A 113,227-nucleotide genomic window follows, 5' to 3' on the forward strand; every position below is an offset into this window, starting at 1 on the left:
CAAAATTTCGCAGACTGTGAAACCTCTGATATATATTAAATTGGAATAAGATGTATCTCATGGGTGTTTGTCATTGAAGACGAACGGTTTACACTACGAAAAAAAGTGATGCTTTTCGGGGGTATAATGAAACTGAAGTTTCTGGGTCGTCAGGTGCTGATGGGTGCTATGGCCGTTGCGCTGGTTGCTGGCGCAAGCGTACAGGCGTTCGCTGCTGAGAATTTATTAAACCAGGTGAAAGAACGCGGCACGCTGCGCGTTGGCCTGGAAGGCACTTATCCTCCGTTCAGTTTCCAGGGCGATGACGGTAAGTTGACCGGCTTTGAAGTGGAGTTTGCCAATGAGCTGGCAGAACACCTGGGCGTTAAGGCTGACCTCAAACCGACCAAGTGGGATGGGATGCTGGCGTCGCTCGATTCAAAACGTATCGACGTGGTGATTAACCAGGTAACTATTTCTCCTGAGCGTCAGAAGAAATATGACTTCTCCACCCCGTACACCATCTCCGGCATTCAGGCGCTGGTGAAAAAGGGCAGTGAAGACACCATCAAAACCGCGGCTGACCTGAAAGGTAAAAAAGTCGGCGTGGGTCTCGGGACCAACTACGAAGAGTGGCTGCGTAAGAACGTCCAGGGCGTCGATATTCGTACTTACGATGATGACCCGACAAAATACCAGGACCTGCGCGTAGGCCGTATCAACGCGATTCTGGTTGACCGTCTGGCGGCGCTGGATCTGGTGAAGAAAACCAACAATACGCTGGCCGTTGCGGGCGACGCGTTCTCCCGTCAGGAATCTGGCGTTGCGCTGCGTAAAGGCAACGAAGACCTGCTGAAAGCGATTGATGGTGCCATCTATGCCATGCATAAAGACGGTAGCCTGAAAGCACTGTCTGAAAAATGGTTCGGGGCAGACGTGACAGAATAATCGTCATGCTTTAAAAAAGGCGCTGATAGAGCGCCTTTTTTTATTTAAGGCGCATAATAAAAACAAGACTAAGGAGATGCTATGTCACTGCAAAATTTAACCCGTTTCCCACGCCTGGAATTTATTGGCGCGCCGACGCCGCTGGAATATCTGCCGCGTTTTTCTGATTACATCGGGCGCGATATTTTTATCAAACGCGATGACGTCACCCCGATGGCGATGGGTGGGAACAAGCTGCGTAAGCTGGAATTCCTTGCCGCCGATGCGCTGCGCGAAGGCGCTGACACGCTGGTAACTGCCGGGGCGATTCAGTCTAACCATGTGCGCCAGACGGCGGCGGTGGCGGCGAAGCTCGGCCTGCACTGCGTCGCGCTGCTGGAAAACCCAATGGGCACGACGGCGGAAAACTACCTCAGCAACGGCAACCGCCTGCTGCTGGATCTGTTCAACACGCAGGTTGAAATGTGCGACGCGCTGACTGACCCGAATGCGCAGCTCGCCGAGCTTGCCACGCGCCTTGAAGCGCAGGGTTTTCGTCCGTATGTGATCCCGGTAGGCGGTTCCAACGCGCTGGGTGCGCTGGGCTATGTTGAAAGTGCGCTGGAGATTGCCCAGCAGTGCGAAGGGGCGGTCTCTATTTCATCCGTGGTGGTGGCCTCCGGCAGCGCGGGGACGCACGCGGGTCTGGCGGTAGGGCTGGAACAGGTGATGCCAGAAGCCGAGCTGATTGGCGTGACGGTCTCGCGCAAAGTGGCGGATCAACTGCCGAAAGTGGTGACGCTACAGCAAGAAATTGCCCGCAACCTCGAACTGACGGCCAAAGCCAATATTACGCTGTGGGATGACTATTTCGCGCCAGCCTACGGCATTCCTAACGACGACGGTATGGAAGCGGTGAAGCTGCTGGCACGCCTTGAAGGCATTCTGCTCGACCCGGTTTATACCGGCAAAGCGATGGCCGGGCTGATTGACGGCATTAATCAGAAGCGCTTTAAAGACGAAGGGCCGATTCTGTTTATCCATACCGGCGGTGCGCCTGCGCTCTTTGCCTATCATCCTCACATTTAAATAGAACGCGCTCATGCAAGAAAGTATTCAACTGGTTATCGACTCCGCGCCGTATCTGCTCAAAGGCGCGGTCTTCACGCTACAGCTTAGTATTGGCGGGATGTTCTTCGGCCTGATTCTGGGCTTTATTCTCGCGCTGATGCGCCTTTCGCCCATCGGCCCCATCCGCTGGCTGGCGCGCTGCTATATCTCGATTTTTCGCGGTACGCCGCTGATTGCGCAGCTGTTTATGATTTACTACGGTTTGCCGCAGTTTGGCATTGAATTGGATCCTATTCCCTCAGCGATGATTGGCCTGTCGCTTAACACGGCGGCCTATGCAGCAGAAACGCTGCGCGCGGCGATTTCGTCGATTGATAAGGGACAATGGGAAGCGGCGGCAAGTATTGGGATGACGCCATGGCAAACCATGCGTCGTGCGATTCTGCCGCAGGCTGCGCGCGTGGCGCTGCCGCCGCTGTCGAACAGCTTTATCAGTCTGGTGAAGGATACCTCTCTGGCGGCCACCATTCAGGTGCCGGAGCTGTTCCGCCAGGCGCAGCTGATTACCTCGCGTACCCTGGAAGTGTTCACCATGTATCTGGCCGCATCGCTGATTTACTGGGTGATGGCGACGGTGCTGTCGGCGCTGCAAAACTATTTTGAAAACCAGCTTAACCGCCAGGAGCGAGATCCAAAATGAGCGCAATTGAAGTCAAAAACCTGGTGAAGAAATTTCACGGCCAGACGGTGCTGTACGGGATCGATCTCGAAGTGAAAGAGGGTGAAGTGGTGGCGATTATCGGGCCGAGCGGCTCGGGAAAAACCACGCTGCTGCGCAGTATTAATCTACTGGAGGTGCCGGAAAGCGGGACGATCCGAGTCGGTGACATGACCATTGATACCGCGCGTCCGCTTAGCCAGCAGAAAGGGCTGATTCGCCGCCTTCGCCAGCACGTGGGTTTCGTTTTCCAGAACTTCAATTTATTCCCGCATCGAACGGTGCTGGAGAACATCATTGAAGGGCCGGTGATTGTGAAGGGCGAAGCCAAAGTGGAAGCCATTGCCAGAGCGCGCGAGCTGCTTAGCAAAGTGGGCCTGTCTGGCAAAGAAGAGAGCTACCCGCGTCGTCTCTCCGGCGGGCAGCAGCAGCGCGTTGCCATCGCTCGGGCGCTAGCGATGCGGCCTGACGTCATTCTGTTTGACGAGCCAACCTCCGCGTTAGACCCTGAACTGGTAGGTGAGGTGCTGAATACCATCCGTGCGCTGGCTGAAGAGAAGCGCACCATGGTTATCGTCACCCACGAAATGAGCTTTGCCCGCGATGTGGCTGACCGCGCCATCTTTATGGATCAGGGCCGCGTGGTCGAGCAGGGCGAAGCGAAAGCCCTGTTTGCCAACCCGCAGCAGGCGCGTACCCGGCAGTTCCTGGAAAAATTCCTCATGCAGTAACGTTAACCGCACGTGTTCATCGATAACATGAGCACGTGTGGAATGACTTATTTTTCATCGCAAATGATGAACGCGAACGATTAGCGCCGTTTTAATGAAAAATTTTACTTAAGTGTGCTTAATCAATAGGTAGATTTTATGTCGCCTGTTAAACGTGAAAATAGCCTGGCAGCAGTCATTCTGCGTCATCCGTTGCAGAAATAGGGCAAATCAGGATTATTTTGCCGAAGCGTGATATTTTATACATATAAATAAGATTTATGTGTTAGGTTTCTGTATTCATAAATATGATTATTGATCAGGGGATTTCTCGTAGTCATGGGAGACGATGATTTTTTCAGCTGGCGGCGGGAAATGCTGCAACTTTTCCAGGCAGCCTCGGCAAGCGACCAGATATATGCGCTTTTACAGCAGCAAACCGAATATCTGGAATATGATTTCTTCGCCTTGTGCGTTCGCCATCCGGTACCTTTTACCCGGCCCAGAATATCGGTGTTCACCACCTATCCCGATGCCTGGATGTCGCATTATAAGTCGGCAAACTATATGGCTATCGATCCGGTACTGAAGCCGGATAACTTCTCACTGGGACATCTGCGCTGGAATGACGAGCTGTTCAGCGATGCTCAGGAATTGTGGAACGCTGCGCGTCATCACGGCCTGCAAACCGGTGCAACACAATGTCTGATGCTACCAAACCATGCTCATGGCTTCCTGTCGGTATCACGTAAGCGCGTGGCGCGTCATCCTCATGATGAAGATGAAATAGCGCTACGATTGCAAATATTGCTGGAAATGAGCCTGCTGGCATTATTACGCGTCGAAGACGAAATGGTGATGCCGCGGGAAATGAAATTCAGTAAACGGGAATTAGAAATTCTGAAATGGACGGCAGAAGGAAAAACGTCGGCGGAGATTTCGATTATTCTGGCTATTTCCGAGAATACGGTGAACTTCCATCAGAAGAACATGCAGAAAAAATTTAATGCGCCTAATAAAACGCAAATTGCCTGCTATGCGGCGGCGATTGGATTGATCTGACTCGTTCTTGCGTTCTGCGTGCCAGACGGCAAACCGGCTGTAAGCAGCGATGCTCCAGCCGGTTTAAGATTACTGGCGGTAAGCTTGTTTAATTTGCTTAACGGTGCTGGAAAATACGGCAGCCTGAGCTTCATCTTCTAACTGCGCAATTTGCTTTTCCATTTTAATAATCACACGTCCCGCGTCCGCTTGACCCATCGCTTGCAGCATCAGCGTCAGCATTGCCTTCAGGCAGGACAGCTCCTGGGCCAGATTTTGATTATTTTCTGCAGTGGAAAAATCAGGTGTGCTCATTTATTGCCTCGTACAATTTCTGCGCATTATGCGCGATCCGGATTATGAAAGCGGCGCAGTATACCACAAGCGGAGAGAAAAAAAGGAGTGCCTGTTTTTTGTGCGCTGCTCAGAGCTGATATTAATTATTATTTAAAGTTTTGAAGACAGTCAGTTAGCGACGAATTGTTTAAATATGGTTCCTTCGACGTTAATTGTTGTTACATATTATAGGGGCTAATTATCAAATATACGACAAAGCGCCTGTTTACTCCGTTTATTGCTGACGACATACTGATTTTGACGCAGGGCATCCTATTGTTTTTTAGGTCTTTCCAGCACCTGTACACGAATATTTCCAAAAACGAGATCGAAATCCATGCTCTGGCATTTTTAGACTTTCACAGTTGATATAAAACCCGGTAGTATGGGCAAATTAAGATGTAGTAGCGTTATCCCTATCCTGGAGATTATTCCTTTGATCAACGTCCTTCTTGTTGATGACCACGAACTGGTGCGCGCAGGGATACGACGCATTCTCGAAGATATAAAAGGCATTAGAGTGACCGGCGAAGCCAACTGTGGGGAAGATGCGGTGAAGTGGTGCCGTGCCAACCCGGTAGACGTTGTGCTGATGGATATGAATATGCCGGGCATCGGTGGCCTGGAAGCCACGCGTAAGATTGCGCGTTCCGCCGTCGACACCAAAGTCATCATGTTAACCGTACACACGGAAAACCCACTACCGGCAAAAGTCATGCAGGCGGGAGCCGCTGGCTATCTGAGTAAAGGTGCTGCGCCGCAGGAAGTGGTCAACGCCATTCGTTCCGTGTTCTCTGGGCAGCGTTATATTGCTTCGGATATCGCCCAGCAGATGGCGCTGAGTCAGATTGAACCTGAAAAGACCGAATCGCCTTTCGCCAGTTTGTCTGAACGTGAATTGCAGATTATGCTGATGATCACTAAAGGCCAGAAGGTGAATGAGATTTCAGAACAGTTGAGTCTGAGTCCTAAAACGGTCAACAGCTATCGCTATCGTATGTTTAGCAAATTGAACATACACGGCGACGTTGAGCTGACGCACCTGGCAATTCGCCATGGCCTTTGCAATGCGGAGTCGTTAGCAAGTCAGTGAGTGATGTTTTTGATTCAAAAGCCTTTCTGAAAACTGTAACCAGCCAGCCCGGCGTTTATCGTATGTATGATGCCGGCGGCACGGTTATTTACGTTGGCAAAGCCAAAGACCTCAAAAAACGCCTTTCCAGCTATTTTCGTGCCCAGGTGGCCTCCCGTAAAACGGAAGCGCTGGTGGCACAGATTGCCCAGATTGATGTCACCGTTACCCATACCGAAACGGAAGCGCTGCTGCTTGAGCATAACTATATCAAGCTTTACCAGCCTCGCTATAACGTCCTGCTACGTGACGATAAGTCATATCCTTTTATTTTTCTGAGCGGAGACGCTCATCCGCGTCTGGCAACGCATCGCGGCGCAAAACACGCGAAAGGGGAGTATTTCGGACCTTTCCCGAACGGCTACGCAGTACGAGAAACGCTGGCGCTATTGCAAAAGATTTTCCCCATCCGCCAGTGCGAAAACAGCGTTTACCGCAACCGCTCACGTCCGTGCTTGCAGTACCAGATTGGTCGCTGCCTGGGGCCGTGCGTGAAGGGGCTGGTGAGCGAGGAAGAGTACGCGCAGCAGGTTGACTACGTGCGCCTGTTCCTCGCCGGGAAGGACGACCAGGTGCTGACGCAGCTGATTGCGCGCATGGAGAAAGCGAGCCAGGTGTTGGCGTTTGAAGAGGCCGCGCGCATTCGCGATCAGATTCAGGCCGTTCGTCGAGTGACGGAAAAACAGTTTGTCTCCAACAACGGTGATGATCTTGATGTGATTGGCGTCGCGTTTGAAGCGGGCATGGCCTGCGTCCACGTGTTGTTTATCCGCCAGGGCAAGGTGTTGGGGAGTCGCAGCTACTTCCCGAAAGTGCCAAACGATACTGAACTGGGCGAAGTGGTGGAAACCTTTGTTGGTCAGTTCTATTTCCAGGGCAGCCAGATGCGTACGCTGCCGGGCGAGATCCTGCTCGACTTCACGCTCAAAGATAAAACCCTGTTGGCTGATTCGTTATCGGAGCTGGCAGGCCGTCGGATTCAGGTGCAAACCAAACCGCGCGGCGATCGCGCTCGCTATCTGAAGCTGGCGCGAACCAACGCGGTGACGGCGCTGTCGACTAAACTTTCTCAGCAGTCTACCGTTCATCAACGTTTGCAGGCGCTCTCCGCCGAGCTTAAGCTGCCGGCCATCAAACGTATGGAATGTTTTGACATCAGCCACACCATGGGGGAACAAACCGTTGCCTCGTGCGTGGTGTTTGATGCCAACGGCCCGCTGCGTGCGGAGTATCGTCGCTATAATATCACCGGGATCACCCCGGGCGATGACTATGCGGCGATGAACCAGGTACTGCGCCGTCGCTATGGTAAAGCGATTGATGACAGCAAAATTCCTGACGTGATTTTGATAGACGGTGGGAAAGGGCAGCTAGGGCAGGCGAAAGCGGTATTTGCTGAGCTTAACGTGCCGTGGGATAAAAACCATCCGCTGCTGTTAGGCGTGGCAAAGGGTAGCGACCGTAAGGCCGGTCTTGAAACGCTGTTTTTTGAGCCGGAAGGTGAGGGCTTCAGCCTGCCGCCGGATTCACCGGCGCTGCACGTCATTCAGCATATTCGCGACGAATCACACGATCATGCAATTTCCGGGCACCGCAAGAAACGCGCTAAGGTTAAAAGCACCAGTTCGCTGGAGACTATCGAAGGCGTGGGGCCAAAACGCCGTCAGATGCTGCTCAAGTACATGGGTGGCCTACAAGGTTTGCAGCAGGCAAGCATTGAAGATATTGCAAAAGTGCCGGGAATCTCGGTCGGGCTCGCAGAAAAGATCTTCTACTCGTTGAAACATTAGGGGCTCTGTAGCAACATAGGGCTAATATTTACTGACAACAGATAGTTACCTCGCCATGCAATATAATATTCCTACATTGCTTACGTTGTTCCGCGTCATCCTGATTCCGTTTTTCGTGCTGGCGTTCTACCTTCCGTTCGTCTGGGCGCCGTTTGTTTGTGCGCTGATCTTCTTCATTGCAGCGGTAACCGACTGGTTTGATGGCTATCTTGCGCGTCGCTGGAACCAAAGTACCCGTTTCGGCGCCTTCCTCGATCCGGTTGCGGATAAAGTGATGGTGGCGATTGCGATGGTGCTGGTGGCCGAACACTACCACACCTGGTGGGTGACCTTGCCGGCTGCGACCATGATTGCGCGCGAGATTATTATCTCTGCGCTGCGCGAGTGGATGGCCGAACTCGGTAAGCGCAGCAGCGTGGCCGTCTCCTGGATCGGTAAAGTAAAAACAACGGCGCAGATGGCTGCGCTGGTTTGGATGCTGTGGCGTCCAAATATCTGGGTTGAGTGGGCGGGTATCGCGTTATTCATGGTCGCAGCGGTGCTGACGCTGTGGTCAATGCTGCAATATTTGAACGCTGCACGCGGTGATTTGCTTCAAGAGTGATCGTTTCGGCGTAATTTTCAGCAAACGGCACAAAGTTGCGAAAAATACCGTTGACTCACCGCGTCAGATAAGTAGAATGCAACGCATCGAACGGCAGCACTGATTGCCAGACGATAGCAAAATCAAGTGGTTAGCAAATCAACTTGATAATGCGGGAATAGCTCAGTTGGTAGAGCACGACCTTGCCAAGGTCGGGGTCGCGAGTTCGAGTCTCGTTTCCCGCTCCAAATTAAAAGCATCGGCAATTGCGGGTGTTTAAGATTTAAAGGCGCGTTAGCAAAGCGGTTATGTAGCGGATTGCAAATCCGTCTAGTCCGGTTCGACTCCGGAACGCGCCTCCACTTTTTTCCCTGGCCGGATGGTGGAATCGGTAGACACAAGGGATTTAAAATCCCTCGGCGTTCGCGCTGTGTGGGTTCAAGTCCCACTCCGGCTACCATGGGAAACAAAAGAATAATCAAAGCAATAAGCAGTGTCGTGAAACCACCGAAAGGTGGTTTTTTTGTGCCTGCAATTCACGCCCTGTTCATATCTTGTGCTCACGAAGTGTAATGAGTTGCAATCTCCAGCTTGTCAATGCCGAATCGAACGTATCGCCTTTAGCATAGAGAACCTGACCGCTTTGTCCGTTTTCCGGTGGTGGCGCAGATTTAGCGGTCGCTCCGTCCGCTGGGTGTATTTTTTGCTGATAACATGGCTGGTTGAAGCCAGTAAACTCCGCCACACCTGTCTTCTTGTTTGAAATAATTCTTATCACTAACGGTATGCCATCTGCTGAGCAATGTCATTAAGAGCGGGTTGGGGATAATAAAAGGGCCAGCCCGCTGCAGGCCCTGGCACACTAAGGATGACTGATAAAGCGAGACAGTCGCTGGCGAAGCAGGCGGTTTTCCTGACGCAACTGCGCATTCTCTTCCAGCAACGTTAACGCAACGGCAATTCCCGGCCAGTCAAGTTCCAGCTCCTGACGCAGGCGCACCGCGCGACGCATTACGGTCAGCGCATGGTCGTCAAACGTCTCGTTTTCATGAGGCTCAATCACCCCTAAGCCGACAATCTCATGGAGCTCCTCTTCTGATACACCGGTGTACAGACAAAATTCGGTAATGGTAAAGTTGACGGTGACGTTAGCCATTATGCTTTCCCCCACTCTTTGCGCGGATCAAAGAACTTTTGTGCATCCGCAAGCTGTTGCCACAGGGCGGCGCTGGTATCGTCAGGTTTTGGCGGCATGACTATTTTGATCACCGCATACAAATCGCCGGTATGTTTTTTACTTACCAGACCCTTGCCCTTAATGCGTAGTCGCTGCCCGGCCTGGCTTCCCGCCGGAATGGTCAGCAGGATGCTCTCTTTTAGCGTCGGAACGGTAACTTTCGCGCCCAACGCGGCTTCCCATGGAGCCAGGGGAACAACCACTTCCAGATCCTGATTAACTATATCGAACAGCGGATGCGGCGCAATATGGATAACCAGCCACAAGTCACCGTTTGGCCCACCGTTTTCGCCGGGGGTACCCTGGCCTTTCAGACGGATACGCTGGCCGTTACCGACACCAGCCGGAATTTTCACATTTAGCGTTTTGGGAATTTCACGTTCAACCATGCCAAATGCATTGTAGACCGGCAGGTTGTAACTGATAGTGCGGCTATGCTCAGTAAGCGTTTCTTCGAGGAATACGGCAACTTCAATTTCGATGTCGTGCCCGCGGCTGGCAGGACGCTGGCGCGCATGCTGACCAAAAATGGAGGAGAAGATATCGTCGAAATCTTCGGAACTGTAGCTTTGATTCTCTCCTTGCTGGAATTGACTGCTGAACTGTGGATCGTTACGGTGCTGCCACAGCTGGTCGTACTCGGCGCGTCGCTGCTCATCACTCAGTACTTCCCAGGCTTCAGCAACCTCTTTAAATCGGGCCTCCGCGTCAGTCTCTTTACTGACATCAGGATGGTATTTACGGGCGAGTCGACGATAGGCGGTCTTGATTGTCTTGAGATCGTCTGTCGGTTTCACGCCCATAATGGCGTAATAATCCTTTAATTCCATAGCGTTCTCTCGTGTAAATCAACACTTGCAGAAGGTGAACCGTGACAACAGGTATCACCGCTTAGTTTAGGGTAATCCTGATAACAACGAATGCCAACCTGGAAGGCGGGATATTGCTATAAACGATGTGGTTGTGCGCCACCAGCAGCGCTTTTGACGTTAGGTTGCGTCCAGGATGGTAAACCTGAGCGGACTGACAACGGGGACAATGAACGTTTACGCTGGCGGGTTCGAATTGCGTTCCAGGCATTGATTTTCATATTAAAATCGCACGGGTAAAATCATAAAGCTGCGTTATGCTTATCAGGATTTTCCCAGCGGGATGCTCCCGTGGACTGATATCGTTCAGGAATAAATAATGGACTCTACACACATTGGTTTTCCAGCCGAAACGGTTCTGGTATTTGTTGCGTTATCCGTAGGGGCCATCGCCATCGATCTGTTTATGCATCGCCATGACAAACCGATATCGCTGAAAAGCGCGGCGCTTTGGTCCGTTTTCTGGGTCATTGTGGCCATGGTCTTCGCCAGTTTCTTATATGTTCACCACGGAGCCGAAGTCGCGAGCCTGTTTATCACCGGGTACGCGCTTGAAAAGGTACTTTCGGTTGATAACCTGTTTGTCATGATGGCTATCTTCTCCTGGTTTGCGATTCCAGACCGTTTCCGACACCGTGTGCTCTACTGGGGGATTATTGGAGCGATTGTATTTCGCGGCATTTTTGTCGCTATTGGTACCGGCTTGCTTAGCCTCGGACCGTACGTCGAAGTGGTGTTTGCGCTGATCGTGGCGTGGACGGCGGTGATGATGCTCAAAAGCAAAGATGAGAGCGATGAAATTCAGGACTACTCACAGCATCTGGCCTACCGCCTCGTAAAACGGTTCTTTCCTATCTGGCCGAAACTGAAAGGGCACGCTTTCCTGCTGAATCAGCAAGAAGTTGATGAGGAACTGGCTAAGCCGGAAAACCGTGATGTGGCGATTGGACGCGGGGCAAAAGCCGCGCGTTATGCCACGCCGTTACTGCTGTGCGTTGCGGTCGTTGAGTTGTCTGATGTGATGTTCGCCTTTGACTCTGTGCCTGCGATCATCGCCGTGAGCCGCGAGCCTCTGATTGTCTATAGCGCAATGATGTTCGCCATCCTCGGCCTACGTACCCTTTACTTTGTTCTCGAGGCGCTGAAGCAGTATCTGGTGCATCTGGAGAAGGCAATCATTCTGCTGCTGTTCTTTATTGCGGTTAAGCTTGGGCTAAACGCCACTGACCATATCTGGCACCACGGTTACAGCCTGAGTGCGACGACCAGTCTTTATGTGGTACTGAGCGTGCTGGCGTTGGGTATCCTTGCCAGCGTGCTGTTCCCGGAAAAATCGGGCGAAGACCAAAAGAACGGATAAATTACGCCCCGGTGATTCCACCGGGGATGAATCAGGTTAACTCTTTCATAAACTCGCTGCGAAACCGCGCAATTGGGTTTTTCTTACGCGACCAGCTTGATTGGAAATGCTGCCAGTGAGCGTCACTGGCCGTAGCCAACAGTTCATAGTCCCCACGCGTATCGCCCCATGCGCGGATATGATACTGATTGAGCGGGCCATAAACCGCTTCAAGGCGGTTAATCTTATGAATACACCGGCAGTTATGACCAACGATCCGCCCCGTCAGGACGCCGTCTTTGCTTTCGAGCTCTGTACCAATCAGCTTAATCCCCAACCTGTCGGCAAAAGGTCGCAGGACAATCATCGGCGAAGCGGAGCATAGCGTCACTTCGGCACCGGTTGAGATCTCGGCGGCAACCGCCAGAAGCCCTGCCGGACGCATCAGCTTTTTCCACGATTTCAGACAGTAGGCTTCTGCTTTTTCCTGAACCCATTTTTCATCACGGCCAGCAAGGAAGGTGGTGATTAACACTTCCTTGAGCTCGTCGCGGGTGAGGCGGCGGCGGAAGCACTGCAATGTGGGGATCACGAGGCGCAGCATCTTGCGGGCAAACTGACGACGGCCGAAAGCAAATTTTAAAAAAGGAATAAAGCTATCGTGCCGGGTCAGCGTTCCGTCAAAGTCAAAAACGGACAGGATCTGCTTATCGGCCTCGGTTATCGTCATCATTTTTCACGCCATTATTTGTAAAAACAGAATATTAGAACATTTGGTTGTGGATGCAAAATGCATCTGGATTCATGCCTTCGTGTACTTTCTATTAGCGTAGAACAAGAAAAGCTCCGGAATCAACGAAGATACACGTGAATGCTGTAACGGGAAGACAACGGATGAGGCTGAATGCTCTTATGGCCATTGCTCCATCAAATATCCCGCCTTGCACCATCAGCTAACACAACCCGCCCATTTTGCTACAAAAATGCACAAAGCGTGACTATTGCATTATTTATGTACTTTATTGTTAAGGAGATGTGATCCCCGCTGTAATTTCACCGCAGCGAGGCAGAGGCCTTATCCACGCACTCTATACTCAAAATTGTCAAAATCGGGGCATGGCTGCGTAAAGTTGGCAGCCATTTTGCTTAATGATTTGGCCTGAAAAGCGTAAGGAAACCTCGCCGTTATCAGCAGGATATTGTCAGGATGTCGTTTGTCCGGCGCGTGCGCCGGTGGCTCGGCTTCACACCGTTATGCATAAACCTCTTTTGCTAAGGTAGATAATAATGTCGCTGAAATTAATAAGAAGTCCGCTTTCTATTGTGTTGGCAGGGTGTCTGGTGACGGCGTTTTCCGCCCAGGCCGATATCGTTATCGGTGTTGCGGGACCTTTTACAGGCCCTAACGCCACCTATGGCGATCAATACTGGCATGGTGCCACCCAGGCAGCAGCAGATATCAACGCTGCCGGTGGGATAAACGGCGAGAAAATTAAGCTGGTGCAGGGCGATGATGCCTGTGAACCTAAACAGGCCGTATCGGTTGCAAACCGCCTGGTCGATCAGGACAAAGTACAGGCCGTGGTTGGCCATTTCTGCTCTTCTTCCACTATGCCTGCATCAGAGGTCTATAACGACGCTGGCGTGCTGGCTATTACCCCGGGCTCTACCAACCCGCTTATCACTGAACGTGGAATGAACGACATGTTCCGCATGTGCGGCCGTGATGACCAGCAGGGTGGCGTCGCCAGCGATTTCATTATTGATAAGCTGAAGGCTAAGCGCGTGGTGATCATCCACGATAAAGACACCTACGGTCAGGGCCTGGCCGATGCTACCCGCGCGGCGCTCGCGAAGCGTGGCGTGAAGGATGTGATGTACGAAGGTCTGTCGCGTGGGGAAAAAGACTTTAACGCCCTCGTGACCAAGATTGGCGCACAGAAACCGGACGTGGTGTTCTTCGGTGGCTGTCACCCGGAAGCAGGACCGCTGGTACGTCAGATGCGTGAGCAAGGCGTGCAGGCGAAATTCTTCTCCGGCGACTGCATCGTCAACGAAGAAATGGTTACCGCCGCGGGTGGACCACAGTATACCAAGGGCATCTACATGACCTTCGGTAAAGACCCTCGCTTGATCCCGGACGGCAAAGCGGTTATCGAGAAATTCCGTGCCAACAAATTTGAGCCGGAAGGCTACACCCTCTACTCCTACGCCTCTATTCAGGCCATTGCGGCTGCGTTCAAAGCGACCGGCGGTGCCGATTCTGCGAAAGCCAGCGCCTGGTTGAAAGCAAACCCGGTTGAAACGGTGATGGGCAAAAAAGCCTGGGACAGCAAAGGTGACCTGAAAGTCTCGGATTACGTGGTCTACCAATGGGATGACCAGGGCAAGTACAAGGAAGTCGAATAACGAGACGGAATCACGCTCAGCGCCGGGATACTCCCATCCCGGCGCTCAATAATAGATGGCACAACATGAGTGAGCGATGATGGAGACATTCTTCCTGCAACAGTTAGTCAATGGATTGACGCTAGGTTCCGTCTACGGATTGATAGCCATTGGTTACACCATGGTTTACGGCATTATCGGCATGATCAACTTCGCACACGGCGAAGTGTATATGATATCGGCCTATCTCTGCGCCATCGGTCTGGCGCTGCTCTCCTTTTTTGGTCTGCACTCTTTTCCACTGCTGATCCTTGGCACGCTGGTGTTTACCATCGTGGTAACGGGGGTTTATGGCTGGACGATTGAACGCATCGCCTACAAGCCGCTGCGCAACTCGACGCGCCTGGCGCCGCTGATTTCAGCCATCGGGATGTCGCTCATCCTGCAAAACTACGCGCAAATCAGCCAGGGGCCACGTCAACAGGGCGTACCGACGATGCTCGATGGCGTGCTGCGTCTGCATATCGGCGAAGGTTTTGTACAGATAACCTATACCAAAATCTTCATTCTGCTGGCCTCGTTTGCGGGCATGCTGCTGCTGACCTGGATAATCGGTCATACCCGCCTTGGGCGTATGTGCCGTGCGGTACAACAGGACCGCAAAATGGCCTCGATTCTGGGGATTAACACCGACCGGATCATCTCGCTGGTGTTCGTTATCGGCGCGGCAATGGCGGGGCTGGCCGGGGTGCTTATCACCATGAACTACGGCACCTTTGATTTCTATGCTGGGTTTATTATCGGCATTAAGGCCTTTACCGCCGCGGTGCTGGGCGGCATTGGTTCGCTGCCGGGGGCGATGCTCGGCGGGCTGCTGCTTGGCGTGGCTGAAGCGCAGTTCTCGGGGCTGGTGAACACCGACTATAAGGACGTCTTCTCCTTTGGTCTGCTGGTGGTCATTCTGATTTTCCGTCCGCAGGGGCTGCTTGGCCGCCCGATTGTCGCCAAAGTGTAGGAGCCGAACATGACGCATTCAACGGCCGTACACGACGGTTTTTCTCTTAAGCGCTGCGTGCTGGATATGATTTTCGCAGGCCTGGTGGCGCTGATTATCTTTGGCCCCATCGTGGGCGTGGTGCTGGACGGTTACAGCTTCAACTTTAACGGCCAGCGGCTGGTGTGGATTGTCGCAGCGGTGATGATCGGGCGCTTTGCCTTAAGCGCGCTGTCGATGACCGCGTTTGGCAGGCGCTTTAGCGCCCGCTTTGAAGGTGATAGCTCCGGGGTATACGTGCGCTCGCCGGACTATAAAAGCAGCCTGCGCTGGGTTATCCCGCTGATACTGGCGCTGGCGGTTTGCTTCCCGTTCGTGGCGACAAAATATGTGCTGACGGTGGCTATTCTCGGGCTTATCTACGTGCTGCTCGGTCTGGGGCTGAATATCGTCGTCGGGCTAGCGGGGCTGCTGGATCTGGGCTACGTCGCCTTCTACGCCATTGGTGCCTACGGGCTGGCGCTGGGGTATCAGTATCTGGGACTCGGGTTCTGGTCGATGCTGCCTATTGCGGCGCTAATGGCCGCCGCCGCAGGCGCGCTGCTTGGCTTCCCGGTGCTGCGAATGCACGGTGACTATCTGGCAATCGTGACGCTAGGCTTTGGGGAAATTATCCGTCTGGTGCTGAATAACTGGCTGAGCTTTACCGGCGGCCCGAACGGCGTATCGGCACCGCCGCCAACGTTCTTCGGCCTGGAGTTTGGCCGTCGGGCTAAAGAGGGCGGGGTACCGTTCCACGAGTTTTTCCATCTCACCTATAATCCTAACCTCAAGTTTATCTTTATCTATGCGGTGCTGGTTCTGGTCGTGTTGCTGGTGCTGTACATCAAACATCGCCTGACGCGAATGCCGATTGGCCGCGCGTGGGAAGCGCTGCGTGAAGATGAAATTGCCTGCCGTTCAATGGGGCTTAACCATGTGCTGGTGAAGCTGTCGGCGTTTACGCTTGGCGCGTCCACGGCGGGTATCGCCGGGGTGTTCTTCGCGACCTATCAGGGATTCGTCAATCCGACCTCGTTCACTTTCTTTGAGTCAGCGTTAATTCTTGCCATCGTCGTACTGGGCGGTATGGGCTCGACCATCGGCGTGGTGCTGGCGGCATTTGTGTTAACCGTCACCCCGGAGCTGCTGCGCAGCTTTGCTGAATATCGCGTGCTGCTGTTTGGCGTATTGATGGTGGTGATGATGATCTGGCGGCCGCGTGGCCTGATTCGCATTAACCGCAGCGGTTTTGCCGTACGTAAAGGAGTCGCGCCATGAGCCAGGACGTGATTCTGAGCGTCGAGCACTTAATGATGCATTTTGGCGGTATCAAGGCGCTGAACGACGTCAACCTTGAGGTTAAACGCGGGTCAATCACCGCGCTGATAGGCCCGAACGGCGCGGGGAAAACCACGGTGTTTAACTGCCTGACCGGCTTTTATAAAGCCTCCGGCGGCAACATTCTGTTCAACACCCGCAATAAAACCACCAACGTGATTCAGATCCTCGGGCAGAAGTTCCAGCCTGGCGACTGGATTAATCCGGCGCAGTTCGGCCAGCGGCTGTTCTACAAAATGTTTGGCGGCACTCATCTGGTGAACCGGGCGGGGCTGGCGCGAACGTTTCAGAACATCCGCTTGTTCCGCGAAATGTCGGTGATTGAAAACCTGTTGGTGGCGCAGCATATGCAGGTCAACCGTAACCTGATTGCCGGGGTGCTCAACACGCCTGCCTATCGGCGAGCTGAAAGCGATGCGCTGGATCGCGCCTTCTACTGGCTGGAGGTGGTGGATCTGGTGGACTGCGCCAACCGTCTGGCGGGCGAAATGTCTTACGGCCAACAGCGTCGCCTCGAAATCGCCCGCGCCATGTGTACCGGGCCAGAGATGATTTGCCTCGATGAACCGGCGGCGGGTTTGAATCCGGTTGAAACCCGGGCGCTTAGCAAGATTATCCGCTTCCTGCGCGAACACCACGCGATAACGGTGCTGCTGATTGAACACGATATGGGGATGGTGATGGAAATATCGGACAACATTATCGTACTCGACCACGGCGACGTGATTGCGCAGGGAAGGGCTGAGCAAATTCAGAACGATGAAAAGGTCATTGCGGCGTATCTGGGCACCAGCGAAGACGAGGTGAACCTATGAGCGAGGCGATGCTGGAGTTTCGTGAGGTTGACGTGTTTTATGGCGTGATTCAGGCGCTAAAACAGGTCTCTTTACAGGTCAATAAAGGCGAAACCGTCTCGCTGATTGGCGCCAACGGGGCGGGGAAATCCACCCTGTTGATGTCGATTTTTGGCCAGCCACGCATTCGCGGCGGGCAAATTCTCTTCTGCGGGGACGATATCAGCCATAAATCGACCCATTACGTCGCCTCGGGGGGCATTGCGCAGGCGCCGGAGGGGAGACGTATTTTCCCCGATATGACCGTCGAAGAGAACCTGCTGATGGGCACCATCCCGGTGGGAACACAGTATGCGACGGAAGACCTGCAAACCATGTTCGATCTCTTTCCGCGTTTAAAAGAGCGGCGCAAGCAGCGGGCAATGACCATGTCCGGCGGTGAGCAGCAGATGCTGGCGATTGCCCGCGCGCTGATGAGCCGCCCGAAGCTGCTACTGCTGGACGAACCGAGTCTTGGGCTCGCGCCGATTGTGGTTAAGCAAATCTTTCAGACGCTGCGCGAGCTGGCGCGCAATGGTATGACGATTTTTCTCGTGGAGCAGAACGCCCACCATGCGCTGAAGCTTTCAGACCGCGGGTACGTAATGGTCAACGGCCAGATTCGCCTGACCGGCAGCGGTGAAGAGCTGCTCGGTAATCAGGAGGTACGCAAAGCGTATCTGGGCGGGGCGTAGCGTGCTGGCGGCGGCGTAATGTCGCCGGGGAAAGGGCAATGACGCTGGAGTTCAACGCCAAACTCCTGCATCATTGCGCCTCAAATGATATGCCTCATCAACAACGATAGAGAAAGAGTATGAAAACGGGACCGTTAACCGAAAGCGAACTGGAATGGCTGGACGAGACAATTGCAAAGTATGCTACCGATGCGTCAATTATTGATGTGTCTGAACTGGACGGCATGCTGACGGCGATTTTGTCGTCTCCACTGGAGATTGAACCCGCCGAGTGGATGTTCGCCGTATGGGGTGGGGCCGACCACGTGCCGCACTGGGCAACCGACCGCGAACGTGACCGTTTCGTTAACCTGACGCTGCAGCATATGAGCGACATCGCTGACCGCCTCAATGACTACCCGGATCAGTTTGAACCGCTGTTTGGTACCCGTGAAGAAGAGGGCCAGGAGCTGACCATCGTTGAAGAGTGGTGTTACGGCTACCTGCGCGGCGTGGCGCTGACCGATTGGTCCGGCCTGCCGGAAGCACAGCAGGCGGCGTTTGACGCGATTGCCCTGCACGGTGACGAAGAGAAAACGACGGCGCTGGGTGCCTTCACCGCCGAACAGTATCTCGACAGCATCGACCGCATCAGCCCGGCAGCGCTGGCGCTGTTCGACTACTGGATGGACAACCCAAAAGAAGCGCCGGTTAAACAGCCGATTAAAAATGAGCAGAAAGTGGGACGTAACGACCCATGCCCTTGCGGCAGCGGTAAGAAATATAAGCAGTGTTGCTTAGCGAAATAATGCGGTAGCCCGGACGAGGCGTTTACGCCGACTCCGGGAAATCTCCCGGCATCGCGAAGCTCTGCCGGGCTACGAAGTTCTTAGCCTACTGACGGTAACAGCCCCGTCGCAATCCCCGCCTGAATCAAAATCACCGCAATCCCGCAAGCAAAGACCAGCCACAGCACCGGCTTGCCGCCCGCAACACGGTATCCCCCTTCCGGGTGATGCTTACGGCTTTGCATCGTTAGCAGTGACGGAATGATCAATGCCAGCACCGCCAGCGCTACGCCCGCATAGCCGAGCGCCATCACGAACCCGCGTGGGTAAAACAGTGCGAAGGCCAGCGGTGGCAGGAAGGTGATAGCCCCGGTTTGCAGTCGTCCGCGCACGCTGTTTTTGCGCTGGAACAGGTCGGCCAGGTAATCAAACAGCCCTAAGGCGACGCCGAGGAACGAAGTTGCCAGCGCCAGATCGGCGAACAGATGCACCGCGAGTTCAACGTGCGGTGAGGCCACCACTTCACGAATGGCCAGCAGCAGACCGTTCAGGCCGGTGTGTTGCTCCATCAGTGCGCTAAACACCGGTGAGTCAATGCTGCCGAGCGTGGCAAGCTGCCAGAACAGATAGGCAACCAGCGGGATGGCGCTGCCGATAACAAAAACGCCGCGCAGTTTACGAATATCGCCGTTCATGTAGCTGACAATACTCGGCACGCTGCCGTGAAAACCGAAAGAGGTGAAAATCACCGGGATGGCGGAGAGGGCCAGACCTTGTTCCAGCGGTAGCGTTAGCAGATTGATTTTATGAATGTGCGGCAGCAGCAATATCAGCATGATGACCAAAAAGATAATTTTGGCGCTGAACAGGAAGCGGTTAAACAGATCGACCAGCGAAGTGCCGATACAAATCACCAGACCGCCGACGGCGGTAAACAGCAGAACGCCGAGCGATGGCGGCATATCCATACTGAACCACTGACTCAGGCTGGAGGCCAGCAGTTCGCCCGCGCCGCTGATGTAGGCTGCGGTCAGCGCATACATCAGGAACATCATGCTAAAACCGGTCGCCCATTGGCCGTAGCGGCCGAGATAGCGTAATGCCAGCGTTCCGAGGCCCGTGTCGGCAGGGACGTGCTGGTAGACTTCCAGCAGCAGCAGGGCGGTATAGCACATCAGCGCCCATAGACCAGCCAGCAGCAGCACGGTAACGCCAAAACCGACGCCTGCGGATGCCAGTGGCATCGCCAACATTCCTGCGCCGATCGTGGTGCCGGCTACGATTAAAATACTCCCCAGGGTACGGTTTTTCACGCTTTCCTCTACTTCAGAACAGATTAACGACTAAAGATGCCGCGCAGAGTATGTGAAACCTGTCGTTTCGTCAAATCTGAATTACAGTGGGTGTATGAAATTGTTTACGGTTTGCTTCGGCGTGGGAAAAGCTGCGCTAGCGCAAAACATGCAAAGTAAATGCAGTTTATGGTGGCGTTTTTACGGGAGGAATAATGGAATCCATTCACGGTCATGAAGTTCTGAATATGATGATTGATTCAGATGAGCAGTACAGTATTGAAAGTCTGGAAGCGGCAATTCATGCCCGCTTTGGCGAGCAGGCGCGTTTTCATACCTGTTCAGCAGAAAATATGAGTGCTGCCGAGCTGGTCGCGTTTCTGCATAAGAAAGGAAAGTTTATTCCGCGGGAATCGGGATTTACGACGGTGGAAAGTAAAATTTGCCGCCATTAATCGGCAGCGGCGTGTAATACGCCGCTGCACGAGAGTTAATTTTGCGTATCGAGCGTGGCCAGCTCTTTATCAATAAAGTACAGGCCTTCACCGCTTTTACCCGCCAGCGTCAGCTTATCGATAACGGATTTAAACAGTTTCTCTTCTTCGTGCTGTTCTGCCACATACCACTGCAGGAAATTAAAGGTCGGATAGTCCTGATTGGTCATCGCCGCATGCGCCAGTTCATTGATTTGAGCGGTGATCAGCTGTTCGTGCTCGTAGGTGACGCGGAACAGTTCGTCCAGCGAGGCGTACTCGGCAAACGGTGACTGAATGCTATTAATGCGTGGCAGGCTACCGGTGTCGGTCAGGTAGTCAAACAGGCGTTGCATGTGAGTCATCTCTTCCTGCGCGTGGCGGCGTAAAAAGGCAGCAGCGCCTTCAAAGCTATTGAAGCTACACCAGGCACTCATCTGCTGATACAACAGAGAAGAATAGAGTTCGAGATTCATCTGTTCATTTAATTTCTCGATCATTGCCGCTTTAAGCATGTTTTCGCTCCAGGAATAATACGTTACGAGTTAATTACAGCGGCACTATAAATTGTTATTAATTTATTTGCAAAAGGTAAATATAAAAACATTTATATAATAATGCGAATGGGAATAAAACGCATTGGCATAAATATAACGATTAAATTATTGGTAATAATAACGCCGGGATAAACCGGCGTGGAATTAATAATAAGCGGCTGACGTTGGTACGTTGGCAATGCCGCGGCACTGGTATTGCAAGGTAACATGCTCATTCAGGCACAGTGAGCCGCTGGTGGTAGTGCAGGTGGTGATGGGCTGGCCGTAGGAAAACGCGGTGGCATATCCTATTTGCTGGCAGGCTTTATTGGCTTCAGATTGAGCCAGATAGCTATCGGTTTTGGCATTCTGCAAAATGGCCTGCCCGTAGGTCAGGCGCACGATGCCGCTGTTGGCATCCACTTCGCTTACGCTCGCCGCACGGGGCACGGTACAAGCCGTCAGGGCCAGGAGGGAGGGAATAAGAATGAGGCTTTTCATTAATTCGCTCTGCGCAATCAGTCGTGACCTCATTGTAACCATCGCCGCTGCAAGCAATCCTTTGAATAGTCGCTATAACCTGGGGTTAATCCTTCTGTGACTCATAAATTTCCTGAAACTGCAGGTGTAGCGCGCAAAAATGTTTCACCAGCGTCGGGTCAAAGTGGGTTCCGGCGCTGTTAACGATAATTTCAGAGGCGCTTTCATGGGAAAAGCTCGGTTTATAAACGCGCTTTTGCCGCAGCGCATCGTAGACATCTGCCAGTGCCAGGATACGCGCCTCCAGCGGAATCTCTTCGCCGGCGAGACCTTCCGGATACCCGGAGCCGTCCCATTTTTCATGATGGTAGTGAATCAAATTTTCGGCCACTGAACCGAGAACCAGTCCCTGGACAATTCGCCATCCCTTAGTGGTATGTTTTTGAATCTGTTTAAATTCCTCGTCGGTGAGTTTGCCCTTTTTACGCAGGATATGCTCAGGTACCGCAATTTTTCCGATGTTGTGCAGGGAGGCAAACGTCTCAATGTCACGAATTTGCTTCGGCGGCAGTTTGAGCGCGTCTGCAAGCAAGCGGCAGTAGGCGGCCACGCGACGAATATGACAGCCGGTTTCATCATCGTGAACGTGATTTATCTTCTCCATTGCTTCAACAATGCTGCGGTTAATGGCCCGGTTCTTATTCATATGGCGCCACATCATCAGCATCAGGCTGAGAATAAAGAACAAAAGGGCCAGAAGCCCGGCGCTGATAATTTGCAGCGCGTTTTTGCTTAAGGAGGTGGGTTGCACTACGCTCGCTGGCGGTACCTGCTGATAACGATAGCTGGAGATAAGATGCACCTGTGATATCAGGGCGTACAGCGGATGGGCAATGTTCATCCAGGTGCCAATCTGATAGTTTGAGTGGGTCATCCCGGCAACTTTTAACGCCCCACGGAATAGATCGCTTCCGCGTAGCGCCTGTTCCATTGAACTCAAATCCCCAAGAATGTAATCAATATGATTGCTGTCGATGGTATCGAGCAGTTCATCAATTGATGCACGGGCAATAAGCGTAACGTCGTTACCAAAGCGCTGACGCAGATAGTCGGCGGCAAACGAGCCGCGAATGACGCCGACCCGCTGATGGCGAACCTGCTCTTCGTCGAGAATAAAGGGCGCGGTGGCTTTGTTGTAATAGGCGTTATACCAGTTGACCAGCGGGCCAACCTGACCCTCCATTTGCGTACCATTGCTCACGTCAAAAATCTCGGCCAGGCGGATTGGCCAATCTTCATTTTTCATTCTTATCATGTAGTTATCAACGAACTGCACGTCGACGTTAATATTCAACAAATCGCGAAGATCGTTGACCAGACTGATAGCACTGCCATGATAGCCCTGGTCGTCACGCCAGATAATGGGCGCGAAGTTTTCATTCTTTGGCAACCAAAGGGTGAGCCGGTTTTTCTCCATCCAGATGCGCTCGTCAGGCGTTATCGTCAAACGTTGACGAAAATACTCAAGACGACTTTGTTCCTCTAGCGCCCGGAGTTTTCCGTTCTGCTGCCATTCGTTAATCAGTTGATTGATATTGCTACGAAGCGAAATCAGCTCCGGGCTGATCCCGAAGGAGGCCGTGATACGCAATGAGTCAAACGGTCGTGAAATCGTGTAGTAGTACTGTGGTCCACCAATTTCACGATTTTCATTAATATAGAAATCTGCGCCGCCGCTGCGCAGAATTTGCAGCGCTTCTCTGCTGCTGTCGACTTCGATAACCTGCTGGAACCTTAACGTAGGATACGCCTGCTTCACCAACCGCTGAGTCGGGTCGTTTCGCCGGAAAATGACCCGCGTATTATTGATATCACTGATGGATTTAGCCTGGCGAGTAATGCTGGCGGTAACGATGGGATTCTCAAGCAGCCGGGATGATAAAATGGTGTTCTTGAGGTGTTCTCGCGTTTGCAGCACGCTGGCGTAGAGCCCGTAGTCATGATGGGTGAAGCGCTGCTCAAAGGTGGTGCCGTCGATGGGGCGTAGCGTCAGGTTGTAGCCGTAACGCGCGTTAATCGCGTGCAGCAATTCGGGATAGAAACCCTGGAATTGACCGTGATTGTCGCGCCAGAACTCAAAGCTATCCGCATTGAGAATCCATACAGGGATAGGCGCCGCCGCTCGAATTTTTTGCGGTGGCACGGCATGAGCGCGGGGCGCCCAAAGTAGCATAAGGGTCAGTAGAACAAGGAGACCCAGCGCGTGTCGAAATCCTCGGCGGTCCTGTGTCACAAGTCAGTTCCTTTGCAGTGACTATTTCATCCATTGAAACGCTGACAAACAGCAGGGGCTTTCTGCCCATTTACCCAGTCTAGTCGACCATTCACCCAGGTGATAGTAAATAATTAATGGTTTATGTAAGGTTTTATCTACAGGTCAAAGGCAAAAATGTGACCCCATTGGTAAAAATTAAAACTACTTTTCATAAAATTTGAAAGTATGTTTGACTGGTAGTAAGGTGAGAATACTAATCGAACGACTGCGGATAACCCCGCTTAGCTTTCAGGAGAGGAAAGAATGAAAATTGCACTGATGATGGAAAATAGCCAGGCCAGCAAAAACGCGACTATTCATCATGAGTTAAAAGCCGTTGCCGATGAAAAAGGCTTCCCGGTCTATAACGTGGGTATGAGCGATGAAAACGATCATCACCTGACCTACATCCATCTGGGCATCATGGCCAGCATCCTGCTGAACTCCAAAGCGGTCGATTTCGTCGTGACCGGTTGCGGTACCGGCCAGGGCGCGATGATGTCTCTGAACATTCACCCAGGCGTTGTGTGCGGTTACTGCCTGGATCCAGCAGACGCCTTCCTGTTTGCTCAGATCAACAACGGTAACGCACTGTCTCTGGCCTTTGCAAAAGGCTATGGCTGGGGCGCAGAGCTGAACGTTCGCTACATGTTTGAAAAAGCGTTCACCGGTCGTAACGGCGAAGGCTATCCGCCAGAGCGTAAAGAGCCGCAGGTTCGCAACGCCGGTATTCTGAACCAGGTGAAAGCGGCCGTGGTGAAAGAAAACTATCTGGATACCCTGCGCGCTATCGACCCAGCGCTGGTGAAAACCGCCGTTTCCGGTCAGCGTTTCCAGGAATGTTTCTTCGAAAACTGCCAGAACAAAGAGATCGAAGCTTTTGTTCGTGAGGTTCTGGCGTAAGCCTGACGCTCAACGGATAAATAAAAACCCACGCTCAGGCGTGGGTTTTTTGTTGGTACGGTCAACGGCTCACCGTACCTTGCAACCAGACCCATCCCGGATGGGTTACTGTTTCACTTTCTTCGACACCGAACTGCCCGCATCCCGCGTTAAGTGCAGCGTATCAATCATCCCCACCAGACAAATCAGCGCGATAAAGATGAACGCCAAACGGAAGCTAATGCCTGGAACATCGCCGAGGCTCAGTATAGCGCTGACTTTCTCACCCAAACGAATACCGATAGCGCCAAGCGTTATGCCAAGGCCGATAGCCAGCTGGCTGGCGGTACTGAATAACGTGTTGGCGTAACTCATCTGGGCGGACGGTACGTCGGCAAAAGCCAGCGTACTGACCCCGGTGAACTGAATGGAGCGGAACACGCCGCCAAGGTAGAGCACCAGCATTATCACCCATACCGGCGTGTGCGGCGTTAAGAAGGCGCAGGCAACAAGCGCAATGACGTTTAACGCGCCGTTGAGCAGCAGCAGGCGGCGGAATCCCAGCTTGCGGATGAGCGGCGTCGTAGCCGGTTTAATCGTCAGGTTACCCACGAATACCGCCAGCACCAGCAGGCCGGAATGGAACGGATCCATACCGAAGCCCACCTGAAACAGCAGCGGCAGCAGGAACGGCACGGCGCTGATGGAGGCGCGGAATAGCGATCCACCGTACATCGTGACTTTAAACGTTGGGACCTGTAGGGCGTCCATACGAATCATTGGCCATTGACTGTTGCGGAAGTGGCGCAGTGCGTAATAGAAGGTGACGCCGCCGAGCACCAGCAGGCCGACGATTAACCCACCTTGTAATTTTTCAGCCCCCAGTAGTTCCATGGCATAGACCAGGCTCACCATCGAGACCGAGGTCGCCACAAATCCCGGCAGATCAAAGGGTCTCCGCTCATCGTCACGGATATTAGGGATTATCTTCAGTGCCAGAAGAATGGCGATGATGCCAAGTGGAACGTTAATAAAGAAAATCCAGCGCCAGTCTGCGACTTTGGTGATGAACCCACCAAGCGGTGGCCCAATAATGGGGGCAATCAGCGCGGGCCAGGTGAGCGTGGCGATGGCGGTAATCAATAGGTGCTTGGGCGTGGTACGCAGCACGGCGAGTCGCCCGACCGGTACCATCAGCGCGCCGCCGACGCCTTGCAAAATACGCATAGCCACAAAGCTGTGCGCGCTGGTGGCTAGCCCGCAGAAAACGGAGGAGACGGTGAAGATAGCCAGCGCAAGACTGAAGATAGTTCTGGCGCCGAAGCGATCCGCAATCCAACCGCTGGCGGGGATGAGTACGGCGAGGGTGATCAGATAGGCGCTGATGCCGATGTTCAGGTCGACGGCTTCAACGCCAAATGTTTTCGCCATATCAGGAAGGGCGGTGGCAATCACCGTACCATCCAGGAACTCCATAAAGAATGCACCGGCCACAAGCAGCGCAGCAGGGGATACCCCGCGGCTCGCCTGGGCCTGGAGAGGCTCACTCATGGTTGTTTTACCCTATCAAAATAATTTTTAAAATTTATAGCTTTTGTAGTTTTGGTAAGTGGTCGATTTCTATAACAAAATTTTTATAAATTTAACGCAATCGATAAAACTAGTGTGATTTTTGTCGCAAAACGGTTGATTTTTGTGACGGTGGTCATATTATGTGCGTAAAGACAATAACACCTGCATAACAAAACCGGAGCATCAACATGAAACAGCGCATGCGTAAAATCCTCAAAAGCATGTTTGAGAACTACTGCAAAACTTTCAAAGACGTACCGCCAGGCGCTATGTTCTGATAAAAAAAACCTGCCACGGCAGGTTTTTTTATCTTCTGCGAAAGTAGGTTACTATTACGCTCCGCAAAATAGGAGCAAAAAATGTCTCAGAACCTGACCCCGAACGATGAACTGGTTTCCGATGTGGTAGCCTGCCAGCTCGTTATCAAACAGATCCTCGACGTCATCGACGTTATCGCCCCGGTTGAAGTCCGTGAAAAAATGGCGAGCCAACTGAAATCCATCGATTTTACCGCCCACCCAGCAGGGGCTGACCCGGTGACGCTGCGAGCGATACAGAAAGCGATTGCACTGATTGAGCTGAAGTTTGCGCCACAGGATGCAACGCACTAATACGCGGTGAGGTTTCGGGCAAACGGCCCGGAATACCAATAAAAGAAGGGCGGAGACGCCGCCCTTCTGAAATCAATTAATGTTGCTGCTGAGTCACGATATTCAGCAGATGCTGGTCGGTTTGTTGAATGCAAAGACCGGCTTTTCGTGCGCTGCGAACTTCATCCAGAATCGTCTTCAGCAAGATACCATCCTGTTCCTGCTCTTCTTCCAAAGCGTTCAGGAACGTCAGGGTGTTATCGTCATGAAGCACTTTAGCTTGTTCAGTTAATTCTGACAGCGTTGAAGCACGTTGGTCATGGCCTTCGATTGTTTTCAGGAAAAGATCTTCGAGGGTCGCGCATTTATCTTCGTTGGTTTCAAAAGCTTTAACCACCGGATAAGCGCCAGACTTCTTCATATAGTCGAACACGCGCATCATCTGCGTTACGCTGGACTGAGCCCGTGAACGTAGAAACGTCGCGGTCCCATTCAGCCTATGTTCTGAGCACCACTCGCTCAAACGCAAATAATGATTAGATGCAGAAAACTCAAGATTCATCTGTGCATTAAGCTTTTGAACCATTCCTGGAACTGCCATACAAATATCCTTATTGCTGGTAGGAACGATACGCGTTAAATCGCATAGTTCGTAATAGCCGCTAACCATGCGCTATTTCCGCGTTAGAGTGTGACTACATATTACCTGTAGTCCTTGCGTCTGACTTTGGGATATTAAATCCCTTCGTCAAAAAAATAATACGCTGAGTGTAGATATAAGAAAAGTCTCATGGGTTGCTTTTTACGTTTCGTTACAACCTATATTAAAATTAACGCCATTGGCAGAGATATATTTTCTTAATGCGATGATTAACAGTGAATATAACGCGTTTGTATAATTTCCGTAAGGCTTTGTTAACATGAGGTTTGCTAGGGCTCGATGGGCATTTAAAGTGTGATCGCGATCTTGTTTTTCAATGAATATTAAAGTTAAAGCGAAATTAATACGTATTATTTACGATGAATGGCATTTTACGAATAATGTTTATCAGACAAAGCATGTATTTTTAAGTGGCTGTCTTGAATATCAAAACAAGGTTAAATTTGTTTTAGATCATTTTTGCTATTAGACAGCCGGTAGATGCTGTTTGCCGTAATTAAGGGTACGCAAGTTCTTCCCGTTTTGCCGCCTCAGGGAAGATGCGTTGATTAAAATGACAGGAGTTAAAATGAAACAGGTTGCTGTACTGCTGGCCCCAGGTTTTGAAGAAGGGGAAGCGATTGTCACGATTGATATCCTACGTCGTCTGCACATTGGCGTTGAACTGGTGTCCTGCGCTGAGTCCCGAGCGGTTGTCAGCTATCACGATATTCCGATGGTTGCCGATGCGACGCTGGCAGAACGCCTTGATACGCTGTACGACGCGGTTGTCCTGCCAGGCGGCCCTCAGGGGAGCGTGAATCTGGCGGCGAATGCCGATGTTGTTAAATTCGTCGCGGCCCACGATGCGGCAGGTAAGTTTATCTGCCCAATCTGCTCTGCGGCGGCACGTGTATTAGCAGGTAATGACTTGCTGAAAGGGCGCCGTTACGTTTGCTCCGGGGATTTATGGCAGGATGTGAAAAACGGTGAATATGTTGATGCACCGGTTGTCGAAGATGGCAATCTGATTAGCGGCAAAGGCTTTGGTCATGTCTTTGATTTCGCCTTCACCGTTGCCGCTCGCCTGCTGGGTGATGAAGCGCCGGTTCGCGACCATGCCGATCACATCTATTACCGCTGGTAATTGTTAACAAATTCCGGTTAAAGGGATTTTCCCACTCGTTATATAGATAAATCTGCTATCCCTTAGCGTGAATTGTCCGACAATTCACGCTTTCTATATGTACTTAATTGCTGAATATATGCATCACCCTACTGTAATTCTGCGGTGTGATGCCGCTCTCTTCTGGAAAACGCATTCCGGGCTATTAATGTTTCAACAACGTTAACGCTGTTAATAATACGGCTAATACTTTGTTTTATGTCTAATTTAAATCACCTATTTGATTTTTCCCTACATAAAAGAACATTAAGGCTGGAGTTAACCATGCACAAATTTACCAAAGCGCTGGCGGCCATTGGTCTGGCAGCGGTTATGTCACAATCAGCTATGGCTGAAAATCTCAAGCTCGGTTTTTTAGTGAAACAACCCGAGGAACCCTGGTTCCAGACGGAATGGAAATTTGCCGATAAAGCCGGTAAAGACCTCGGCTTTGACGTGATTAAAATTGCCGTGCCGGACGGGGAGAAAACGCTGAATGCGATTGATAGCCTGGCGGCTAGCGGCGCAAAAGGCTTTGTTATCTGCACCCCAGACCCGAAATTAGGGCCAGCCATTGTGGCTAAAGCGCGCGGCTATGACATGAAAGTGATCACCGTCGACGATCAGTTCGTCAACGCCAAAGGTAAACCGATGGAAGATGTACCGTTGGTTATGATGGCGGCGAGCGAAATTGGCGCGCGTCAGGGCCAGGAACTCTACAAAGAAATGCAAAAGCGCGGTTGGGATGTGAAAACGACCGGCGTGATGGCCATCACCGCGAACGAACTGGATACGGCGCGCCGTCGTACGACCGGTTCAATGGACGCGTTGAAAGCGGCGGGCTTCCCGGAAAAACAAATCTATCAGGTACCTACCAAATCTAACGATATCCCGGGTGCATTCGATGCCGGTAACTCCCTGCTGGTACAGCATCCGGAAGTGAAACAGTGGCTGATTATCGGCATGAACGACAACACCGTACTGGGCGGCGTGCGTGCGACGGAAGGCCAGGGCTTTAAAGCGGCCAACGTCATTGGTATCGGCATTAACGGCGTTGATGCGGTCAATGAGCTTTCTAAAGCCCAGGCTACCGGCTTCTTCGGCTCATTACTGCCAAGCCCGGATATTCACGGCTATAAAACCAGTGAACTGCTCTACAACTGGGTACAGAAAGGCGCTGAGCCACCGAAATTTACTGCGGTGACTGACGTGGTGCTGATTACCCGCGATAACTTCAAAGAAGAGCTGGCGAAAAAAGGCCTCTGAGTCCTGATAGTTCTCCCTTCGCGACAGCGGAGGGAGACGGGTCGTGTCATTGTGGAGGTTGCGATGCAACAATCTACCCCTTATCTCTCTTTCCGCGGTATTAGCAAAACCTTCCCCGGCGTAAAAGCGCTGTCCGATATTAGCTTCGATTGCTATAGCGGACAGGTGCATGCGCTGATGGGGGAGAACGGCGCGGGTAAATCCACGCTGCTGAAAATTCTCAGCGGCAATTATGCGCCAACCTCTGGGTCATTGGTGCTGCGGGGAGAAGAGATTTCTTTTGCCGATACCACTGCGGCGTTGAACGCAGGTATCGCAATTATTTACCAGGAACTGCATCTCGTCCCGGAAATGACCGTGGCGGAAAATATTTATCTAGGGCAGTTACCGAGCCGCGGCGGCTTCGTTAACCGCTCGTTGCTGAACTATGAAGCCCGGCTGCAGCTGGAGCATCTGGGTCTGGATATCGACCCCGATACGCCGCTGAAGTATCTCTCCATCGGCCAGTGGCAGATGGTGGAAATTGCCAAGGCTCTGGCGCGTAACGCCAAGGTTATCGCCTTTGACGAACCGACCAGCTCGCTATCCGCGCGCGAAATCGACAATCTGTTCAGGGTCATCCGCGAACTGCGCAAAGAAGGCAGGGTGATCATTTATGTTTCACACCGCATGGAGGAGATTTTTGCCCTCAGCGATGCGATTACCGTGTTCAAAGACGGTCGTTATGTCTGCACATTTGACGATATCAAAGCGGTCAGCCATGACCGCCTGGTACAGGCAATGGTCGGGCGTGAAATCGGTGATATCTACGGCTGGCAGTCACGCGAGTATGGCGATGAGCGTTTGCGCCTTGACCAGGTGAAAGCGCCGGGCGTTCGCACGCCAATCTCGCTTGCTGTGCGCAGCGGCGAAATCGTCGGGTTGTTTGGCTTAGTCGGGGCGGGACGAAGTGAACTGATGAAAGGGATCTTCGGTGGCACCAGGCTCAGCGGCGGGCAGATATTTATCGACGGCCAGCCGGTGACTATCGATAAGCCAGCGCAGGCCATTCGTGCCGGGATGATGCTTTGCCCGGAAGACCGCAAAGCCGAGGGGATTATTCCGGTCCATTCGGTGCGCGACAATATCAACATTAGCGCCCGGCGTAAGCATATCCACGCTGGCTGTCTTATCAACAATGCGTGGGAGTCAACCAACGCTGAACATCATATTAAATCTCTGAATATCAAAACGCCGGGGGCGCAGCAGCTGATTATGAACCTCTCCGGGGGTAATCAGCAGAAAGCAATTCTTGGGCGTTGGCTCTCTGAGGAGATGAAGGTCATCCTGCTGGATGAACCGACGCGCGGGATTGACGTTGGGGCCAAACATGAAATCTATAACGTGATTTACGCGCTAGCGGCCTCGGGCGTAGCGGTGCTTTTTGCCTCCAGCGACCTGCCGGAAGTATTGGGCGTTGCTGACCGCATCCTGGTGATGCGGGAAGGGGAGATTTCCGGTGAGCTGCTGCACGACAGCGCCAATGAACAACAGGCGTTAAGCCTGGCTATGCCTAAAGTCAGTCAGGCTGTGGCCTGAGGAAGGAGGTTACGATGTCATCTGTTACTACACCAGGCGCACGCCGCACGTCGCTGAGTTTTGGCCGTATCTGGGATCAGTACGGCATGCTGGTGGTCTTTGCCGTGCTGTTTATTTGCTGCGCCATTTTTGTGCCAAATTTTGCCTCATTCATCAATATGAAGGGGTTAGGGTTGGCGATTTCTATGTCGGGAATGGTGGCCTGCGGAATGCTCTTCTGCCTCGCTTCCGGCGACTTTGACCTGTCGGTAGCGTCGGTGATTGCCTGCGCGGGGGTCACCACGGCGGTGGTGATTAACCTCACTGAGAGCCTATGGATTGGCGTATTTGCCGGTCTGCTGCTCGGGGCGTTAAGCGGGTTGGTCAACGGTTTTGTTATTGCGAAACTGAAAATCAACGCCTTGATTACCACGCTTGCGACGATGCAGATTGTGCGAGGCCTCGCCTACATTATCTCAGATGGCAAGGCGGTGGGTATTGAAGACGAGCGCTTCTTTACCCTCGGCTATGCCAACTGGCTAGGGCTGCCGGCACCAATCTGGCTGACCGTTGGGTGCCTGATTATTTTCGGTTTACTGCTGAATAAAACCACCTTCGGGCGCAATACCCTGGCGATTGGCGGTAATGAAGAAGCGGCGCGTCTGGCGGGGGTTCCCGTGGTGCGTACCAAGATAATCATTTTTGTCCTATCCGGGCTGGTGTCCGCGGCGGCGGGTATTATTCTGGCCTCGCGTATGACCAGCGGCCAGCCGATGACTTCCATTGGTTATGAGCTGATCGTTATCTCGGCGTGCGTGCTGGGCGGCGTGTCGCTGAAGGGCGGGATCGGCAAGATCTCTTATGTGGTGGCCGGGATCCTGATTCTGGGAACGGTAGAAAACGCTATGAACCTGCTGAATATTTCCCCGTTCTCTCAGTATGTCGTGCGTGGCCTGATCTTACTGGCGGCGGTGATTTTTGACCGCTACAAACAGAAGGCGAAGCGTACAGTCTGATTGTGTGATATTGGTCCCGGCGTCGCTGCGCTCGGCCGGGCTACAAAAAATAGCTATCCGTAACCCGGCCGAGCGCAGCGACGCCGGGTTTCATCATTTGTTACAGTGTCACCAACAGCACATCAACGCCGCTATTCCCGGCAATCGCTTTGGCCGAGCAGGTGGCGCGTGAGAAGAAGCTTTGGTTATGGTTACCACAGATAACCAGGTCAACCTGGTGATTCTGGCAGAATGCTTTGACGTGATCGCACAGCTCACCCGAGGCAATATGGCTTTTCCAGATAGGGTAGTGGGTAGAGTCAGAAAGGCTTTGCAGAAATTGATGCGTTTCTTCCTGCATCAATTCACGCAGATTTTCCAGCATTGGTGCAGCCAGCTGGTTGTACATCTCCGGGTCAGTTGACAGCGTTATCAAACTAATACGGGCACCGGCAGGCTCGGCGATTTCCACTGCTTTCCTTAGCAGCTCATGACTCTCTGGGGTAGGCGCAACGGCCACCAAAAGATGTGAGTAAGACATCAGACCTCCTTGCTTGAATGACACGCACTCGATCCTTCATCTCTTACTCTTTTTACCGCCTCGCTGCAAGCATTGGGGGGAGTATCGCTGTCTATAACTTAACCTAATACATTAGCAAGGTTTATGCGAATGACGGTATTAAAGGTGCGTAAATTGCATAAGCCGCACTGAATATATGATGTAACCAGTAAGGCGGATAAACATTTAATTTTTGCTGAAATATTGTTAATAAAAAGTAAATAACATGCAAATTAATTTGTGGCAAATGATTATATGTTTCAATTTGTTGAATTTAAAATGAATTTTATTTATTAGATGAAAGCATGATCTGTGATAATTTTTTCGCATCTGGCTCGCGTAAAGTCCCTCGTCCTGAATCTTTGTTAAATACTTTCGGTGAATGAATATCCGTTAGGCTGGAATAAAATAGCGATTTTTTTGCTTAAATAATACTCAAAATACAATTGAGACTGATGGATTGAGGGGCGAAATTTGATTTGATTTTGTGACGGAGATCACATAAATTTCAAATTAACAGCGAAGTAACATTGTATGTGTCACATCTGGCGAGTAAAGTTGCGTCGAATTAGGAAAAATCTTAGTAAATTGTAAGAAATGTTTAGGTTAGTCGGGCGAGAGGTCAACGCGCCGACCGACAACCCTGCAGAAAGATTCACCTAATCGGCTATGCATTTCGACCGATTTTTTTTATCGGGCCTTGCCCGACGACATCACGGGGTATGCGGTTTGACCGCATAAAGTACTAATTGGTTATTCGGGATGGGGAAAATGCATACATCCGAGTTGCTAAAGCACATTTATGACATCAATTTGTCTTACTTGCTTCTTGCACAGCGTTTGATTGGTCAGGATAAGGCTTCAGCTATGTTTCGTCTCGGCATCAACGAGGCCATGGCTAAAGTTCTTGGTGAACTGACTCTTCCGCAGATGGTGAAAATTGCGGAGACCAACCAGTTAGTTTGCCAGTTCCGTTTTGATGATGCTCAAAGCATCACCCGTCTTACGCAAGAGTCACGAGTTGACGACTTACAGCAGATTCATACCGGTATTCTGCTCTCCACCAGACTGCTGAATGAAGCCAGCCAATCAGGCGAACCTGCACGTAAGAAAAGGGCCTGAAAATGAGCGAAAAAAGCATTGTTCAGGAAGCCCGCGATATTCAGCTTGCTATGGAGTTGATAACGCTGGGCGCGCGTTTGCAGATGCTGGAAAGTGAAACCCAGCTCAGCCGTGGTCGTCTGATTAAGCTGTACAAAGAACTGCGCGGCAGCCCGCCTCCAAAAGGAATGCTGCCGTTTTCCACGGACTGGTTTATGACATGGGAACAGAATATTCACTCTTCCATGTTCTGTAATGCCTGGCAGTTTTTACTCAAAAGCGGACAGTGCTCTGGCGTGGACGCCGTGATTAAAGCCTACCGCTTGTACCTCGAACAATGTCCACAGCAGGATAACGGGCCGCTTCTGGCGCTGACTCGCGCATGGACGTTAGTCCGCTTTGTGGAAAGCGGAATGCTTGAACTCTCCAGCTGCCATTCCTGCGGCGGCAATTTCATTACTCATGCGCACCAGCCAGCGGGCAGCTTTGTTTGCAGCCTTTGCCAGCCACCATCTCGCGCAGTAAAAAGACGTAAACTTTCCGACAATCTTGCCGATAGTAATCCACAACTGCTGGATGAACAGATAGAGCAAGCTGTTTAACCCACACGGTGTGGATAAAACACTCCAGCAGCGGTCTTGATGATCGCTGCTTTTTTTTACCCGTCGGTTAGTGACTTTGCTCATCTGTCTCCACTCATGGTCAACGGTGGAAGGATGATAACGTGCTTATCTTAATAGGTTACCTGGTTGTTTTGGGGACAGTTTTCGGCGGCTATATGATGACCGGCGGACACCTTGGGGCACTGTATCAACCGGCCGAGCTGATTATCATCGGCGGGGCGGGTGTCGGGGCTTTTATCGTCGGGAACAACGGCAAGGCTATCAAGGGCACGCTTAAGGCGCTGCCGCTGCTGTTTCGTCGCTCGAAATACACAAAAACGATGTACATGGACCTGCTGGCACTGCTTTATCGTCTGATGGCGAAGTCGCGCCAGCAGGGGATGTTTTCGCTCGAACGCGATATTGAAAACCCCAAAGAGAGCGAAATTTTTGCCAGCTATCCGCGCATTCTTGCCGATAAAGTGATGCTGGAATTTATCGTCGACTATCTGCGTCTGATTATCAGCGGCAACATGAACACCTTCGAAATTGAAGCGCTGATGGACGAAGAAATTGAAACCCATGAAAGCGAATGTGAAGTTCCGGCGAACAGCCTGGCGCTGGTCGGCGACTCACTGCCGGCTTTCGGTATCGTTGCGGCGGTAATGGGGGTTGTTCACGCGCTGGGTTCAGCTGACAGACCCGCAGCAGAGCTTGGGGCGCTGATTGCCCACGCGATGGTGGGAACATTCCTTGGCATCTTACTGGCCTACGGATTTGTCTCTCCGTTAGCCAGCGTACTGCGCCAGAAAAGCGCAGAAACGACTAAAATGATGCAGTGCGTCAAAATTACGCTGCTGTCGAACCTCAATGGCTATGCACCGCCGATTGCCGTCGAGTTTGGCCGTAAAACCCTTTACACCAGCGAACGTCCTTCGTTCGTCGAGCTGGAAGAACATGTGCGTGCGGTGCGTAACCCGGCTGGCCAGCAGCAGACCACAACCGAGGACGCATGAAAAACCAATCGCATCCTATTGTCGTCGTAAAGCGGCGTAAACATAAATCGCACGGTAGCGCCCACGGCTCGTGGAAAATTGCCTATGCGGATTTCATGACCGCCATGATGGCCTTCTTTCTGGTGATGTGGCTTATCTCCATCTCAAGCCCGAAAGAGCTTATCCAGATCGCGGAGTATTTCCGTACCCCGTTGGCGACGGCTATCAGCGGTGGCCCTCGGATGGCGAACAGCGATAGCCCGATCCCCGGCGGCGGTGATGATGTCACCCAGCAGCAGGGGGAAGTGCAGAAACAGCCGAATATTGACGACCTGAAAAAACGGATGGAGACCAACCGTCTCAAACGGATTCGCGGTGAGCTGGATCAGCTGATTGAAGCTGACCCTAAACTGCGCGCGCTGCGCCCGCATCTGAAGATTGACCTGGTTCAGGAGGGGCTGCGTATTCAGATTATCGACAGCCAGAACCGACCAATGTTTAAAACAGGCAGCGCCGAAGTGGAACCGTATATGCGCGATATTTTGCGCGCGATAGCCCCGGTACTGAATGAAATACCGAACAAAGTCAGCCTGTCTGGGCACACGGATGATTACCCCTACGCTTCTGGTGAACGAGGGTACAGCAACTGGGAACTGTCGGCCGACCGCGCCAACGCCTCGCGCCGCGAGCTGGTCGCTGGCGGGCTGGATGATGGCAAAGTTTTGCGCGTTATCGGGATGTCTAACTCGATGCGCTTATCAGAGCACGGTGGCAACGATGCGATTAACCGTCGTATCAGCCTGCTGGTGCTGAATAACCAGGCTGAGCAGGCCATTCTCCATGAGAATGCCGAGAGCCAGAATGAACCTTTAAGCGTAATCCAGTCGCCGAATACCTCTTCAGCAGCGGCAGGGACTACGCCGCCACAACCCGACTCGAGGTGATAGCGTGAGCATGGATATCAGCGATTTTTATCAGACATTTTTTGATGAGGCCGATGAACTTCTGGCCGATATGGAACAGCATCTGCTGAACCTGGTAGTGGACGACCCTGATGCTGAACAGCTGAATGCTATTTTCCGCGCTGCGCACTCGATTAAAGGCGGCGCGGGAACCTTTGGCTTCACCGTGTTGCAGGAAACCACGCACCTGATGGAAAACTTGCTGGACGAGGCTCGTCGCGGGGAAATGCAGCTCAGCACCGATATTATCAACCTGTTTTTGGAAACCAAAGATATTATGCAGGAACAGCTCGACGCCTATAAAAGCTCCACCGAACCGGACGCTGCCAGCTTCGAATATATCTGCAATGCGCTGCGCCAATTGGCGCTGGAAGCGAAAGGTGAAAGTGTCCCTCCCGTGGCGGGTGGTGCGCGCTTAAGCGTGGTAGACAACGCAACGCAGCAGGCGGAGGTATCAGCTAACGCGGATGCATCGGCTGTTGCCGGGAAAAAACAGATTACGCTCTCACGCCTGAAGGCGGGCGAGCCGGATATGCTGGAAGAAGAGCTGAACAACCTGGCGACGTTAAGCCAGGTCAGCAAAACGGCCGATAGTTTAACCGCCGTGATAGAGGGCGGCGTGGACGAAGATGATATCGTCGCCGTGCTGTGCTTTGTCATCGAAGCCGATCAGATTGACTTTACTACCGCGCCTGCGGCCGAGGAGAAAGCGCAAGCCGAACCTGACGTAATGGAAGAAGTGGTCGCTGAACCGGTTGCCGCCGCAGTCGCAACGGCGGCTGCACCAAGCCCGGCTGCACCGCGCGCAGAACGCGAAAAACCAGCCGCCCGTAGCAGCGAATCGACCAGCATTCGCGTCGCGGTAGAAAAAGTTGACCAGTTGATTAACCTGGTTGGTGAACTGGTTATCACCCAATCCATGCTGGCGCAGCGCTCAAACGCGCTTGATCCGGTATCGCACGGCGATCTGATTACCAGCATGGGGCAGTTGCAGCGCAACGCGCGTGACCTCCAGGAATCGGTGATGTCGATTCGTATGATGCCGATGGAGTATGTCTTTAGCCGCTTCCCACGCCTGGTTCGCGACCTGGCGGGCAAGCTTGGCAAACAGGTTGAACTGACGCTGATGGGCAGCTCAACCGAACTCGATAAAAGCCTGATTGAACGCATTATCGACCCGTTAACGCACCTGGTGCGTAACAGTCTCGACCACGGGATTGAACTGCCGGAAACGCGTCTCGCCGCCGGGAAATCGGCCGTGGGCAACCTGATTCTGTCCGCAGAACACCAGGGCGGTAACATCTGTATCGAAGTTACCGACGACGGCGCGGGGCTGAATCGCGAGCGTATTCTGGCGAAGGCGATGTCGCAGGGCATGGCGGTAAATGAAAGCATGACCGATGAAGAGGTCGGGATGCTGATTTTTGCGCCGGGCTTCTCGACGGCAGAGCAGGTGACTGACGTCTCCGGGCGCGGCGTGGGAATGGACGTGGTGAAACGTAACATCCAGGAGATGGGCGGCCACGTTGAGATCCAGTCGAAGCAAGGTTCCGGTACCACCATCCGCATCTTGCTGCCGCTGACGCTGGCGATACTGGATGGTATGTCGGTCAAAGTCAGCGAAGAGGTCTTTATCCTACCGCTTAACGCGGTGATGGAGTCGCTGCAGCCGCGCGAAGAAGATCTGCATCCGCTGGCGGGCGGCGAGCGCGTGCTGGAAGTCCGCGGTGAATATCTGCCGCTGGTGGAACTGTGGAAAGCGTTTGAGGTTCAAGGGGCGAAAACCGAAGCGACGCAGGGCATTGTGGTTATCCTGCAAAGCGCGGGGCGTCGCTATGCGCTGCTGGTGGATCAACTGATTGGTCAGCATCAGGTGGTGGTGAAAAACCTTGAAAGCAACTATCGCAAAGTGCCGGGTATTTCCGCGGCCACCATTCTTGGCGACGGCAGCGTCGCGCTGATTGTCGATGTCTCTGCCTTGCAGGGGCTCAACCGTGAAAAACGTCTGGCGAGCACCGCCGCCTGATACGCAGAAATAAGGGAACAACATGACCGGTATGACGAATGTAACAAAGCTGGCGGGTGAACCGACTGGGCAAGAATTCCTGGTATTTACGCTGGGCAATGAAGAGTACGGCATCGATATTCTGAAGGTGCAGGAGATTCGTGGCTACGATCAGGTGACGCGCATTGCGAACACCCCGGCCTTTATTAAAGGCGTGACCAATCTACGTGGCGTGATTGTGCCGATTGTTGACCTACGCGTGAAGTTCAGCCAGGAAGACGTCGAGTACAATGACAATACGGTGGTTATCGTGCTGAATCTCGGTCAACGTGTTGTGGGTATCGTTGTGGACGGCGTGTCCGATGTTCTTTCTCTGGCCGCCGAGCAGATTCGCCCGGCGCCGGAGTTTGCCGTAACGCTTTCTACCGAATATCTGACCGGGCTTGGCGCATTGGGCGACCGTATGCTGATTCTGGTGAATATTGAGAAGCTGCTCAATAGCGAAGAGATGGCATTGCTGGATAGCGCGGCAAGCCACGCTGCATAATGGGCACAGGGTTCATCGTCATAAAACGATGAACCCTGTTTTTCCGCTGAAGTTGAATATTTAAAATTTGTGATTTTAATACCTACCTGGTTCTCAATTCCTGATAACACCCACTTTATTTTATTTATGATTTATGCACCTCGATAAAATATAAATATTCTCAAAGTGAATAATTCAATCAAATCAATAGAATTAATATATCAATAATTTCAATTTTTGCGATTGGGGTATATCGCAAATTCATTGGGTGTAAATGAAATCAACCTGAGTTGACGATAGATTAGCGCGCTATGAAAAAATAATGTTAATGTAATTAATGATATTGGTAGTCGGTGTTGTTTTTTAATGTACTGTAATTATTAATAAATGGTTTATCATTTATAATTAGCAATACTTATATCTATATTTGAATTGGCTTATTCATAAATTGAATTCTAAATTCATCAAACTGTAAAAATATAATCATTATGTGATTGCTGGAAAGGAAATAATTCTTAGTGATCATTGTCTTATTTTTTATTGTTCCGCGTAGTAAATAGAATCTTTCTGCAATTAATATTTCCCTCGTGGAGAGAACGCTTTCTTTCCCACTTATAAATTTAACGTTATCAAAAAACATAATCTTAAATATTGATTAAGGGATTTCTATGCGCGTAAAAACAGTAATGATTAAACCCTCTATTATCGCTCTGGCCATTACCGCAGCGGTAGGCGCTCCGGCATATGCGCTGGCTGCCAGCGGCGACTTCGCCTCGCCAGCCTATACGGCGACACAAACTAAAGGTGAGATGGTTTATCAGGGCGATGACACGGCAATTTCTATTATGGGTTCCATTCGCCTGTATGCCAAAGACGACTCCGCGCATAGCGTAGAACATAATATCCAGAACAACGATTCACGTCTGGGCGTCGCGCTGCGTCAGAAAATTAATGATAAAGGCTATTATGCCGCCGGTTATTATGAAACTGGTATGCACGGTCTGGATTCCGCGACTGACGATCAGGGTAACGATGTTTATACCCGCCAGGCCTATGCCGGTTTAGGAAACGATGAATACGGTGTTATTACCTTCGGTAAACAATACGCGCCAACCGACTGGGGTTTGGGTATTGATACGACTTACGCTTATGGCGGTAAGGCAAAACATGACACTGCCGGGATGTCGACCGATATTGTTAACTCGGCAGCGATTTACTATTACAACACCAAAGCATTTACCGTTGGCGTGATGGGCCAGGGAAATGATGATGTGGATAGCATTGGATTTGGCAGCGGTTACGGCGATGGCCCGGATATGCATGATGCCTATCATGATGGTTCTGCTACCGTACATGGCGGCGGTGCGCTGGCGGCGCAATATCGCTTTGATAACGGCTTCTCTATTTCTGGTGCGGCGGCATATAACAACTATACGGTGAATCAGGGAACGGAAACGATCAACGAAGATTACGGTACGACAGGCGGCACCGTACCGGTTACCTATGTTACCGGCCCATCCTATGACGGTAATACTTACTCCATGGGGATGAACGCCAAATACACCGCGAACTTCGACGGTTTCACCTGGTATAACGCCGCGCAGGCTACCTATTACATCAACAAAGTTGATGATGTTAATGCGGCAAGAAGCGGTACGAGCAATGCCACCGATGACCAGGAAACGATTCTCGGTCTGGAATATGCGTCCCAGTTTAAAATTACGCCGGAGTGGAGCGTATACGCTAACTTTGACTGGACCGAAGGCGGTGACGCGATGGACGGCCAGCACTTCCAGTCCACGACGTTAGGTACCGATTACTGGTTAGGCAAAAATGCCGTCACTTATATTGAATACGGCTATGAGAAAGCCAGCGGCAATACGGATGACAGCTATAACGTTTCCGATCACCTTGCTGCGGTCGGTATGCGTATCTTTATCTAAACCCTGTTTTATCCCGTCTCTGGCCAGTGAGGCGGGCTTTTTCATTGCGCTTGAGTATTTGCTTTTGGGTCGTCGGGGGAAGGGGAGTCAACTTCAGGGCGGCTGTGATAGGTTTTTGTTGGATTTAGCCAGACCCTGGGGTCTGGCTTTTGTTTGAGTGCATTTCCCGGCCAAGCGAAGCGCCGCCGGGAACGGCTCAAATATTACATATTCTGCTGCACAACCTCAGGCTCAACTTCTTCGAGCTGACCTTCGTTCTGCGACAGCATTGCCGTCGCCACGCCGTTACCCAGCACGTTAATCGCCGAACGACCCATATCAAGGAAGTGGTCGATACCCATCAGCAGCAGGATACCCGCCACCGGAATATTAAAGCTCGGGATGGTGGCTGCCAGCACGACCAACGCGGAGCGCGGTACCCCGGCGATGCCTTTGGAAGCCAGCATCAGCGTCAGCATCAGCACGGCAATCTCAGAGAAGCTCAGGTGGATGTTGTACGCCTGGGCGATAAACATCGAAGCAAATGAGCAGTACACCATCGACCCGACCAGGTTAAATGAATAACCAATCGGCAGTACGAACGACACGATATTGCGCGAGCAGCCGAACTTGGTCAGCTGTTCCAGCGTTTTCGGGTAGGCCGCTTCAGAGCTGCTGGTAGTAAACGCCACCAGTACCGGGTCTTTCAGCATGCCGAGCAGACGGAAAACGTCTTTCTTAAGCACCATGTAGCCCAGCGCAACCAGCACGCAGCAGGTCAACAGAATAGCCACATAGTAACCGCCGATGAACGAGGCGTAGTTCAGCAGGATCCCCAAACCTTCCGTCGCAATCACCGAAGAGATAGCGGCGAAAATAGCCAGCGGCGCAACGTACATCACGTATCCGGTGACCTTCAGCATGATATGGGAAACCACGTCCAGCGCGGCAACCAACGGGGCGTTGAACTTCTGTCCCAGCGACGCGCCGCCAATACCGAAGAACATCGAGAACACCACAATCTGCAGGATTTCGTTATCCGCCATCGCACCAACGATACTGGTTGGGATTGTGTGGGAAAGGAAACCTTTCAGGCTCATACCGCTGACGGCGAGGCCGGTATCAACGGTGTCTTTGGGAATGGCCAGATTCAGACCGCTGCCAGGGTGCTGCAGCGTCACAATAAACAGGCCCACCAGAATAGACAGCACCGAAGAGCTGATAAACCAGACCATCGCTTTACCACCGACGCGACCGATCGTTGAGGTCTCGCCGAGCTTCATGATCCCAACCGTCAGGGTACTGAAGACTAACGGTGCGATGACCATTTTGATTAAGCGTAAGAAGATATCGGTAAGCAGCGTGATGTTACTGGACCAGACTTGAATGGTGGTTGCGGATGCGTAGGAATGGATCATTGCGCCAGTCAGAATGCCTGCCAGCATGAAAATCACGATAAAAACCGTGAGTTTATTTGCGTTTGCCACGAAAAAATACCCCGTCAGATTACAAAAGTGTCGTGCGATGAAAAATGCTTTTTTAGTTATGTAATGTCATTAATCATTCACCACATAAATTGTATGAAAGTGAGGTGATTTACAACTTTTTTTTATGATTTATAAAAAACGTTGTTATTCAGTGACTCGCGTCAGCACCGCATCAACCCTCAGATTTTTACTCGCCCGGCACTTAAGTTTCTTTTTGGGATGCCGATAACAGCCGTAACAAGTCATAGAGAAGGTGCTGTATGTTAAACCGTATCCGCGTTGTCACGCTGCTGATGTTGGTGCTGGTCGTCTTCGCACTTTTGCAGCTGGTCTCCGGGGGCTTTTTGTTCTCCTCGTTGCACCAGAACCAACAAAGCTTTGCATTATCTAATACGCTTCGAACCCAACAGGCAGAGCTCACGAAGTCGTGGGATCTGTTATTGCAAACCCGTATCAACCTGAGCCGTTCTTCGGCCAGGATGATGATGGATACCGCCAATCAGCAGAGCAGCGCAAAAACCGAACTGCTGAAAAATGCGCGTACCACCCTTGAGCAGGCGGCAGGTCATTTCGCGCGTTTCAGCGAAACGCCCGCGCTTCCCGCGATGAGTGATACCAGCCAGCAGGTCACGAAAACCTACCAGAACTACTATGCTGCCTTACAGGAGCTGGTGGGGTTCCTGGAAAACGGCAATATGGATGCCTACTTCGCTCAGCCAACGCAGGGAATGCAAAACGCGCTGGGTGACGCGATGACTCAGTATGCGACCCAAAGCGAAGGCCTCTATCAGCACGCATTTACCACCAGTAGCCGCGATTACCAGATTGCCCGCTGGCAACTGCTGGTACTGGCGGTGGTGCTGGTTATCGTGATGGTGGGCGCGTGGTTTGGTATTCGCGCCATTCTGCTTAAACCGCTGGCATCGGTCATGGGCCATATCCGCCATATTGCGGCGGGCGATCTGACCCAAAGTCTGACGCTGCGCGGACGCAACGAAATCACCGAACTGGCGGGAACCGTCAGTCATATGCAAGCCTCACTTATCGATACCGTAACGCATGTGCGGGAAGGTGCCGAGGCGATTTATCACGGCACCAGTGAAATTGCCGCCGGGAACAACGACCTGTCGGCGCGAACCGAGCAGCAGTCTGCTTCCCTCGAAGAGACGGCTGCCAGCATGGAACAGCTGACGGCGACCGTGAAGCAGAACGCCGAAAACGCCCGTCAGGCCTCGCATCTGGCGCAAAGCGCTTCTGAGACCGCCCAGCGCGGCGGCAACGTGGTCAACGGCGTGGTGAACACCATGCACGAAATTGCCGCCAGTTCGCAGAAAATTTCCGATATTACCGGCGTTATCGACGGTATTGCCTTCCAGACCAATATTCTGGCGCTGAATGCCGCCGTCGAAGCGGCGCGCGCGGGTGAGCAGGGCCGCGGCTTTGCCGTCGTCGCCGGTGAAGTGCGTAATCTGGCAAGCCGCAGCGCGCAGGCGGCAAAAGAGATCAAAGCCTTAATTGAAGATTCTGTCTCCAGGGTCGATACCGGTTCTGTGCTGGTAGAAAGCGCAGGCGAGACCATGACCGATATTGTGAATGCCGTCACCCGCGTGACCGACATTATGGGCGAAATCGCCTCTGCTTCAGATGAACAGAGTCGCGGTATCGACCAGGTGGCGATAGCCGTCGCAGAAATGGACAGCGTCACCCAACAAAACGCCGCGCTGGTGGAAGAGTCGGCAACCGCCGCCGCCGCGCTGGAAGATCAGGCCGAACGTCTGAATCAAGCCGTTGCGACTTTCCGTCTTAACGTAGCGTCCGCACAGCATGCAACAAAAGCGGATCAGGCACCGACAGTGGCAAAACGCCTCGCGTCGAGTCCCGAACGCGGTACCGATACTAACGGGAAACATTTTAATTTTATCTGCGGTCTTTGCCGCCTTTAGGAGTGTGGTGATGCTTTATCGTATTCGAATCTCTACCACGTTGTTTCTGATTTTGATTCTCTGCGGCATTTTGCAGATTGGCAGTAACGGACTCTCTTTCTGGGCTTTTCGCGATGGGCAGCAAAACATTAATCAGATAGACCAGAGCAGCCAGCAGTTGAATACCCTAACGGAATCGCGCGCTGCGATGCTGCAGGCCAGCACGATGCTGAACAAAGCCGGCACGCTGACGGCGCTGAGCTATCCGCCGGATGAAGTGCGCGGCATCGTTGATGACGTGAAACAGAATCTGTCGCAGGCCGATGCGCTATTCCAGGGCTTTATGGCGCTGCCGCTGATGAGCGAGCACGATAAAGAACTCCAGGCTCAGACGGCGACAACCTTCACCGCCTGGCATGAAATGTTAGCGCACCAGACGGCGTGGCTTGAGAACAACCAGCTGTCTGAGTTTGTTGCGGCACCGGTGCAGAAATCGCAGGACCAGTTTGATAACGACTACGAAAGCTGGCGCAAAAATATCGAGACCTACGTGGCTTCCGCTGAACGCGAAAGCCAAAGCGATTATCAGCGTTCGACCATTACCTTTATTGGCATGGTGATTATCTCTGTGCTCATCACCGTTGGTGCGCTGTGGTGGGTGCGCCATATGGTGGTCAAGCCAATGGATATCATCAGCAGCCATTTTGACAATATTGCCCACGGCAACCTGGCGCGTCCGATTGCCGTCTACGGTAAGAATGAAATCAGCGCCATCTTTGCCGGTCTGAAAACCATGCAACAATCGCTGCGTGACACCGTCGGCCAGGTGCGCGAAGGCAGCTATGCGATGCATACCGGCATTTCGGAAATTGCCGCTGGGAATAACGATCTCTCCTCACGCACCGAACAGCAGGCGGCATCGCTGGCGGAGACTGCCGCCAGTATGGAGCAGTTGACGGCAACGGTGAGCCAAAACGCCGATAACGCCCGCAAGGCTTCAAATCTGGCTCACGGTGCGGCGGATACGGCGAAGCGCGGCGGTGAGCAAGCCTCCCATGTGGCTCGGACAATGCAGAACATCGCCACCAGTTCGCGCAAGATTAGCGACATTATCAGCGTGATTGACGGTATTGCCTTCCAGACCAACATTCTGGCGCTGAACGCGGCGGTGGAAGCCGCGCGTGCCGGTGAACAAGGGCGTGGGTTCGCCGTTGTGGCCGGTGAAGTGCGCAACCTGGCAAGCCGTAGCGCACAGGCAGCAAAAGAGATCAAAGGGCTAATTGAAGAGTCGGTTGCCCGCGTGCAGGAAGGTTCCGCACTGGTGGAAACCTCCGCGAATACCATGACCGAGATTGTGCAGTCCGTCACCCGCGTAAACGACATCATGGGTGAAATCGCCTCCGCTTCTGACGAGCAGCGTCGCGGAATTGAACAGGTGGCGCAGGCGGTAACGCAGATGGACCAGGTCACCCAGCAGAACGCCTCGCTGGTGGAAGAGGGCGCGGCGGCCACGCAGCAGTTGGCCGATCAGGCCGATCGCCTGACCAACGTCGTATCGGTATTTTCGCTGGAAGAAATCAAAGCAGCGGCGCCGCGCGAAAGCGTAGAGCTGGCTGCGGTACCCGCAGTTTCGTGAATGATGTGATGTAAGAAGGCGCTATGACTGTATCTCTGCCAAATGGGCAATCGCAACTACTGAGCCAACTGACACAGCGCCTGACGCTCACCGACGGACAATTCCGTCGGATCTGTCAACTGATCTACCAGCGCGCTGGGATCGTGCTGGCCGATCATAAGCGTGACATGGTTTATAACCGCCTGGTGCGGCGTCTACGCACGCTGAACCTTGACGACTTTGGTCACTATCTCAGCCTGCTGGAGGCCAACGGCGACAGCCCCGAGTGGCAGGCATTTATTAACTCGCTCACCACGAACCTGACGGCATTTTTCCGTGAGGCGCACCATTTTCCGACGCTTGCCGAGCATGCGGCGCGTCGGCAGGGGGAGTATCGGGTGTGGAGCGCAGCGGCATCGACGGGCGAGGAACCTTACTCCATCGCCATCACCCTTGCCGATACGCTCGGAACCGCGCCGGGCCGCTGGAAGGTGTTTGCCAGCGATATCGACACCGAAGTGCTGGAGAAAGCGCAGAGCGGTATTTACCGCATGGACGAGCTGAAAACGCTCTCCCAGCAGCAGCTGCAGCGCTATTTCATGCGCGGAACCGGGCCACATTCTGGCCTGGTACGTGTGCGTTCTGAGCTGGCGAACTACGTGGACTTTTCCACGCTGAATTTGCTGAATGCTCACTACAACATACCCGGGCCGTTTGATGCGATCTTCTGTCGCAACGTGATGATCTATTTCGATAAGACCACGCAGCAGGAGATCCTTAAACGCTTTGTCCCGCTGCTGAAACCGGACGGGCTGCTGTTTGCCGGACATTCGGAAAACTTTAGCCATCTTGCCCGTGAGTTCAGCCTGCGTGGACAAACGGTCTATGCGTTAAGTAAGGGAAGAACATGAAAAAAATAAGGGTCCTCTCCGTCGATGATTCCGCGCTGATGCGGCAAATCATGACGGAAATTATCAACGAGCATGACGACATGGAGATGGTCGCCACCGCGCCCGACCCGCTGGTGGCTCGTGACCTGATAAAAAAATTTAATCCTGATGTATTAACGCTGGACGTGGAAATGCCGCGCATGGATGGCCTCGATTTCCTCGAAAAACTGATGCGTCTGCGCCCGATGCCGGTGGTGATGGTGTCTTCGCTGACCGGGAAAGGTTCGGAAGTCACGCTACGCGCGCTGGAGCTGGGGGCGGTGGATTTTGTCACCAAGCCGCAGCTTGGTATTCGCGAAGGAATGCTGGCTTACAGCGAAACCATTGCCGAGAAGGTGCGTGCCGCTTCGCGAGCACGTATTAGCGCCCATAAGCCGCTGCCAGCCCCGGTGACGCTTAAAGCCGGTCCGCTGCTGAGCTCTGAAAAATTGATTGCCATTGGTGCCTCTACGGGGGGTACCGAGGCGATTCGTCATGTGCTGCAGCCGCTGCCGCTTTCAAGCCCCGCGTTGCTGATAACCCAGCACATGCCGCCGGGCTTTACCCGCTCGTTCGCCGAGCGTTTGAACAAGCTGTGCCAGATAACGGTAAAAGAAGCCGAGGACGGCGAGCGCGTCCTGCCGGGCCATGCCTACATTGCGCCGGGCGATAAACATATGGAGCTCGCGCGTAGCGGGGCCAACTATCAAATCAAAATTCACGACGGGCCGCCGGTTAATCGCCATCGCCCGTCGGTTGATGTGCTGTTTCATTCGGTTGCGAAGCACGCGGGGCGTAACGCCGTGGGGGTCATCCTCACCGGCATGGGCAACGACGGTGCGGCCGGGATGCATGCCATGTTTCAGGCGGGTGCCTGGACCATTGCGCAGAATGAAGCCAGTTGTGTGGTGTTCGGCATGCCGCGTGAGGCCATCAATACCGGTGGCGTCAGCGAAGTGGTCGATCTTAGCCAGGTAAGCCAGCAGATGCTGGCAAAAATCAGTGCCGGACAGGCAATACGTATTTGATCAGGAGAATTATTTTATGGCGGATAAAGAGCTTAAGTTTTTGGTTGTGGATGACTTTTCCACCATGCGTCGCATCGTACGCAACCTGTTAAAAGAGCTGGGATTTAACAACGTTGAAGAAGCGGAAGACGGCGTGGATGCGCTGAATAAGCTGCAGGCGGGCGGGTTTGGCTTCGTGATTTCTGACTGGAACATGCCGAACATGGATGGCCTCGAGCTGCTGAAAACCATTCGTGCCGATGGCGCAATGGCGGCCATGCCGGTGTTGATGGTAACGGCTGAAGCGAAAAAAGAGAACATCATTGCTGCCGCACAGGCAGGGGCCAGTGGCTATGTGGTGAAACCGTTTACCGCCGCGACGCTGGAAGAGAAGCTGAACAAAATCTTCGAGAAACTGGGCATGTAAGGTGACGAACATGATGCAATCTTCCATCAAGCCCGGCGATGAACACTCTGCCGCGGATATTATCAGCCGTATTGGCAATCTGACCCGTATGCTGCGCGACAGTTTGCGCGAGTTGGGTCTGGACCAGGCGATTGCGGAAGCGGCAGAGGCGATTCCCGATGCCCGCGATCGTCTCGATTACGTGGTACAGATGACCGCTCAGGCGGCTGAACGCGCGCTTAACAGCGTTGAGGCATCGCAGCCGCATCAGGATGAAATGGAGAAGGGCGCAAAAGCATTGACCAAGCGTTGGGATGAATGGTTTGAAAACCCGATTGAGCTTGCCGATGCTCGCGAACTGGTGACCGATACGCGCAAATACCTTGGCGATGTGCCGGGTCATACCAGCTTTACCAACGCGCAGCTGCTCGACATCATGATGGCGCAGGATTTCCAGGATCTGACGGGTCAGGTTATCAAGCGCATGATGGATGTGATTCAGGAGATCGAACGTCAGCTGCTGATGGTTCTGCTGGAGAACATCCCGGAACAGGGCGCACGCCAGAAGCGTGAAAACGACAGCCTCCTTAACGGACCACAGGTCGACACCTCCAAAGCCGGCGTAGTTGCCAGCCAGGATCAGGTAGACGACCTGCTGGACAGCCTCGGCTTCTAAGCCACTGTAGCCCGGCTGAGCGAATGCGACGCCGGGAAATCCCGCTTCACCCCTATCTGCATTTCCCGAAAATGAAACCAGCGTCACGCTGGCTTACGCCTGAGTGCCACTCCGATATATAGACTTGTCATAATTATTACGCTTAAATAGTTATCAATGAGACCTGCAACAATATTTATTTTTTAATCCTTGCTATTAGTTAAGGTCGGAATGTTATTGCCCAAATAAAATCGGGAGTGCTCATGCGGATATTACGGGATAGTGATTTTTTTCACTCGGATCAACATGCGTTTTGCCTTTTTACGATGAATAATCAGCTAATGGAAGGTGTGCATGGGCATGAATTTGATGAGCTGGTTATTGTTCGTGATGGCAGCGGGTTTCATATTGTTAATGATATTGTCCACTTTATTTGTAAGGGTGATTTCTTTATCGTTACAAAAAATGATACGCACAGCTACGTTTCCACTAATCATCTCTCGGTGATTAATATATTAATCCGCAGAAATCATAACTTTCATTTTTTACAGCATATCGACACTCTGCTGCAATGCGTGAAAACGCAGCTGCAGTCACGCAACGACCGCACCCTGACCTCGAGGGCGCTGGCCAACATCGAGGCCTGGAGCGACCAGATTGTTTCTCGTAACGAGAACGACTACGACGCGCTCTATTTTTCGCAGTGTGAAGCGGCATTCCTCAACGTTGTCAACACGCTTTGTCAGTGCGGACGCCAGACGGAGGTGCTTAACGCGGAAGAGAGAGGACAGGCGAGTCTTATCAGGACGCTAAAATCTAACAGCCTTCGGCAGCTCGACTGGGGGGCACTTAGCGATGAAAGCGGCGTCGCGCGACGCACGATGTTTCGCTTTATTAAACGCATTACCGGCTATACCCCGGTAAGATTCCAGATGCTGTTTCGGGTTCTTAAAGCTCAGGAGCTGTTACGGACTACTGATAAAACGGTGAGCGAAATAGCCGCCCGCTGCGGTTTTATGAATGGAATCAGATTAACCGAATCATACCGACGATATTTTAATTATTCTCCGACTCATGAACGGGAACTACATTCTCGCGTGTTAACGCGGATCTGATTTTCGGCTAATAACGACAATAAAACGACTGCAATTTTATCTCAACAATCGTCGTGAGAGGGGATTCTGCACGCTTCTCCTTTCGCGCTCAGCATTAAGGGATTCGTCATGGCAAAAAATAAAACGCCCGGCCCCTGGTATATTGGGGTGGTGTCAGGAATGGCATCGTATATAGACTCGGCGGCCATTGTTTCTAATGGTACCGCGTTGGTTATTTATCAAAAAACCATTGGCATTACTGCGCTGGAAATTGGCATTTTATCCGGCTTATTAACCCTCTGTATTGCCGCCGGAGCGTTCTGCGGTGGCCGTCTTGGCGACCGTATCGGGCGGCGTAATGTCTTTATTATCACAATGGCGATGATCGTTCTCGGTACGCTGGCGTTAGCCTTTGGACTGAGCTTCCATTTCTTGCTGCTTGGCACCCTGCTGGTGGGGTTGGCGACGGGAGCCGATTTACCGGTTTCGCTGGCGACGATATCGGAAGCCGCCTCTGACGACAATCGCGGCAAGATTATCGGCCTGTCGAATCTGCTCTGGCTGGTGGGTATCGGCGCGACGATGGGGATCTCGGCGGTGGTGGGGGACTGGGGGCAGATTGGCGCGCAAATCATGTATATGCACGTCGGTCTGGTGGCAGCGGTATTGCTGATTCTGCGCTGGTCAATTCCCGAATCGCCGCTGTGGCTTGCCGCACGTGATGAACAGCGGCGGGGCGTGGCGACCGTTCGCGCCCAGAAAAGCGGCTGGCGCGACCTGCTTGATGCTAAATATCTGTGGCCGTTTCTCTCGCTGTGCGTCTTTTACACCTTCACCAATCTGGCGGCTAACACCGGCGGGCAGTTTGGCACCTTTGTTGCCGTCAACGTTGTCGGTATTTCGGTCAGTACAAACTCGCTGTGGGGGCTGCTTATCCTGCCCGTGAGCGTGGCATCGGGTCTGCTGTTTATGCGCATTGTGGATACTGATAAACGCATTCCCTTTTTCATCTTCGGCGCGGTGATGATGTCCGGAGGTTACTTCGTGCCTGTACTGCTTAATTTTTCTCCTCTCTCCTGGTTCTGCTGCTTGCTGTTTACCAATATCGGCACCGGCTTTGCCTTTGAAGGGATTATGAAAGTGTGGGCTCAGGAGTCGTTCCCGACCATGCTGCGCGCCACCGCCCAAGGGGTGATTGTTGGCGTGGCGCGTTTGACCTGTGGCCTGCTGGCCTTCGTGACGCCGGTGCTGCTGAGCGCCGGACCGATAGTTCTCTATTGCCTGCTAACGGCAGTTGTCGTGGCCGGAATGATCATCGGCTGGCTCTGCTTTCACGGCAGGCAGCGCAATGAATTCAATGCAGAAACGGAAATGGTCGCCACGCCCGGGAGCGACGTTTCTTCACGCGACACTATGCAGGTAAAAGCCTGAAAAATTAAGTCATTGAGGAAATCACTATGTTGGCCGTAGAAAAAGTAACGCTCAATTATGAAACCACGCTGGCGGGTTGCGAAACGCTCCCGGTGTTCGGCTGGACTATCAGTAGCGCTCTGCGCAATGTTGTTCAGCGCAGCTGGCGGTTGCAGCTGGCAACGTCGATGCAGTTTGATGAACTGCTGTATGACAGCGGCGACATTCATGACGACCGCTCTAATAACATCATCCTGCCGGATATCGAATGCGCCCCTTCAACCCGCTACTACGTGCGGGTGAAGATTACCGATAATCACGGACAGGCAAGCGACTGGAGCCCAGAAGCTTCATTTATCTCCGGGCTGTCTGCCGCAGCGTGGCAGGGCGATTTTATCTCCGCGGAAACGCCGCAGGAGAAGGACGTCTCAAAAGGGACGCTGCTGCGCCATGATTTTAGTTTGCCGCAGGCCAACGACATTGTCTGTGCGGTGGTTCATGCCAGCGCGCTGGGGCTGTATCAATTGTGGATCAACGGTGAAAAGGTGGGGGGCGATGAGCTCGCGCCGGGCTGGACCAGCTATCACCATCATCTTCTGTACCAGACCTGGGACGTCACTGAGCGTCTGCGCCGTGGGGACAATACCATTGGTGCGATGGTGGGTGCCGGTTGGTATAAAGGCGATATGAGCTTTAACCGCTACCGTAATTACTACGGCGAGCAGACCGGTTTTATTTGTCACCTTGTGGTGACGCTGCGTGACGGGAACCAGCAGGTGATCGCCAGCGGCGCTGACTGGCAGGCAAGCGACTCGGCGATTCTGTTCTCCGAAATTTACGACGGCGAAATCTACGATGCGCGCCGCGAACAACGCGGTTGGTGTGAACCTGGCTTTGATGCTCGGGGCTGGCGCGCGGTGAGCGTACTTGCCGCGGACCGTGCGGTGCTGCAGCCCCAGACCGCTTGCCCGGTAAGGGAAATAGAGCGGCTCGCGCCGTGGTCACTCTTCACTACGCCGAAGGGGGAAACGGTGCTTGATTTTGGCCAGAACCTCAGCGGTTGGGTCGAATTTAAGGTGCGAGGGGCCGAGGGCGATAACGTATCGCTACGCCATTTTGAGGTATTGGACGCGGAGGGGAACGTCTATCTGGCGAACCTGAGAACGGCAAAACAGCGGATTGACTATACCCTGCGCGGAGGGGAAGAGGAGCGATATCATCCGCACTTTACCTTTCAGGGCTTCCGTTATGTGATGATTGAACGCTGGCCGGGAACGCCGAAACTTGATGATTTTGTGGCGGTGGTTCTGCATTCAGCGATGGCCCCAACCGGCTCCATTGAAACCTCAAATGCAGAGCTTAATCAGCTGCATCACAATATTCTCTGGGGGCTGAAGGGAAACTTTGTCGATATTCCAACGGATTGCCCGCAGCGTGACGAACGCCTTGGCTGGACGGGGGATGCGCAGATTTTCTGTCGTACCGCCAGCTATCTGATGCAGACGGATACCTTCTTTGCTAAGTGGTTGGCGGATCTTGCGCATGATCAGACGGCTGAAGGCGGGGTACCGCACGTGATCCCCGATATCCTGACCGGTAAATGCGATAACGACCGCTTCCTGTCACATGGTCGCACCCATTCGTCCGCTGCGTGGGCCGATGCGGCGGTGATTAATCCGTGGACGCTATATCTAATGTATGGCGATACCCAAACGCTGGCACGCCAGTACGGCAGCATGAAGGCGTGGGTCGAGTTTATGCGGGCGAACGCGGTCGACAATATGTGGTCGTGGAAGCTGCAGTTTGGCGACTGGGTGGCGCTGGATGCCCGCGAAGGCAGCTATTTTGGCGCGACGCCGAACGAACTGACCTGCATGGCCTACTACGCGCTGTCAACGCAGCTGTTGGCAAAGTCGGCGAAAGTGCTCGGTCACGTGGAGGACGCGGAACGCTACGAGGAACTGCATGCGTCGATTGTTGACAGCTTCCACCGCGAGTTCTTTACCCCGAACGGCAGGCTAGCGGCGAGAACGCAAACCGCGCACATTCTGGCGCTCTACTTCCAACTGGTCCCGGAGGCCTACCGTGAACGCACGGTGCAAACCCTGCTGACGCTGTTGGAAGAGCAGGATGGTCACCTGGTGACCGGGTTCGTCGGCACGCCATACTTCTGCCATGCGCTCAGTGAGAACGGTCAGGCCGACGCCGCGTGGAAACTGCTGATGAAAGACGATTTCCCGTCCTGGCTGTATCAGGTGAAAGCCGGGGCGACCACCATCTGGGAGCATTGGGACGGCGTGAAGCCGGACGGTACCATGTGGAGCCCGGACATGAACTCGTTTAACCACTATGCCTATGGTGCCATCGGCGAATGGCTGTACCGGGCGGCGGCGGGAATCAATACACAAGAAGATGCTCCGGGCTTTAAACGCTCGGTGCTGTACCCGATTCCGGGCGGTAATCTGGCCTGGCTGAAAGCGCGCTATGCCTCGGTATATGGCGATATCAGCGTGCACTGGACGCAGGAAGGGGCGCAGGAAAGTCAGACGATAACCCTCGAGGTTGAGATCCCTGCGAATACCCGCTCGACGCTGGTGCTGGACAGGGCGCATACGCTGCTGGAGGCGGACGGTCTCGACTTTACGCCGGTGGCCGAAGGGTATCGCGCTGAGGTTGGTTCAGGGCGTTATCGGGTTGTGTTCTTGCGCTAATCATGCAGGCCGGATAAGGCGTTGATGCCGTTATCCGGCCTAATTTGTGCAGATTGCCGTATGGCGCCGCGCTCATCCGGCCTACAAAATCCATAAACGCCCGAATTCCTCTACTTTCATTCCGTTATTCCCCGTATTGGCAAACTCGCGCATCGAGATAATACTCGCGACCGTAATTGTGAGAGTGCAGCCGTGGCAGAAGAAAGCGACGACGACAAAACAGAAGACCCCACACCCCAACGACTTGAAAAAGCGCGTGAAGAGGGGCAAATCCCGCGTTCCCGCGAGCTGACATCCGTGCTGATGCTGCTGGTGGGCGTTTGTGTGCTCTGGTTGGGCGGGGAGTCCCTTGCGCGTCGGCTGGCGAACCTGCTTTCCGGCGGGCTGCGTTTTGATCACAGTATCGTGAACGATCCTAATCTGATCCTCGGGCAGATAATCATGCTGCTCAAAGAGGCCATGCTGGCGCTGCTGCCGCTGATTGTCGGCGTGGTGACGGTGGCGTTGGTGGCCCCGATGATGCTCGGTGGCCTGGTGTTCAGTACTAAATCCCTCGCGCTCAAGCTCGACAAACTTAACCCGCTGCCGGGCATTAAACGCATGTTTTCCGCACAAACGGCGGCGGAGCTGACAAAAGCCATTATGAAAGCGGTGCTGATGGGCACCGTTGCGGGCTTCTTTATGTGGCTGCACTGGCCGCAGATGATGCGTCTGGTGAGTGAGTCACCGCTGTCTGCCATGGGCAACGCGCTGAATATGGTTGGCCTTTGCGCGCTGCTAGTCGCGCTTGGCATCATCCCAATGGTCGGTTTCGACGTCTTCTGGCAGATCCACAGCCACCTGAAAAAGTTGCGCATGTCACGTCAGGATATTCGTGACGAATTCAAACAGAGCGAAGGTGACCCGCACGTGAAAGGGCGTATTCGCCAGATGCAGCGTGCCGCAGCGCGTCGCCGCATGATGGCGGATGTCCCAAAAGCAGATGTTATCGTCAATAACCCGACCCACTATTCTGTGGCGTTACAGTACGACGAAAACAAAATGAGTGCGCCGAAAGTGGTTGCCAAAGGCGCGGGGCTGGTGGCGCTGCGCATTCGTGAAATTGGGGAAGAGAACCGCATTCCGATGCTGGAAGCCCCGCCGCTGGCACGTGCGCTGTATCGTCATGCGGATATCGGTCAGCAGATCCCCGGCCAGCTTTATGCGGCGGTGGCGGAAGTGCTGGCCTGGGTCTGGCAGCTTAAACGCTGGCGGCTCGCGGGCGGTCAGCCGCCGAAAAAACCGGATAACTTACCGGTGCCAGAGGCACTGGATTTTTTGAACGAGAAGGACTCTGATGGCTAATCTTGTCGCAATGCTGCGTCTTCCCAGCAACCTGAAATCCACCCAGTGGCAGGTGCTCGCCGGGCCGGTGCTGATTTTGCTCATCCTGTCGATGATGGTGCTGCCGCTGCCGGCCTTCGTCCTCGACCTGCTGTTTACCTTTAACATTGCGCTGTCGATTATGGTGCTGCTGGTGGCGATGTTCACCCAGCGCACCCTGGAGTTTGCTGCGTTCCCGACCATTCTGCTGTTTACCACCTTGCTGCGCCTGGCGCTGAACGTGGCCTCGACTCGTATCATTCTGATGGAAGGGCATACCGGCGCGGCGGCGGCGGGGAAGGTGGTTGAAGCCTTCGGCCACTTCCTGGTCGGCGGTAACTTCGCCATCGGTATCGTGGTGTTTATCATCCTCGTTATCATCAACTTTATGGTTATCACCAAGGGTGCCGGGCGTATCGCGGAAGTTGGCGCGCGCTTCGTGCTGGACGGGATGCCGGGTAAACAGATGGCTATCGATGCCGACTTGAACGCCGGGATCATCGGGGAAGATGAAGCGAAGAAACGACGTTCTGAAGTCACTCAGGAAGCGGACTTCTACGGTTCGATGGACGGTGCGAGTAAGTTCGTTCGCGGTGATGCCATCGCCGGTATTCTGATCATGGTCATCAACGTCATCGGTGGCCTGCTGGTTGGCGTATTGCAGCACGGGCTGGATCTCGGTAAAGCGGCGGAATCGTATACGCTGCTGACCATTGGTGACGGTCTGGTTGCACAGATCCCCGCGCTGGTTATCTCCACCGCGGCGGGTGTTATCGTGACGCGCGTGAGTACCGAGCAGGACGTGGGCGAGCAGATGGTTGGCCAGCTGTTCAGCAACCCGCGCGTCATGCTGTTGAGCGCCGGGGTACTGGGTCTGTTGGGCCTGGTTCCGGGCATGCCGAACCTGGTGTTCTTGCTGTTCACCGCCGCGCTGTTAGGTCTGGCCTGGTGGATCCGCGGTCGTGAAATGAAAGCGCCGGAACCGCAGCAACAAGCTAAACCTCAGGAAGCGAGTACTCAGGCGGTAGAAGCGACCTGGGGCGATGTACAGCTTGAAGATACCCTCGGTATGGAGGTGGGCTATCGCTTGATTCCGATGGTAGATTTCCAGCAGGACGGTGAGCTGCTGGGGCGTATCCGCAGTATTCGTAAGAAATTCGCCCAGGAGATGGGCTTTTTACCGCCGGTGGTGCATATCCGCGACAACATGGATCTGGCTCCCGCGCGTTACCGCATTTTGCTTAAAGGGGTAGAAATTGGCAGCGGCGAAGCCTATCCGGGACGCTGGTTGGCAATTAACCCCGGCACCGCAGCCGGGACGCTACCGGGTGAAGTCACCACCGACCCCGCCTTCGGACTGGCCGCTATCTGGATTGAAAGCGCGCTGAAAGAGCAGGCGCAAATCCAGGGCTTCACGGTGGTAGAAGCCAGTACCGTGGTGGCTACCCATCTTAACCATTTAATTAGCCAGCACTCTTCAGAACTGTTCGGTCGCCAGGAAGCGCAACAGCTGCTGGATCGCGTGTCGCAGGATATGCCTAAGCTGACGGAAGACCTGGTGCCGGGCGTCGTGACGCTGACCACGCTGCATAAGGTGCTGCAAAATCTGCTTGATGAGAAGGTACCGATTCGCGATATGCGCACCATTCTGGAAACGCTGGCGGAGCATGCGCCGATTCAGACCGATCCGGGCGAGTTAACGTCGGTGGTGCGCGTGGCGCTGGGCCGGGCGATTACCCAACGCTGGTTCCCGGGGAACGACGAAGTGCAGGTAATAGGTCTGGATACGCCGCTGGAGCGTCTGTTGCTGCAGGCGCTGCAGGGCGGTGGTGGTCTGGAGCCGGGTCTGGCGGACCGTCTGCTGGCGCAAACCCAGGAGGCGCTGTCGCGTCAGGAGATGCTCGGTGCGCCGCCGGTGCTGCTGGTGAACCATGCGCTGCGTCCACTGCTGTCACGATTCCTGCGTCGTAGCCTGCCGCAGCTGGTGGTGCTGTCAAATATGGAGCTTTCCGACAACCGTAATATCCGCATGACGGCAACCATTGGAGGTAAGTAATGCGCAGATTACTGCTATTACTTTGCTTGCCGCTGATGGCGCAGGCGGCGGGTGAGGGAGCCTGGCAGGCGAGCCGTATGGGCATTACGCTTAACCATCGCGGCGTTGCTGCCTCGTCAGCCCCCTTGATCTCGTCGCAGCCTGTTCAGGGGGCAACAACGTTGGTGGCCTGGCGCTATGAGCTTAATGGCCCAACGCCTGCGGGATTGCGCACCCGGCTTTGTTCGCTAACCCGCTGCACTGAACTTGATGCCCAGAGCGGTACTACCATGGCATTCAGCCAGGTATCCGCGGCGGAACCGTTTCGCTTCATCTGGGAAGTTCCCGGTGGAGGGCGGTTAATTCCAGCTTTGAAGGTTCAAAGCATACAAATTATCGTCAACTACCGCTAACTGCCGCACATTTCACCAATCGCCACCGCAATCCGGTGGCGATGTCGCATTTCTGGTCCTTCCTTTTGATCGTAAAGAAACGTTGTTTTATAAATCAGTGACGCATATGCCACGACTCTTTGCATTTTTGCCAATCCCACGCCTGTGCTGGCAGAAATAGGAAGGTATCCCTTTACGCATACTTTTACTGTAGCCGTGTCAGTACTCCTTTGGTGAAGCTCTAGCGCGCCGAAGGAGTTCCAATAATAAAAGGCACAGGATTGACGGCAATGAATAGAACGCGAAAAATAGGACTGGTGAATTACTTCGCCTACGGTTCGGGCGATTTTCTCGGTGCAGGTACCACTGCGCTGACCGCCGCATGGCTCCTCTACTTCTACACCACCTTCTGTGGGTTATCTCCCATTGAAGCCACCTTTATTTTTGCTACCGCCAGGGTTCTGGATGCAGTGGTCAGCCCGCTAATGGGCTTCTTAACCGATAACTTTGGTTCGACCTGGTTCGGTAAACGCTTTGGTCGCCGTAAGTTCTTTATTCTGCTCGGCATTCCTTGCGTGTTCAGCTACTCCTTTATGTGGATAGGGGAGATGAGCTTCTGGTACTACCTGGTGACCTATCTCATCTTTGATGTGGTCTACACCATGATTCTGGTGCCGTATGAAACGCTGGTGCCGGAAATGACCGACGATTTCAAACAGAAGACCAAATTCTCCGGCGCGCGTATCGGTATGGCACAGATGTCAGCGATTCTGGCCTCCTTCCTGCCGGGCATCCTGCTGACTCACTTTGGTAAGGACAACGCGATTTCCTTCTTCTACGCAAGCCTGGTGTTCTCCGTGCTGTGCGCGCTGATGCTGACCTTCGTCTGGTTCTTTACCTGGGAACGCCCGCGTGAAGAGTGGACCGCGGCGGCGCTGCAGGCTGAAGCTGAGAAAAAGCACTTGACCTTCGGGCAGAGCATGAGCCGTCTGTTCATCGAACTCTCCTCGACGCTGCGCATTAAGATTTTCCGCCAGCATCTGGGTATGTATCTTGGCGGCTATATCGCTCAGGACGTGTTTAACGCCGTCTTTACCTACTACGTGGTGTTTGTGCTGATGCAGGAAGCTTCAGTGGCCTCTAACCTGCTGGGCACCATGGCTATCTTCCAGTTCATCGCGGTTATTGCCATGATCCCGCTGTGCATTCGCTTTGGACCGGCGCCGTCTTACCGCATGGTGGTGGTTCTGTTTGGCCTGGGTTCCTTCTCTTACGCTGCGCTTTACTATGCCGGACTGAGCGATATCTATTCGCTGCTGCTGCTGATTTCCGCCATTGCGGGTCTGGGCCGTGGTGGCATCAACTACGTGCCGTGGAACACCTACACCTATATTGCCGATGTGGATGAAGTGGTCACCGGCCAGCGCCGTGAAGGTATCTTCGCGGGCATCATGACCCTCACGCGCAAGGCTTCTCAGGCGGGTGCGGTGATGCTGGTGGGGATCATCATGCAGCTTTCTGGCTTTGTTTCTGGGCAGAAAACACAGCCTGCTGAGGTGAGCCATACCATTCTGATGATCCTCAGCATGGGTACCATCATCGTGCTGACGCTGGGCTTCCTGGTTTCTCTGCGCTTTAAACTGAATCTGACCACTCACGGCGTGCTGCGCGAAGAAACGGCAAAAATGCGTGAAGCAGGCCATGTAGTACCAGAGAGCGTCGCGCCGCAGGCTCGTGCCACCGTAGAGATGCTGGCCGGTATGCCGTATGAGTGCCTGTGGGGCAACAACAATATTGGTTATCTGAATCGCAATAAACCTGCTGCACCTTCACTGAAGCAGGCGGCAACATTGAATTCGACTTACAACAGAGGTTAGAAATATGAAAGTTTGGCCCGTCAAACATAGCCCATTATTACGTCAACCGGAGCGTTTTATCTCCCGGGAAGAGCTGAAAGCCTTGATTCAGACGGTGACGAACAATCTGGTGAATATCAAGGATGAGACAGGTCAATTTCTGCTGCGCCTGGACGATGGTCGCGTCATCGATACCAAAGGCTGGGCAGGCTGGGAATGGACGCACGGAGTGGGGCTGTATGGCATCTATCAGTACTATCAGCAGACCGGCGATGTCGCCATGCGCGACATCATCGATAGCTGGTTTGCCGACCGCTTTGCCGAAGGCGCGACCACTAAAAACGTCAACACCATGGCGCCGTTCCTGACGCTCGCCTATCGCTATGAAGAAACGCGTAATCCGGCGTATCTGCCATGGCTGGAAACCTGGGCTGAGTGGGCAATGAACGAGATGCCGCGCACCGATCACGGCGGCATGCAGCATATTACGCTCGCGGAAGAAAACCATCAGCAGATGTGGGATGACACCCTGATGATGACCGTTCTGCCGCTGGCAAAAATTGGCAAGCTGCTGAATCGTCCGGACTACGTTGAAGAAGCGGTATATCAGTTCCTGCTGCACGTGCAGAACCTGATGGATAGAGAAACCGGGCTGTGGTTCCACGGCTGGAACTACGAAGGGAACCATAACTTTGCCAACGCCCGCTGGGCGCGCGGTAATAGCTGGCTGACCATCGTGATTCCAGACTTCCTTGAGCTGGTGGATCTGCCGGAGAACAACGCGGTGCGTCGTTATCTGGTGCAGGTGCTGAATGCGCAGATTGCCGCGCTGACGAAATGTCAGGACGACAGCGGCCTGTGGCATACGCTGCTGGATGACCCGAATTCTTACCTGGAAGCCTCGGCGACCGCCGGTTTTGCCTACGGTATTTTGAAAGCGGTACGTAAACGCTATGTTGGTCAGGAATATGCCGTCGTCGCGGAGAAAGCCATTAAGGGCATCGTGAAGCACGTTTCGCCGGAAGGGGAACTACTGCAAACGTCCTTCGGCACCGGGATGGGCTCAAACCTCGATTTCTATCGTGAAATCCCGTTGACCTCTATGCCGTACGGCCAGGCAATGGCGATTTTGTGCTTGACGGAATATCTGCGTAAGTTCTTCTAACCTTTAGCGCTTTGAAAACCCGGCTATGCAGATGGCCGGGTTTTTTATTGCCCTTTCAATCAAACAAAGTTGTTATTTTTTACTTTTGGTTATAAAAAAATTTTAACCAGATCCCATTCCTTGCGTATGGCTAATAGCCGTAATGACATTGGTGATATAGCTCACATTTCATCATTCATCATAAGAATATAAAAACAGTGTTTCAAAATTATAAAACACGAGGTTTATTTTTATGGCAAGAAATGCGGCTTCAGCCCCCCACGGGCTGCAGGGAAGACCTGTCAATCTGCGCCATCAACTGGCATACGGAGGCGGAAACCTCCTGGGGAGCGGCGCGCTGGCGATCAGCGGCGCGTGGCTTCTGTACTTCTATACCACATTTTGTGGTCTGACGCTGATTGAGGCAGCGTTCATTTTCTCCGTAGCCAGCGTCATTGACGCCATCAGTAACCCGCTGATGGGGTATCTCACCGATAATTTTGGTAAAACCGCGCTGGGCAAACGCTTTGGCCGCCGCCGTTTCTTCCTGCTTATCGGCATCCCATTAATGATGTTCTACCCGCTGCTATGGGTGGAAGGGCTGAGCTTCTGGTACTACCTCGCCACCTACGTGATGTTTGAGATTATCTACACCTCGGTGATGGTGCCATACGAAACGCTGGCCACCGAAATGACCGATGATTTCGCCCTGCGATCGAAGCTGACCGGCTATAAAGCCATTTTCGGCAAGCTGGCCAACTTCCTCGCCGCATTTATTCCAGGGCAGTTTATCCTCATCTACGGTAAAGACTCCGCTACGCCGTTCTTCCTGACCGGCCTGACCTACGGCGCAATCCTCATCGCGGCGGTAGCCTGCCTGTGGTACAACAGCTGGGAGCGTCCGCGTGAAGAAGAACCGGAAGCTCAGGTCAAATCGACCCTGCTGCATACGCTTGTGTCGCTGGCGAAAGACATGCGCTCTACCTTCTACCTGCGCGTGTTCCGTAAGCACCTCGGCATGTATCTGTGCGGTTTTGGCGCCGAGTGGCTGTTCGCGTCTATCTTTACCTACTTTGTTATTTTCGTACTGCAGCACGACCCGGCGATGGTGGCAGGGCTGAACAGCCTGAACTCTATCCTGCAGCTGATCTCCACCGCACTGTTTATCGGCCTGTGCGTGAAAAAAGGCTTCAGCAAGCCGTATATTATTGCGCTCTGCATCGTGATTTTCGCCGTCTTCCTCTATACCTCACTGTGGTTCTTCCATCTGCCGGTGCATCTGGCGACCATTCTGATGTTTGGGATAACGATTCTTTTCGGTCTGGGTACCGGCGGCGTGTACTACATTCCGTGGACGGTTTACACCTTCCTGGCCGACGTGGATGAAGTTTATACCGGCCGTCGCCGCGAGGGGATTTACGCCGGGGCGATGACTTTCTCCGGCAAGATTCTGCGCTCGATTATTGTGTTTGTAATGGGGGCTATTCTGAGCTACTACGGCTTCCAGTCGAAAGCACACGTCCAGCCCGAAAGCGCGGTGAACGCGATTGCGGTGGTATTCTGTGGCGGCGTGGCGCTGCTGGCGCTGATGGCGATAGTCTTCAGTAAACAGATGAAGCTGGACCGCGAAACTCACAAAGTGGTGCTTCAGGAAGTCGCGCGTATTAAGGCGGGCGGCAGACTGGAAGATATCACGCCGGAAGTGCGCGCGGTGATAGAAGACCTGGTCGGCCATCGCTATGAAGAGTGTTGGGGTAACAGCCCGCTGTTCAAAAACGATGAATCACCGGTTGTCGTCGAAGCAGTATCCGCCGGGCGCTAATTCATGCACCCGACGTTCACGTCAACTTATCCCTGGGACGGCGGCAGCGGTGGGCCGTCCTGAGGGACAAATAAATGGTCGAGGATTTGGCGCATAACCGGAGCCGCGACCACACCATCACTTCCCCCGTTTTCCAGCACCAGCGCAACGGCCACCTTCGGATTTTTATACGGCGCAAAGGCGGTATAGAAGATATGGTCGCGCAGGCGCGTTGGGATCATCTTCGCGTTATAGGTCTGGTTCTCTTTCAAACTGAACACCTGTGAAGTCCCGCTTTTTGCGGCAATACCGTAAGGCGCAGTATGGAAGAACTTGTAGCCGGTACCGTTTGGCGCGTTGGCCATGCCGAACATCGCCTGACGTACCAGATTCCAGTACGGCGAGGCGGCGCTGGCAATCTGCGGTTCATTGGCTGGCTGCTGATACGGAATAATCGTCTTGCCGGACTCTTCATCTTTCAGCAAGTGCGGCGGGATCACGCGGCCATTGTTGAGCAGGGCTACCATTGCTTTCACCATCTGAATCGGGGTGGCAATCCAGTAGCCCTGACCGATGCCGACAGAAATCGTGTCGCCCTGGTACCAGGCTTTCTTATGCACTTTCTCTTTCCAGCTGCGGCTCGGCAGTAGGCCGGTGTACTCTTCATCCAGATCGATCCCGGTCGGCTTGCCGTAGCCAAACTGGCTGAGCATATTATGGATGCGGTCAATCCCCATCATGTATGCCACCTGATAGAAGAAGGTGTCGGCGGACTCTTCAATCGCTTTGGTGACGTCCAGCATGCCGTGGCCGGATTTTTTCCAGTCGCGGTAGTGGCGCTGAGTACCGGGCAGCGTCCAGGTTGGCGCGCCGAAGAAGCTGGTTTGCGGGGTGATCACGCCGTCGAGCAGCGCCGACATCGCCATATACGGCTTCACCGTCGAAGCCGGCGGGTAGAGGCCTTGGGTGACGCGGTTAATCAGCGGCAGGTCTTTGTCCTGTAGCAGCGAGTTGTAATCTTTGTAGCTTATGCCTTTCACAAACGGGTTTGGGTCATAGCTGGGATTGGAGACCATCGCCAGCACTGAGCCATCGTGCGGGTCTTCGACCAGCACCGCTGCGCGTTGGCCGACCAGCAGGCTTTCGATGTACTCCTGCAGGTGTAGGTCCAGCGTCAGGTGGATATCTTTACCGGCGACCGGCGGCACGTCCTTCAACAGACGAACGATGCGTCCATGGTTATCGACTTCCACTTCCTGGTAGCCGGTTTTGCCGTGCAGCTCGTTTTCGTAGTAACGCTCGATACCCTGCTTGCCGATGTTATGGTCAGCAGCATAGTTTTCCGCAATGCCTTCTTTATCCAGCGTTTTGAGATCGGTATCGTTGATTTTCGACACATAGCCCAGCACGTGCGCCAGTTCAGCGCCGTACGGGTACTGGCGGTCTTCATAACTGTCTATCGTCACGCCGCTGAAGCGAAACTGGTTAACGGAAAAACGGGCAATTTCAACGTCGGAGAGGGCGTTTTTTAAGACCACCGGGCGATAGCGGCTGCTGGATTTGAGCGCTTTATGGAACTGGTCAATGTCGTCAGGGGTCAGGTCAACGATGGGTGACAGTTCACGCAGCAGCGCGTCCATATCGTCGATTTTGTAGGGGGTGACGGAGATATCGTACCAGGTGACGTTCTTTACCAGCGGAATACCGTTGCGGTCGTAGATAATGCCGCGCGTCGGCGCAACCGGCAGCATCTTGATGTCGTTAGCATCGGAACGCGTGGTGTAGTAGCTATGTTCTTCAACCTGCAGATGGTAGAGATTGAAAATCAGTATGCCAAAGCAGACGACCACCAGGCCAAAGGCCACGAGCGCGCGGCGCAGGAAGAGCTTTCGCTCCGCTTCATAGTCTCTAAAAGTCATTACGGTACCCAGTGTTTAAGCCGCCTAATGATACGGAGCGGTCACCGTCATGACAGATAAAAAATGTACCATCCCTCTGGAAAAATGTGTCAATCCTTGTGATTTGTAACAAATTGCAGTGGGCGTAGGCCGGATAAGGCGTTTACGCCGCCATCCGGCAAGGTGCACTGGCCGCCTGATGACGCTTCGCTTATCAGGCCTACACGGGGTGCATTCGGGAGAATAAAAAAAGCCCGCGACATGCGCGGGCTTTTTTATATCACTCGAAGTAATTACATACGTTCGACGGTTTCGATACCCAGGGTATCCAGACCCAGCTTCAGGGTTTTCGCCGTCAGCAGCGCCAGCTTGAGGCGACTGTTACGTACGCTTTCATTCTCGGCGGAGAGGATAGGGCAATGCTCGTAGAAGCCAGAGAACAGGCCCGCAAGATCGTACAGGTAGGCACACATCACGTGTGGCGTACCGTCGCGAGCGACGACGTTCAGCGTCTCTTCGAACTGCAGCAGACGAGCGGCCAGCTGCGCTTCACGGTCTTCGGTGATGGTCACTTCGGCGTTGATAATAGCGCTTTCTTCCAGCTCCGCTTTACGGAACACAGACAGTACGCGGGTATAGGCATACTGCATATACGGCGCGGTGTTGCCTTCGAAGGCCAGCATGTTGTCCCAGTCGAACACGTAGTCGGTGGTGCGGTTTTTGGAGAGATCCGCATATTTTACCGCGCCGATACCGACGACGTTGGCCAGTTTTTCCAGCTCGTCTGCTGGCATTTCCGGGTTCTTCTCTGCGACCAGGCGGCGTGCGCGCTCCAGCGCTTCGTCCAGCAGATCCGCCAGCTTCACGGTACCGCCAGCACGGGTTTTGAACGGCTTGCCGTCTTTGCCCAGCATCATACCGAACATGTGGTGCTCCAGCGGCACGGAATCTGGCACGTAACCGGCTTTACGCACGATGGTCCACGCCTGCATCAGGTGCTGGTGCTGGCGGGAGTCGATGTAGTACAGCACGCGGTCGGCATGCAGGGTTTCGTAACGATATTTCGCACAGGCGATATCGGTGGTGGTGTACAGGTAGCCGCCATCCTTTTTCTGGATGATGACGCCCATAGGCTCACCTTCTTTGTTCTTGAACTCATCCAGGAACACCACGGTTGCGCCTTCGCTCTCAACCGCCAGACCTTTAGCTTTCAGGTCCGCTACGATACCCGGTAGCATTGGGTTGTAGAGGCTTTCACCCATCACGTCATCACGGGTCAGGGTGACGTTCAGGCGATCGTAGGTCAGCTGGTTCTGGGTCATGGTGATGTCGACCAGCTGGCGCCACATTTTACGGAAGTATTCGTCACCGCCTTGCAGCTTCACGACGTAGCTACGCGCGCGCTCGGCGAAGGCTTCGTCTTCGTCGTAGTGTTTTTTCGCTTCGCGGTAGAAACCTTCGAGGTCGGCCAGCGCCATTTCACCCGCGTTTTCCTGCTGCTGCTTTTCCAGATACGCAATCAGCATACCGAACTGGGTGCCCCAGTCGCCAACGTGGTTAGCGCGGATAACTTTATGGCCCATCAGCTCCAGCGTACGAACGGCAGCATCGCCAATGATGGTGGAACGCAGGTGGCCGACGTGCATCTCTTTTGCCACGTTTGGCGCGGAGTAGTCCACGACGATAGTCTGCTTTTCTGGCTGCGCGATGCCCAGACGGTCGCTTTTCAGCGCCTGGCTAACGTGCTCTGCCAGGAAGGTTGGGTCGAGGAAGATGTTGATAAAGCCTGGCCCGGCGATCTCGACTTTATTAGCAATGCCGTTCAGATCGAGATGAGACAGTACCTGCTCTGCCAGTTGTCGCGGTGCCATGCCCAGTTTTTTGGCCACTGCCATCATGCCGTTTGCCTGATAGTCGCCGAACTGTACTTTTGCTGACTGACGAACCTGTGGTTCGCAATCGGCAGGCGCGCCTGCCGCAATCATGGCCTGACTGACTTTTTCTGAGAGAAGAGCCTGAATATTCACCGGAATACCTTACGTTTTAGACGCTGCAACCTGCACGGTTCAGCGCCAGGTGTGGATAAATTAAGGCGGGAGTATACTGCATTTGCCTGATGCCGTCAGCACTGGGCCATCCTCTCGTGCCTTGAAAAAACGTTGCCTGAGCAGGGATTAATCGCTCATGCGCCTGAACGGTTGGTTCAGAGAGAACAACAGGGTAGATTAGCCTTTTCATGTAATAAGAGTAGGGCTGAAATGGCAAACTGGCAGACTATCGCGGAACTGCAGGATATTTCTGCAGATCTCCCACGTTTTACTGACGCACTGGCGGCGCTTTCCCACCGGCTAGGGCTGGATATCACGCCGCTTAATGCCGATCATATTTCGCTGCGCTGCCATCAAAACGCCACCGCCGAACGCTGGCGCCGCGGGTTTGAGCAGTGTGGCACGCTGCTGTCGGAAAATATCATCAACGGCCGACCTATTTGCCTGTTCAAACTTGAGGAGCCGGTATGCGTGGCCCACTGGCAGTTTACGGTGATTGAGCTGCCGTGGCCGGGCGAAAAGCGCTACCCGCACGAAGGCTGGGAACATATTGAAATCGTTCTGCCGGGCGAACCGGAAGGGCTAAACGCGCGCGCGCTGGCGCTGCTCTCCGATGATGGGCTGAGCCAGCCGGGCATTTCGGTGAAAACCAGTTCACCAAAAGGCGAACGCGAACGTCTACCGAACCCGACGATGGCCGTTACCGACGGGAAGGTCACGATAAAATTTCATCCATGGACGATTGAAGAAATTGTTGCCAGTGAGCAGCCAATGTAACAATGTGAACTAACGCCGGGTCTGCAGATGGGAACGGTGGCATGATCTTTCGCTGAATCAAACGGAGAGAACTATGGCATTGCTGGAAATCTGCTGTTACAGCACGGAATGCGCGGTTATCGCGCAGCAGAACGGGGCGGATCGTATTGAACTGTGTGCGGCACCGCTTGAGGGCGGCCTGACACCTTCTTACGGTGTGCTGAAAGCCACGCGTCACCGGGTAACGATTCCCGTCCACCCGATAATCCGGCCCCGAGGCGGTGATTTCTGTTATACCGACGGTGAGTTCGCCGCCATGCTGGAAGACGTGCGTCAGATTCGCTCGCTGGGCTATCCCGGCTTTGTGATTGGCGTGCTGAACCCAGAAGGGCAGGTGGATATTCCGAGGATGCGCCAGATTATGGTCGCGGCTGGCCCACTGGCGGTGACTTTCCATCGCGCCTTTGATATGTGTGCGAATCCGCAGCAGACCTTTGAACAGCTTGCGGAATTAGGCATTGCGAGGGTGCTCACCTCCGGTCAGCAACCGTCGGCGGAGAAAGGTATTTTATTAATTCGGGAACTTATTGGTCGAAGGGATACTCCAACTATTATGGCTGGTGCGGGTGTAAGAGCGAGCAACCTTGCTCTGTTCCTCGACGCCGGTGTTAAAGAAGTACACAGTTCAGCCGGGCAATGGGTGCCCTCCGAAATGCGTTATCGCAACTCCGGACTTTCAATGTCAACGGATCCTGAAGCTGATGAGTATTCTCGCTATACCGTCGATGGCGCGGCGGTAGCAGCAATGCGGGAAATCATTGAGCGCCACGTGTAGCTAAAAGTTTTTTACCGCGTGTCATATTCGCCCAATATGATGCTTGCTTGTACCAGGCCCCTGCCCATTAAACAGGGGCCTTTTTTTCGCCGTCATATTTCACTCTGCGACTGCGTTGGCTTTCCTCGCTCGCCCCAGTCACGTACTGATGTACGCTCCCGGGGACTCGCTGCGTCGCCGCCTTGTTGCAGAGCGAAATATTTAGGCGAATCGCTGTCATATTTCCTCGGCGTTGGGTACGAACCTGTAGCCCGGCCAAGCGCAGCGCCGCCGGGAACGGCGCAACCGTTAAGGCTTACGCGCAATCAACACCGCGCGCAGCGGTGCCGGGTAGCCTTCAACCGTTTTGCTCGGGTCGTTCGGGTCGAGGAAATCGGCCAGCGACTCGGTGACCATCCACTCGGTGCGACGCTGTTCTTCGGTTGAGGTCACGCTCATATCGGCAATACGCACGTCAACGAAGCCACACTTCTCCAGCCAGTTTTTCAACGCCAGCGCCGACGGAATAAAGTAGACGTTACGCATCTGCGCATAGCGGTCGCCCGGTACCAGTACCGTATTTTCATCGCCTTCAACCACCAACGTTTCCAGCACCAGTTCGCCGTCGTTGACCAGCTGATCTTTAAGCTGCCAGAGGTGCTCCAGCGGTGAACGGCGGTGGTACAACACGCCCATTGAGAAGACGGTATCAAACGCTTTCAACGCCGGAAGCTGCTCAATGCCCAGCGGCAGCAGATGCGCGCGCTGATCGTTACCCAGCAATTTACGCACCGCTTCAAACTGGCACAGGAACAGCTGGGTTGGGTCGATACCCACCGCCAGATGTGCGCCCGCGCCAATCATGCGCCACAGGTGATAACCACTGCCGCAGCCTACGTCGAGAATGGTGCGGCCGCTGAGGTCAGACAGGTGCGGCAATACGCGCTCCCACTTCCAGTCAGAGCGCCATTCGGTATCGATGTTCACGCCATACAGCGAAAACGGCCCTTTACGCCATGGCATCAGGTGGCGCAGCAGCGTATCGATGCGCTTCACCTGACCTTCGCTCAGCGGCGTTTCGCTTTCAGCCGTCACGCTGTGCAGCAGGTCGAGCTTCCACGGCTGGATTTCAGGCAGAAATTCCACTGCGTTGGACCACTGCTTAAACAGACCGTGCTGATCGCGTTGCCAGGCGCCAATCTGCGCAGGCAGCGTTTCCAGCCAGTGGGAAAGCGGGCTTTTGGCGATTTGCTGATAAAAATTGCCGAACTCGATCATGCCGGGGTTCCTGCTTTCAGTGCGACCAGAGAGCCAAAGTTAAAGCACTGGAACCACAGCTCGCTGTGTTCGAAACCGGCCTGACTCAGGCGGGCTTTATGCACTTCAACGGAGTCAGTCAGCATCACGTTTTCCAACATGCTGCGCTTCTGGCTGATTTCCAGTTCGCTGTAGCCGTTGGCGCGCTTAAAGTCATGGTGCATGTTGAACAGCAGCTCGCCGACGGTCGCGTCTTCGAAGCTGAATTTTTCGGACAGCACCAGCGCGCCGCCGGGGTTCAGCCCCTGATAGATTTTGTTCAGTAATGCCTGACGCTCTGCGGGTTCAAGGAACTGCACCGTAAAGTTCAGCACCACCATCGAAGCGTTATGAATCTCGATATCGCGAATATCGCCCTCAATGACATCAACCGGCGTCGGCGCTTTATAGGCATCGATATGGCGACGGCAGCGTTCAATCATCGCCGGGGAATTATCGATAGCGATAATCCGGCAGCTGTCGTGGGCAATGTTGCGGCGGATAGAAAGGGTCGCGGCCCCCAGCGAGCAGCCCAGGTCGTATACCTGAGTATTCGGCTGCACAAAACGCTCGGCCAGCATGCCAATCATTGAGATGATATTTGAGTAGCCGGGGACGGAACGCTGGATCATATCCGGGAAAACTTCAGCAACCCGTTCATCGAAGGTCCAGTCGCCGAGGCGGGCTATCGGTGCAGAAAAAAGCGTATCGCGGTCAGACATAAGGTTAAATCCGGAAAAATAAAAACGGCGTATTGTGCGCTAAAGCAGCGAGAAAACCAACTCCCACGGCATATACCACAGATTCATCAGCACCATTAGCAACAGTGAGAGGTAGGTGGCAATCATGCCAGAGCGTCGCCAGCGAAACAGGCGATGGTGAAAACCGTAGTAGTGCATGAGGCGACCGGCGAGCAGCATCAGGCCGCAGATATGTACCATCCAGGTTTCTGCGCCGTTCATCTCCATAAACAAAAGAAGCGCGACGCCAATTGGAATGTATTCCACCGCATTACCGTGAATGCGAATCGCACTTTGCAGCTCGCTAAAGCCGCCATCGCCATAGGCGACACGATAAAGTCTGCGCAGACGAACCACGTCGAAGGAAAATTTAATCAGTAACAACGCCGCGAGTACGGCGTACAGCGCGCTAACCATACAAACTCCCTTTAGGTTGGCAGAGGCTACTCATTATCATAGGTATGAATGTCAAAAAAGAGAAGATTGTTGTGGAATCGACGGGGTAGAACCCAGCTCGGGAAGGGCGGAATGCAGCGCTTCCCACAGCGAATGCACCAGCTCTGGCGCCTGGGCGATATCCGGGGTGTGCAGAAACAGATAAGGCGTGGTGGAATGTTGCCACTGTGCCAGTTTCTCTAGCCACGGCGCGAACATGGCCTGGTTCAGCGCCATGTCGTCACTGCCGATAAACCTCACCATCGGTTGCTCGGCGGTCACTACCGCATGTACCGGGACTTTGGGCTTTTTACGCTGAGCTTCTCGCACCGCTTCGTTGTGCGGTATGGCGGCATGTACCGGTCGGCTATCGAGGATCACTCGGTTCACGCCGCGCTCATGCAGGCCGCGGTTGAGCTGCCGCTCGCTGTCACTCTTATCGAAAAATTGCGGGTGGCGAACTTCAACGCCGTAGTGAAACATCTTCGGCAGCCCGTCAAGGAAATGCCACAGCGCGGGCAGGTCTCGAGGGCCAAAAGTAGCCGGAAGCTGAAGCCAGTATTGCCCAATTCGCCCGTCAAGCGGTGCCATCCGCTGGAAAAATTCGAGCGTCAGATCGTCACAATGACGAAGCGCTGCCTGGTGCGAAATGGTGGCCGGAAATTTAAAGCAGAAGCGAAAATTATCATCCGTTTGCGCCAGCCAGCGGTCGACTATTTCGGCTTTTGGCAGGGCGTACAGCGTCGTGTTGCCCTCCACGCAGTTAACATGTCGGGTATGGTGGTTTAACTGACTGATTTTAATAGTCCTCTGCTGCTGGTTTGTGGTCTATGGGGCATCAATGGGGCAAAATTGCCTAGCCTCTGATTCAGCATTGCGATCTGCTCTGCGTTATTGTCTGCCATCCATGCGCCGTACACGTTGAAAACCATTTGTGCGCTAGCGTGACCCATCTGACTGGCTATAAAGCTTGGGTTGGCCCCGGCCGCCAGTGACCAGCACGCGTAAGTGTGGCGCGACTGGTAAGCTTTTCTATGCCTGAGTCCCCCCTTCTTTAACCCTGCATCCCATGAGTCGCCAAGCGAATCAACCTTGTAGATAATCCCCACATCTTTACTTCGCCTGACCATCTTGGGGTTAAAGACAAAAGTACACCTGTGCTTCGCCGTTCGACCATACTCACGCAATTGCACATTGATGTGATGCTGCTGCCCGAGCCTGGTCATTTCCATCTGGTTCCTCAGAACATCAATGGCTGGCTGAATCAGGTGTATCACTCTATCCGTACTGGCGTCAGTTTTCGGTAGTGTGAACTCGCCCAGCTTTGTATAATTACGGCGAATTGTTATTGTACCCGCTTCAAGGTCGATATCTTCCCATGCAAGGGAAACCAGTTCCCCGTGACGAACACCCGTGTACACCGCCAGTGACCACATGTTTTTCGTCTGCTGATGCCGGCATGCACCTATCAGACGGATGAATTCATCACGACTAAGTGGGTCTGGCTCCACCCTGGCTCTTTTTAATGGTTTGAACCCATCAAAGGGATTTGCCTTTATGTATCCATTATCGGCTGCGAACTGGAACATTCCGGCGATAGTCGTCATGTAGTAGTTGACGGTGACCGCGCTACGGCCTTTAACGGGAATCCTGCCCTTTACAGCGCACTGATAACCCATCAAAAGCTCTTTCCTGATGTACAGCAACTCTTCTTTCTCAATTGCCGTCACCAGTCGGTTAGCCCCAATCAGCGGCACAACAACTGCCACGACCGACTCATACCTTTTGTGCGCGTTCGCGCTGATTTCCATCTTTTTCAGATCCAGCCACTTCTCTTCGAGTTCTTTCACTGTGATTTCTTTCTTGCCCAACCCAAAAATTTTAAGGTTAGGTGAATCAGGAAACCGTTCAGCATAATCAAAGCTCCCCGTGCGGACGGCAAAGCATACCGAAACCCGAAGCTCCCCGGCGATCTTCCTGTTCTTAGCGGTGTCAGGAACACCGAAGTTTTCCCTGACACGCTTACCTTTAAAATTAAACCAGATGCGCAGACTGCCACCATGGTTTTCGACGCCTGTTGGATAGGTGATTTTATCCATTGATTCCTCCAGACGCCCAAGAGCGATATGAGCTTACCTTTTTCATGGCGTCAAATCACCCTGGTTGCTTGTTTCTCAGGGACTCGACCCATGAATCAACTGCTTTTCTGTTGTACATGCACTCGCTGGACGGCTTTGGGCTGCCGTCAGGGGAAACATGGATATACTCCCGACCAACGAGCCAGCATTCTTTTCTGGCCCGGAGAATAGTTCCTGGTTTAAGCCCGGTCACGGCTATAAGAACACTCTCGCATACCCACTCGTTCGGGGCTAACTGGATAACATTGCTCATGATTATTTCTCCACTTAAACCGGCTGCACCCGGTTATTCATCTTTGTTAGTTTCGCTAACAGGTTGATTAAGCTTTTCTGTATTGAGCACTCCCGGCGCAGGTGGTGCCGTATTAAGTGGACCTGGAGCAAAATCGAAACGCCGCCACCGAATATCGCAGGTACGCTCTTCGTTCGGAGAGGACCATGCGACTACATCAGCCACTGGTTCCGCAGCAGCCTTCCGCCACTCCCGCAGCTCTCTCATCAGCGATAGCAGCTTGGGTGTCATGCCGCCGTCACGCTCTAACTTCCATATCATCTGGTCGAGTTCATCGTTTCCAACCGGTTTGCTGGCTGCCTCCTTTTCCACCAGTAACTCTTCCAGCCCTTTAATTGCATCTGCAATGACGCATGCCATATCACCACCGTTCTGGTACTGAATGGAACGCTGCAATGATTCGATTATGCGGATAACGCGCTCAACAGTAAGCGGCCCGTTTGCAGGGTGGTTAACACCCAAGCCTGTTAACTGGTTATTGTCCATTTAATCAATCTCCCGGTTGCGGTTGTATTCCAGCTCGTTTTTGGCCGTTGGAGTTATGTGCATTTCAGCTTCCCAACCAGGTGAACGAGCGCCGTAGTCAAAAATTAATCCCTTGTTTTGCAAAGCACGGCCCGTAGGAGTGCACTTCTCTTTTGAACCAGCCCAGCGGTAGGTATTGTCGAGAGCGTCCCGAAGCAACTTTTCACCAGCAGCAATTCGGCGTAGAACTAAAAGCTGCGGAACGGGCATCCACCAACTAGCCATTCTTCTACTCTCTTTCGATAACCTGGAGGCCAGCGGCTGTGATTTGCTGCCTTACCTGCCAAAGTTCTATTAGCACTAACTGGACTGCATAAGCGAATACAGCAACGGGCCGTTCACCAAGTTTTTCGGCATCTCGCTGCATGCTTACTGCAACAACCATCAGTTCATCCAATTGCTCACGGGTCATTTGTTGATTAGTTGCTTTCATGGTGAGCCTCCTGCTGCAGTTTGTACTGCCTGACGAAGTGGGCAACTGCTTTGGACTGGCTCGAAACAATTTGCTTATCGCCCAAATCAAGAGTAACGGTCTTGCTGCGGTAAATTATCGCTTTGCCAATTTCCTTACCGTCGTACATCACATACAGCGTTCTGCCACGAATTTCTGTTGTTGGGATTGGCTGTGACAGACGGTAAGTTTCACGCGCTTCAGCAATAGCTTTGTGTTCGTCGACAATTGCCAGGGCTTCTGCAAGAGCTGTGCCTTCCAGTGTGAACACACCGTCATCACTGATAGTGGCCATAGACATCAGTTCCACGAACCGGCGCGCACTCTTCACGTTAAGTTCTGGGGCTATAGAACTGCGGGTAACTTTCGTTTTACCTTGGGCAGCAGCAACAGCCTTGTCATGCTGGAGAACTTCACCGGCTTTCTCACCAAACTCTTTAACGCGGTCTACAGCAACATCAACGGAAACGGCACCGGATTTAACTTCCTGCTGAACATCATAATTTGCAGTGCTGAGCGTCAGGAGTTTTTCAACCGTGGCTACTGATTTATTGACCAGTTTTGCTATCTCGCTGGTGGTCTGGTTAAACGCGTTATGTAGTTCCTGAATGACAGCAGCTTGTTCGATATCCGAAAGCGGCAACTGGTTGTTACTGGTCATGATGCGCGCCAGGCGCTGAACATCGCTACCGTTGAACGGCATAATGTGAATGCGGTCAACTGGTTTTCCGGCATCACGGCAGCGCGCATAGCAGCGGCGACGGCGGTGACCTTCAACAACCCACACACCACCTTCATCACGTGCGATAACTTCCAGCGGTGGAACTGAACCACCGTTCATCAGATAGTTGAACAGGTCGTCATCTGCCTGGCGGGTACGTTCATCATCTTCACGCTTGTTGAAACCATCACGAACGTGGATATCGTCGAGGCTGATAAACATGCCTGTATCGGTACGCTTGATAACCCCGGAACGGGTCATTAGCTTGAATGAGTTAGCAGCCATCACAGAGCCCCTTCACTAATCACAACAGCAGTTGTTGGGTCCAGCTCACGCAGTTCTCTTTGAGCTGACAGAACGTGAAGGTTGCATGGTGACTTGGTATGATGTTCAGTGACCCGATCACATTCTCTGGCCCAGTTGATGACGTCATCTTTAAGCGCTTTACGCTGTTCCATGGATTCACACAGCGCCACGCAGGCTACATCGTAGCGGTTCGCCAGCTCGTTCATCAGCCACTGGGAAGCAGCTGGAAGGAGAGGGGCGACTTTACGGGCAGCATCAATCAACTGCTCTCTGGTCATGCGTGGTTGTTGCTCAGAAACGACTACTAAGTTGCCCATTGTTAGTTTCTCCGTGTTATATGCGTCCTGCACGACGCTGAATTTTGGTTGCACGAATCCCTCACCCGAAGGTGAATATAAGTTTGGGTCTCGTTTAAGTAAGCTCTTATGTTCAAGAATTTACTTAAACGTTTCGAAGTATTTTTATGTACGCCGTAATATGAGAATACTTAGTGGTTATACAAAAGCATCAATTTAACTTAAGTCTTTGCATTTTCTGCAAAAACAATAGATAAAACCAATTTTCTAATCCTTAGTTAGATATCTAGCATGGAGTAAACACATTTAAAGGGGTTAACCATGACTAGTCCTGCAGAACAGTTCAAAGCGAATTTAAAAGCTAGAGAGGATGCTAGTAAAAAACACTTAGATGAACTTAAAGATAAAATGAACAAACAGCGTGATGCACAACAAGCAAGGATGAATCATTACAATGATTCATTGCATGAACTAATCCCTGATCTTAAAAAATGGGCTGAATCAGGCGGGCTCAAAGCGCAGAAGGTTTCGTGCAGCTATCAAGACTACAATTTACTTGTTTCAACGGATGCATTGATCATTTCTGATGGTCATAAAGAAATTAGATTCTTCCCAGAGGGGGTATCAAGAGCTGGAATCTGGCTTGGTACAGTCGAAATCGGATTACCAAAACCTGTTGCATACCATCAAATTTTCCTAGCCTTAGATTTTGATGAGAAAGAACAAAAAAGGACTTGGTTCTTCGTGGATCATGATACTCAAAAAAAGCGTATCGTCACCAAATGTCCTGTAGATGAAGCGTTCTTCTTCAAATTAATGGAAGAAGTTTTCCTGACAAAATGATGATTGGATTTTTAAAGAGCGAAGCGTCCTATGGGCGCTTTTTTTGTTGCTTGCGAATCATCCGGACATTCATACGCCACCGGCGGCTACTTCGTGGGCGTCCTGCCTGTTCGCTTTCGATAAACTCAAGATAATCATTAATTGCGAGTAACGCAAGTTAAAAGTGCGTTTTGCGCAAATGCAGGGGCAAAAAAAAGACCTCATTATGAGGTCTTTGTCTAATTTTTAACCGTGTCGTTTATACGATTGAGTCTGACTTATCAGAACCTTCCCGTAGATGTAGAAGCGATGCTCATTTTCTTTATTTATGCTCCATTCACGATATTTAGGGTTATCAGAGATGACTAACAACTGATCCGGTATCATTTGGAGGCGCTTTACATAAATCTTGCCATCAAACCCGAACACATAAATTCCATCCCCATCGAACTCGTTAATGTGTACATCTACGAAGATGAGGTCACCTGGCTCAATCGTGGATGCCATGCTGTCTCCACGAACGTTAATGACTTTAACGCCAGATGGTGTCCTACTACCAAACATCGATACTGCCTGCTCGGTATTGTATTCGATAGCCTGAATCACATCGATGACATCACTACCCTGAATATGCCCTGAACCGGCGCTTGCACTCACATCAAGTACCTCGACTCTATACACATCAACATCCTTTCGAGATGGCGAATCGCTTTCACTGTATTTATATACAGTAGACTCATTTTCAGTAGAGGTAAATAGGTCAGGGACACTAACGCTCAATGCTTGAGCAAGTCTGTTAAGTGTTTGTTCTGAAAACTGCTTTTGCTTGCCGGTTTCAAGGCGAGAAATATTGGCAGCATCAATGCCGACGGCTTCGGCAAGTTCTGCAATTTTCATGTTCTTCGCTAGGCGAAGTTGTCGAATGCGATTTCCTATATTCATGCGCCCATTACATGTTGTTTTTGCGTTTCATGCAAAGCGACTTGCGCAATTCGCTAACGTGAAATAAAATGCGAATTACGCAAATTAAGGAGGAAATATGCAATCACCACTAAGAAAAATGCGTAAATCGCATGGCATGACACTTTTGCATGTAGCAACTGGCGTACAGGTTGACCCTGCAACACTAAGTCGAGTTGAAAGATGCGAGCAAGTCCCTTCGGCAGAACTGGCAGAACGGCTAGCTAAGTTTTTCAAAGGAAAAATCACTGAGCTTCACATTATCTACCCATCCAGATACCAAGAAAAAGACGATTAGTTGGGCTCTATTAATTTAGTCCCAAATCAATTTTCGGGAAACTACCAGAGGAAAATCAACATGGTAGACAGCATAAATACAGCAATTCGCATGATGTGTAAGGCTCACAAACATGGTCGTTTAGGGATGGCTTCCGATTTGGGGATGACTATCGACCAGTTCCACAACCACCTGTACCAGAAATGCGGCAGTCGTTTTTTCGCTGTAGCTGAGCTGGAGCAGATGCAGTTCCTGTCGAACAGTTCTTACTTGGCTGAATACTTCGCTGGTCGTTGCGGTAAATGGCTGGTGGATGTCCCTACCGCAGAAAGTCTCGATAACGTCGAGCTGTACAGCATTGAGATGCAGGCAACAGTGGCGGCCGGTGAGCTGGCAATCGCCCAGGTAGCAGCTGCTGCTGATGGTGTCATCGACTCATCAGAGCGTAAGACGCTCTCAGATTTATTCAGCAAGAAACTGCGTCACCAGATTCATGGGTTCCTGGGATTCATGGCGCTGTACGGAGTGGGAGTTTCGGATCAGGCAGTGGACGTATTTGTTTCTACCGGCAGGAAAGGTGACGCCCCGAGTGTGCAGCTCGGAGCGTCTGGTGCGCCGGTTCTTTAAGTGGAGAAACTAACGCATGAACAGTTTAAACCGATTCAGACCAGCTAAGCAATTCAGATGCCTGCCGCTGGTGGGGAAAGACTCCCCGTTCGGCTATGTGGAAATCATAAATAACGCGGCTGGTGGAGACAACTACCAGCCAGCAGACTTGATGGTAGAAGCATTTGTTCAGATGAACGAGAAGGGGCGCGCGGAATGGCTGAAGTTAACCGGCGGTTCAGAGATCACTACGGAGTACCCGTCAGAGTCATCCGGTGGGAACCCGATACACAGCGCGTTATATACCTTCGCGAAGGGTACGATCATGAGTGCTTCAGCCCTCTTGAACAATTCCAGCGTAAATTTACAGAATTAAAGGACGACCATGAGCACTAAATTAACCGGTTACGTATGGGACGCATGCGCTTCGTCAGGCATGAAGTTATCCAGCGTTGCCATCATGGCGCGTCTGGCAGACTTCAGTAGTGATGAGGGTGTTAGCTGGCCGTCTATTGGCACGATCGCGCGTCAAATCGGTGCTGGAGAAAGTACGGTAAGGACGGCCCTTGCTCAGCTTGAGAAGGATGGCTGGCTTTCCCGTAAGCAGCGCCGTAATGGGAACCGTAACGCATCGAATGTATATCAGCTTAACGTCGTTAAGTTGCGAGAGGCCGCTTTTTCTCACCTGTCAGAATCTGACACATCAAATTCTGACGCGTCAAAATCTGATGCATCAAAATCTGACCCGTCGAAATCCAGCAAAAAAGGCGGTTTTCACCCGTCAGAATCTGGTGGGGATCCGTCAGTAAATTCAAAACAAGAACCACAAGTAAATTCAAAACCTATTAGTCCGGTTGCGGGGCAACCAGACCAGGTCGATTCAGAATCTCTGGTTCTGGATCATTTCAATCGGGTAACGAACTCAAACTACGGGAAGGGTGGCAGAACAAAATCCACTTTGGGTTATATCCGTGGACGCCTGGCAGAAGACTACAGCCCTGAAGACCTGATGCTGGTGGTTGATTACCTGAACGAGAAATGGGCGAGCGACCCAAAAATGTCGGATTACCTGCGCCCGAAGACGCTTTTTGCCCCTGAGAACTGTGTTGAGTATTTCGAGAAGGCCAAGAAATGGCATTCGGCTGGACGCCCGTCCTGGGTGAACGGTAAGTGGTCCCGTGAGGATATTGGGTTCAAGTCAGAATACAAATGCGATACCCGGATTCCGAAGGGATTTCGCGGTTATGTCCCTGAGGGAACGGAGGCTTCATCATGAGCAAACCATTCCTGAAGTGGGCGGGAGGTAAGTTCACCCAACTGAGCGAGCTGTTCCAGCACATCCCCAGTGGCTTGCGCCTGATAGAGCCGTTTGTCGGAGGTGGTTCGGTGTTTCTCAACAGCGATAAACACACCGATTTCCTGCTGGCTGATGTGAATCCTGACCTGATTAACCTGTACCAGATGCTGGCCGTCGTTCCGGACACGGTCGAGAGCAGCGCGCGCTGGATGTTTGAGCGAATGGGAACGCCGGAAAACTACGAGCTGATCCGCCAGGAGTTCAACGGTCAGACATTGGATGCCGCCGAACGTGCTGCCGCGTTCTTGTACCTGAACCGCCACTGCTTCAATGGCCTGATGCGCTACAACCTGTCTCACCAGTTCAACGTGGGCTGGGGCAAGTACAAAGCGCCGTACTTCCCGGAGAAAGAACTCAAAGACTTTGTAGGGAAGGCGCACAACTGCGTGTTCATGACTGCCGGTTTCCGCCGGACGATTGGCCTGGCCGGGAAGGGAGATGTGGTTTACTGCGATCCGCCTTACGAACCGCTACCGGGTACCAGTGGCTTTACTGCGTATTCCGCTGGTGGCTTTACCTGGGATAACCAGGTTGAGCTGGTGGAATGCTGCGTTGCTGCACACCACCGTGGCGCAAGCATCGTTATCTCAAACTCAGTAGCGCCTCATGTCGTTGAACTTTACGAACAGCATTGTTTCAGCCTGAACACCATTCCGGCGCGCCGCTCCATCTCCTGCAAAGGCAGCACACGTGAAGTGGCAAAGGATCTGGTTGCTGTTCTTACAGGAGATATTGAGTGAGAGCTTTACTAACCCCTGAAATAGCACCACGCATGGGCATTGTGCTGTTTCGCCCTGGTGCTGATCTGATGCCGCTGTTTAACAGAGGCCGCGTTCTGCTGGAGACTGAACCGCAGGGATACGCGAACTTTGCAACGGGAGCTATTCCATCCGCAGCCCAGCCGCTGGCTTCTGACCCTGCGATGTCACCTGTATTTGAGAGCGAGAAGGTCATCAATGCTGCTGGTGGGCTGCCTGGCCTTGATTACTGGCTTGAGCAGGAACTTACCTGCCAGTGGGCTCTGAGTGACTACCATAGCCACAACTTCACAACCCTTCGCCGCCACCCCGGAGCAATCCGTTTATGCTGGCATTGCGATAACCAGCAGCGAGAGCAAACAACTGAACGTCAGGCAGGAATCGCCAGAGCAAACCTGGTATCCTGGATTTTATCGGTTGCATGCCGGGAATTGGCTTTTCCCCCGGAACACGAGCTTACATTACCGGAGTTCTGCTGGTGGCTCGTCACTAAAGATGCGGCTGATGTTATTCCTGAAAGCATAGCGAGAAAGGCACTCAGGATGCCTCAGGAAATACACCAGTCAGTGCTGCGTGAAAGCGATATTGTCCCGGCAGTTGCGGCCACACAACTGGTGCAGGAGAAAGCAAAACGGATTGTGGCGTTAAAGATAGACCCGGAAACGCCAGAATCCCTGATGTTGAAGCCAAAGCGCAGGCGCTGGGAGAACGAGAAGTACACCCGCTGGGTTAAAGCGCAGCAATGCATGTGCTGTAACAACCCTGCAGACGACCCCCACCACCTGATTGGCCACGGGCAGGGTGGAATGGGTACCAAGGCACACGACCTGTTTGTGATTCCTCTGTGCAGAGAGCATCACGACGAGTTGCATGCTAGCCCTGTGGCATTTGAAGCGAAATACGGTGACCAGCTGGTTCTGCTGTTTCGCGTTTTAGATCGTGCGCTGGCAATCGGCGTACTGGCGTAGTGGAGACGCATAATGATTAATCCTTCTGAAGTAGGCAAAGCAGGCGAAATGGTTCGCCTCCGAACCCTCGAAAGCATCTGGATTCAGGGCAAGCTCCGCATGTGGGGTCGCTGGTCTTATATCGGCGGTGGTTCTGGCGGGAACATGTTTAACCAGCTGCTGGCATCCGGGAAAATCACCAAAACAGCAATCAACGAAGCGCTTCGCCGCATGAAGAAGGCGGGCATCAGCAAACCTGAGTTGGAAGCATTCTTCAAAGAGATCCTCAACGGCAAAAATAAAAGTGGCTTGGCGTTCTGCTCTGATGAGGAAGCGCTGAAGATAGACTCAGTGATCGGCGCTGAGCTTTTACGTGCTGACAACAAGCAACTGCATAAACTGATTGAAGACCGTTACGTCTACCGAATGAGCAAGAAGGGTATGGCTAGGGCGCTTAATGATAAACATCCTGAGTGGTGTTTGAGAACGTGTGAAAGCCGAATTGATGTTTGGCTAAATGTTGTAGAATCGATGCTATATAGACCAATGTGTGACGCATTCGGCACAAATGCCGACAGATTTTACTTGCAGGGTTGCGCGGAAAGTGATTAAATTGTGGTATGCTCGGGACGTTAAACCGAACTGAGCAACAAACATTAAGAACCCGCCACTGTGCGGGTTTTTTGTTATAACCACCTATTTCACATACTCCGACCTATTGTAAGATGCAACATTCACTTAGGAGGGGTTATGGACTGGCAGGGTATTCCTTTTAAAATTATTGATACAGATTCGATACAGAATACATTTCTTAATGTAAGTCATATTCCAGAAATTGTTTTAAAAACCGGATTTTCTTGGGAAACACTGATTTCAGGTTTGGTTGCTGGTGCCATCCCGGCAATTGTTGCTATTGTTGCTATGCGTACTAACTCAAAAAATATACAAGCTGAGCGGATGCATCAGTTAGAGTTAGCTAATAAAAATATTAATATGCAAATTACTGCAGCCTCTCGCCAGGTTTGGATAAATGATTTAAGAGAATCCGCGTCTAAACTTTTAGGAGAGTTTACATCTGCTATAAATTCTAGCAACGCACTGGCTTATGAGTTTAATGAGGGAAATCAAGGTTCTGATGTTTTTAATAAACACTATGACGACCATGGTAGATCTATTAATGAATTGGCTACGCTTATCGCAAAAATAACCTTACTGCTAAATCCTGATGAGGATGCATCCAGAAGAATAATTGATACGCTCGAGAGAATAAAAGATTTTGTGAATTCTAAAAGCGATAATTATGATATGATTAACATCGATGATAGTGAATTATTAAGATCCGAATTTAGAATTAATATCTATAAAGTGATTAAAAATGAATGGGAAAAACTAAAAGGCAACAACAGTTAGATTTATAAATAATTGTTCTGAAATTACGTTCTTAAAAATTTACTCAATCCCTAGTGTAACGCTGGGGATTTTCATTTTCAGGCTCCAGGAATCACTCCTAACTTACTCTTTACCTAAGAGCTCGCGAGCCTGACCTTTACTCCCTTCATTAATTCTTCTGAGAGGACTCACAGCAATATCAATGGGGGGGATTATATCCGATTCTGTTTCTGACAATCGCCGGGGCTTGTGAATTTCTGGAGAACAAGAAAATGCACCAGTAGACGGATAGACCGCAACCGAAAGGTAATGCAGCAGTCGTGATGCTGCCCTGAGTCGCCATTGAGCGAGCCTGTATAGCGATGGGTTAAGGTTCCTATATCAAAAATAGCTCCGGTAGAGCAGCGCGAACGCCAGACGCGCACCGGTTATCAGCGGCGATATAGCGACAGCACCTCAAGGGCATGAGCGTGGCCACTTCGGATAGTGGCAAAATCATTGCAACGGCAAACACCGTCAGCCGTAATGGATAATGCATTGACGTAATTTATGAAAATGTTTTACGTTATTGATGCAGTGAATCCCCCTATGCGGCGGGGCGCTCAGTCAAAACTGATAATGTTCAAATGCTCGCGCGAGGAAGTTTGACTGGCTGACTCACTGGGAGGCACCCGGCACTGCATTTGATCTACAAAACCTCGCTCCGGTGGTTTTTATTAAAAAAAACCCGCATCAGAGTGCGGGTTATCAGAATCATTTGATAAATGGACACCGAGCCAGTCTTAAGACTTTCGGTTTATCAAATGATATGAATTTATTAGATATTTGTAAACAATCCACATCCACAGGGGCTGCCGTTTGGCAGCCTTTTCTTTTTCAGGCTTCGGGAAACTCCTCGACGTGTGTTGTTGTTAAATCAGCCCGCGAGCCTGATCCCCTTTCCAACACACAGCACCCGCCACGCAGCGAGGTGAGAGCATGTATCGAATGGATAAACTGACAACAGGCATTGCCTACGGTGCGTCAGCCGGTAACGCCGGATTCTGGGTGCTTCAGTTGCTGGATAAAGTCAGCCCGTCGCAATGGGCTGCCATCGGCGTTCTCGGAAGTCTGATGTTTGGACTGATGACGTACCTGACAAACCTCTATTTCAAAATTAAAGACGACAGGCGCAAGGCCGCGAGGGGTGAGTGATGTCGAACAAAGTAAAGTTCAGCGCTGCCATGCTGGCACTTCTCGCTGCCGGGGCAACTGCTCCTGAATTGTTTGATCAGTTCGTTGGTGAGAAAGAAGGCAATGCGCTGGTGGCTGTTGTCGATCCCGGTGGTGTCTGGTCCTTATGCCATGGCGTGACGGTTATCGATGGTAAGCGCGTTGTGAAAGGTATGACCGCCACCGAAGCACAGTGCAAGAAGGTTAACGCCATTGAGCGTGACAAGGCGCTGGCGTGGGTTGACCGCAATATCAAAGTGCCACTAACCGAACCGCAGAAGGTCGGCATCGCGTCGTTCTGCCCCTATAACATCGGGCCGGGTAAATGTTACCCATCGACTTTCTATAGCCGCATGAACGCCGGTGACACGAAAGGCGCCTGTGAAGCAATCCGATGGTGGATTAAAGACGGTGGCCGCGATTGCCGCCTGACCAAAGGCCAGAAAAATGGCTGCTATGGTCAGGTGGAACGGCGGGACCAGGAAAGCGCGCTGACGTGCTGGGGGATAGACCAGTGAAAGCGGGTGCGGTATGCATCATCGTGATTGTCTCTCTGGCGGGCGCGTTTCTAGCTGGCAGCCAGTGGACGAATCACAGCTGGAAAACAAAGTGGGCCGAACGGGATAGCGCGGAATCGTCACAGATTGCGAATGCGCAGACCGCAGCTCGCATGATTGAACAAGGGCGAACCATTGCCCGGGATGAGGCCGTTAAAGATGCTCAAGCTAAAGCTGCTCGTGCTGCCGTTACTTCTGCTGGTTTGTCTGCCACTGTTAGCCAACTGCGCGCCGAAGCAACAAAATTCGCTGCCCGCCTGGACGCCGCAAAGCACACCGCAGATCTTGCCGCTGCCGTCAGAAGCAAAACAGCAGGAGCTGAAGCCGCAATGCTCGCCGACATGCTCGGAAGTCTTGCAGAAGAAGCTCGATATTATGCTGGACGAGCTGACGAAAGCTACCGGGCCGGAATGACGTGTGAGCGTATCTATAACTCGGTGAGAGAGTCAAACAATAACCCTACAGCCTTGCAATAGAAGGGGTTTTAACAGAGGTGACCACTGGGCTTTTGAATTTGTTGTCTTTAGGTTAAAATATTAGTTCTCATAAAATGGAGAATTTAATGTTCAAGCAATTCAGGCGCAATATTGCTTCTGCAAAGGTAAGAAAGTATATAGCTCACTGGATGGAAGTTATGTCGCTTACATTCAGAAATTCTATGGCAGGAAATTATATTGACCAGAAGGATTTAGACAGAATTAGCCTTGTTATTATTAGCACTGCAATCACTGAGGCAAAAGTTGGTAATGCTGCCAACTTACTGATTTAGTGTATGATGGTGATTTTAAGGTGCTTGCGTGGCTTCCATTTCCATCAGATGTCCCACTTGTTCAGCTACCGAAGGCGTCGTGCGTAACGGTAAAAGCACTGCCGGACATCAGCGCTATCTCTGCTCTCACTGCCGTAAAACATGGCAAATCAGCTTCACTTACACCGCCTCTCAACCCGGTACACATCAGAAAATCATTGATATGGCTATGAATGGGGTTGGGTGCCGTGCCAGTGCCCGCATTATGGGCGTTGGCCTCAACACGATTTTACGGCACTTAAAAAACTCAGGCCGGAGCCGGTAACATCGCGCATACAACCGGGCAGTGACGTCATTGTCTGCGCGGAAATGGACGAACAGTGGGGCTACGTCGGGGCTAAATCATGTCAGCGCTGGTTATTTTACGCCTATGACAGGATGCGCAGGACGGTGGTGGCACACGTCTTTGGTGAGCGTACTCTGGCCACACTGGAGCGTCTTCTGGAGCTGCTGTCGGTCTTTGATGTGGTGGTATGGATGACGGATGGCTGGCCGCTTTATGAATCACGCCTGAAGGGAAAGCTGCACGTTATCAGCAAGCGTTACACTCAGCGCATTGAGCGACATAACCTGAATCTGAGACAACATCTGGCAAGGCTGGGACGGAAGTCACTGTCGTTCTCAAAATCGCTGGAGCTGCATGACAAGGTCATCGGGCATTATCTGAACATAAAACACTATCAGTAAGTTGGAGTCATTACCCAAAAGTTTGTAGTGGCATAATCATGACATGTGTTGCTGATGTGGCGGCTAGAGCAGGCATGACCGAGGAGGATTTAAGCTATCTTCCGTATCAGGTGCTTGCCATAACGAAAGGGGTGGAAGGTCGTTCCCCGTTAGAGTCTAAGAAAGGTATGCTTGGGCTCATTTCACCTGGTTATGAGTTTTCTGATCAGGATGCGGGTTGGTTCGATACTAATATTGAAATCATAACTAAGCAGCTTAAAAATGATTTGCGAAGCGTAGTTAATACGTTGCAGGATTGATTACTTTTGCGCGTATGATTTCATAGCCCCATTTGGGGTGGTTTCCATTGGTTTAGGTATTACAGCAGGCATTCACTGAGTGCCTGCTGTAACATTAGTTCGCTGTGCTAAAAACTACTTTATTTCTTTTCCTAAAAGAGCTGATGCATGTTGCTTGGCATCAGCTAATCCAGAAATGATGTTTATGTCTTTATCATCAGAGCCTTTTGTGTAGGCGTCAAAATCTTGTTGAACGCTATTCACAACCTTATTTAGCTGCTCTTCAGTAAGCACCTCAATTAAGGCTTTGATAATAATGTCATGAGACATATGGCGTGACTGCATGGATGCTAAAGACATGTAACCTCCTTATGTGTGAATGATATACATTGGGGCGTTAAGATTAATCTCAATACCAATACTAGCGCGAATTGTATTGCTATCACAAAGGCCACCTCTAACAGGGTGGCCTTTTTAATGGAGTAGGCATGCCACCACGAACACCAAAAGCCTGCCGGGTTCACGGATGCAGAAACACCACAACAGACCCATCAGGCTACTGTGAAAACCACAAAGGTGAAGGCTGGAAGCAATACAAACCAGGACAGTCCAGGCATCAGCGCGGATATGGGACTAAGTGGGAAGTTATACGCGCTCGCATACTGAAGCGCGACAAAGCGCTATGCCAGAACCATCTGCGTCAGGGGATTGCAAAGCAGGCTTCCTGTGTGGACCACATCAAGGCTAAGGCCCACGGCGGTACTGATGATGACAGCAACCTTGAGAGCCTGTGCTGGTCGTGTCACGCCGTGAAGACTGCGCGTGAGCGGCTCAAGTGAGAATCAATGTCATCATCGGACAGGGGAGGGGGAGGTCAAATCCCTGCGACCGCGCGCCTTCTGGACTGCCCGCCTCCTCGAATTTTTTTACCCGCGAAAAATCAAATTTAACCAGGAGTGTCGCTTATGGCTGGAACGGCGGGGCGTTCCGGGCGTCGGCCTAAGCCAACGGCGCGCAAGGAGCTGGCTGGAAACCCCGGCAAGCGAGCCCTGAATAAAGAAGAGCCGGTGTTCACTCCAATAAAAGGAGTTGCACCGCCGGAGTGGTTTGCAGATGTAGATGATGGGCTGCCGCTGGCAACGATTATGTGGGAATTGACCACAAAGGAGTTATGCGGGCAGGGGCTTTTATGCGTCACCGATCTTGCTGTGCTGGAGCGGTGGTGTGTCGCATATGAGTTCTGGCGGCGCGCTGTGAAAAATATCGCCAGCGAAGGGCTGTCGATTGTTGGTGCCATGGGGGGGAAAATTAAGAACCCCGAGCTCACCGCAAAAAAAGAGCAGGAATCGGAGATGAGCTCTACCGGTTCAATGTTGGGCCTTGACCCCAGCAGCCGCCAGCGACTGATCGGGCTTGCTGGTCAGAAGAAAACCTCCAATCCATTCCTGAAGATGATCAACTCATGACCCGGAAATCGTACCCGAACGTTAACGCCGCGAATCAATACGCCCGCAACGTTGTGCGGGGGAAAATCCCGGCTTGCCAGTATGTTATTCAGGCCTGTCAGCGCCACATCGACGACATGGCTTCTGAGAAGAGTAAGAAATTCCGGTACCGCTTCGATAAAGATGCAGCGGAGAAGGCCGCAAAGTTTATTCAATTACTGCCACATACAAAGGGTGAGTGGGCGTTCAAGAGAATGCCTATCACCCTGGAAGCCTGGCAGTTGTTTATTGTGTGTTGTGCCTTTGGCTGGTTGCAGAAAGGCTCTAAGTTACGTCGTTTTCGTGAGGTTTATACAGAAATCCCCCGCAAAAATGGGAAGTCGGCAATTTCTGCTGGTGTCGCTCTGTTCTGTTTTACCTGCGATAACGAGTTTGGTGCAGAGGTTTACTCCGGGGCCACAACTGAAAAACAGGCCTGGGAAGTATTCAGACCTGCTCGTCTGATGTGCAAGCGAACGCCGCTGCTGGTAGAGGCGTTTGGTATTGAGGTGAACGCGTCAAACCTGAACCGCCCGGAAGATGGTGCCCGATTTGAGCCGCTGATCGGCAATCCCGGTGATGGGGCTTCACCGCACTGTGCGATTGTTGATGAATATCACGAACACCCGACAGATACGCTTTACACGACGATGCTGACGGGCATGGGGGCGCGAAGACAACCGCTAATGTGGGCAATCACCACGGCTGGCTACAACATTGAAGGGCCATGCTACGACAAGCGCCGCGAAGTTATCGAAATGCTCAACGGGACGGTGCCAAATGAAGAGCTGTTTGGTGTGATCTACACGGTCGACGAAGGTGACGACTGGACAGACCCGAAAGTCTTGGAGAAAGCCAACCCCAATATGGGCGTCTCGGTTTACCGTGACTTCCTGTTAAGCCAGCAACAGCGCGCGATTAATAACGCCCGTCTAGCTGGCGTGTTCAAAACCAAGCACCTCAATATCTGGGTCGCCGCGCGCGCAGCATTCTTCAACCTTGTGTCCTGGCAGAACTGCGAAGATAAGACGCTAACCCTTGAACAGTTTGAAGGTCAGCCATGCGTTCTGGCTTTTGACCTGGCGCGAAAGCTGGATATGAACAGTATGGCGCGGTTGTTCACCAGGGAGATCGACGGTAAGACACATTACTACAGTGTTGCACCTCGTTTCTGGGTGCCTTATGACACGGTTTTCAGTGTTGAAAAAAATGAAGATCGTCGCACGGCTGAACGTTTCCAGAAGTGGGTTGAAATGGGGTTGCTCACTGTGACTGATGGGGCAGAGGTTGATTACCGTTACATCCTCGAAGAGGCAAAAGCGGCAAACAAACTGAACCCGGTTACTGAATCACCGATTGACCCATTTGGCGCAACTGGCCTTTCCCACGAACTGGCTGATGAGGGGTTGAACCCTGTCACTATCATCCAGAACTACACCAATATGTCTGATCCGATGAAGGAGCTTGAAGCCGCTATTGAGTCAGGCCGCTTTCATCACGACGGCAACCCGATTATGAGCTGGTGTATCAGCAACGTCGTCGGCAAATATCTACCGGGTAATGACGACGTTGTGAAGCCAATCAAGGAGCAGAATGAAAACAAAATCGATGGTGCAGTAGCAGAAATCATGGCGATTGGACGGGCAATGCTTAAAGAGCCTGGCGATTTCCTCTCATCCCTTGATCCGGACGACGACCTCTTAATTCTATGAAATCACTTATTACCGATGTTATCGGGCTGGCCGGTTTTGGTCTGCTCACGTCCGGGGTTTACCTGCGTTTTGGTCTGGCCCCGGCGCTCATGTTCTCGGGCGGCCTGCTGTTGCTGGGTGCCCTGGCGATGGCCAGAAGGGGGAAGCGTGCTGCTTGATGCTTTGTTCAGAAGTGAATCTCTCGAAAATCCCGGTACACCAATAACTGGAGATGCAGTTGATACTGATGGGCTTTTCAGAGCAGATGTATATGTAAGCCCTGAAACAGCGATGAAGCTGGCCGCGGTCTATGCCTGTATCTATGTATTGTCCTCAAACCTCGCCCAGATGCCGCTGCATGTTATGCGTAAGCATAATGGAAAGGTTGAGCCTGCACGGGATCATCCGGCGTTTTATCTGGTGCATGATGAACCCAATACCTGGCAGACCAGCTATAAATGGCGAGAACTGAAGCAGCGCCACATCCTCGGATGGGGTAACGGTTACACCTGGGTTAAGCGCAGCAGGCGCGGAGAAATTATCGCCCTGGATTGCTGTATGCCGTGGGAAACGACCCTGATCAATACAGGCGGGCGTTACACCTACGGGTTGTATAACGAAGAGGGCTCTTTCGCCATCAGCCCTGACGATATGATCCACATCCGGGCACTGGGTAATAACCAGAAAATGGGGCTTAGCCCTGTAATGCAGCATGCCGAAACAATAGGTATGGGGATGAGCGGCCAGAAGTACACGGAAAGCTTCTTCAGCGGCAATGCCCGCCCGGCAGGGATTGTATCTGTTAAAAGCGGACTCACTAAGGAAAGCTGGGGCTGGCTTAAAGAGCAGTGGCAGAAGGCGGCGCAAGCATTACGCAGCCAGGAGAACAAAACCATGCTGCTGCCTGCCGATTTGGACTACAAGGCGCTGACTGTATCGCCAATTGATGCCCAGATTATTGACATGTCAAAGCTCAATCGTTCGATGATAGCCGGAATTTTTAACGTGCCGGCACACATGATTAATGACCTCGAAAATGCCACTTTCAGCAATATCACACAGCAGGCAATTCAGTTTGTCCGCTACTCCATGATGCCATGGGTGACGAACTGGGAGCAGGAACTAAACCGCCGTCTATTTACTCGCTCTGAGCTGGCAGCCGGATATTATGTCCGGTTTAACCTCACAGGCCTGTTACGAGGTACCCCGCAGGAACGCGCGCAGTTTTACCACTTTGCCATTACCGATGGGTGGATGAGTCGCAACGAAGCACGTGCTTTCGAGGATATGAACCCTGTCGACGGCCTGGACGAAATGCTCGTCAGCGTGAACGCCGCCAATCCCGCTAAAGATTTCAAAACCACCAAAACCGAAGAGGATAAAACCGATGAGTGATCGCGAGACTCGCTGTTATAGCGGTGAGGTCCGAGCCGAACAGCAGGGCGAGCAGCCCACGCGCATTATCGGTTACGGATCGGTTTTTAACAGTCGATCTGAGCCCCTCTGGGGATTTCGTGAAATTATCAAACCTGGCGCTTTCGATGATGTGCTTGGCGATGATATCCGGGGACTATTCAACCACGACCCGAACTTTATTCTCGGCCGTAGTTCCTCCGGAACGTTGAGTGTGAGCGTCGATGATAAAGGCCTTCGCTACGACATTTCGGCACCTGATACTCAGACTATCCGTGATTTGGTGCTGGCGCCGATGCTGCGGGGTGATATCAATCAGTCCTCGTTCGCATTCCGGATTGCCCACGATGGGGAGAACTGGTACCAGGACGACGAAGGGATAGTCATTCGCGAAATTAACCGTTTTTCACGCCTCTTTGATGTCAGTCCGGTGACTTATCCGGCCTATCAGGAGGCAGACTCTGGAATTCGTTCCATGAAAGCCTGGCAGGAAGCGCGCGACAGCGGCGCGCTGGCGCAAGCCATTAATCAACGAATGGCGCGTGAGCGCCTGCTGACTCTTCTTAACGCGTAAGGAAAAACCATGAAATTGCACGAACTGAAGCAAAAACGTAACACTATCGCCACTGACATGCGTGCTCTGCACGATAAAATTGGCGATGCGACCTGGACCGATGAGCAGCGCACCCAGTGGAACTCTGCAAAATCTGAGCTGGATTCGCTTGACGAACGAATTAAACGAGAAGAGGAACTGCGCCGCCAGGACCAGACCTATATCGACGGTAATGAAAATGAACAGCGGCAGCAGATGGGCAATGATCCGAATAACCCGATTGCAAAACCTGATGAGCGCCGCGCCGCCGCTTTTGATAAATTTTTACGACATGGCTTTGGCGAACTCTCTGCAGAAGAGCGCCAGGCAATCAAAGAACTGCGCGCGCAGGGAACTACGCCTGATGCGAAGGGCGGTTATACCGTACCGACGCAAATGTTGAATAAAATCGTTGATTCTATGAAGGCATATGGCGGTATCGCCAGTGTTGCTCAAATCCTGAATACATCCAATGGTCAGGACATTACCTGGTCAACGTCCGATGGTACCTCTGAAGAGGGGGAATTACTCGGGGAAAACAGTGAAGCATCGGAAGAAGATGCAACCTTTGGTACCGCTACTTTAGGTGCCAAAAAACTTTCCTCGAAAATCATCCGCGTATCCAATGAACTCCTGCAGGATAGCGGCGTAGATATTGAGGCGTATCTGGCAGCGCGTATTGGACAGCGCATTGGGCGTGGAGAAGCCAAATACCTGGTTCAGGGCAGCGGCGCAGGCACTCCTGTTCAGCCAAAGGGCCTTATTACCTCCGTAACAGGCACGGTGAACACCGCGGCGGCGGCAGCGTTTACCTGGAAGGAAATGAACTCCCTCAAGCATGCTATCGATCCTGCTTATCGCGGTGGGCCAAAATATCGTTGGGCATTCAATGACACCACTCTCCAGTCAATTGAAGAGATGGAAGATGATCAGAAACGCCCGCTGTGGCTGCCTGATATTGTGGGCGGTTCTCCTGCCACCGTTCTGGGTGTTCCTTATGTCATCGATCAGGCGATTGATAATGTGGCAGCGGGGAAAAAATTCATTTTCTTGGGTGACTTCAACCGCTTTATCATTCGTCGTATTACATATATGACACTGAAACGCCTTGTTGAACGCTACGCTGAATACGATCAAACGGCATTCTTGGCATTCCACCGCTTCGATTGCGTGCTTGAAGATGTGGCCGCTATCAAAGCGCTGGTGGGTAAACCGGCCTAAGCGTAATTATTCATCCTGTTTTATATGATGCCGCGAGAGCGGTTTTTTTATGCCCGTCATCTGACGGGCACGGAGGTTTTATGCTTCTGACACTGGAAGAAATTAAACGTCAGTTGCGCCTGGAGGACGATTACGACGATGAAGATGAGCTGTTGACGCTTCTGGGCGGTGCGGTTCAGAAGCGTACAGAAAGCTTTCTGAATCGAACGCTATACGATGCAAATTCAGGTGTTTCAGATAATGATCCCGATAGCCTGATTTTAACCGACGATATCAAGCTTGGGATGCTGCTTCTCGTAACGCATTTTTACGAGAACCGCTCATCGGTTTCTGAGGTCGAAAAAACAGAAATGCCGCAATCCTATACCTGGCTCGTTGGCCCGTACCGGTTTATTCCGTTATGAAACTCCGGCAAGCGCAAACCAGCGCAACTTACTTACTCCCTGACCCTGGCGAGCTCGATAAACGGGTGAGAATCCGGCAACGTGTCGATTCTCCGAGTGATGACATGGGGATTGAGCCAACTTATCCGGTGCAGTTTCCTGCATGGGCAAAAGTAGTGCAAACCAGCGCCACTACCTACCAGGAGACGGCCCAGACCGAAAACGTTATTACGCATTACATCACCATTCGCTGGCGCAGCGGGATCACCACTGATTTTGAGGTGGTTCTGAAAGACCTGGTGTACCGGGTTAAACGGGTGCGTGACCTGAACAGCAAGCGCCGATATTTGCTTCTGGAATGCACTGAGTTGGGTGAGTTCCCGGTAAATACTGGAGGTAATTCCAATGGCGGAACCCTTTTTTCACGTTGATTTTCAGCAGCCGAATGACATGCGCTTTAATCGCGCTCGCGTTCGTCGTGCCTTTGTCACCATCGGTCAGCGTCATATGCGCGATGCTCGTCGCCTGGTGATGCGTCGCGGTCGATCTGAACCTGGTGAGAACCCAGGCTACCAGACAGGCCGCCTGGCTAAATCCATCGGTTACATGGTGCCTAAAGCGAGCGCTAGACGTCCCGGTTTTATGGCCCGAATAGCGCCAAACCAGCGCAACGGGCAAGGCAACAGACTGATTACCGGCGATTTCTACCCGGCGTTTCTTTTCTACGGTGTACGCGGTGGGGCTAAACGTCGTCGCAGTCATCATCGCGGTGCTTCCGGCGGCAGTGGCTGGCGGCTGGCTCCGCGTAACAACTTCATGATTGAAACGCTCAATAAAAACAGCCCATGGACGCGCTATTACCTGGCGCGGGAACTGCGTTTATCACTAAAACCGGAGAAGCGGCGCTGATGAAACTTGCCCCGATAATTGCTGCGCTACGTGCGCGCTGCCCCATTTTTGAAAATCGTGTTGCCGGTGCCGCCCAGTTTAAGGATTTACCCGAAGTCGGGAAGATGAAACTGCCAGCGGCCTATGTTGTTCCCGGTGACGATTCACCAGGTGAACAGAAAAGCCAGACGGACTACTGGCAGGATTTGACCGAAAGTTTTTCCGTAATCGTTTTTGTCAGCAACGGTCGTGATGAGCGTGGGCATTTTGCATCTTATGACGTGGTTCACGACGTGCGACAGATGTTGTTCAAGGCGTTGCTGGGGTGGAACCCGGAAGAGCGAGGTGAGCCCATAACCTATGCTGGCGGTACGCTGCTCGATGTTAACCGTCACGAACTCAGCTACCAATTCGACTTTACAGTGCAGAACGAACTCAGCATTGATGATACGCGGCAGATTGATGAACTTAACAATCTGGACGAATTCAAAACGCTGGCTATCGATGTTGATTTTATCGACCCGGGACATGGCCCCGATGGGGAACCCGAGCATCACACCGAAATAACGCTTCCCACCTGAGGAACCCCATGTTTGTAAAACCCCAAAAAGGGCGGTCAGTACATGACCCTGCCCGAGGCGACCTTCTGCCTGTTGAAGGGCGAAATGTTGAAGAAAGCAGCTACTGGCTGCGCCGGGAAGCCGCTGGCGATATTAAGCGCGTGAATAAAATTAAACTGAAAAAGGTGGAAACCAATGACCGTTAGTTTCAGCACTATCCCAGCGAATACGCTGGTGCCGCTGTTTTATGCTGAGATGGATAATTCGGCGGCAAACACAAGCCAGGAGTCAGCGCCGTCGTTGCTGCTGGGCCATGCGAATACCGGTGCGGCAATTGAGCCTGATTCACTGGTACTGATGCCGTCCGCTGATTATGCGACGCAGATTTGTGGCCCCGGCAGCCAGCTGGCGCGCATGGTTGCAGCGTACCGCAAAACCGATCCTTTCGGTGAGCTTTACGTTATTGCTGTCTCTGAGCCAGCGGCTGGGGCTGCGGCAACGTACACCCTGACCGTAACAGGCGCCGCAACAGCGAGCGGCACTGTAAATGTGTATGTTGGCCGAACTCGCATTCAGGCGGCAGTTGTCAGTGGTGACGACGTTGAGGCTGTGGCATCAAGCATTAAGGATGCAATCAATGCCGATCCTACGTTACCGGTTATCGCTTCGTCTGCTGCTGGCGTGGTCACGCTGACAGCACGTCACAAAGGTCTGAGCGGGAATGAAATCCCTGTCGTTCTGAATTATTACGGTTACGGTGGTGGTGAAGTGTTGCCTGCAGGCGTAGCAATAGCAGTCGCGGCTGGCGCTTCCGGAACGGGGGCTCCGGTACTCAATGGCGCTATTGCCGCTATGGCTGATGAGCCGTTTGATTATATTGGCCACCCGTTCAATGATTTGGCCTCGGTTAATGCATTTGTCAGCGAAATGAACGATACCAGCGGTCGCTGGAGCTACGCGCGCCAGCTGTATGGCCACATTTATACCGCGAAACTCGGAACGCTCTCTGAGCTGGTTGCAGCTGGGGATCAGCTTAACCAGCAGCACATTACTCTGGCGGGCTACGAGAAAGAAACGCAGACCCCGGCAGATGAGCTAGCGGCCAGTCGTACCGCGCGAAATGCGGTCTTTATCCGTAACGATCCAGCGCGACCAACGCAAACGGGTGAGCTCGTGGATATGCTGCCGGCGCCGAAGGGCAAACGCTTCACGATGACTGAACAGCAATCCCTGTTGTCGCATGGTATTGCCACGTCATACGTTGAAAGCGGGACGCTGCGCATTCAGCGTGACGTTACGACGTATAAGAAAAACGCCTACGGTGTTGCGGACAACAGCTATCTCGATAGCGAAACGCTGCATACCAGCGCATATGTGCTGCGTAAGCTGAAGTCAGTCATCACCAGCAAATATGGTCGCCATAAACTGGCGAACGATGGTACCCGCTTTGGTCCCGGTCAGGCGATTGTGACGCCATCGGTTATCAAGGGCGAGCTGCTGGCAACCTATCGTCAGATGGAGCGCGCCGGGATCGTAGAGAATTACGATCTGTTCAAGCAATACCTCATTGTTGAGCGTGACGCGACTGACCCGAACCGCCTCAACACTCTGTTCCCGCCTGACTATGTTAACCAACTGCGTATATTTGCGGTCGTTAACCAGTTCCGCCTTCAGTATCAAGAGGAGTCAGCATAATGGCGAAGATTGGTGGTACTTGTTTTTTCAAAGTCGACGGCCAGCAGTTGTCGCTAACTGGCGGCATTGAGGTGCCGCTGAATAAAAACGTTCGTGATGACATCATCGGCATGGCTGGTGATGTTGATTACAAAGAAACGTGGCGCGCGCCGTATATCAAAGGCACCTTCAAAGTGCCGAAAGATTTTCCGGTCAGCAAATTGACGACTTCAGACCAGATGACCATTACTGCCGAACTGGCAAACGGCCAGGTCTATGTCTTGTCGACTGCTCATCTGCACGGTGAAGCCAACCACAACGCCGAAGAAGGTACGGCCGATCTTGAATTCCACGGTGAAGAAGGGGATTACCAGTAATGAAGGAAATTAAACTTAGTAAGCCAGTTCGAGCCCATGGGGAAGATATCCATGTTCTTGAATTGAGGGAGCCGACGGGAAAAGATGTTCGTGAGCTCGGTTTTCCATATACGGCCAGTGGTGATGCAGGTGTAAAAATGGATGCAGGGGTAATTGCAAAATATATTTCACGGCTGGCAAGCGTTCCTCCTAGTTCTGTTGATGAAATGCAACCATCGGACCTGAACTCTATCAGTTGGGAGATTGTGGGTTTTTTCCTCGGGAACTCAGCGCAGGACAACTCCTGAATCATTATTTTGATTGCGCCAAATATTGGCGCATCAATCCTCTTGAAATGCTTGACGAACCGTTTTCAGTGCTCGGCTTATTTGCAGAACAGGCCAATCGCATAATTCAGGAAAATAAAAATGGCTGAATTCGAACTGAAAGCCCTTATTACTGGGGTAGATAAACTCTCTCCTGCGTTGTCTTCAATGCAGAAGAAAATTAAAGGTTTTCAGAAAGGTATTAAATCCAGTGGCCTGGGCGATTTTTCTGTCGGTGATCTGATTGGTGGCGGCGCATTTGCCGCTCCATTTATTGCAGGCGCGAAAGCTGCTATTGATTTTGAATCGCAGATGGCCGATGTACGCAAAGTTGTCGATTTTGACACGCCAAAGCAGTTTGCTGAAATGGGGGAAGACATCTTAAAAATGTCGGATCGCCTGCCAATGGCAGCGAACGATATTGCTAAATTGGTGGCGGCCGGTGGACAGGCTGGTATCGCGCGAGAAGATTTGAAGCAATTTGCTGAGGACGCCCTGAAAATGGGGGTCGCCTTTGACCAGTCTGCAGATCAATCTGGCGACATGATGGCGAAGTGGCGAACATCCTTTAAAATGACTCAAGGGGAGGTTGTTTCTCTTGCGGATAAAATTAACTACTTGTCGAACAATGGCGCAGCCAATGCTCAACAAATATCTGACATCGTCACCCGTATCGGGCCACTTGGTGCGGTAGCCGGTATTGCGTCAGGCCAAATTGCTGCGTTAGGGGCCACCTTAGCTGGTGTCGGTGTTGAGCAGGAAATTGCAGCTACAGGTATAAAGAACTTCATGCTGGCAATTACTGGTGGCTCGAAACAGCAGCAGGAAGCATTCCAGTTCCTTGGGTTTAACTCCAAGAAGCTCGCCGCTGATATGCAAAAAGATGCCCAGGGCACAATGCTGAAGGTTCTCGAAAGTATTTCGAAACTGGATAAAGCCAGGCAGCCGAAAGCACTGAACGCACTATTTGGAAAAGAGTCTATTGGCGCTATTGCACCGCTGCTAACGAACCTCGACCTACTGAAGAAGAACTTCAATATGGTTGGAGACGCGTCACAGTATACCGGCTCAATGCAAAAAGAATATGAGGCCCGTGCTGCAACAACAGCAAACCGGTTACAACTCTTACGAAATCAGGCTACGCATGCTGGCGTGGCGCTTGGTAATGCGCTATTACCACAGATTAATGCCAGCGCTGCTGGGCTAATGCCTCTCATCCAGAAAACAACGGATTTTGTATCACGAAACCCAGCTATGGTCCGTGCGTTGCTTGGCGCAGCTGCTGGTTTTGTGGCGCTCCGCGTCGCAGTGGCGGGAGCTAGTATGGCTCTGAAAGTTATGTCGTTCGTCGCTAGCGCTTCGCCAATAGGATTAATTATCCGAGGTATTGCACTTGCTGCAGGGTTATTAATTGCCAATTGGGATGTTGTCGGCCCATTCTTTAAAAATATGTGGGAAGCTATATCGCCTTACTTCACTACTGGTTGGGAACTTTTTAAAACCGTGTTCGGCTGGACTCCCTTAGGCCTGATTATTAATAACTGGGGCCCTGTAGTAGAATGGTTTCAGGATATGTGGGAAAAATTAAAGCCGATCATTGAATGGTTCACTGATGGTTCCAGTAATGCCAGCGCTAGTATGAATGCTTCACCTTACGGCGCAGGTGGTTACGGGATGTATGGTTCAGGCACACCATACCAAGAGTACAATCCTTACAATATAAATAAAAACCAGAGCAAGCCAGAAGCAACAGTGACAGTAGACTTTAAGAACTCTCCAGCCGGGATGAGTGTTACCGGCACGAAGTCGTCAGGCATCGATGTAAACCATGATGTCGGTTACACCAGAATTGGGATAACTGGTATGGGTGGGTGATCACGCTTGACCAATAAGGCCATTTGTATGATGGTTAGCGTGAATGTAAGCACTCAAAACAGGGAATGGAAATGAAATACAATTTATTAGTTGTTGGCTTGCTGGTGGCCTTACCACACTTAGCAATTGCGAAAGATGGTCTTGCTTCCTCATTTGTTAATGAGACTAAAACGGCTGCTGATGGAAATGGTGAGATAAACGCATCAATTGATATTGATTGCCCGGTTAAATCAGCCAGTGGAAAAATTGTTGTTTCAAATGCCTCCTATGATATTAATAAGTCTGTTGGCGCTTTTGTTTTCAAAGGCTCAGATGAAACTCCAGCCCAAATGACATCCATTGTTACTGTGTCGCCAGATGATAACTTTATGTCTGATGAAGTTATTGGCATGAGTTATATCTTCAAAATGGCAAGCGGGCAGTTTTTTGTTGATATCCTTAAGAATGGGAAAGCAAGAGCTGGCGTTAATAAAAATGGCGAATCTGGTATCAAATGGATTGATTGCAAAATAGTTAAACCATCCTGATTATTATTAATTTCTAAACAAACCCGCTTCGGCGGGTTTTTTTTGCCCGGAGTTTATATGGCGTGGAAAGATCGGCTGGTGGATGCATCGTTTCGTGGCGTTCCATTCAAAACTGAAGATGAAAGTCTAACCGCTGGGCGTCGTGTCGAAACACATGAATTTGTGAACCGGGATAAGCCCTATACCGAAGACCTCGGTAAAGCGACATCCCGACCTAAATTTTCTGCATACGTCGTCGGGGATGACTGCTATGAGCAACGTGACAGACTGATTGAGGCGCTCAATAAGTCGGGGCCGGGAACCCTTATTCATCCCGCATATGGTGAGATGAGCGTTTGCGTCGACGGCGAAATTAACGTGAGCTCATCGAGCAGTGAAGGGCGCATGGTGCGCTTCGATCTTCGCTTCGTTGAGGCCGGTGAACTCACTTATCCGACATCTGGGACCGCGACGGCCAACACGCTGGTTTCTTCCTGCTCTGCTCTTGATGACTGTATCAGTGATAACTTCGACCAGTTTGGCATGGACGGTATGCCTGATTTCGTCCAGAGCGGTGTGATTGACGATGCGACCAGCATGCTTGGCTATGTCTCTGACAAAATGGCAATGGTGGATTCTGGCATTTCTGCCGCCGCCAGGTTGATGCAGGGTGATATTTCCGTTCTTCTCCCGCCGCCGTCTTCCGGGAAAGGTTTTATCGATCAGTTGCAGACAATGTGGCGTTCTGGAAACCGTCTTTCAGGAAACGCCAGCGATCTGTACACAATGATTAAAAACTTCTCCGGCATTACTTTGGGCAGCGATCTGGCCCCACGCGGTGTATGGAAAACCGATAGCAAGACGACGCAGAACCAGAAGCAGCAAAGTAATTATATTGCTAGTGCCATTCGCACAACCGCAATAAGCGAAGCGGCTTATGCTGTCACGACATTACCTGCTCCAGTTATCACGGCAAGCGAGCAAAGCCAACAATCTACTGGCTGGCCTTCTGTGACGCATCCTGAGCTGAATAATGCGCCAGATGAAACGACCGTTGTAGACGTGCCTACCTGGGACGATCTGGTCGATATCCGCGACACATTGAATACTGCCATCGATAAAGAATTATCTCGTACCACAGATGACAGCCTCTTTCTGGCATTGCGTCGCGTGAAGTCAGACCTTAATAACGACATAAAAAACCGCCTGACTCAGACTCAAAAAACAGTGATCAGAACCCCTGATGAGGTTAGGCCAGCGCTTGTTCTGGCTGCGACCTGGTTTGATAACGCTGCGCGTGAGTCCGACATTGTCAGACGTAATGCTGTGGCTCATCCTGGCTTTGTGCCGGTGTCTCCACTGAGGGTTCCTGTCCGATGAACGATAACGTAACTCTTCGTGTAAACGGGCGTGAGTGGGGGGGATGGACCTCAATCCGTATCGGTGCAGGTATTGAACGGCTGGCGCGCGATTTCAGCGTAGAGATTACCCGACAGTGGCCTGGTGGTGATGGTGTTGCGTCGCTTCAGCCTCGCGTTAAAAACGGCGACAAAGTCGAGGTGCTCATTGGTGATGACCTGGTGGTTACCGGTTGGATTGAAGCCACCCCGGTTCGCTATGATGCCAACTCAATTAGTGTCGGAATTAGCGGGCGCAGCCTTACCGCCGATCTGATTGATTGTGCCGCTGAGCCGACTCAGTTCAATGGACAATCCCTCGTTCAGGTAGCCTCGGCGCTCGCCAGACCTTTTGGTATTACGGTGATAAACGCTGGTGCGCCGGGTAGCGCTATTCCCGGTGTGCAGCCCGATCACGGTGAAACGGTTATTGAAGTCCTGAACAAGATGCTTGGACAACAGCAGGCGCTGGCATACGACGATCCACGCGGCAGGCTTGTAATAGGTGGGATAGGTTCCGGACGAGCGAATACGGCGCTGGTTCTTGGCCAGAACGTAATTTCCTGCGATACCGAAAAAAGTATCCGTGAACGTTTTTCAACGTACCAGGTATCTGGTCAGCGCGCCGGGAACGATGATGATTTTGGCGCGGCCACGACAACGGCGCTTCGCGCAAAAACAACGGATGCCTCAATCGGTCGCTACCGCCCGATGGCGGTACAGCAGACGGGGCAGGCTACGGGAGCAAGCTGCATTGCACGCGCTGCGTTCGAAGCGCGGCAGCGCGCAGCTCGCACTGATGAAACCACGTACACGGTGTGGGGCTGGCGGCAGGGTGACGGTTCTTTGTGGCAGCCAAACCAGCGAGTCATCGTCTATGACCCAATCTGTGGGTTCAATAACCGCGAACTGCTCATTTCAGAGGTGTCATTCACTAAAGACAACAACGGCACGATTACCGAGCTACGCATCGGGCCGCCTGATGCCTACCTTCCCGAGCCTGAAGAGGACAGCAAGAAGCGTGGCAAAAAACGCAAAGTCAAAGAGGATCCGTTCTGATGGGCGCATTTCAAAGCCTGCAGAGGCAGGTGCTGGGACTCATTGGTCGCGCTGTGGTGAAGAGCATCAACGCGGCTTCCAAGTGCCAGATGATAGATGTTGAGCTACTGGCGGGTCAGCAAAAGACGAAGATTGAGCATCTTGAACCCTATGGCTTCACGTCCTGCGCAAAGTCCGGGGCAGAGGCTGTTGTTCTGTTTCCCGACGGTGACCGTTCTCACGCCATTGCTATCACGGTGTCTGACCGCCGCTATCGCCTCAAGGGACTCAAAACAGGGGAGGTCGCTCTCTACGATGACCAGGGGCAATCAGTCACGCTGACTCGTAACGGGATTGTTGTGGATGGTGGCGGGAAAATTATTACGTTCAAAAATGCCCCGAAGGCCCGCTTTGAAATGGATATTGAATCAACGGGGCAGATCAAAGACCTCTGCGATTCTGGCGGCCTGACAATGTCAGCAATGCGAACGGACACAGGCACAAAGAAAACGGGCAGGGCAATAACACTGATGCACCTGACAAACAAATGGAGGCGTGATGGAACTCTGGCTGACAGTTAACGGAAAGCGAGTGAATGCCAGTTCTCAACTCGACCCACTGACCCGCGCCGTAGTGATTTCTTTCTTCACCCATCGCCGCGCAGACCCCGACGATAATGCTGATGTGCCGATGGGATGGTGGGGCGATACCTGGCCCACAGTCGCAAATGACCGCTATGGCTCAAAATTATGGCTCCTGCAACGAAGCAAGCTCACAAATTCCCTGGTTAATACGGTGCGCACCTATCTCCGTGATGCTCTCCAGTGGATGCTGGATGACGGCGTGGTTTCACGCATTGATATCGACATTCAGCGAACGGGAATCAACGAACTGAGCAATCAGGTTGTGCTCTGGCGGCGGGACGGGCCCGTAATCATTTCTTTTAGCGATTTATGGAGTGTGATCACCAATGGCGGACAGTGAATTTCAGCGGCCTACGCTGGCCGAAAACATCAGCATGATCCGCACCGACCTTTTCGCTCTTCTCGACCTCAACGATGAATTACGTCGGATGGATGAGGATGTCAGGGCGAAGGTATATGCGGGGGCGCTGCATACGGTCTACGGCTATATCGATTACCTGGCGCGAAACATGTTACCCGATCTGTGCGACGAGGATTGGTTGTACCGCCATGCGGGGATGAAACGTTGCCCGCGGAAACAGGCCGTCGCTGCTTCAGGGTTTATTCGCTGGGATGGTGTATCGGACAATCTCACTGTGAATGCAGGCGCTGTCATTCAGCGTGACGATCTGGTGCAGTACACCGTTCTTGCTAATGCAACCAGTGCAGGTGGCGTTCTTCGAGCTCCGATCGCATGTAGTGTCGCCGGTTCAACGGGGAATACAGATGATGGGGTTTCGTTATCTCTCGTTACGCCAGTGAACGGCCTTCCATCTGGCGGCCTGGCTGATACCGTAATTGGCGGGTTTGATATCGAAGACATTGAAGAATGGCGTTCACGCGTACTGGAACGTTACTACTGGACCCCTCAGGGTGGTGCTGACGGTGATTATGTCATCTGGGCAAAAGAGGTCGCTGGTATCACCCGCGCCTGGACATACAGGCATTGGATGGGAACGGGTACCGTAGGCGTTATGGTCGCAAGCAGTGACCTCATTGACCCTACACTGGATGCTACGACCATCGCTGCAGCTCAGGCACATATTGAACCTCTTGCTCCTGTAGCAGGTTCGGATTTGTATCTGTTCACGGCGACGAAAAAGGTCGTCGATTTCACGATCGATTTGAACCCAGATAACGAATCGACCCGCGCAGCGGTGAAGGCTGAGTTGCTTTCATTCCTGCAGCGCGACGGCTATCCAGAAGGCACCCTTGAGTTATCGCGCATCAACGAAGCAATCTCTATTGCCGCAGGGGAACACAGCCATAAGCTAATTTCTCCTACTGTTGATACGCCGATCGCGAAGAATGAACTTGCTATCATGGGGAGCATTACATGGGCATAAGTGAAGATGACTATGTTCAGCTGCTTTCTGCTCTCTTGCCACCGGGTCCAGCATGGTCATCTGATGATGTTGCTATAAAAGGTGTCGCCCCTTCGTTGCTTCGTGCCCATCAGCGTGCTGACGATCTCATGCTGGAACTCGACCCTAGAACAACCTCTGAGCTTATCAATCGCTGGGAACGGTGTTGCGGACTTCCGGATGAATGCATCCCTGCCGGAACGCAAACATTACGCCAGCGGCAGCAGCGGCTGGATGCAAAAGTAAACCTCATTGGTGGTATCAACGAAGATTTTTACCTTAATCAACTGGCTGCACTCGGTAAATCTGGCGCAACAATTACCCGCTACAACCAGGGCCCCTTCAAATGCACATCATCATGTACCGATGCTGTGTACTCCACGGAGTGGCGTTATTACTGGCAGGTGAACATGCCAGCAACCTCTGATGCAACGTGGATGACATGCACAGATGATTGCGAATCCCCTATCCGTTACTGGGGCGACACGGTAGCTGAATGCGTTATCAATAAGCTCTGCCCGTCCCATACCTACGTCGTATTCAAATATCCGTAATCGGAGACATTATGCATCGCATTGACACACCAACTGCGCAGAAAGATAAATTCGGCGCGGGAAAGAATGGTTTTACCCGCGGTAACCCACAAACAGGCGTTCCGGCGACGGACCTCGATGATGATTACTTTGATTCCATTCAGGAGGAACTCGCTGGATTGGTCGAAGGTGGTGGCTTAACCCTGGATAAAGCGGACCGTGGTCAGGTTCTCAAAGCGCTGAAGCTGCTGTTTGCTGCAAACACTGATTCAATGGGTGCGCTTGCCGCTCTGGTAGGTGCTGCTAACAAACTCCCTTATTTCACTGGCCCGAAAGCTGCTTCCTTAACTGACCTTACCGCTTTTGCCCGCGAAATTCTGGCGCAAACTGATGCCGATGGCGTTCTCTCAAAGCTTGGTTTGGGAAACACGAAGTATGGAGCACCACTAATCGGTCAGTTAATCGAATGGCCGCTTCAGAAAATGCCACATGAAATCTGGCCTGATATGGGACAGGAGTATATCCCGTACATGGCTCAGTCCTTCGACCCGGTTAAATACCCGCTACTGTCTCAACTCCATCCAACAAACGTATTGCCTGCTGATATGCGAGGGTATGGAGTGCGCGGATGGGATAATGCTCGCGGCGTTGATACTGGACGCGCATTGATGTCAGCTCAGAGCAGTGGCGCGCCAAACCTTACAGGTACGGTTCAGAACGTGGTGGGTATTCTTGGCGCTGGTAGTACGGGGGCAGCATTGGGCTGGACACCGGGAGGAGTATCCTCAACGGCGAAATCTGGTACAGATAGCGGCGTGATTAGCATCGTACTGGATGCGTCGAAAAGTAGCACTGAGTACCAGGCGATTACTGAAGTCAGAAGTAAAAACGTGGCGTGGAATATGATTGTGAGGGCGAAATAGTGACAAATTTATTCGATGTAAACGGGAACGCCACAGAAACGCATACCGTGGCGGTGAGCGGCTTTGAGCCAGGTACTGGCGAGCATATTGCTACGTATGACGTGCGTATCCTTGTTGGTACGGGTATTCCCGGATTTTCAACGATGACGCTTGCGCCAATTGCTGACGACGGGTATGCGGTATGCTGGGATGGTTCAGCATGGGCTCAGGTTGGAGACCTGCGTGGTAAAACGGCCTATAAGAAAAGCGACCTCACGACGGAAACCGTTCGCACGCTTGGCCCCCTTGATGATGCTTATACTCTCCTGGTTCCAGCAACCTCCTACGACAAATGGAATGGATCTGAGTGGGTGACGGATGCAGATGCTCAGCATGCGGCTGACGTTGCTTCAGCAGAACAGAAAAAATCACAACTACTCTCTGAGGCAGCAGAAGAGATTGCATGGCGAAAGTATGCTGTAGATAAAGGGATTGCCACTGCTGAAGAAGAATCAGAACTTGATGCCTGGGAGATGTACCGGGTGCAGCTGATGCGTATCAAAACAGATGCCGCACCCGATATCGAATGGCCGCCGCGCCCACAAACCTAACGCCACAGCGCTTTGCCCTGGCGAACCACCATCATAATAGCTTTACCCATGCTTTCGCACTGAGGTAAACCAGGTGATATCCATCGCGAGTTGATAAACGCCAATACGCTAAATTGCTCCTCCCCAGCATCCCTGATAGCAAAGGTCTGCATGCCTTTTTCTGGGGTGGGGAGGGGCTCTTCTGATTTTGGGAAATAGATCCTGATACCAGAAATAATCATATTATCCATCATTCAGCAACCAGCCAAAATTCGGCCTCTTCGAACATCTCCTGCACCGTGCGGCTGATCTGCTCTTTCTCGTGCTTACTGGCATCTGTATTGATCGCCGGCAGCGTCATCATCGGCTTAACCCGGATATCTGCTTCGGGGAAGATGCGGTGTACCCTCTTGCTCAATTCACCCAGAATGATGTCCTTCGCACCAGGCAAACCATCAAAATTCCTTTTGTCATAAACGAGTTCCACAAACATGATTAACTCCCTCTTTACTGGTTATGTATACAGTATTTATACTGTGTTTTCATCCAGTGTTCAAGTGAGGGCGCAATTATGGGATTTCCATCACCAGCGGCTGATTTCGCCGAAACAAGCATTTCTCTTGATAGGCTGCTTATCGGTAAGCCAGCGGCGACTTACTTTATGCGAGCTGCGTGCTCGTATTTTCGGGAAGGAGTTTTACAAGGGGCTTTGCTGGTGGTCGACTCTTCGCTTTCTCCATTCGATGGTTCACTGCTTGTGTGTGCTATCGAAGGGGAATTCAGGATAAAGCGTTATTGCCTGCACCCGGCCCCACATCTGATCAACCTGGAAAATGGGCGAAGAGAAGAGCTACCTGAAGATGAAGGGGGGTATACAGGGTCGCATCCTGTTTTTTTGAGTAATTACGTACATCATCAACGATGCCAGAACGGGAGAGTTTGACGATTGACCGGTGATGTGAAGAGCTGAAATTTTACAGCAAAGTCGATGCTCTGTGTAGGGTGGTTCCTATTATTCTCCATTCAGAAAACGCTCATAAAACAACAGGTGTAATATGCTGATTCTTACATGGTTTTGTGTCGGGGTGAGGGTTTGAACCTCCGAACTCCTACACCTCATGACGGCGGCTTAATATATCCTTAAGCCGCGCCAGTTCTGGTTTATTTATTTATTTGCATAAAGTGTCAAATGAAATAATCATATTTTCACCGCTAACGTGAAGTGAGTAGTCAGGAGTTGTAGATATAGCTCTCTGTCTGCATATTTCACTAATTTCTTCTGAAGAGAAATCTTTTCTAGAAACATTTACCCCATAATAATTTAGCATATATGCACTCCAGTCAGTACCTAAATAAGACTTTGTAAGATCTTTTAAGATTGGAAATCTCAGCAATGATAGTGCCTTTTGAGATGCAGGACTTACCACCCCACTGAAATTAACGTATTTTACTTGTGGTGAAAGGTGAGAAATATCATAGTATATAGAGTTAATGATACGGAAGTCTTTTTTATTCTGAGCTAATGAAGCGTTAACATAACTTGTCATCAAAACATAGCTGAACATAATAAATGGAAAAAGGGCGAATAATTTAAGTTTCTGGTTTTTTATTGCGGTGAGAAAATAAAAAGACAAGCCTATTAAAGTTGCACTAAACGATACCATTACGCGCGAAGTTACTGATGCGTTTTCTAAAAAAAGGAAAGTTGCATATGAAAAGAAATAAAAAAGGAAAGGTAAACCTATTAGGGTGATTATATTAACAATGCTTTTAGATGAACGCCATGATTCTTTTGCAACTATATAAACAGCTACCACTAGCAATAACATATAAAAGTAAAGTATCGCAACAGGGATTGAATCGATATAATTCCCAATGAAACCGTTAAATCTATGGAAATTTTCAACAAGGATTTTAAAACCATCAGAATTTATAGCAATGGTTTTGGAAAGTTTAATAGAATAATCGCCAGCAATAAATATATTCGCAATAATAAACTTGTATAATAGGTAGGCTATAAAGAGCTGCAATGCTCTTGTTGCAGCTTCAATAAATCTAGATTTATGAGTTCCTTTGTTATTTAAAGTTGACTCTGCTAATTCGATAATAGAAAATATAACAAACATTCCTAGCGTGGCTTGATATAATCCAAGTGAAATAAATACTAAAAACACTGGCAATGTAAGATTTATGAAACGATTTTTTGTATGACAAAATGCCAATGAGATTGATAATACACTTAAAGACATCGGGAATATGTCGTATTTAAAAGATAAATTTTCAATAAAGAAAGGGTTTACTATAAGTAATAGTGCAACCAAGGACCTTACGATAGGTTTTTCATTTCTGAAGAATCTATCTGCAATAATGACCCCGGAAACTGCCATTACAAAAATTGAAGCTATTAATGACAAAGGGGTTAGGTCTAGTAATGGATACCCCATATTTATAATTGTTAAAGCCAAGTCAGCAATAGGCCGTCCATTGACTGATAAACCTGAGTATCCTAATAAATATCTGCCATAATCATCTAAATAATTGATGTCAGATATAATTAGTCCGATGCAGTAAAGTAAAGAAAACAACACCGTTAGAAAAATTTGGTTTTTCTCTCTAATAATAATCATTTTGTTTTCTTCTCCTTAAGTAAATACCGTGGTCTTTTCTTAACTTCCATATATATCCTTCCTATATATTCACCAAGAATTCCAATGCCTATAAGCTGGATACCTCCCAAGAAAAGCATAGAAATAAGTAAAGAGGGATAGCCTCTGACTGGATTACCAAATGCTAACGTGTCGCAAATCATCCATGTGCCATACAGGAATGCGGCACCGGCAACGAAAAGACCGATGTAAGTCCACATGCGGAGCGGTAATGTAGAAAAGCTGGTAATGCCCTCAACAGCAAGATTCCAGAGCTTCCATCCGTTGAACTTTGTGTTTCCAGCAATGCGTTCTGCGCGAGTATATTCGACGACATTAGTGTGGCCACCGACCCAGCTCAAAATACCTTTCATGAACAGGTTGCGCTCTGGTAATAACTTGATGTTTTCCACTACAGCACGAGACATCAGGCGAAAATCACCAACGTTTTCTTCAATTTTTGGACTGCTGATTTTGTTATGCAGCTTATAAAACCACTCAGCAGACTTTCTTTTCAGCCTGCCGTCATTGGAACGGTCAGAGCGTTTAGCGAGGACCACGTCAGCGCCGGCCTGCCACTTCTCTATTAGGAGAGGAATGACTTCAATCGGGTCCTGTAGATCAACATCTATCGGGATGACTACATCACCTGATGTGTGCTCAAGACCGGCAAACAAGGCCGGCTCTTTACCGAAATTTCGAGTAAATGACAGCGGAACTACAAGCGGATCGGCGATTGCAAGCGCGTTGATGATGGATTCTGTTGCGTCTTTGCTGCCGTCGTTAATGAAGACTATTTCGACTTCATGCTGCTGAAGCCCTTCAAACTTCCGGACAGTTTTATAGAAGATTGGAATTGTATCTTCTTCATTAAAGACTGGAACAACCAAAGAGATTTTCATTTCGCATCCCTAAAGACAATGAATTTTGAATAAATAAAACCGCACACAAGACTGATGGCCGAGAACAGTATTAACGTGATGATAGGAGCCATGCCTGATATATCAGCACACCAGCCAACAACTCCACTAAGCGAGCCCATGAAGCCCACATAAAGCAAGTAGCGCATTGTGGTGGTTGAAGATTTAAATGTGAACTTGGCGTTAGCGAAGAAGCTGAATGACGCAGAAACAACGAACCCTGAAAAGTTGCCAAGTGCCTGTCCTGTGTGGAGCGTATATATGCAAACAGCAAACACAACCCAGTGAATGAGTGTATTGATAACACCAATTGATGTATATTTTGCGAAGAGTTTTAACATTAAATTGATATATTATTTAGTCAGTTAAGAAAAGTCTGAATTCTAGCACGTGTCATTGACTTGATCGACCCTCACATTTGAAGACGCTGTGACCTGTGTCTGACCTGCCCCCAGGATTAGATACAACCTTCGTTTGTAATGCCGGTTGGTGCATTTACATCTACTTGTTCATTTCGTCATATACCCATTTGTTATGGTTAACCCTGATTTTAGTTAGGCGCGTATCAATTGGACTTCCGTTTTTTTTGAGCACGGTCAACAAAACTGGCCACATCATAAGATGTGTGTCAAGAAATGCTGCTTCCATCGGTTGAACTCACAGCACAAAGGGGCCTCCAATGGCCGCATTACCTTTGTCCTCTTTACAGGTTTAATCCGAAACCAACAACATATCGGCTTCTTCAAACATCTCTTCCGGCATGCGATTCAGCTTTTTCCGATCACTTTTGCTGGCATCGCTATTCAAGCCGTTCGCCTGCATCGGCTTAACCTTTACCTCTGCAGCGGGAAAGATCAGGTGCACCCGCTTTGTTAGTTCATTCAGAATTATTTCTCTGGAACCTGTTAATCCTTCTACATTTCGTTTGTCGTACACCAACTCAACGAACATAACGCCTCCAAAACAACAATGATTTACCATGCAATTTACACTGTTTATTCATACAGCATCAACGGTGGGCGCGTAGCTTTTTAAGGAGGATTTTTGGGGCAGGGATGGGGCATAAATGCTTGCTTTGGGGCATGGTTGGGAGATTTTAACTCATATGAATTTTACCGAATTTCATATAAGTGATGATTGTAATGAATTGATTCTACTGAAGAAATATATGCTCTCGGGCGTTCTTTAGTGATTTAAAATATTACCGCGTCACGCAGTTAAAGTGGCGGGCATACTCTTCAAGGCTGGTAATACCAAGGCGCACCCATTTCGGGTGCGACCATTGGGGAAGCCCAAGATAAAACATAAGGCGGCAAGGATCTCTTCAGTGCTGCGCACGCGAGCAATGCGCGGGAAAATGTAGGAGAGGCTGCTCTGGTGCTGATCGTTATTGAACGCGCTGCAGGCATCTTCGGCAATAATCAGGTTAAAGCCCAGTTCCCACGCGTTACGGGCGGTGGACTCCACGCCGATGTTGGTGGAAATACCGCACAGAATAATGGTGTCGATGCCGCGACGGCGCAGCTGCACTTCGAGGTCGGTGCCGTAGAACGCGCCCCATTGACGTTTGGTCACTTCAATATCGCTGTCCTGTTTACCGAGCTCAGCCGGATAGGTCCACCAGTTTTCCGGCAGCGCTTTGGCCGGAGCGGGGGCATCAACCGGTTGTTTCAACGCGTCTGCAAAGTCAGCTGACCAACCTACGCGAACCAACACGACTGGCGCGGACGCGGCACGGCATTTGTCGACCAGGCGGGCGGCACGGGCCACCACGTCAGCAGCGGTATGTGGGCCACCGGCAAACGGCAGAATGCCTTCCTGCAGGTCAATAACGACAAGAGCGGTTTTTTTGGCGTCTAAATTCAGCATGGTTGTTCCTCTGTAAACGGGCTGTCGGGGGCATACCTTACAATCGACGCCAGGTTATTGAACTGATAATTATTGTTAATTTTTGTGAGCGTAGGCAATAAGCGTTCAGCAAACAGTCGTATAAGCTGCTCCGGGCTTATCGCGAGCGAGAATTTCCAGTATAATAGCCCCCTTTTTTCATCCAGTAGTGACATTCAGCTAAAGCTGCGACAGTAACGCCTGCACGGCAGGCGACAATCCGCCGACGGCTAAGTTAAGGGATATCTCATGCGTACAGAATATTGCGGACAGCTTCGACAGTCCCACGTTGGGCAGCAGGTGACTCTGTGTGGTTGGGTCAACCGCCGTCGTGATCTCGGTAGCCTCATTTTTATCGACATGCGCGACCGTGAAGGCATCGTACAGGTGTTCTTCGATCCGGACCGTGCGGATGCCTTGAAGTTAGCCTCTGAACTGCGTAATGAGTTCTGCATTCAGGTTACCGGCACCGTTCGTGCGCGTGACGAAAAGAACATCAACGCGGATATGGCGACCGGTGCGATTGAAGTTCTGGCTTCTGACCTGGTTATCATCAACCGTTCAGAATCACTGCCGCTGGACTCCAACCACGTTAACACCGAAGAAGCGCGTCTGAAGTACCGCTACCTCGACCTGCGTCGTCCAGAGATGGCTCAGCGCCTGAAAACTCGCGCTAAAATCACCAGCTTCGTACGTCGCTTTATGGACGATCACGGTTTCCTCGATATCGAAACCCCGATGCTGACCAAAGCGACCCCGGAAGGCGCGCGCGACTACCTGGTACCGTCTCGCGTACATAAAGGTAAATTCTACGCGCTGCCACAGTCTCCTCAGCTGTTCAAACAGCTGCTGATGATGTCCGGCTTCGACCGCTACTATCAGATTGTTAAATGCTTCCGTGACGAAGACCTGCGCGCTGACCGTCAGCCTGAATTCACCCAGATCGACGTCGAAACCTCCTTCATGACCGCACCACAGGTGCGTGAAGTGATGGAAGCGCTGGTGCGTCAGCTGTGGCTGGAAATCAAAGGTGTGGATCTGGGCGACTTCCCGATTATGACCTTCGCCGAAGCTGAACGCCGTTACGGTTCCGATAAACCGGATCTGCGTAACCCAATGGAGCTGGTTGACGTTGCTGACTTGCTGAAGTCCGTTGAGTTCGCGGTCTTCTCCGGCCCGGCAAACGATCCAAAAGGTCGCGTGGCGGCTCTGCGCGTACCGGGTGGTGCTGCGCTGACTCGTAAGCTGATTGATGAATACGGCAACTTCGTGAAGATTTACGGCGCGAAAGGCCTGGCTTACATCAAAGTGACCGAACGTGCAAAAGGCGTGGAAGGTATCACCAGCCCGGTGGCTAAGTTCCTGACCCCAGAAATCATTGAAGCCATCCTTGAGCGCACCGGTGCGCAGGACGGCGACATGATCTTCTTCGGCGCTGACAACAAGAAAGTGGTTGCCGACGCGATGGGCGCACTGCGCCTGAAGCTGGGTAAAGACCTGAGCCTGACCGACGAAAACATGTGGGCACCGCTGTGGGTTATCGACTTCCCAATGTTTGAAGACGATGGTGAAGGCGGTCTGACCGCAATGCACCACCCGTTCACGTCGCCGAAAGACATGACCGCTGAAGAACTGAAAGCGGCACCGGAAGACGCGGTAGCAAACGCCTACGATATGGTTATCAACGGCTATGAAGTGGGCGGCGGTTCCGTGCGTATTCACCGTGGTGACATGCAGCAGACCGTGTTCGGCATTCTCGGCATCAACGAACAAGAGCAGCGCGAGAAGTTTGGCTTCCTGCTGGACGCGCTGAAATACGGTACGCCTCCGCACGCGGGTCTGGCATTCGGTCTTGACCGTCTGACCATGCTGCTGA

The 113,227-nt window shown here is 52.0% G+C and carries 122 protein-coding genes, 3 tRNA genes and 4 pseudogenes (2 of these 129 running past the window's edge); 93 read left to right on the plus strand and 36 right to left on the minus strand.

Annotated features, from left to right (window positions below; genetic code table 11):
* From fliZ to sdiA, 6 genes are all read left to right on the plus strand, one after another.
* Positions 1-39: the 3' end of a flagella biosynthesis regulatory protein FliZ gene (fliZ, locus tag MY052_RS09170; protein WP_202218097.1), read on the plus strand. The gene continues 513 nt to the left of window position 1, outside the view; 39 of the gene's 552 nt are visible here — the last part of the coding sequence; its start codon lies beyond the left edge, outside the window; the stop codon is at positions 37-39.
* An 87-nt stretch (positions 40-126) separates the two neighbouring features.
* Entirely contained in the window at positions 127-927 is an 801-nt protein-coding gene (tcyJ, locus tag MY052_RS09175; RefSeq protein WP_248538642.1) for a cystine ABC transporter substrate-binding protein, read from the plus strand.
* Between the two features lie 81 nt (positions 928-1,008).
* Positions 1,009-1,995, plus strand: coding sequence for a D-cysteine desulfhydrase (gene dcyD / locus MY052_RS09180; RefSeq protein ID WP_248538643.1), 987 nt, complete (start codon positions 1,009-1,011; stop codon positions 1,993-1,995).
* A 13-nt stretch (positions 1,996-2,008) separates the two neighbouring features.
* On the plus strand, positions 2,009-2,677 hold the full coding sequence (gene tcyL, locus MY052_RS09185; protein ID WP_123652198.1) for a cystine ABC transporter permease: 669 nt from the start codon (positions 2,009-2,011) through the stop codon (positions 2,675-2,677).
* A complete protein-coding gene (gene tcyN / locus MY052_RS09190; RefSeq protein ID WP_248538644.1) occupies positions 2,674-3,426 on the plus strand; it encodes an L-cystine ABC transporter ATP-binding protein TcyN in 753 nt (250 codons plus the stop codon). The genes tcyL and tcyN overlap by 4 nt, the downstream gene beginning before the upstream one ends.
* Before the next feature lie 318 nt (positions 3,427-3,744).
* Positions 3,745-4,467 (plus strand): quorum-sensing transcriptional regulator SdiA, encoded by a 723-nt coding sequence (gene sdiA, locus MY052_RS09195; RefSeq protein WP_035894110.1) that lies wholly within the window; start codon positions 3,745-3,747, stop codon positions 4,465-4,467.
* 69 nt (positions 4,468-4,536) lie between these two features.
* Here sdiA and MY052_RS09200 read toward each other — a convergent pair whose 3' ends face one another.
* A complete protein-coding gene (locus MY052_RS09200; protein ID WP_035894108.1) occupies positions 4,537-4,761 on the minus strand; it encodes a DUF2594 family protein in 225 nt (74 codons plus the stop codon).
* 457 nt (positions 4,762-5,218) lie between these two features.
* On the opposite strand from MY052_RS09200, the gene uvrY reads away from it, so the two are divergent.
* The 6 genes from uvrY to MY052_RS09230 all read left to right on the plus strand — a co-directional run bounded on the left by uvrY (position 5,219) and on the right by MY052_RS09230 (position 8,747).
* On the plus strand, positions 5,219-5,875 hold the full coding sequence (gene uvrY / locus MY052_RS09205; protein WP_035894107.1) for a UvrY/SirA/GacA family response regulator transcription factor: 657 nt from the start codon (positions 5,219-5,221) through the stop codon (positions 5,873-5,875).
* Entirely contained in the window at positions 5,872-7,704 is a 1,833-nt protein-coding gene (gene uvrC / locus MY052_RS09210; RefSeq protein ID WP_248538645.1) for an excinuclease ABC subunit UvrC, read from the plus strand. Before uvrY ends, uvrC begins: the two co-directional genes overlap by 4 nt.
* 55 nt (positions 7,705-7,759) lie before the next feature.
* Entirely contained in the window at positions 7,760-8,308 is a 549-nt protein-coding gene (pgsA, locus tag MY052_RS09215; RefSeq protein ID WP_035894103.1) for a CDP-diacylglycerol--glycerol-3-phosphate 3-phosphatidyltransferase, read from the plus strand.
* Between the two features lie 151 nt (positions 8,309-8,459).
* A tRNA-Gly gene (locus MY052_RS09220) sits at positions 8,460-8,535 on the plus strand.
* Between the two features lie 40 nt (positions 8,536-8,575).
* Positions 8,576-8,649, plus strand: a tRNA-Cys gene (locus tag MY052_RS09225).
* Between the two features lie 11 nt (positions 8,650-8,660).
* Positions 8,661-8,747 (plus strand) — tRNA-Leu (locus MY052_RS09230).
* Positions 8,748-9,149: 402 nt separating this feature from the next.
* Here the strand turns inward: MY052_RS09230 and cbpM are convergent.
* The 3 genes from cbpM to MY052_RS24290 all read right to left on the minus strand — a co-directional run bounded on the left by cbpM (position 9,150) and on the right by MY052_RS24290 (position 10,604).
* Positions 9,150-9,443, minus strand: coding sequence for a chaperone modulator CbpM (gene cbpM / locus MY052_RS09235; protein ID WP_035894102.1), 294 nt, complete (start codon positions 9,441-9,443; stop codon positions 9,150-9,152).
* Positions 9,443-10,354, minus strand: coding sequence for a curved DNA-binding protein (gene cbpA / locus MY052_RS09240; RefSeq protein WP_248538646.1), 912 nt, complete (start codon positions 10,352-10,354; stop codon positions 9,443-9,445). Before cbpA ends, cbpM begins: the two co-directional genes overlap by 1 nt.
* A 61-nt stretch (positions 10,355-10,415) precedes the next feature.
* Positions 10,416-10,604 (minus strand): IS1 family transposase, encoded by a 189-nt coding sequence (locus tag MY052_RS24290; protein ID WP_369709836.1) that lies wholly within the window; start codon positions 10,602-10,604, stop codon positions 10,416-10,418.
* Positions 10,605-10,712: 108 nt separating this feature from the next.
* Here MY052_RS24290 and MY052_RS09245 point away from each other — a divergent pair, with 108 nt between their 5' ends.
* Entirely contained in the window at positions 10,713-11,753 is a 1,041-nt protein-coding gene (locus MY052_RS09245; RefSeq protein ID WP_202217719.1) for a TerC/Alx family metal homeostasis membrane protein, read from the plus strand.
* 31 nt (positions 11,754-11,784) lie between these two features.
* Here MY052_RS09245 and MY052_RS09250 read toward each other — a convergent pair whose 3' ends face one another.
* Entirely contained in the window at positions 11,785-12,465 is a 681-nt protein-coding gene (locus tag MY052_RS09250) for an HAD-IB family hydrolase (RefSeq protein WP_202217720.1), read from the minus strand.
* Between the two features lie 554 nt (positions 12,466-13,019).
* On the opposite strand from MY052_RS09250, the gene MY052_RS09255 reads away from it, so the two are divergent.
* The 6 genes from MY052_RS09255 (at position 13,020) to MY052_RS09280 (ending at position 18,810) form a co-directional block, all read left to right on the plus strand.
* The gene (locus MY052_RS09255; RefSeq protein WP_035894092.1) at positions 13,020-14,141 is read left to right on the plus strand and encodes a branched-chain amino acid ABC transporter substrate-binding protein; all 1,122 of its coding nucleotides are present in this window, start codon (positions 13,020-13,022) and stop codon (positions 14,139-14,141) included.
* A gap of 79 nt (positions 14,142-14,220) precedes the next feature.
* Positions 14,221-15,135, plus strand: a complete 915-nt coding sequence (locus MY052_RS09260) for an ABC transporter permease subunit (RefSeq protein ID WP_035894152.1) — start codon at positions 14,221-14,223, stop codon at positions 15,133-15,135.
* Between the two features lie 9 nt (positions 15,136-15,144).
* Complete coding sequence (livM, locus tag MY052_RS09265) at positions 15,145-16,434, plus strand: high-affinity branched-chain amino acid ABC transporter permease LivM (RefSeq protein ID WP_248538647.1); 1,290 nt, start codon at positions 15,145-15,147, stop codon at positions 16,432-16,434.
* On the plus strand, positions 16,431-17,309 hold the full coding sequence (locus MY052_RS09270; protein WP_035894088.1) for an ABC transporter ATP-binding protein: 879 nt from the start codon (positions 16,431-16,433) through the stop codon (positions 17,307-17,309). The genes livM and MY052_RS09270 overlap by 4 nt, the downstream gene beginning before the upstream one ends.
* The gene (locus MY052_RS09275) at positions 17,306-18,022 is read left to right on the plus strand and encodes an ABC transporter ATP-binding protein (protein WP_248538648.1); all 717 of its coding nucleotides are present in this window, start codon (positions 17,306-17,308) and stop codon (positions 18,020-18,022) included. The genes MY052_RS09270 and MY052_RS09275 overlap by 4 nt, the downstream gene beginning before the upstream one ends.
* A gap of 119 nt (positions 18,023-18,141) precedes the next feature.
* On the plus strand, positions 18,142-18,810 hold the full coding sequence (locus tag MY052_RS09280; protein WP_035894084.1) for a YecA/YgfB family protein: 669 nt from the start codon (positions 18,142-18,144) through the stop codon (positions 18,808-18,810).
* A gap of 80 nt (positions 18,811-18,890) precedes the next feature.
* On the opposite strand, the gene tyrP is transcribed toward MY052_RS09280, so the two are convergent.
* Complete coding sequence (tyrP, locus tag MY052_RS09285; protein ID WP_369709607.1) at positions 18,891-20,042, minus strand: tyrosine transporter TyrP; 1,152 nt, start codon at positions 20,040-20,042, stop codon at positions 18,891-18,893.
* A gap of 254 nt (positions 20,043-20,296) precedes the next feature.
* Between tyrP and MY052_RS09290 the strand changes: the two genes are divergently transcribed.
* Complete coding sequence (locus MY052_RS09290; protein ID WP_035894080.1) at positions 20,297-20,536, plus strand: YecH family metal-binding protein; 240 nt, start codon at positions 20,297-20,299, stop codon at positions 20,534-20,536.
* A 35-nt stretch (positions 20,537-20,571) separates the two neighbouring features.
* Here the strand turns inward: MY052_RS09290 and ftnA are convergent, their stop codons facing one another.
* The 3 genes from ftnA to MY052_RS09305 form a co-directional block, all read right to left on the minus strand.
* A complete protein-coding gene (gene ftnA, locus MY052_RS09295) occupies positions 20,572-21,069 on the minus strand; it encodes a non-heme ferritin (protein WP_123652219.1) in 498 nt (165 codons plus the stop codon).
* Positions 21,070-21,255: 186 nt separating this feature from the next.
* A complete protein-coding gene (yecR, locus tag MY052_RS09300; RefSeq protein ID WP_248538649.1) occupies positions 21,256-21,591 on the minus strand; it encodes a YecR family lipoprotein in 336 nt (111 codons plus the stop codon).
* Between the two features lie 85 nt (positions 21,592-21,676).
* On the minus strand, positions 21,677-23,773 hold the full coding sequence (locus MY052_RS09305) for an HD domain-containing phosphohydrolase (protein WP_248538650.1): 2,097 nt from the start codon (positions 23,771-23,773) through the stop codon (positions 21,677-21,679).
* Positions 23,774-24,148: 375 nt separating this feature from the next.
* Here MY052_RS09305 and MY052_RS09310 point away from each other — a divergent pair, with 375 nt between their 5' ends.
* Positions 24,149-24,787 (plus strand): RpiB/LacA/LacB family sugar-phosphate isomerase, encoded by a 639-nt coding sequence (locus tag MY052_RS09310; RefSeq protein ID WP_035897825.1) that lies wholly within the window; start codon positions 24,149-24,151, stop codon positions 24,785-24,787.
* Between the two features lie 105 nt (positions 24,788-24,892).
* Here the strand turns inward: MY052_RS09310 and MY052_RS09315 are convergent, their stop codons facing one another.
* A complete protein-coding gene (locus MY052_RS09315; RefSeq protein WP_248538651.1) occupies positions 24,893-26,317 on the minus strand; it encodes an MFS transporter in 1,425 nt (474 codons plus the stop codon).
* 209 nt (positions 26,318-26,526) lie between these two features.
* On the opposite strand from MY052_RS09315, the gene azuC reads away from it, so the two are divergent.
* Both azuC and MY052_RS09325 read left to right on the plus strand, forming a co-directional pair.
* Entirely contained in the window at positions 26,527-26,616 is a 90-nt protein-coding gene (gene azuC / locus MY052_RS09320) for a stress response protein AzuC (protein WP_015963980.1), read from the plus strand.
* A gap of 81 nt (positions 26,617-26,697) precedes the next feature.
* Positions 26,698-26,949, plus strand: coding sequence for a DUF2766 family protein (locus MY052_RS09325; RefSeq protein ID WP_248538652.1), 252 nt, complete (start codon positions 26,698-26,700; stop codon positions 26,947-26,949).
* A gap of 76 nt (positions 26,950-27,025) precedes the next feature.
* On the opposite strand, the gene MY052_RS09330 is transcribed toward MY052_RS09325, so the two are convergent.
* Entirely contained in the window at positions 27,026-27,529 is a 504-nt protein-coding gene (locus MY052_RS09330) for a non-heme ferritin-like protein (RefSeq protein ID WP_115074044.1), read from the minus strand.
* Between the two features lie 628 nt (positions 27,530-28,157).
* Here MY052_RS09330 and MY052_RS09335 point away from each other — a divergent pair.
* The 4 genes from MY052_RS09335 to araH all read left to right on the plus strand — a co-directional run bounded on the left by MY052_RS09335 (position 28,158) and on the right by araH (position 32,572).
* Positions 28,158-28,715, plus strand: a complete 558-nt coding sequence (locus tag MY052_RS09335) for a DJ-1/PfpI family protein (protein ID WP_202217724.1) — start codon at positions 28,158-28,160, stop codon at positions 28,713-28,715.
* A gap of 303 nt (positions 28,716-29,018) precedes the next feature.
* Positions 29,019-29,999, plus strand: coding sequence for an arabinose ABC transporter substrate-binding protein (locus tag MY052_RS09340; protein ID WP_185669426.1), 981 nt, complete (start codon positions 29,019-29,021; stop codon positions 29,997-29,999).
* A gap of 63 nt (positions 30,000-30,062) precedes the next feature.
* The gene (gene araG / locus MY052_RS09345; protein ID WP_035897212.1) at positions 30,063-31,577 is read left to right on the plus strand and encodes an L-arabinose ABC transporter ATP-binding protein AraG; all 1,515 of its coding nucleotides are present in this window, start codon (positions 30,063-30,065) and stop codon (positions 31,575-31,577) included.
* 14 nt (positions 31,578-31,591) lie between these two features.
* Complete coding sequence (araH, locus tag MY052_RS09350) at positions 31,592-32,572, plus strand: arabinose ABC transporter permease AraH (protein ID WP_035897211.1); 981 nt, start codon at positions 31,592-31,594, stop codon at positions 32,570-32,572.
* A gap of 100 nt (positions 32,573-32,672) precedes the next feature.
* On the opposite strand, the gene uspC is transcribed toward araH, so the two are convergent.
* Complete coding sequence (gene uspC, locus MY052_RS09355; protein WP_035897208.1) at positions 32,673-33,092, minus strand: universal stress protein UspC; 420 nt, start codon at positions 33,090-33,092, stop codon at positions 32,673-32,675.
* A 789-nt stretch (positions 33,093-33,881) separates the two neighbouring features.
* Here uspC and flhD point away from each other — a divergent pair.
* The 7 genes from flhD (at position 33,882) to MY052_RS09390 (ending at position 41,244) form a co-directional block, all read left to right on the plus strand.
* On the plus strand, positions 33,882-34,232 hold the full coding sequence (gene flhD / locus MY052_RS09360) for a flagellar transcriptional regulator FlhD (protein WP_035897207.1): 351 nt from the start codon (positions 33,882-33,884) through the stop codon (positions 34,230-34,232).
* The gene (gene flhC / locus MY052_RS09365; RefSeq protein ID WP_181814576.1) at positions 34,229-34,813 is read left to right on the plus strand and encodes a flagellar transcriptional regulator FlhC; all 585 of its coding nucleotides are present in this window, start codon (positions 34,229-34,231) and stop codon (positions 34,811-34,813) included. The genes flhD and flhC overlap by 4 nt, the downstream gene beginning before the upstream one ends.
* A 122-nt stretch (positions 34,814-34,935) precedes the next feature.
* Positions 34,936-35,829, plus strand: coding sequence for a flagellar motor stator protein MotA (motA, locus tag MY052_RS09370; RefSeq protein WP_035897203.1), 894 nt, complete (start codon positions 34,936-34,938; stop codon positions 35,827-35,829).
* Entirely contained in the window at positions 35,826-36,752 is a 927-nt protein-coding gene (motB, locus tag MY052_RS09375) for a flagellar motor protein MotB (RefSeq protein WP_115074046.1), read from the plus strand. Before motA ends, motB begins: the two co-directional genes overlap by 4 nt.
* A 4-nt stretch (positions 36,753-36,756) precedes the next feature.
* Entirely contained in the window at positions 36,757-38,796 is a 2,040-nt protein-coding gene (gene cheA, locus MY052_RS09380; RefSeq protein WP_035895229.1) for a chemotaxis protein CheA, read from the plus strand.
* A gap of 22 nt (positions 38,797-38,818) precedes the next feature.
* Complete coding sequence (gene cheW / locus MY052_RS09385) at positions 38,819-39,322, plus strand: chemotaxis protein CheW (protein ID WP_035895231.1); 504 nt, start codon at positions 38,819-38,821, stop codon at positions 39,320-39,322.
* A gap of 647 nt (positions 39,323-39,969) precedes the next feature.
* Positions 39,970-41,244: a porin gene (locus MY052_RS09390; protein WP_248538653.1), complete on the plus strand. Its 1,275-nt coding sequence runs from the start codon at positions 39,970-39,972 to the stop codon at positions 41,242-41,244.
* 203 nt (positions 41,245-41,447) lie between these two features.
* On the opposite strand, the gene MY052_RS09395 is transcribed toward MY052_RS09390, so the two are convergent.
* Positions 41,448-42,710: a dicarboxylate/amino acid:cation symporter gene (locus MY052_RS09395; protein WP_115074050.1), complete on the minus strand. Its 1,263-nt coding sequence runs from the start codon at positions 42,708-42,710 to the stop codon at positions 41,448-41,450.
* A 260-nt stretch (positions 42,711-42,970) separates the two neighbouring features.
* Here MY052_RS09395 and tar point away from each other — a divergent pair, with 260 nt between their 5' ends.
* The 15 genes from tar (at position 42,971) to MY052_RS09470 (ending at position 63,070) form a co-directional block, all read left to right on the plus strand.
* Positions 42,971-44,653, plus strand: coding sequence for a methyl-accepting chemotaxis protein II (gene tar, locus MY052_RS09400; protein ID WP_248538654.1), 1,683 nt, complete (start codon positions 42,971-42,973; stop codon positions 44,651-44,653).
* A gap of 10 nt (positions 44,654-44,663) precedes the next feature.
* The gene (locus MY052_RS09405) at positions 44,664-46,268 is read left to right on the plus strand and encodes a methyl-accepting chemotaxis protein (protein ID WP_248538655.1); all 1,605 of its coding nucleotides are present in this window, start codon (positions 44,664-44,666) and stop codon (positions 46,266-46,268) included.
* A 23-nt stretch (positions 46,269-46,291) separates the two neighbouring features.
* Complete coding sequence (cheR, locus tag MY052_RS09410) at positions 46,292-47,158, plus strand: protein-glutamate O-methyltransferase CheR (protein ID WP_035895238.1); 867 nt, start codon at positions 46,292-46,294, stop codon at positions 47,156-47,158.
* On the plus strand, positions 47,155-48,204 hold the full coding sequence (locus MY052_RS09415) for a protein-glutamate methylesterase/protein-glutamine glutaminase (RefSeq protein WP_035895240.1): 1,050 nt from the start codon (positions 47,155-47,157) through the stop codon (positions 48,202-48,204). Before cheR ends, MY052_RS09415 begins: the two co-directional genes overlap by 4 nt.
* A gap of 16 nt (positions 48,205-48,220) precedes the next feature.
* A complete protein-coding gene (gene cheY / locus MY052_RS09420) occupies positions 48,221-48,610 on the plus strand; it encodes a chemotaxis response regulator CheY (RefSeq protein ID WP_024552273.1) in 390 nt (129 codons plus the stop codon).
* Positions 48,611-48,620: 10 nt separating this feature from the next.
* A complete protein-coding gene (gene cheZ, locus MY052_RS09425; RefSeq protein WP_035895243.1) occupies positions 48,621-49,265 on the plus strand; it encodes a protein phosphatase CheZ in 645 nt (214 codons plus the stop codon).
* 242 nt (positions 49,266-49,507) lie between these two features.
* The gene (locus MY052_RS09430) at positions 49,508-50,359 is read left to right on the plus strand and encodes a helix-turn-helix domain-containing protein (protein ID WP_035895244.1); all 852 of its coding nucleotides are present in this window, start codon (positions 49,508-49,510) and stop codon (positions 50,357-50,359) included.
* Positions 50,360-50,467: 108 nt separating this feature from the next.
* Positions 50,468-51,769 (plus strand): MFS transporter, encoded by a 1,302-nt coding sequence (locus MY052_RS09435; RefSeq protein ID WP_202217726.1) that lies wholly within the window; start codon positions 50,468-50,470, stop codon positions 51,767-51,769.
* Between the two features lie 26 nt (positions 51,770-51,795).
* Complete coding sequence (locus MY052_RS09440; protein ID WP_248538656.1) at positions 51,796-54,459, plus strand: alpha-L-rhamnosidase; 2,664 nt, start codon at positions 51,796-51,798, stop codon at positions 54,457-54,459.
* A gap of 192 nt (positions 54,460-54,651) precedes the next feature.
* Positions 54,652-55,803, plus strand: a complete 1,152-nt coding sequence (gene flhB, locus MY052_RS09445; RefSeq protein WP_035895251.1) for a flagellar biosynthesis protein FlhB — start codon at positions 54,652-54,654, stop codon at positions 55,801-55,803.
* Complete coding sequence (flhA, locus tag MY052_RS09450; RefSeq protein ID WP_202217728.1) at positions 55,796-57,877, plus strand: flagellar biosynthesis protein FlhA; 2,082 nt, start codon at positions 55,796-55,798, stop codon at positions 57,875-57,877. The genes flhB and flhA overlap by 8 nt, the downstream gene beginning before the upstream one ends.
* Positions 57,877-58,269: a flagellar protein FlhE gene (flhE, locus tag MY052_RS09455; protein WP_202217729.1), complete on the plus strand. Its 393-nt coding sequence runs from the start codon at positions 57,877-57,879 to the stop codon at positions 58,267-58,269. Before flhA ends, flhE begins: the two co-directional genes overlap by 1 nt.
* A 269-nt stretch (positions 58,270-58,538) precedes the next feature.
* Positions 58,539-60,125: an MFS transporter gene (locus tag MY052_RS09460; protein ID WP_202217730.1), complete on the plus strand. Its 1,587-nt coding sequence runs from the start codon at positions 58,539-58,541 to the stop codon at positions 60,123-60,125.
* A 4-nt stretch (positions 60,126-60,129) separates the two neighbouring features.
* A complete protein-coding gene (gene bglB / locus MY052_RS09465; RefSeq protein WP_202217731.1) occupies positions 60,130-61,269 on the plus strand; it encodes a beta-galactosidase BglB in 1,140 nt (379 codons plus the stop codon).
* Positions 61,270-61,501: 232 nt separating this feature from the next.
* Positions 61,502-63,070, plus strand: a complete 1,569-nt coding sequence (locus MY052_RS09470) for an MFS transporter (protein ID WP_202217732.1) — start codon at positions 61,502-61,504, stop codon at positions 63,068-63,070.
* 26 nt (positions 63,071-63,096) lie between these two features.
* Here the strand turns inward: MY052_RS09470 and mrdA are convergent, their stop codons facing one another.
* Both mrdA and argS read right to left on the minus strand, forming a co-directional pair.
* On the minus strand, positions 63,097-64,968 hold the full coding sequence (gene mrdA / locus MY052_RS09475) for a penicillin-binding protein 2 (protein WP_202217733.1): 1,872 nt from the start codon (positions 64,966-64,968) through the stop codon (positions 63,097-63,099).
* 272 nt (positions 64,969-65,240) lie between these two features.
* On the minus strand, positions 65,241-66,974 hold the full coding sequence (gene argS / locus MY052_RS09480; protein ID WP_202217734.1) for an arginine--tRNA ligase: 1,734 nt from the start codon (positions 66,972-66,974) through the stop codon (positions 65,241-65,243).
* A gap of 231 nt (positions 66,975-67,205) precedes the next feature.
* On the opposite strand from argS, the gene MY052_RS09485 reads away from it, so the two are divergent.
* Both MY052_RS09485 and cutC read left to right on the plus strand, forming a co-directional pair.
* A complete protein-coding gene (locus tag MY052_RS09485; RefSeq protein ID WP_202217735.1) occupies positions 67,206-67,772 on the plus strand; it encodes a VOC family protein in 567 nt (188 codons plus the stop codon).
* Between the two features lie 73 nt (positions 67,773-67,845).
* Positions 67,846-68,586, plus strand: a complete 741-nt coding sequence (gene cutC, locus MY052_RS09490; RefSeq protein WP_202217736.1) for a copper homeostasis protein CutC — start codon at positions 67,846-67,848, stop codon at positions 68,584-68,586.
* A 288-nt stretch (positions 68,587-68,874) separates the two neighbouring features.
* On the opposite strand, the gene cmoB is transcribed toward cutC, so the two are convergent.
* From cmoB to MY052_RS09545, 11 genes are read right to left on the minus strand one after another with little or no spacing between them, the layout of a single operon-like run.
* A complete protein-coding gene (cmoB, locus tag MY052_RS09495) occupies positions 68,875-69,843 on the minus strand; it encodes a tRNA 5-methoxyuridine(34)/uridine 5-oxyacetic acid(34) synthase CmoB (protein WP_035891727.1) in 969 nt (322 codons plus the stop codon).
* Positions 69,840-70,583 (minus strand): carboxy-S-adenosyl-L-methionine synthase CmoA, encoded by a 744-nt coding sequence (cmoA, locus tag MY052_RS09500; RefSeq protein ID WP_035891724.1) that lies wholly within the window; start codon positions 70,581-70,583, stop codon positions 69,840-69,842. The genes cmoB and cmoA overlap by 4 nt, the downstream gene beginning before the upstream one ends.
* A 39-nt stretch (positions 70,584-70,622) precedes the next feature.
* The gene (locus MY052_RS09505; RefSeq protein ID WP_248538657.1) at positions 70,623-71,018 is read right to left on the minus strand and encodes an MAPEG family protein; all 396 of its coding nucleotides are present in this window, start codon (positions 71,016-71,018) and stop codon (positions 70,623-70,625) included.
* A gap of 51 nt (positions 71,019-71,069) precedes the next feature.
* Positions 71,070-71,840, minus strand: coding sequence for a DUF72 domain-containing protein (locus tag MY052_RS09510; protein WP_248538923.1), 771 nt, complete (start codon positions 71,838-71,840; stop codon positions 71,070-71,072).
* Positions 71,822-73,135 (minus strand): tyrosine-type recombinase/integrase, encoded by a 1,314-nt coding sequence (locus tag MY052_RS09515; RefSeq protein ID WP_248538658.1) that lies wholly within the window; start codon positions 73,133-73,135, stop codon positions 71,822-71,824. The genes MY052_RS09510 and MY052_RS09515 overlap by 19 nt, the downstream gene beginning before the upstream one ends.
* A 55-nt stretch (positions 73,136-73,190) precedes the next feature.
* Positions 73,191-73,427: an excisionase family protein gene (locus tag MY052_RS09520; RefSeq protein ID WP_248538659.1), complete on the minus strand. Its 237-nt coding sequence runs from the start codon at positions 73,425-73,427 to the stop codon at positions 73,191-73,193.
* A gap of 33 nt (positions 73,428-73,460) precedes the next feature.
* On the minus strand, positions 73,461-73,952 hold the full coding sequence (locus tag MY052_RS09525; RefSeq protein WP_248538660.1) for a hypothetical protein: 492 nt from the start codon (positions 73,950-73,952) through the stop codon (positions 73,461-73,463).
* On the minus strand, positions 73,953-74,216 hold the full coding sequence (locus MY052_RS09530; protein ID WP_248538661.1) for a hypothetical protein: 264 nt from the start codon (positions 74,214-74,216) through the stop codon (positions 73,953-73,955). It abuts the gene before it with no gap.
* 4 nt (positions 74,217-74,220) lie between these two features.
* Entirely contained in the window at positions 74,221-74,424 is a 204-nt protein-coding gene (locus MY052_RS09535) for a hypothetical protein (RefSeq protein ID WP_248538662.1), read from the minus strand.
* Complete coding sequence (locus MY052_RS09540; RefSeq protein ID WP_248538663.1) at positions 74,411-75,448, minus strand: chromosome partitioning protein ParB; 1,038 nt, start codon at positions 75,446-75,448, stop codon at positions 74,411-74,413. Before MY052_RS09540 ends, MY052_RS09535 begins: the two co-directional genes overlap by 14 nt.
* Positions 75,448-75,840 (minus strand): hypothetical protein, encoded by a 393-nt coding sequence (locus tag MY052_RS09545; RefSeq protein ID WP_248538664.1) that lies wholly within the window; start codon positions 75,838-75,840, stop codon positions 75,448-75,450. Before MY052_RS09545 ends, MY052_RS09540 begins: the two co-directional genes overlap by 1 nt.
* Positions 75,841-76,086: 246 nt before the next feature.
* On the opposite strand from MY052_RS09545, the gene MY052_RS09550 reads away from it, so the two are divergent.
* A complete protein-coding gene (locus tag MY052_RS09550; RefSeq protein WP_248538665.1) occupies positions 76,087-76,608 on the plus strand; it encodes a hypothetical protein in 522 nt (173 codons plus the stop codon).
* A gap of 225 nt (positions 76,609-76,833) precedes the next feature.
* Here MY052_RS09550 and MY052_RS09555 read toward each other — a convergent pair whose 3' ends face one another.
* On the minus strand, positions 76,834-77,529 hold the full coding sequence (locus MY052_RS09555) for an XRE family transcriptional regulator (protein ID WP_248538666.1): 696 nt from the start codon (positions 77,527-77,529) through the stop codon (positions 76,834-76,836).
* Positions 77,530-77,626: 97 nt separating this feature from the next.
* Here MY052_RS09555 and MY052_RS09560 point away from each other — a divergent pair, with 97 nt between their 5' ends.
* From MY052_RS09560 to MY052_RS09625, 14 genes are all read left to right on the plus strand, one after another.
* The gene (locus MY052_RS09560) at positions 77,627-77,845 is read left to right on the plus strand and encodes a helix-turn-helix domain-containing protein (protein ID WP_248538667.1); all 219 of its coding nucleotides are present in this window, start codon (positions 77,627-77,629) and stop codon (positions 77,843-77,845) included.
* Positions 77,846-77,905: 60 nt separating this feature from the next.
* Positions 77,906-78,451 carry a YmfL family putative regulatory protein gene (locus MY052_RS09565; RefSeq protein WP_248538668.1) on the plus strand — a complete coding sequence of 182 codons (546 nt, stop codon included), beginning with the start codon at positions 77,906-77,908 and terminating at the stop codon, positions 78,449-78,451.
* A gap of 195 nt (positions 78,452-78,646) precedes the next feature.
* Complete coding sequence (locus MY052_RS09570) at positions 78,647-78,826, plus strand: DUF4222 domain-containing protein (protein WP_248538669.1); 180 nt, start codon at positions 78,647-78,649, stop codon at positions 78,824-78,826.
* Positions 78,816-79,706: a conserved phage C-terminal domain-containing protein gene (locus MY052_RS09575; protein ID WP_248538670.1), complete on the plus strand. Its 891-nt coding sequence runs from the start codon at positions 78,816-78,818 to the stop codon at positions 79,704-79,706. Before MY052_RS09570 ends, MY052_RS09575 begins: the two co-directional genes overlap by 11 nt.
* Positions 79,703-80,527 carry a DNA adenine methylase gene (locus MY052_RS09580; RefSeq protein WP_248538671.1) on the plus strand — a complete coding sequence of 275 codons (825 nt, stop codon included), beginning with the start codon at positions 79,703-79,705 and terminating at the stop codon, positions 80,525-80,527. The genes MY052_RS09575 and MY052_RS09580 overlap by 4 nt, the downstream gene beginning before the upstream one ends.
* Complete coding sequence (locus MY052_RS09585; protein WP_248538672.1) at positions 80,524-81,513, plus strand: DUF968 domain-containing protein; 990 nt, start codon at positions 80,524-80,526, stop codon at positions 81,511-81,513. The genes MY052_RS09580 and MY052_RS09585 overlap by 4 nt, the downstream gene beginning before the upstream one ends.
* Before the next feature lie 12 nt (positions 81,514-81,525).
* On the plus strand, positions 81,526-82,104 hold the full coding sequence (locus MY052_RS09590; RefSeq protein WP_248538673.1) for a DUF1133 family protein: 579 nt from the start codon (positions 81,526-81,528) through the stop codon (positions 82,102-82,104).
* Positions 82,105-82,242: 138 nt separating this feature from the next.
* Positions 82,243-82,902, plus strand: a complete 660-nt coding sequence (locus MY052_RS09595) for a hypothetical protein (RefSeq protein WP_248538674.1) — start codon at positions 82,243-82,245, stop codon at positions 82,900-82,902.
* A 957-nt stretch (positions 82,903-83,859) separates the two neighbouring features.
* On the plus strand, positions 83,860-84,075 hold the full coding sequence (locus MY052_RS09600) for a class II holin family protein (protein WP_248538675.1): 216 nt from the start codon (positions 83,860-83,862) through the stop codon (positions 84,073-84,075).
* Positions 84,075-84,611, plus strand: coding sequence for a lysozyme (locus MY052_RS09605; protein ID WP_248538676.1), 537 nt, complete (start codon positions 84,075-84,077; stop codon positions 84,609-84,611). The genes MY052_RS09600 and MY052_RS09605 overlap by 1 nt, the downstream gene beginning before the upstream one ends.
* Entirely contained in the window at positions 84,608-85,126 is a 519-nt protein-coding gene (locus MY052_RS09610; protein ID WP_248538677.1) for a DUF2514 domain-containing protein, read from the plus strand. Before MY052_RS09605 ends, MY052_RS09610 begins: the two co-directional genes overlap by 4 nt.
* An 86-nt stretch (positions 85,127-85,212) precedes the next feature.
* On the plus strand, positions 85,213-85,419 hold the full coding sequence (locus tag MY052_RS09615; protein ID WP_248538678.1) for a hypothetical protein: 207 nt from the start codon (positions 85,213-85,215) through the stop codon (positions 85,417-85,419).
* Between the two features lie 28 nt (positions 85,420-85,447).
* A protein-coding gene (locus MY052_RS09620; RefSeq protein WP_248537139.1) for an IS1 family transposase occupies positions 85,448-86,145 on the plus strand; the annotation gives its coding sequence in 2 pieces (ribosomal slippage) (positions 85,448-85,697 and positions 85,697-86,145; 699 coding nt in all).
* Between the two features lie 38 nt (positions 86,146-86,183).
* Positions 86,184-86,444, plus strand: a complete 261-nt coding sequence (locus MY052_RS09625; RefSeq protein ID WP_248538679.1) for a hypothetical protein — start codon at positions 86,184-86,186, stop codon at positions 86,442-86,444.
* 114 nt (positions 86,445-86,558) lie between these two features.
* On the opposite strand, the gene MY052_RS09630 is transcribed toward MY052_RS09625, so the two are convergent.
* Positions 86,559-86,783: a hypothetical protein gene (locus MY052_RS09630; RefSeq protein ID WP_248538680.1), complete on the minus strand. Its 225-nt coding sequence runs from the start codon at positions 86,781-86,783 to the stop codon at positions 86,559-86,561.
* Positions 86,784-86,911: 128 nt separating this feature from the next.
* Between MY052_RS09630 and MY052_RS09635 the strand changes: the two genes are divergently transcribed.
* From MY052_RS09635 to MY052_RS09755, 25 genes and pseudogenes are all read left to right on the plus strand, one after another.
* Positions 86,912-87,262, plus strand: coding sequence for an HNH endonuclease (locus MY052_RS09635; RefSeq protein WP_248538681.1), 351 nt, complete (start codon positions 86,912-86,914; stop codon positions 87,260-87,262).
* 126 nt (positions 87,263-87,388) lie between these two features.
* Positions 87,389-87,889 carry a phage terminase small subunit P27 family gene (locus MY052_RS09640; RefSeq protein WP_248538682.1) on the plus strand — a complete coding sequence of 167 codons (501 nt, stop codon included), beginning with the start codon at positions 87,389-87,391 and terminating at the stop codon, positions 87,887-87,889.
* Positions 87,886-89,619, plus strand: coding sequence for a terminase large subunit (locus MY052_RS09645; protein WP_248538683.1), 1,734 nt, complete (start codon positions 87,886-87,888; stop codon positions 89,617-89,619). Before MY052_RS09640 ends, MY052_RS09645 begins: the two co-directional genes overlap by 4 nt.
* The gene (locus MY052_RS09650; RefSeq protein WP_049015455.1) at positions 89,616-89,777 is read left to right on the plus strand and encodes a hypothetical protein; all 162 of its coding nucleotides are present in this window, start codon (positions 89,616-89,618) and stop codon (positions 89,775-89,777) included. Before MY052_RS09645 ends, MY052_RS09650 begins: the two co-directional genes overlap by 4 nt.
* Positions 89,767-90,993, plus strand: coding sequence for a phage portal protein (locus MY052_RS09655; protein WP_248538684.1), 1,227 nt, complete (start codon positions 89,767-89,769; stop codon positions 90,991-90,993). Before MY052_RS09650 ends, MY052_RS09655 begins: the two co-directional genes overlap by 11 nt.
* Positions 90,986-91,585, plus strand: coding sequence for an HK97 family phage prohead protease (locus tag MY052_RS09660; RefSeq protein ID WP_248538685.1), 600 nt, complete (start codon positions 90,986-90,988; stop codon positions 91,583-91,585). The genes MY052_RS09655 and MY052_RS09660 overlap by 8 nt, the downstream gene beginning before the upstream one ends.
* A gap of 9 nt (positions 91,586-91,594) precedes the next feature.
* Positions 91,595-92,824: a phage major capsid protein gene (locus tag MY052_RS09665; protein WP_248538686.1), complete on the plus strand. Its 1,230-nt coding sequence runs from the start codon at positions 91,595-91,597 to the stop codon at positions 92,822-92,824.
* A gap of 80 nt (positions 92,825-92,904) precedes the next feature.
* Positions 92,905-93,228, plus strand: a complete 324-nt coding sequence (locus MY052_RS09670; RefSeq protein WP_248538687.1) for a head-tail connector protein — start codon at positions 92,905-92,907, stop codon at positions 93,226-93,228.
* On the plus strand, positions 93,225-93,638 hold the full coding sequence (locus MY052_RS09675; RefSeq protein ID WP_248538688.1) for a phage head closure protein: 414 nt from the start codon (positions 93,225-93,227) through the stop codon (positions 93,636-93,638). The genes MY052_RS09670 and MY052_RS09675 overlap by 4 nt, the downstream gene beginning before the upstream one ends.
* The gene (locus MY052_RS09680; RefSeq protein ID WP_248538689.1) at positions 93,613-94,116 is read left to right on the plus strand and encodes a hypothetical protein; all 504 of its coding nucleotides are present in this window, start codon (positions 93,613-93,615) and stop codon (positions 94,114-94,116) included. Before MY052_RS09675 ends, MY052_RS09680 begins: the two co-directional genes overlap by 26 nt.
* A complete protein-coding gene (locus MY052_RS09685) occupies positions 94,116-94,676 on the plus strand; it encodes a phage tail terminator protein (RefSeq protein ID WP_185670042.1) in 561 nt (186 codons plus the stop codon). Before MY052_RS09680 ends, MY052_RS09685 begins: the two co-directional genes overlap by 1 nt.
* An 8-nt stretch (positions 94,677-94,684) precedes the next feature.
* Positions 94,685-94,861: a DUF2635 domain-containing protein gene (locus MY052_RS09690; protein ID WP_248538690.1), complete on the plus strand. Its 177-nt coding sequence runs from the start codon at positions 94,685-94,687 to the stop codon at positions 94,859-94,861.
* Positions 94,851-96,350: a phage tail sheath subtilisin-like domain-containing protein gene (locus MY052_RS09695; protein WP_248538691.1), complete on the plus strand. Its 1,500-nt coding sequence runs from the start codon at positions 94,851-94,853 to the stop codon at positions 96,348-96,350. The genes MY052_RS09690 and MY052_RS09695 overlap by 11 nt, the downstream gene beginning before the upstream one ends.
* The gene (locus MY052_RS09700) at positions 96,350-96,706 is read left to right on the plus strand and encodes a phage tail tube protein (RefSeq protein WP_248538692.1); all 357 of its coding nucleotides are present in this window, start codon (positions 96,350-96,352) and stop codon (positions 96,704-96,706) included. The genes MY052_RS09695 and MY052_RS09700 overlap by 1 nt, the downstream gene beginning before the upstream one ends.
* Complete coding sequence (locus MY052_RS09705) at positions 96,706-96,993, plus strand: phage tail assembly protein (protein WP_248538693.1); 288 nt, start codon at positions 96,706-96,708, stop codon at positions 96,991-96,993. Before MY052_RS09700 ends, MY052_RS09705 begins: the two co-directional genes overlap by 1 nt.
* A gap of 120 nt (positions 96,994-97,113) precedes the next feature.
* On the plus strand, positions 97,114-98,886 hold the full coding sequence (locus MY052_RS09710) for a phage tail tape measure protein (RefSeq protein ID WP_248538694.1): 1,773 nt from the start codon (positions 97,114-97,116) through the stop codon (positions 98,884-98,886).
* Positions 98,887-98,957: 71 nt separating this feature from the next.
* The gene (locus tag MY052_RS09715; RefSeq protein ID WP_248538695.1) at positions 98,958-99,413 is read left to right on the plus strand and encodes a hypothetical protein; all 456 of its coding nucleotides are present in this window, start codon (positions 98,958-98,960) and stop codon (positions 99,411-99,413) included.
* Positions 99,414-99,470: 57 nt separating this feature from the next.
* On the plus strand, positions 99,471-100,772 hold the full coding sequence (locus tag MY052_RS09720; RefSeq protein WP_248538696.1) for a DNA circularization protein: 1,302 nt from the start codon (positions 99,471-99,473) through the stop codon (positions 100,770-100,772).
* Entirely contained in the window at positions 100,769-101,848 is a 1,080-nt protein-coding gene (locus tag MY052_RS09725) for a phage baseplate assembly protein (RefSeq protein ID WP_248538697.1), read from the plus strand. Before MY052_RS09720 ends, MY052_RS09725 begins: the two co-directional genes overlap by 4 nt.
* Positions 101,848-102,386, plus strand: a pseudogene (locus MY052_RS09730) (phage baseplate assembly protein V). The gene MY052_RS09725 and the pseudogene MY052_RS09730 overlap by 1 nt, the downstream one beginning before the upstream one ends.
* Positions 102,386-102,811 (plus strand): phage GP46 family protein, encoded by a 426-nt coding sequence (locus MY052_RS09735; RefSeq protein WP_248538698.1) that lies wholly within the window; start codon positions 102,386-102,388, stop codon positions 102,809-102,811. Before MY052_RS09730 ends, MY052_RS09735 begins: the two are co-directional and overlap by 1 nt.
* A complete protein-coding gene (locus tag MY052_RS09740) occupies positions 102,798-103,856 on the plus strand; it encodes a baseplate J/gp47 family protein (RefSeq protein ID WP_248538699.1) in 1,059 nt (352 codons plus the stop codon). The genes MY052_RS09735 and MY052_RS09740 overlap by 14 nt, the downstream gene beginning before the upstream one ends.
* Entirely contained in the window at positions 103,847-104,428 is a 582-nt protein-coding gene (locus MY052_RS09745; protein WP_248538700.1) for a YmfQ family protein, read from the plus strand. The genes MY052_RS09740 and MY052_RS09745 overlap by 10 nt, the downstream gene beginning before the upstream one ends.
* Positions 104,429-104,439: 11 nt before the next feature.
* Positions 104,440-105,330 (plus strand): hypothetical protein, encoded by an 891-nt coding sequence (locus MY052_RS09750; RefSeq protein WP_248538701.1) that lies wholly within the window; start codon positions 104,440-104,442, stop codon positions 105,328-105,330.
* Positions 105,330-105,920 carry a tail fiber assembly protein gene (locus MY052_RS09755; RefSeq protein WP_248538702.1) on the plus strand — a complete coding sequence of 197 codons (591 nt, stop codon included), beginning with the start codon at positions 105,330-105,332 and terminating at the stop codon, positions 105,918-105,920. The genes MY052_RS09750 and MY052_RS09755 overlap by 1 nt, the downstream gene beginning before the upstream one ends.
* Here the strand turns inward: MY052_RS09755 and MY052_RS09760 are convergent.
* Entirely contained in the window at positions 105,917-106,153 is a 237-nt protein-coding gene (locus MY052_RS09760; RefSeq protein WP_248538703.1) for a hypothetical protein, read from the minus strand. The genes MY052_RS09755 and MY052_RS09760 overlap by 4 nt on opposite strands.
* Positions 106,150-106,392, minus strand: a complete 243-nt coding sequence (locus MY052_RS09765; RefSeq protein WP_248538704.1) for a DinI-like family protein — start codon at positions 106,390-106,392, stop codon at positions 106,150-106,152. Before MY052_RS09765 ends, MY052_RS09760 begins: the two co-directional genes overlap by 4 nt.
* Positions 106,393-106,470: 78 nt before the next feature.
* Between MY052_RS09765 and MY052_RS09770 the strand changes: the two are divergent.
* Positions 106,471-106,849, plus strand: a pseudogene (locus tag MY052_RS09770) (HumD family translesion DNA polymerase).
* Between the two features lie 219 nt (positions 106,850-107,068).
* On the opposite strand, the gene MY052_RS09775 reads toward MY052_RS09770, so the two are convergent.
* The 6 genes and pseudogenes from MY052_RS09775 to MY052_RS09800 all read right to left on the minus strand — a co-directional run.
* The gene (locus MY052_RS09775) at positions 107,069-108,526 is read right to left on the minus strand and encodes a glucosyltransferase domain-containing protein (protein WP_248538705.1); all 1,458 of its coding nucleotides are present in this window, start codon (positions 108,524-108,526) and stop codon (positions 107,069-107,071) included.
* A complete protein-coding gene (locus MY052_RS09780) occupies positions 108,523-109,446 on the minus strand; it encodes a glycosyltransferase family 2 protein (protein WP_248538706.1) in 924 nt (307 codons plus the stop codon). The genes MY052_RS09775 and MY052_RS09780 overlap by 4 nt, the downstream gene beginning before the upstream one ends.
* Entirely contained in the window at positions 109,443-109,805 is a 363-nt protein-coding gene (locus tag MY052_RS09785) for a GtrA family protein (protein WP_248538707.1), read from the minus strand. The genes MY052_RS09780 and MY052_RS09785 overlap by 4 nt, the downstream gene beginning before the upstream one ends.
* Before the next feature lie 370 nt (positions 109,806-110,175).
* Entirely contained in the window at positions 110,176-110,415 is a 240-nt protein-coding gene (locus tag MY052_RS09790) for a DinI-like family protein (protein WP_248538708.1), read from the minus strand.
* A 259-nt stretch (positions 110,416-110,674) separates the two neighbouring features.
* A pseudogene (locus tag MY052_RS09795) lies at positions 110,675-110,770 on the minus strand (DUF72 domain-containing protein); the annotation flags it as partial.
* Positions 110,770-111,333: pseudogene (locus MY052_RS09800) on the minus strand (hydrolase); the annotation flags it as partial. The pseudogenes MY052_RS09800 and MY052_RS09795, both read right to left, overlap by 1 nt.
* Positions 111,334-111,600: 267 nt before the next feature.
* Here MY052_RS09800 and aspS point away from each other — a divergent pair.
* On the plus strand, positions 111,601-113,227 hold the 5' portion of the coding sequence (gene aspS, locus MY052_RS09805; protein ID WP_035891713.1) for an aspartate--tRNA ligase. 161 nt of this gene lie beyond the right edge of the window; the window shows 1,627 of its 1,788 coding nt (coding positions 1-1,627); its start codon is at positions 111,601-111,603; its stop codon lies beyond the right edge, outside the window.

This window comes from Kluyvera ascorbata (assembly GCF_023195735.1).
Lineage (GTDB): Bacteria > Pseudomonadota > Gammaproteobacteria > Enterobacterales > Enterobacteriaceae > Kluyvera > Kluyvera ascorbata.

Excerpts from the sequence above, each read along its gene's own strand:
- MY052_RS09505 (WP_248538657.1), bottom strand. The coding sequence starts at position 71,018 with ATGGTTAGCGCGCTGTACGCCGTACTCGCGGCGTTGTTACTGATTAAA.
- MY052_RS09630 (WP_248538680.1), bottom strand. The coding sequence starts at position 86,783 with ATGTCTTTAGCATCCATGCAGTCACGCCATATGTCTCATGACATTATT.
- MY052_RS09785 (WP_248538707.1), bottom strand. The coding sequence starts at position 109,805 with ATGTTAAAACTCTTCGCAAAATATACATCAATTGGTGTTATCAATACA.
- MY052_RS09775 (WP_248538705.1), bottom strand. The coding sequence starts at position 108,526 with ATGATTATTATTAGAGAGAAAAACCAAATTTTTCTAACGGTGTTGTTT.
- MY052_RS09705 (WP_248538693.1), top strand. The coding sequence starts at position 96,706 with ATGAAGGAAATTAAACTTAGTAAGCCAGTTCGAGCCCATGGGGAAGAT.
- MY052_RS09590 (WP_248538673.1), top strand. The coding sequence starts at position 81,526 with ATGATTAATCCTTCTGAAGTAGGCAAAGCAGGCGAAATGGTTCGCCTC.
- MY052_RS09660 (WP_248538685.1), top strand. The coding sequence starts at position 90,986 with ATGAGTGATCGCGAGACTCGCTGTTATAGCGGTGAGGTCCGAGCCGAA.
- MY052_RS09625 (WP_248538679.1), top strand. The coding sequence starts at position 86,184 with ATGACATGTGTTGCTGATGTGGCGGCTAGAGCAGGCATGACCGAGGAG.
- livM (WP_248538647.1), top strand. The coding sequence starts at position 15,145 with ATGACGCATTCAACGGCCGTACACGACGGTTTTTCTCTTAAGCGCTGC.
- MY052_RS09600 (WP_248538675.1), top strand. The coding sequence starts at position 83,860 with ATGTATCGAATGGATAAACTGACAACAGGCATTGCCTACGGTGCGTCA.
- MY052_RS09725 (WP_248538697.1), top strand. The coding sequence starts at position 100,769 with ATGAACGATAACGTAACTCTTCGTGTAAACGGGCGTGAGTGGGGGGGA.
- tyrP (WP_369709607.1), bottom strand. The coding sequence starts at position 20,042 with ATGTTGGCGATGCCACTGGCATCCGCAGGCGTCGGTTTTGGCGTTACC.
- sdiA (WP_035894110.1), top strand. The coding sequence starts at position 3,745 with ATGGGAGACGATGATTTTTTCAGCTGGCGGCGGGAAATGCTGCAACTT.
- MY052_RS09675 (WP_248538688.1), top strand. The coding sequence starts at position 93,225 with ATGAAACTCCGGCAAGCGCAAACCAGCGCAACTTACTTACTCCCTGAC.
- uspC (WP_035897208.1), bottom strand. The coding sequence starts at position 33,092 with ATGTCTTACTCACATCTTTTGGTGGCCGTTGCGCCTACCCCAGAGAGT.
- MY052_RS09750 (WP_248538701.1), top strand. The coding sequence starts at position 104,440 with ATGCATCGCATTGACACACCAACTGCGCAGAAAGATAAATTCGGCGCG.
- MY052_RS09430 (WP_035895244.1), top strand. The coding sequence starts at position 49,508 with ATGCGGATATTACGGGATAGTGATTTTTTTCACTCGGATCAACATGCG.
- cheY (WP_024552273.1), top strand. The coding sequence starts at position 48,221 with ATGGCGGATAAAGAGCTTAAGTTTTTGGTTGTGGATGACTTTTCCACC.
- MY052_RS09695 (WP_248538691.1), top strand. The coding sequence starts at position 94,851 with ATGACCGTTAGTTTCAGCACTATCCCAGCGAATACGCTGGTGCCGCTG.
- MY052_RS09440 (WP_248538656.1), top strand. The coding sequence starts at position 51,796 with ATGTTGGCCGTAGAAAAAGTAACGCTCAATTATGAAACCACGCTGGCG.
- MY052_RS09250 (WP_202217720.1), bottom strand. The coding sequence starts at position 12,465 with ATGATGACGATAACCGAGGCCGATAAGCAGATCCTGTCCGTTTTTGAC.
- azuC (WP_015963980.1), top strand. The coding sequence starts at position 26,527 with ATGAAACAGCGCATGCGTAAAATCCTCAAAAGCATGTTTGAGAACTAC.
- MY052_RS09515 (WP_248538658.1), bottom strand. The coding sequence starts at position 73,135 with ATGGATAAAATCACCTATCCAACAGGCGTCGAAAACCATGGTGGCAGT.
- MY052_RS09710 (WP_248538694.1), top strand. The coding sequence starts at position 97,114 with ATGGCTGAATTCGAACTGAAAGCCCTTATTACTGGGGTAGATAAACTC.
- MY052_RS09260 (WP_035894152.1), top strand. The coding sequence starts at position 14,221 with ATGGAGACATTCTTCCTGCAACAGTTAGTCAATGGATTGACGCTAGGT.
- flhA (WP_202217728.1), top strand. The coding sequence starts at position 55,796 with ATGGCTAATCTTGTCGCAATGCTGCGTCTTCCCAGCAACCTGAAATCC.
- yecR (WP_248538649.1), bottom strand. The coding sequence starts at position 21,591 with ATGAAAAGCCTCATTCTTATTCCCTCCCTCCTGGCCCTGACGGCTTGT.
- MY052_RS09275 (WP_248538648.1), top strand. The coding sequence starts at position 17,306 with ATGAGCGAGGCGATGCTGGAGTTTCGTGAGGTTGACGTGTTTTATGGC.
- MY052_RS09680 (WP_248538689.1), top strand. The coding sequence starts at position 93,613 with ATGGCGGAACCCTTTTTTCACGTTGATTTTCAGCAGCCGAATGACATG.
- MY052_RS09390 (WP_248538653.1), top strand. The coding sequence starts at position 39,970 with ATGCGCGTAAAAACAGTAATGATTAAACCCTCTATTATCGCTCTGGCC.
- MY052_RS09315 (WP_248538651.1), bottom strand. The coding sequence starts at position 26,317 with ATGAGTGAGCCTCTCCAGGCCCAGGCGAGCCGCGGGGTATCCCCTGCT.
- MY052_RS09670 (WP_248538687.1), top strand. The coding sequence starts at position 92,905 with ATGCTTCTGACACTGGAAGAAATTAAACGTCAGTTGCGCCTGGAGGAC.
- MY052_RS09765 (WP_248538704.1), bottom strand. The coding sequence starts at position 106,392 with ATGTTTGTGGAACTCGTTTATGACAAAAGGAATTTTGATGGTTTGCCT.
- MY052_RS09525 (WP_248538660.1), bottom strand. The coding sequence starts at position 73,952 with ATGGACAATAACCAGTTAACAGGCTTGGGTGTTAACCACCCTGCAAAC.
- MY052_RS09460 (WP_202217730.1), top strand. The coding sequence starts at position 58,539 with ATGAATAGAACGCGAAAAATAGGACTGGTGAATTACTTCGCCTACGGT.
- MY052_RS09540 (WP_248538663.1), bottom strand. The coding sequence starts at position 75,448 with ATGGCTGCTAACTCATTCAAGCTAATGACCCGTTCCGGGGTTATCAAG.
- dcyD (WP_248538643.1), top strand. The coding sequence starts at position 1,009 with ATGTCACTGCAAAATTTAACCCGTTTCCCACGCCTGGAATTTATTGGC.
- MY052_RS09745 (WP_248538700.1), top strand. The coding sequence starts at position 103,847 with ATGGGCATAAGTGAAGATGACTATGTTCAGCTGCTTTCTGCTCTCTTG.
- bglB (WP_202217731.1), top strand. The coding sequence starts at position 60,130 with ATGAAAGTTTGGCCCGTCAAACATAGCCCATTATTACGTCAACCGGAG.
- MY052_RS09280 (WP_035894084.1), top strand. The coding sequence starts at position 18,142 with ATGAAAACGGGACCGTTAACCGAAAGCGAACTGGAATGGCTGGACGAG.
- cutC (WP_202217736.1), top strand. The coding sequence starts at position 67,846 with ATGGCATTGCTGGAAATCTGCTGTTACAGCACGGAATGCGCGGTTATC.
- MY052_RS09340 (WP_185669426.1), top strand. The coding sequence starts at position 29,019 with ATGCACAAATTTACCAAAGCGCTGGCGGCCATTGGTCTGGCAGCGGTT.
- MY052_RS09270 (WP_035894088.1), top strand. The coding sequence starts at position 16,431 with ATGAGCCAGGACGTGATTCTGAGCGTCGAGCACTTAATGATGCATTTT.
- MY052_RS09470 (WP_202217732.1), top strand. The coding sequence starts at position 61,502 with ATGGCAAGAAATGCGGCTTCAGCCCCCCACGGGCTGCAGGGAAGACCT.
- MY052_RS09790 (WP_248538708.1), bottom strand. The coding sequence starts at position 110,415 with ATGTTCGTTGAGTTGGTGTACGACAAACGAAATGTAGAAGGATTAACA.
- cheR (WP_035895238.1), top strand. The coding sequence starts at position 46,292 with ATGACTGTATCTCTGCCAAATGGGCAATCGCAACTACTGAGCCAACTG.
- MY052_RS09485 (WP_202217735.1), top strand. The coding sequence starts at position 67,206 with ATGGCAAACTGGCAGACTATCGCGGAACTGCAGGATATTTCTGCAGAT.
- MY052_RS09530 (WP_248538661.1), bottom strand. The coding sequence starts at position 74,216 with ATGGCTAGTTGGTGGATGCCCGTTCCGCAGCTTTTAGTTCTACGCCGA.
- MY052_RS24290 (WP_369709836.1), bottom strand. The coding sequence starts at position 10,604 with ATGCCTGGAACGCAATTCGAACCCGCCAGCGTAAACGTTCATTGTCCC.
- pgsA (WP_035894103.1), top strand. The coding sequence starts at position 7,760 with ATGCAATATAATATTCCTACATTGCTTACGTTGTTCCGCGTCATCCTG.
- flhE (WP_202217729.1), top strand. The coding sequence starts at position 57,877 with ATGCGCAGATTACTGCTATTACTTTGCTTGCCGCTGATGGCGCAGGCG.
- MY052_RS09330 (WP_115074044.1), bottom strand. The coding sequence starts at position 27,529 with ATGGCAGTTCCAGGAATGGTTCAAAAGCTTAATGCACAGATGAATCTT.
- MY052_RS09535 (WP_248538662.1), bottom strand. The coding sequence starts at position 74,424 with ATGAAAGCAACTAATCAACAAATGACCCGTGAGCAATTGGATGAACTG.
- MY052_RS09595 (WP_248538674.1), top strand. The coding sequence starts at position 82,243 with ATGGACTGGCAGGGTATTCCTTTTAAAATTATTGATACAGATTCGATA.
- araG (WP_035897212.1), top strand. The coding sequence starts at position 30,063 with ATGCAACAATCTACCCCTTATCTCTCTTTCCGCGGTATTAGCAAAACC.
- mrdA (WP_202217733.1), bottom strand. The coding sequence starts at position 64,968 with ATGACTTTTAGAGACTATGAAGCGGAGCGAAAGCTCTTCCTGCGCCGC.
- MY052_RS09685 (WP_185670042.1), top strand. The coding sequence starts at position 94,116 with ATGAAACTTGCCCCGATAATTGCTGCGCTACGTGCGCGCTGCCCCATT.
- MY052_RS09555 (WP_248538666.1), bottom strand. The coding sequence starts at position 77,529 with ATGAATATAGGAAATCGCATTCGACAACTTCGCCTAGCGAAGAACATG.
- MY052_RS09245 (WP_202217719.1), top strand. The coding sequence starts at position 10,713 with ATGGACTCTACACACATTGGTTTTCCAGCCGAAACGGTTCTGGTATTT.
- cmoB (WP_035891727.1), bottom strand. The coding sequence starts at position 69,843 with ATGATCGAGTTCGGCAATTTTTATCAGCAAATCGCCAAAAGCCCGCTT.
- tar (WP_248538654.1), top strand. The coding sequence starts at position 42,971 with ATGTTAAACCGTATCCGCGTTGTCACGCTGCTGATGTTGGTGCTGGTC.
- MY052_RS09335 (WP_202217724.1), top strand. The coding sequence starts at position 28,158 with ATGAAACAGGTTGCTGTACTGCTGGCCCCAGGTTTTGAAGAAGGGGAA.
- MY052_RS09690 (WP_248538690.1), top strand. The coding sequence starts at position 94,685 with ATGTTTGTAAAACCCCAAAAAGGGCGGTCAGTACATGACCCTGCCCGA.
- MY052_RS09290 (WP_035894080.1), top strand. The coding sequence starts at position 20,297 with ATGGAATCCATTCACGGTCATGAAGTTCTGAATATGATGATTGATTCA.
- flhD (WP_035897207.1), top strand. The coding sequence starts at position 33,882 with ATGCATACATCCGAGTTGCTAAAGCACATTTATGACATCAATTTGTCT.
- MY052_RS09550 (WP_248538665.1), top strand. The coding sequence starts at position 76,087 with ATGACTAGTCCTGCAGAACAGTTCAAAGCGAATTTAAAAGCTAGAGAG.
- MY052_RS09665 (WP_248538686.1), top strand. The coding sequence starts at position 91,595 with ATGAAATTGCACGAACTGAAGCAAAAACGTAACACTATCGCCACTGAC.
- MY052_RS09700 (WP_248538692.1), top strand. The coding sequence starts at position 96,350 with ATGGCGAAGATTGGTGGTACTTGTTTTTTCAAAGTCGACGGCCAGCAG.
- MY052_RS09645 (WP_248538683.1), top strand. The coding sequence starts at position 87,886 with ATGACCCGGAAATCGTACCCGAACGTTAACGCCGCGAATCAATACGCC.
- tcyL (WP_123652198.1), top strand. The coding sequence starts at position 2,009 with ATGCAAGAAAGTATTCAACTGGTTATCGACTCCGCGCCGTATCTGCTC.
- cmoA (WP_035891724.1), bottom strand. The coding sequence starts at position 70,583 with ATGTCTGACCGCGATACGCTTTTTTCTGCACCGATAGCCCGCCTCGGC.
- MY052_RS09605 (WP_248538676.1), top strand. The coding sequence starts at position 84,075 with ATGTCGAACAAAGTAAAGTTCAGCGCTGCCATGCTGGCACTTCTCGCT.
- araH (WP_035897211.1), top strand. The coding sequence starts at position 31,592 with ATGTCATCTGTTACTACACCAGGCGCACGCCGCACGTCGCTGAGTTTT.
- MY052_RS09760 (WP_248538703.1), bottom strand. The coding sequence starts at position 106,153 with ATGATGGATAATATGATTATTTCTGGTATCAGGATCTATTTCCCAAAA.
- cheZ (WP_035895243.1), top strand. The coding sequence starts at position 48,621 with ATGATGCAATCTTCCATCAAGCCCGGCGATGAACACTCTGCCGCGGAT.
- MY052_RS09255 (WP_035894092.1), top strand. The coding sequence starts at position 13,020 with ATGTCGCTGAAATTAATAAGAAGTCCGCTTTCTATTGTGTTGGCAGGG.
- MY052_RS09635 (WP_248538681.1), top strand. The coding sequence starts at position 86,912 with ATGCCACCACGAACACCAAAAGCCTGCCGGGTTCACGGATGCAGAAAC.
- MY052_RS09415 (WP_035895240.1), top strand. The coding sequence starts at position 47,155 with ATGAAAAAAATAAGGGTCCTCTCCGTCGATGATTCCGCGCTGATGCGG.
- MY052_RS09735 (WP_248538698.1), top strand. The coding sequence starts at position 102,386 with ATGGAACTCTGGCTGACAGTTAACGGAAAGCGAGTGAATGCCAGTTCT.
- MY052_RS09405 (WP_248538655.1), top strand. The coding sequence starts at position 44,664 with ATGCTTTATCGTATTCGAATCTCTACCACGTTGTTTCTGATTTTGATT.
- MY052_RS09310 (WP_035897825.1), top strand. The coding sequence starts at position 24,149 with ATGAAAATTGCACTGATGATGGAAAATAGCCAGGCCAGCAAAAACGCG.
- MY052_RS09720 (WP_248538696.1), top strand. The coding sequence starts at position 99,471 with ATGGCGTGGAAAGATCGGCTGGTGGATGCATCGTTTCGTGGCGTTCCA.
- MY052_RS09740 (WP_248538699.1), top strand. The coding sequence starts at position 102,798 with ATGGCGGACAGTGAATTTCAGCGGCCTACGCTGGCCGAAAACATCAGC.
- motB (WP_115074046.1), top strand. The coding sequence starts at position 35,826 with ATGAAAAACCAATCGCATCCTATTGTCGTCGTAAAGCGGCGTAAACAT.
- MY052_RS09560 (WP_248538667.1), top strand. The coding sequence starts at position 77,627 with ATGCAATCACCACTAAGAAAAATGCGTAAATCGCATGGCATGACACTT.
- tcyN (WP_248538644.1), top strand. The coding sequence starts at position 2,674 with ATGAGCGCAATTGAAGTCAAAAACCTGGTGAAGAAATTTCACGGCCAG.
- cbpM (WP_035894102.1), bottom strand. The coding sequence starts at position 9,443 with ATGGCTAACGTCACCGTCAACTTTACCATTACCGAATTTTGTCTGTAC.
- ftnA (WP_123652219.1), bottom strand. The coding sequence starts at position 21,069 with ATGCTTAAAGCGGCAATGATCGAGAAATTAAATGAACAGATGAATCTC.
- cheW (WP_035895231.1), top strand. The coding sequence starts at position 38,819 with ATGACCGGTATGACGAATGTAACAAAGCTGGCGGGTGAACCGACTGGG.
- MY052_RS09325 (WP_248538652.1), top strand. The coding sequence starts at position 26,698 with ATGTCTCAGAACCTGACCCCGAACGATGAACTGGTTTCCGATGTGGTA.
- MY052_RS09650 (WP_049015455.1), top strand. The coding sequence starts at position 89,616 with ATGAAATCACTTATTACCGATGTTATCGGGCTGGCCGGTTTTGGTCTG.
- MY052_RS09580 (WP_248538671.1), top strand. The coding sequence starts at position 79,703 with ATGAGCAAACCATTCCTGAAGTGGGCGGGAGGTAAGTTCACCCAACTG.
- MY052_RS09200 (WP_035894108.1), bottom strand. The coding sequence starts at position 4,761 with ATGAGCACACCTGATTTTTCCACTGCAGAAAATAATCAAAATCTGGCC.
- MY052_RS09780 (WP_248538706.1), bottom strand. The coding sequence starts at position 109,446 with ATGAAAATCTCTTTGGTTGTTCCAGTCTTTAATGAAGAAGATACAATT.
- tcyJ (WP_248538642.1), top strand. The coding sequence starts at position 127 with ATGAAACTGAAGTTTCTGGGTCGTCAGGTGCTGATGGGTGCTATGGCC.
- MY052_RS09715 (WP_248538695.1), top strand. The coding sequence starts at position 98,958 with ATGAAATACAATTTATTAGTTGTTGGCTTGCTGGTGGCCTTACCACAC.
- cbpA (WP_248538646.1), bottom strand. The coding sequence starts at position 10,354 with ATGGAATTAAAGGATTATTACGCCATTATGGGCGTGAAACCGACAGAC.
- MY052_RS09575 (WP_248538670.1), top strand. The coding sequence starts at position 78,816 with ATGAGCACTAAATTAACCGGTTACGTATGGGACGCATGCGCTTCGTCA.
- MY052_RS09565 (WP_248538668.1), top strand. The coding sequence starts at position 77,906 with ATGGTAGACAGCATAAATACAGCAATTCGCATGATGTGTAAGGCTCAC.
- MY052_RS09520 (WP_248538659.1), bottom strand. The coding sequence starts at position 73,427 with ATGAGCAATGTTATCCAGTTAGCCCCGAACGAGTGGGTATGCGAGAGT.
- MY052_RS09435 (WP_202217726.1), top strand. The coding sequence starts at position 50,468 with ATGGCAAAAAATAAAACGCCCGGCCCCTGGTATATTGGGGTGGTGTCA.
- MY052_RS09570 (WP_248538669.1), top strand. The coding sequence starts at position 78,647 with ATGGCTGAAGTTAACCGGCGGTTCAGAGATCACTACGGAGTACCCGTC.
- MY052_RS09615 (WP_248538678.1), top strand. The coding sequence starts at position 85,213 with ATGTTCAAGCAATTCAGGCGCAATATTGCTTCTGCAAAGGTAAGAAAG.
- MY052_RS09640 (WP_248538682.1), top strand. The coding sequence starts at position 87,389 with ATGGCTGGAACGGCGGGGCGTTCCGGGCGTCGGCCTAAGCCAACGGCG.